General features: G+C 65.4%; 86 protein-coding genes, 4 tRNA genes and 1 pseudogene. 43 read left to right on the top strand and 48 right to left on the bottom strand.

The genetic code is table 11. The features are described from left to right. Nucleotides 1-178: 178 nt before the first annotated feature. A tRNA-Ser gene (locus EII35_RS05705) sits at nucleotides 179-263 on the bottom strand. A 38-nt stretch (nucleotides 264-301) separates the two neighbouring features. Further along, nucleotides 302-1,273 (bottom strand): ADP-ribosylglycohydrolase family protein, encoded by a 972-nt coding sequence (locus EII35_RS05700; RefSeq protein ID WP_125227489.1) that lies wholly within the window; start codon nucleotides 1,271-1,273, stop codon nucleotides 302-304. A gap of 98 nt (nucleotides 1,274-1,371) precedes the next feature. On the opposite strand from EII35_RS05700, the gene EII35_RS05695 reads away from it, so the two are divergent. After that, entirely contained in the window at nucleotides 1,372-2,415 is a 1,044-nt protein-coding gene (locus EII35_RS05695; RefSeq protein ID WP_125227488.1) for a LacI family DNA-binding transcriptional regulator, read from the top strand. Nucleotide 2,416: 1 nt separating this feature from the next. Here EII35_RS05695 and EII35_RS05690 read toward each other — a convergent pair whose 3' ends face one another. Genes EII35_RS05690 through EII35_RS05675 form a run of 4 tightly spaced genes read right to left on the bottom strand, consistent with a single transcriptional unit; the run spans nucleotide 2,417 to nucleotide 6,715 of the window. Beyond that, on the bottom strand, nucleotides 2,417-3,628 hold the full coding sequence (locus EII35_RS05690; RefSeq protein WP_125227487.1) for a glycoside hydrolase family 32 protein: 1,212 nt from the start codon (nucleotides 3,626-3,628) through the stop codon (nucleotides 2,417-2,419). A gap of 10 nt (nucleotides 3,629-3,638) precedes the next feature. Beyond that, entirely contained in the window at nucleotides 3,639-4,448 is an 810-nt protein-coding gene (locus tag EII35_RS05685) for a carbohydrate ABC transporter permease (protein ID WP_125227486.1), read from the bottom strand. Nucleotides 4,449-4,458: 10 nt separating this feature from the next. Next, nucleotides 4,459-5,328, bottom strand: a complete 870-nt coding sequence (locus tag EII35_RS05680) for a carbohydrate ABC transporter permease (protein WP_125227485.1) — start codon at nucleotides 5,326-5,328, stop codon at nucleotides 4,459-4,461. Between the two features lies 1 nt (nucleotide 5,329). After that, complete coding sequence (locus EII35_RS05675) at nucleotides 5,330-6,715, bottom strand: ABC transporter substrate-binding protein (protein WP_125227484.1); 1,386 nt, start codon at nucleotides 6,713-6,715, stop codon at nucleotides 5,330-5,332. Nucleotides 6,716-6,968: 253 nt separating this feature from the next. On the opposite strand from EII35_RS05675, the gene EII35_RS05670 reads away from it, so the two are divergent. From EII35_RS05670 to EII35_RS05655, 4 genes are read left to right on the top strand one after another with little or no spacing between them, the layout of a single operon-like run. Then, a complete protein-coding gene (locus EII35_RS05670) occupies nucleotides 6,969-7,781 on the top strand; it encodes an N-acyl homoserine lactonase family protein (protein ID WP_125227483.1) in 813 nt (270 codons plus the stop codon). Further along, a complete protein-coding gene (locus EII35_RS05665; RefSeq protein WP_125227482.1) occupies nucleotides 7,781-8,197 on the top strand; it encodes a zinc ribbon domain-containing protein in 417 nt (138 codons plus the stop codon). Before EII35_RS05670 ends, EII35_RS05665 begins: the two co-directional genes overlap by 1 nt. Beyond that, nucleotides 8,191-9,306 carry an alcohol dehydrogenase catalytic domain-containing protein gene (locus tag EII35_RS05660; RefSeq protein ID WP_125227481.1) on the top strand — a complete coding sequence of 372 codons (1,116 nt, stop codon included), beginning with the start codon at nucleotides 8,191-8,193 and terminating at the stop codon, nucleotides 9,304-9,306. The genes EII35_RS05665 and EII35_RS05660 overlap by 7 nt, the downstream gene beginning before the upstream one ends. A 2-nt stretch (nucleotides 9,307-9,308) precedes the next feature. Continuing rightward, nucleotides 9,309-10,745 carry an NAD-dependent succinate-semialdehyde dehydrogenase gene (locus EII35_RS05655; RefSeq protein ID WP_125227480.1) on the top strand — a complete coding sequence of 479 codons (1,437 nt, stop codon included), beginning with the start codon at nucleotides 9,309-9,311 and terminating at the stop codon, nucleotides 10,743-10,745. Nucleotides 10,746-10,773: 28 nt separating this feature from the next. Here the strand turns inward: EII35_RS05655 and tadA are convergent, their stop codons facing one another. Together tadA and EII35_RS05645 are read right to left on the bottom strand one after the other, a co-directional pair. Further along, nucleotides 10,774-11,214, bottom strand: coding sequence for a tRNA adenosine(34) deaminase TadA (tadA, locus tag EII35_RS05650; RefSeq protein WP_125227498.1), 441 nt, complete (start codon nucleotides 11,212-11,214; stop codon nucleotides 10,774-10,776). A gap of 34 nt (nucleotides 11,215-11,248) precedes the next feature. Beyond that, nucleotides 11,249-11,839: a tRNA adenosine deaminase-associated protein gene (locus EII35_RS05645; RefSeq protein ID WP_125227479.1), complete on the bottom strand. Its 591-nt coding sequence runs from the start codon at nucleotides 11,837-11,839 to the stop codon at nucleotides 11,249-11,251. A 146-nt stretch (nucleotides 11,840-11,985) separates the two neighbouring features. On the opposite strand from EII35_RS05645, the gene upp reads away from it, so the two are divergent. Then, complete coding sequence (gene upp, locus EII35_RS05640; protein WP_125227478.1) at nucleotides 11,986-12,627, top strand: uracil phosphoribosyltransferase; 642 nt, start codon at nucleotides 11,986-11,988, stop codon at nucleotides 12,625-12,627. A gap of 202 nt (nucleotides 12,628-12,829) precedes the next feature. Here upp and EII35_RS05635 read toward each other — a convergent pair whose 3' ends face one another. Together EII35_RS05635 and EII35_RS05630 are read right to left on the bottom strand one after the other, a co-directional pair. Beyond that, nucleotides 12,830-13,540 carry a TMEM175 family protein gene (locus EII35_RS05635; RefSeq protein ID WP_125227477.1) on the bottom strand — a complete coding sequence of 237 codons (711 nt, stop codon included), beginning with the start codon at nucleotides 13,538-13,540 and terminating at the stop codon, nucleotides 12,830-12,832. 9 nt (nucleotides 13,541-13,549) lie between these two features. Beyond that, complete coding sequence (locus EII35_RS05630; protein WP_125227476.1) at nucleotides 13,550-13,897, bottom strand: hypothetical protein; 348 nt, start codon at nucleotides 13,895-13,897, stop codon at nucleotides 13,550-13,552. Between the two features lie 139 nt (nucleotides 13,898-14,036). Here EII35_RS05630 and EII35_RS05625 point away from each other — a divergent pair, with 139 nt between their 5' ends. The 4 genes from EII35_RS05625 to EII35_RS05610 all read left to right on the top strand — a co-directional run bounded on the left by EII35_RS05625 (nucleotide 14,037) and on the right by EII35_RS05610 (nucleotide 18,411). Further along, nucleotides 14,037-14,792 (top strand): cytochrome b5-like heme/steroid binding domain-containing protein, encoded by a 756-nt coding sequence (locus EII35_RS05625; RefSeq protein ID WP_125227475.1) that lies wholly within the window; start codon nucleotides 14,037-14,039, stop codon nucleotides 14,790-14,792. Nucleotides 14,793-14,911: 119 nt separating this feature from the next. Then, entirely contained in the window at nucleotides 14,912-16,609 is a 1,698-nt protein-coding gene (locus tag EII35_RS05620) for an extracellular solute-binding protein (protein WP_125227474.1), read from the top strand. A gap of 3 nt (nucleotides 16,610-16,612) precedes the next feature. Further along, the gene (locus EII35_RS05615) at nucleotides 16,613-17,521 is read left to right on the top strand and encodes an ABC transporter permease (protein ID WP_125227473.1); all 909 of its coding nucleotides are present in this window, start codon (nucleotides 16,613-16,615) and stop codon (nucleotides 17,519-17,521) included. Further along, complete coding sequence (locus EII35_RS05610) at nucleotides 17,521-18,411, top strand: carbohydrate ABC transporter permease (RefSeq protein WP_125227472.1); 891 nt, start codon at nucleotides 17,521-17,523, stop codon at nucleotides 18,409-18,411. Before EII35_RS05615 ends, EII35_RS05610 begins: the two co-directional genes overlap by 1 nt. Here EII35_RS05610 and EII35_RS05605 read toward each other — a convergent pair. Then, nucleotides 18,401-19,006, bottom strand: a complete 606-nt coding sequence (locus EII35_RS05605; protein WP_221739686.1) for a TetR/AcrR family transcriptional regulator — start codon at nucleotides 19,004-19,006, stop codon at nucleotides 18,401-18,403. The two genes, EII35_RS05610 and EII35_RS05605, sit on opposite strands and share 11 nt — an antisense overlap. A gap of 32 nt (nucleotides 19,007-19,038) precedes the next feature. Between EII35_RS05605 and EII35_RS05600 the strand changes: the two genes are divergently transcribed. Next, the gene (locus EII35_RS05600) at nucleotides 19,039-20,166 is read left to right on the top strand and encodes a glycoside hydrolase family 5 protein (RefSeq protein ID WP_125227470.1); all 1,128 of its coding nucleotides are present in this window, start codon (nucleotides 19,039-19,041) and stop codon (nucleotides 20,164-20,166) included. After that, nucleotides 20,163-22,397 (top strand): glycoside hydrolase family 3 N-terminal domain-containing protein, encoded by a 2,235-nt coding sequence (locus EII35_RS05595; RefSeq protein ID WP_125227469.1) that lies wholly within the window; start codon nucleotides 20,163-20,165, stop codon nucleotides 22,395-22,397. The genes EII35_RS05600 and EII35_RS05595 overlap by 4 nt, the downstream gene beginning before the upstream one ends. A gap of 38 nt (nucleotides 22,398-22,435) precedes the next feature. On the opposite strand, the gene EII35_RS05590 is transcribed toward EII35_RS05595, so the two are convergent. Then, complete coding sequence (locus EII35_RS05590) at nucleotides 22,436-23,329, bottom strand: 1,4-dihydroxy-2-naphthoyl-CoA synthase (protein WP_125227468.1); 894 nt, start codon at nucleotides 23,327-23,329, stop codon at nucleotides 22,436-22,438. A 186-nt stretch (nucleotides 23,330-23,515) separates the two neighbouring features. Between EII35_RS05590 and EII35_RS05585 the strand changes: the two genes are divergently transcribed. The 4 genes from EII35_RS05585 to EII35_RS05570 are packed head-to-tail and all read left to right on the top strand — an operon-like array spanning nucleotide 23,516 to nucleotide 26,850. Further along, a complete protein-coding gene (locus EII35_RS05585) occupies nucleotides 23,516-24,760 on the top strand; it encodes a hypothetical protein (protein WP_125227467.1) in 1,245 nt (414 codons plus the stop codon). Between the two features lie 10 nt (nucleotides 24,761-24,770). Further along, nucleotides 24,771-25,130: a hypothetical protein gene (locus EII35_RS05580; RefSeq protein WP_260465026.1), complete on the top strand. Its 360-nt coding sequence runs from the start codon at nucleotides 24,771-24,773 to the stop codon at nucleotides 25,128-25,130. Beyond that, nucleotides 25,127-26,380, top strand: a complete 1,254-nt coding sequence (locus EII35_RS05575) for a hypothetical protein (RefSeq protein ID WP_125227466.1) — start codon at nucleotides 25,127-25,129, stop codon at nucleotides 26,378-26,380. The genes EII35_RS05580 and EII35_RS05575 overlap by 4 nt, the downstream gene beginning before the upstream one ends. Continuing rightward, nucleotides 26,377-26,850 carry a hypothetical protein gene (locus EII35_RS05570; protein WP_185744194.1) on the top strand — a complete coding sequence of 158 codons (474 nt, stop codon included), beginning with the start codon at nucleotides 26,377-26,379 and terminating at the stop codon, nucleotides 26,848-26,850. Before EII35_RS05575 ends, EII35_RS05570 begins: the two co-directional genes overlap by 4 nt. A gap of 204 nt (nucleotides 26,851-27,054) precedes the next feature. Here EII35_RS05570 and EII35_RS16460 read toward each other — a convergent pair whose 3' ends face one another. The 9 genes from EII35_RS16460 to EII35_RS05525 form a co-directional block, all read right to left on the bottom strand. Continuing rightward, complete coding sequence (locus EII35_RS16460) at nucleotides 27,055-27,579, bottom strand: GNAT family N-acetyltransferase (protein WP_260465025.1); 525 nt, start codon at nucleotides 27,577-27,579, stop codon at nucleotides 27,055-27,057. Nucleotides 27,580-27,779: 200 nt separating this feature from the next. Further along, nucleotides 27,780-28,511 carry a glycerophosphodiester phosphodiesterase gene (locus EII35_RS05560; protein ID WP_125227464.1) on the bottom strand — a complete coding sequence of 244 codons (732 nt, stop codon included), beginning with the start codon at nucleotides 28,509-28,511 and terminating at the stop codon, nucleotides 27,780-27,782. Between the two features lie 97 nt (nucleotides 28,512-28,608). After that, on the bottom strand, nucleotides 28,609-29,961 hold the full coding sequence (locus tag EII35_RS05555; RefSeq protein WP_185744193.1) for an SMI1/KNR4 family protein: 1,353 nt from the start codon (nucleotides 29,959-29,961) through the stop codon (nucleotides 28,609-28,611). A 100-nt stretch (nucleotides 29,962-30,061) separates the two neighbouring features. Continuing rightward, a tRNA-Arg gene (locus EII35_RS05550) sits at nucleotides 30,062-30,134 on the bottom strand. Between the two features lie 17 nt (nucleotides 30,135-30,151). Beyond that, entirely contained in the window at nucleotides 30,152-31,051 is a 900-nt protein-coding gene (locus EII35_RS05545) for an alpha/beta hydrolase (protein WP_125227462.1), read from the bottom strand. Then, nucleotides 31,048-32,049: a hypothetical protein gene (locus EII35_RS05540; RefSeq protein ID WP_125227461.1), complete on the bottom strand. Its 1,002-nt coding sequence runs from the start codon at nucleotides 32,047-32,049 to the stop codon at nucleotides 31,048-31,050. The genes EII35_RS05545 and EII35_RS05540 overlap by 4 nt, the downstream gene beginning before the upstream one ends. A gap of 55 nt (nucleotides 32,050-32,104) precedes the next feature. Continuing rightward, nucleotides 32,105-32,584 (bottom strand): hypothetical protein, encoded by a 480-nt coding sequence (locus EII35_RS05535; RefSeq protein ID WP_125227460.1) that lies wholly within the window; start codon nucleotides 32,582-32,584, stop codon nucleotides 32,105-32,107. 480 nt (nucleotides 32,585-33,064) lie between these two features. Beyond that, entirely contained in the window at nucleotides 33,065-35,053 is a 1,989-nt protein-coding gene (locus tag EII35_RS05530) for an SGNH/GDSL hydrolase family protein (RefSeq protein WP_125227459.1), read from the bottom strand. A gap of 13 nt (nucleotides 35,054-35,066) precedes the next feature. Continuing rightward, complete coding sequence (locus EII35_RS05525; RefSeq protein WP_125227458.1) at nucleotides 35,067-35,519, bottom strand: hypothetical protein; 453 nt, start codon at nucleotides 35,517-35,519, stop codon at nucleotides 35,067-35,069. A 1,200-nt stretch (nucleotides 35,520-36,719) separates the two neighbouring features. Here EII35_RS05525 and EII35_RS15855 point away from each other — a divergent pair. Then, nucleotides 36,720-38,540, top strand: a complete 1,821-nt coding sequence (locus EII35_RS15855; protein WP_185744192.1) for a hypothetical protein — start codon at nucleotides 36,720-36,722, stop codon at nucleotides 38,538-38,540. On the opposite strand, the gene EII35_RS05515 is transcribed toward EII35_RS15855, so the two are convergent. The 6 genes from EII35_RS05515 to EII35_RS05485 all read right to left on the bottom strand — a co-directional run bounded on the left by EII35_RS05515 (nucleotide 38,524) and on the right by EII35_RS05485 (nucleotide 45,242). After that, nucleotides 38,524-38,844: a hypothetical protein gene (locus EII35_RS05515; RefSeq protein ID WP_125227457.1), complete on the bottom strand. Its 321-nt coding sequence runs from the start codon at nucleotides 38,842-38,844 to the stop codon at nucleotides 38,524-38,526. The two genes, EII35_RS15855 and EII35_RS05515, sit on opposite strands and share 17 nt — an antisense overlap. Before the next feature lie 39 nt (nucleotides 38,845-38,883). Beyond that, the gene (locus EII35_RS05510; protein WP_185744191.1) at nucleotides 38,884-39,165 is read right to left on the bottom strand and encodes a helix-turn-helix domain-containing protein; all 282 of its coding nucleotides are present in this window, start codon (nucleotides 39,163-39,165) and stop codon (nucleotides 38,884-38,886) included. A 158-nt stretch (nucleotides 39,166-39,323) separates the two neighbouring features. Beyond that, on the bottom strand, nucleotides 39,324-40,448 hold the full coding sequence (locus EII35_RS05505) for a hypothetical protein (protein WP_125227455.1): 1,125 nt from the start codon (nucleotides 40,446-40,448) through the stop codon (nucleotides 39,324-39,326). Nucleotides 40,449-40,836: 388 nt separating this feature from the next. Next, nucleotides 40,837-42,411, bottom strand: a complete 1,575-nt coding sequence (locus tag EII35_RS05500; protein WP_125227454.1) for a class I SAM-dependent methyltransferase — start codon at nucleotides 42,409-42,411, stop codon at nucleotides 40,837-40,839. After that, nucleotides 42,368-42,865 (bottom strand): deaminase, encoded by a 498-nt coding sequence (locus EII35_RS05495; protein ID WP_125227453.1) that lies wholly within the window; start codon nucleotides 42,863-42,865, stop codon nucleotides 42,368-42,370. Before EII35_RS05495 ends, EII35_RS05500 begins: the two co-directional genes overlap by 44 nt. 1,543 nt (nucleotides 42,866-44,408) lie before the next feature. Then, nucleotides 44,409-45,242, bottom strand: coding sequence for a hypothetical protein (locus EII35_RS05485; protein WP_125227452.1), 834 nt, complete (start codon nucleotides 45,240-45,242; stop codon nucleotides 44,409-44,411). A gap of 143 nt (nucleotides 45,243-45,385) precedes the next feature. Here EII35_RS05485 and EII35_RS05480 point away from each other — a divergent pair, with 143 nt between their 5' ends. The 11 genes from EII35_RS05480 (at nucleotide 45,386) to EII35_RS05435 (ending at nucleotide 54,198) form a co-directional block, all read left to right on the top strand. Further along, on the top strand, nucleotides 45,386-45,658 hold the full coding sequence (locus EII35_RS05480) for a phosphoenolpyruvate carboxylase (protein WP_125227451.1): 273 nt from the start codon (nucleotides 45,386-45,388) through the stop codon (nucleotides 45,656-45,658). A gap of 35 nt (nucleotides 45,659-45,693) precedes the next feature. Next, nucleotides 45,694-45,975: a hypothetical protein gene (locus EII35_RS05475; protein WP_125227450.1), complete on the top strand. Its 282-nt coding sequence runs from the start codon at nucleotides 45,694-45,696 to the stop codon at nucleotides 45,973-45,975. Then, entirely contained in the window at nucleotides 45,968-46,153 is a 186-nt protein-coding gene (locus EII35_RS05470; RefSeq protein ID WP_125227449.1) for a hypothetical protein, read from the top strand. The genes EII35_RS05475 and EII35_RS05470 overlap by 8 nt, the downstream gene beginning before the upstream one ends. Before the next feature lie 363 nt (nucleotides 46,154-46,516). Further along, a complete protein-coding gene (locus tag EII35_RS15850; RefSeq protein WP_185744189.1) occupies nucleotides 46,517-46,675 on the top strand; it encodes a hypothetical protein in 159 nt (52 codons plus the stop codon). Then, nucleotides 46,672-48,945: a type IV secretion system DNA-binding domain-containing protein gene (locus tag EII35_RS05465; RefSeq protein ID WP_125227448.1), complete on the top strand. Its 2,274-nt coding sequence runs from the start codon at nucleotides 46,672-46,674 to the stop codon at nucleotides 48,943-48,945. The genes EII35_RS15850 and EII35_RS05465 overlap by 4 nt, the downstream gene beginning before the upstream one ends. A gap of 203 nt (nucleotides 48,946-49,148) precedes the next feature. Beyond that, on the top strand, nucleotides 49,149-49,955 hold the full coding sequence (locus EII35_RS05460) for a replication-relaxation family protein (RefSeq protein ID WP_185744188.1): 807 nt from the start codon (nucleotides 49,149-49,151) through the stop codon (nucleotides 49,953-49,955). After that, on the top strand, nucleotides 49,952-51,088 hold the full coding sequence (locus EII35_RS05455; RefSeq protein WP_125227446.1) for a DNA-methyltransferase: 1,137 nt from the start codon (nucleotides 49,952-49,954) through the stop codon (nucleotides 51,086-51,088). Before EII35_RS05460 ends, EII35_RS05455 begins: the two co-directional genes overlap by 4 nt. Beyond that, entirely contained in the window at nucleotides 51,085-51,483 is a 399-nt protein-coding gene (locus tag EII35_RS05450) for an antirestriction protein ArdA (protein WP_125227445.1), read from the top strand. The genes EII35_RS05455 and EII35_RS05450 overlap by 4 nt, the downstream gene beginning before the upstream one ends. A 143-nt stretch (nucleotides 51,484-51,626) precedes the next feature. Next, nucleotides 51,627-51,896, top strand: a complete 270-nt coding sequence (locus EII35_RS05445; protein WP_125227444.1) for a type II toxin-antitoxin system HicB family antitoxin — start codon at nucleotides 51,627-51,629, stop codon at nucleotides 51,894-51,896. 146 nt (nucleotides 51,897-52,042) lie between these two features. After that, entirely contained in the window at nucleotides 52,043-52,549 is a 507-nt protein-coding gene (locus tag EII35_RS05440) for a hypothetical protein (RefSeq protein WP_125227443.1), read from the top strand. Between the two features lie 77 nt (nucleotides 52,550-52,626). Continuing rightward, nucleotides 52,627-54,198 (top strand): SIR2 family protein, encoded by a 1,572-nt coding sequence (locus tag EII35_RS05435; protein ID WP_185744187.1) that lies wholly within the window; start codon nucleotides 52,627-52,629, stop codon nucleotides 54,196-54,198. Between the two features lie 259 nt (nucleotides 54,199-54,457). Here EII35_RS05435 and EII35_RS05430 read toward each other — a convergent pair whose 3' ends face one another. After that, on the bottom strand, nucleotides 54,458-55,501 hold the full coding sequence (locus EII35_RS05430; RefSeq protein WP_125227441.1) for a virulence RhuM family protein: 1,044 nt from the start codon (nucleotides 55,499-55,501) through the stop codon (nucleotides 54,458-54,460). Between the two features lie 264 nt (nucleotides 55,502-55,765). Between EII35_RS05430 and EII35_RS05425 the strand changes: the two genes are divergently transcribed. From EII35_RS05425 to EII35_RS16695, 3 genes and pseudogenes are all read left to right on the top strand, one after another. After that, complete coding sequence (locus EII35_RS05425; protein WP_185744186.1) at nucleotides 55,766-56,155, top strand: helix-turn-helix domain-containing protein; 390 nt, start codon at nucleotides 55,766-55,768, stop codon at nucleotides 56,153-56,155. A 31-nt stretch (nucleotides 56,156-56,186) separates the two neighbouring features. Further along, nucleotides 56,187-56,885 carry an ImmA/IrrE family metallo-endopeptidase gene (locus tag EII35_RS05420; protein WP_125227439.1) on the top strand — a complete coding sequence of 233 codons (699 nt, stop codon included), beginning with the start codon at nucleotides 56,187-56,189 and terminating at the stop codon, nucleotides 56,883-56,885. Nucleotides 56,886-56,888: 3 nt separating this feature from the next. Then, a pseudogene (locus EII35_RS16695) lies at nucleotides 56,889-57,905 on the top strand (recombinase family protein); the annotation flags it as partial. Between the two features lie 174 nt (nucleotides 57,906-58,079). Here EII35_RS16695 and EII35_RS05405 read toward each other — a convergent pair. Further along, nucleotides 58,080-58,463, bottom strand: coding sequence for a hypothetical protein (locus tag EII35_RS05405; protein ID WP_185744185.1), 384 nt, complete (start codon nucleotides 58,461-58,463; stop codon nucleotides 58,080-58,082). Nucleotides 58,464-58,587: 124 nt separating this feature from the next. Beyond that, nucleotides 58,588-58,680, bottom strand: a tRNA-Ser gene (locus tag EII35_RS05395). Between the two features lie 145 nt (nucleotides 58,681-58,825). On the opposite strand from EII35_RS05395, the gene EII35_RS15845 reads away from it, so the two are divergent. Continuing rightward, on the top strand, nucleotides 58,826-60,757 hold the full coding sequence (locus EII35_RS15845; protein ID WP_260465027.1) for an LCP family protein: 1,932 nt from the start codon (nucleotides 58,826-58,828) through the stop codon (nucleotides 60,755-60,757). Between the two features lie 3 nt (nucleotides 60,758-60,760). Here the strand turns inward: EII35_RS15845 and EII35_RS05385 are convergent. Together EII35_RS05385 and EII35_RS05380 are read right to left on the bottom strand one after the other, a co-directional pair. After that, nucleotides 60,761-60,843 (bottom strand) — tRNA-Ser (locus EII35_RS05385). Between the two features lie 62 nt (nucleotides 60,844-60,905). Then, complete coding sequence (locus EII35_RS05380; protein ID WP_125227437.1) at nucleotides 60,906-62,096, bottom strand: Gfo/Idh/MocA family protein; 1,191 nt, start codon at nucleotides 62,094-62,096, stop codon at nucleotides 60,906-60,908. A 166-nt stretch (nucleotides 62,097-62,262) separates the two neighbouring features. Here EII35_RS05380 and EII35_RS05375 point away from each other — a divergent pair, with 166 nt between their 5' ends. The 6 genes from EII35_RS05375 (at nucleotide 62,263) to EII35_RS05350 (ending at nucleotide 68,821) form a co-directional block, all read left to right on the top strand. Further along, nucleotides 62,263-63,216 carry a sugar phosphate isomerase/epimerase gene (locus EII35_RS05375; RefSeq protein ID WP_260465022.1) on the top strand — a complete coding sequence of 318 codons (954 nt, stop codon included), beginning with the start codon at nucleotides 62,263-62,265 and terminating at the stop codon, nucleotides 63,214-63,216. A gap of 8 nt (nucleotides 63,217-63,224) precedes the next feature. Further along, the gene (locus EII35_RS05370; RefSeq protein WP_125227436.1) at nucleotides 63,225-64,229 is read left to right on the top strand and encodes a Gfo/Idh/MocA family protein; all 1,005 of its coding nucleotides are present in this window, start codon (nucleotides 63,225-63,227) and stop codon (nucleotides 64,227-64,229) included. 12 nt (nucleotides 64,230-64,241) lie between these two features. Next, a complete protein-coding gene (locus EII35_RS05365) occupies nucleotides 64,242-65,126 on the top strand; it encodes a sugar phosphate isomerase/epimerase family protein (RefSeq protein WP_125227435.1) in 885 nt (294 codons plus the stop codon). Nucleotides 65,127-65,231: 105 nt separating this feature from the next. Then, entirely contained in the window at nucleotides 65,232-66,263 is a 1,032-nt protein-coding gene (locus EII35_RS05360; protein ID WP_125227434.1) for a sugar ABC transporter substrate-binding protein, read from the top strand. A 55-nt stretch (nucleotides 66,264-66,318) separates the two neighbouring features. Next, entirely contained in the window at nucleotides 66,319-67,842 is a 1,524-nt protein-coding gene (locus EII35_RS05355; RefSeq protein WP_125227433.1) for a sugar ABC transporter ATP-binding protein, read from the top strand. Then, nucleotides 67,835-68,821: an ABC transporter permease gene (locus tag EII35_RS05350; protein ID WP_125227432.1), complete on the top strand. Its 987-nt coding sequence runs from the start codon at nucleotides 67,835-67,837 to the stop codon at nucleotides 68,819-68,821. The genes EII35_RS05355 and EII35_RS05350 overlap by 8 nt, the downstream gene beginning before the upstream one ends. A gap of 49 nt (nucleotides 68,822-68,870) precedes the next feature. Here EII35_RS05350 and EII35_RS05345 read toward each other — a convergent pair whose 3' ends face one another. Continuing rightward, nucleotides 68,871-72,389 (bottom strand): ABC transporter ATP-binding protein, encoded by a 3,519-nt coding sequence (locus EII35_RS05345; RefSeq protein ID WP_221739684.1) that lies wholly within the window; start codon nucleotides 72,387-72,389, stop codon nucleotides 68,871-68,873. 230 nt (nucleotides 72,390-72,619) lie between these two features. Here EII35_RS05345 and EII35_RS05340 point away from each other — a divergent pair, with 230 nt between their 5' ends. Further along, complete coding sequence (locus EII35_RS05340) at nucleotides 72,620-73,846, top strand: MFS transporter (protein ID WP_185744182.1); 1,227 nt, start codon at nucleotides 72,620-72,622, stop codon at nucleotides 73,844-73,846. A gap of 12 nt (nucleotides 73,847-73,858) precedes the next feature. On the opposite strand, the gene EII35_RS05335 is transcribed toward EII35_RS05340, so the two are convergent. Then, entirely contained in the window at nucleotides 73,859-74,818 is a 960-nt protein-coding gene (locus tag EII35_RS05335) for an aldo/keto reductase (protein WP_260465021.1), read from the bottom strand. Nucleotides 74,819-74,892: 74 nt separating this feature from the next. Between EII35_RS05335 and EII35_RS05330 the strand changes: the two genes are divergently transcribed. Beyond that, a complete protein-coding gene (locus EII35_RS05330) occupies nucleotides 74,893-75,489 on the top strand; it encodes a TetR/AcrR family transcriptional regulator (protein ID WP_185744181.1) in 597 nt (198 codons plus the stop codon). A 124-nt stretch (nucleotides 75,490-75,613) separates the two neighbouring features. Here EII35_RS05330 and EII35_RS05325 read toward each other — a convergent pair whose 3' ends face one another. The 7 genes from EII35_RS05325 to EII35_RS05295 form a co-directional block, all read right to left on the bottom strand. Further along, nucleotides 75,614-76,786, bottom strand: a complete 1,173-nt coding sequence (locus EII35_RS05325) for a levoglucosan dehydrogenase (protein WP_125227429.1) — start codon at nucleotides 76,784-76,786, stop codon at nucleotides 75,614-75,616. 29 nt (nucleotides 76,787-76,815) lie between these two features. Beyond that, nucleotides 76,816-77,655: a sugar phosphate isomerase/epimerase family protein gene (locus EII35_RS05320; protein ID WP_125227428.1), complete on the bottom strand. Its 840-nt coding sequence runs from the start codon at nucleotides 77,653-77,655 to the stop codon at nucleotides 76,816-76,818. Nucleotides 77,656-77,675: 20 nt separating this feature from the next. Further along, entirely contained in the window at nucleotides 77,676-78,596 is a 921-nt protein-coding gene (locus EII35_RS05315; RefSeq protein ID WP_125227427.1) for a sugar phosphate isomerase/epimerase family protein, read from the bottom strand. Then, nucleotides 78,593-79,666, bottom strand: a complete 1,074-nt coding sequence (locus EII35_RS05310) for a Gfo/Idh/MocA family protein (protein WP_221739683.1) — start codon at nucleotides 79,664-79,666, stop codon at nucleotides 78,593-78,595. Before EII35_RS05310 ends, EII35_RS05315 begins: the two co-directional genes overlap by 4 nt. Nucleotides 79,667-79,669: 3 nt before the next feature. Continuing rightward, the gene (locus EII35_RS05305) at nucleotides 79,670-80,653 is read right to left on the bottom strand and encodes an ABC transporter permease (protein ID WP_125227426.1); all 984 of its coding nucleotides are present in this window, start codon (nucleotides 80,651-80,653) and stop codon (nucleotides 79,670-79,672) included. A gap of 3 nt (nucleotides 80,654-80,656) precedes the next feature. Continuing rightward, nucleotides 80,657-82,135: a sugar ABC transporter ATP-binding protein gene (locus EII35_RS05300; RefSeq protein WP_125227425.1), complete on the bottom strand. Its 1,479-nt coding sequence runs from the start codon at nucleotides 82,133-82,135 to the stop codon at nucleotides 80,657-80,659. A 103-nt stretch (nucleotides 82,136-82,238) separates the two neighbouring features. Then, entirely contained in the window at nucleotides 82,239-83,405 is a 1,167-nt protein-coding gene (locus EII35_RS05295; RefSeq protein ID WP_125227424.1) for a substrate-binding domain-containing protein, read from the bottom strand. A gap of 146 nt (nucleotides 83,406-83,551) precedes the next feature. On the opposite strand from EII35_RS05295, the gene EII35_RS05290 reads away from it, so the two are divergent. Continuing rightward, complete coding sequence (locus tag EII35_RS05290) at nucleotides 83,552-84,823, top strand: ROK family protein (protein ID WP_125227423.1); 1,272 nt, start codon at nucleotides 83,552-83,554, stop codon at nucleotides 84,821-84,823. A 278-nt stretch (nucleotides 84,824-85,101) separates the two neighbouring features. Here the strand turns inward: EII35_RS05290 and EII35_RS05285 are convergent, their stop codons facing one another. The 3 genes from EII35_RS05285 to EII35_RS05275 all read right to left on the bottom strand — a co-directional run bounded on the left by EII35_RS05285 (nucleotide 85,102) and on the right by EII35_RS05275 (nucleotide 89,071). Next, nucleotides 85,102-85,959: a nucleotidyl transferase AbiEii/AbiGii toxin family protein gene (locus EII35_RS05285; RefSeq protein ID WP_260465020.1), complete on the bottom strand. Its 858-nt coding sequence runs from the start codon at nucleotides 85,957-85,959 to the stop codon at nucleotides 85,102-85,104. A gap of 14 nt (nucleotides 85,960-85,973) precedes the next feature. Further along, on the bottom strand, nucleotides 85,974-86,522 hold the full coding sequence (locus tag EII35_RS05280; protein WP_221739682.1) for a type IV toxin-antitoxin system AbiEi family antitoxin domain-containing protein: 549 nt from the start codon (nucleotides 86,520-86,522) through the stop codon (nucleotides 85,974-85,976). Nucleotides 86,523-86,611: 89 nt separating this feature from the next. Continuing rightward, on the bottom strand, nucleotides 86,612-89,071 hold the full coding sequence (locus EII35_RS05275) for a hypothetical protein (RefSeq protein ID WP_125227421.1): 2,460 nt from the start codon (nucleotides 89,069-89,071) through the stop codon (nucleotides 86,612-86,614). An 87-nt stretch (nucleotides 89,072-89,158) separates the two neighbouring features. Here EII35_RS05275 and EII35_RS05270 point away from each other — a divergent pair, with 87 nt between their 5' ends. Both EII35_RS05270 and EII35_RS05265 read left to right on the top strand, forming a co-directional pair. Further along, complete coding sequence (locus tag EII35_RS05270) at nucleotides 89,159-89,407, top strand: hypothetical protein (RefSeq protein ID WP_125227420.1); 249 nt, start codon at nucleotides 89,159-89,161, stop codon at nucleotides 89,405-89,407. After that, entirely contained in the window at nucleotides 89,404-90,393 is a 990-nt protein-coding gene (locus EII35_RS05265; protein WP_125227419.1) for an SRPBCC family protein, read from the top strand. Before EII35_RS05270 ends, EII35_RS05265 begins: the two co-directional genes overlap by 4 nt. A gap of 208 nt (nucleotides 90,394-90,601) precedes the next feature. Here EII35_RS05265 and EII35_RS05260 read toward each other — a convergent pair whose 3' ends face one another. From EII35_RS05260 to EII35_RS05245, 4 genes are all read right to left on the bottom strand, one after another. Further along, entirely contained in the window at nucleotides 90,602-91,507 is a 906-nt protein-coding gene (locus EII35_RS05260) for an aminoglycoside phosphotransferase family protein (RefSeq protein WP_185744180.1), read from the bottom strand. Between the two features lie 248 nt (nucleotides 91,508-91,755). Further along, nucleotides 91,756-92,949 carry a DUF418 domain-containing protein gene (locus tag EII35_RS05255; RefSeq protein WP_125227417.1) on the bottom strand — a complete coding sequence of 398 codons (1,194 nt, stop codon included), beginning with the start codon at nucleotides 92,947-92,949 and terminating at the stop codon, nucleotides 91,756-91,758. A 205-nt stretch (nucleotides 92,950-93,154) separates the two neighbouring features. Next, nucleotides 93,155-93,799 (bottom strand): response regulator, encoded by a 645-nt coding sequence (locus EII35_RS05250; RefSeq protein WP_125227416.1) that lies wholly within the window; start codon nucleotides 93,797-93,799, stop codon nucleotides 93,155-93,157. Further along, the coding region (locus EII35_RS05245) for a sensor histidine kinase (RefSeq protein ID WP_125227415.1) at nucleotides 93,796-94,810 on the bottom strand (1,015 nt) is incomplete at its 5' end. The genes EII35_RS05250 and EII35_RS05245, both read right to left, overlap by 4 nt.

The raw sequence follows: 94,810 nt of genomic DNA, 5'->3' as shown, positions 1-94,810 counted from the left end.
CGAGGATCGGCACGGTGGCCCCTTGGCAAGGCGGACGACGAAGAGCGCACTGGATCGTGCGTTCGAGGAGGACAACACGGCCGGGGGGTCACCGGGGCGACCGCAGTAGATGCACCTATCCGCGCGCCCTCTTAGAGGGCCCAACGGCGAGGGCCCCGGTTTCCCGGGGCCCTGTCAGCGGTGACGGTGGGATTTGAACCCACGGTGGCTTGCACCACACTCGCTTTCGAGGCGAGCTCTTTCGGCCGCTCAGACACGTCACCGCCGACAAGGGTAACGCGGGGCTCCCGGGGGCACCAAATCAGCCCTCATCAGCGGCCCTGAAGGTTCCCTGCCTGTCGGCCAGCGCGGTCGCGAGGCCCTCGATGAGTTCCAGCTGGTGCAGCCGCGCGCGCCAGGCCGTCGGGATGCCGCCGACCCCGTGGAAGGCACCGGACAGCGCCCCGTGGATGGCCCCGACGGTGTCCGCGTCGTCGCCGAGGTTGACGGCGAGCCGCACCCCGGAGACGAAGTCGTCCGTCGCGTCAAAGGCCCACAACGCCGCCTCCAGGCTGTCCAGGACGTAGCCGCTGGAGGAGATCTCCTCCCGGTCGCGGTCACGGAAACCGCCCGCCAGGATCTCCGCCAGCCTCGACGTCGTCACGTCGTCGGCGCGACGGGCGGCCAGCTCGTAGAGTTCCGGCTTCGACGCCCCCGCCACCGCCGCTGCCAGCAGCTCCCCGAACACCGAACAGGCCTCGACGCAGGCCTTGGCGGGATGGGTGGTGCGGGAGTGCTCGCCGCTCAGCCGGGCGGCCCGGTCCGGCTCCCGCCAGAAGGCCAGGGCGACCGGGGCGATGCGCATCAACGACCCGTTCCCGGCCGAGCGCTCCCCGTCGTACTCCCGGAACGGCCTCCCCGTCGCCTCGAAGTCGATGAGGGCGGCCGCCGTCTGGTTGCCGATGTCGAAGCAGTGCCCCGTGCTGCTGAGATAGCCCTCCCGGTACCAGCGACGGAACCGGTCGAGCTGGTCGACGGGGTCGAACCCGCCGGTCTCCACGAGGCTCGTCGCCACACACAGCGCCATCGAGGTGTCGTCGGTCCACTGCCCCGGGGCGAGGTGGAACACTCCCCCGCCGACGATGTCCGTCACCTCCGGACAGGAATCGCGGGGCTGGAACTCGACGGTGGTGCCGAGGGCGTCCCCCACGGCCAGTCCGAGCAGGCTCCCCATGATCCGGTCGGCCACCACGGCGGCCCCGGATCCCCGCCCTGAGAACAGATCGTTGTTCATGAACCCACCTTAGAGGGTGCGCGGATAGGCGAATCCGCTATCCGTGCACCCTCTCCCGGAGGTTTGACACCATCGGCGGCGGCTGGTGCCATGGGTGCATGACTGGCCGTTCCCGTGTCCGCGCCGCCGACGTCGCCGCCGCGGCGGGGGTCTCCCAGACGGCGGTCTCGTTCGTCCTCAACGGCCGCGACGCGGGCAACATCTCGCCCGTGACCCGGCAGCGGGTGCTCCAGGCGGCCGAGGAACTCGGCTACCGACCCAACCACGTCGCCCGGAGTCTCAGGCAGCGCAGCACCTCCTCCATCGGGCTGGTCACGGACGGCGTCGCGTCATCCCCCTTCGGTGGTCGCCTCCTTGCCGCCGCCACCGAGACCGCCGACGCCGCCGACCACGTGCTGCTCGTGATGGACCTCGACCACCGAACCGGCCGCGTCGACGACGCCATCGCCGACCTCGAGCACCGCCAGGTCGACGCCGTCATCTACGCAACCATGGGGTTCACCCAGCTGGGTGAGGCCCCCGCCTCGCGGATCCCGCTCGTGCTGGCGAACTGCACCTCCCCCGACCCCGGCACCAGCTCCGTCAGCCCCGACGACGCGGGGGGAGCAGTCGCCGCGCTGGAGCACCTGGCGGGTCTCGGGCACCGCGAGATCGTCATGCTGGGCGGCCACCACGATCCGACCCTGCCGGAGGCCGAGGCGGGCAACGTCTCCGGCCCGATCCGCTGGGAGGCGTTCCGGCAGGCCGCGGCGGAACGGGACATCGCGGCACGCCTCCACACGCGGGGCTGGGAGATCAACGACGGCCACGCCGCGGCCCTCGACGTGCTGGACGTGCCCGCCGGCGAGCGTCCGACGGCACTGTTCGCGGTCTGCGACCGGGTCGCCACGGGGGCGCTGCTGGCCGCGGCGAAACTCGGTCTGGACGTCCCCGGCGACCTCTCCGTCATCGGCTTCGATGACCAGGAGACGCTGGCCGAGCGTCTGGTCCCGGCGCTCACCACCGTCGCCCTCCCCCACGCGGCGATGGGTGAGGCGGCGGTGCGGCTGGCCCTCGACACCTCGACCCCCGCGGAGCAGCTGGTGCTGCCGTGCCCGCTGGTGATCCGGAACTCGACGGCACCGCCGCGCCCCGAACGCTGAGTCACGGCACCGTCGGCACCACCTTCCTGACCTCCACCGCCCCCTCGTCCTCGACGGTGAGGGTCCACGGCTCGTCGTGACGCCAGGTCGCCGGGACCCCGCCGGGTCGGTACAGCTCCAGGACCGCGCCGTCGACCCACAGCTGCGCCCCGCGCGCGACCGCCACCTCGCCGAGCTCCGGGTGCGTCAGCCGCACGCCGTCCCCGACGACCTTCACCAGCCAGCGACGATCCGCCAGCAGCGTCTCCCCCGTCGCCACGGGCTCGATGTCTCCGGTCAGGGCCGCGGCCGCGACCGGATCGACGTGGCTGACCACCACCCCGTCGACCAGCCCGAGGCGACGCGGCAGCGTGAGACATCCGGCGTGGTCCCTGACCGCGGGGTCCTGGCCCTCCTGCCGGATCCAGCCCATGAGCAGCGGCTCACCGTCGGCGAGGGTGACCTGGGGGGCGTAGAAGTCGGCGCCGTCGTCGAGGAGGTGGGTGGACTCGGCGACGAAGCGCAGCCCCTCCCCGTCGGGCACGAGGTCGCCGACGGCCGCGACGACCTCGCCGAGCACTCCCCGGTCGTGAAGGGAGACCACCAGCACCCACCGACCAGCCAGGGGGAACAGCTGCGGGCACTCCCAGACATCCGCCGCCCCCGCGCCGTGACGGATCGCGTCCTCCCCCGCGAGCACCCCGAGATGACGCCACACCAGCTCATCGGTGCGGTCGAAGAGCAGCACCGCAGGCGACCCGTCGCGCATCCCCGCGCCCAGCACCGCCAGCCTGCGACCCTCGTGCTCGAACACGAACGGGTCCCGCATGATGGCCACCCCGTCGTCCCACGGGGTCTCCCCGACGACGACGGGCGGCCCCCACTGACTCAGGTCGGGGCTGCCCCAGCGCAGGCACACCGTCGACTGGCCGGACGCCTCCGCGACCCCTGAGTAGACGACGGCGGGGCGGTCGTGGCCGGGGACATGCACCCCCGACCAGCAGCCGAACGCATCCGGGCCGCCGGGGGTCGGGGAAAAGGCGACCGGGTGGAGCCGCCAATGGGCGAGGTCGTCGCTGCTGGCGTGTCCCCACGCGATCGCCGCGTGGGCGGGGGCGGCCGGGTTGTGCTGGAAGAACACGTGCCACACCCCGTCGACGCGGGTCATGCCGTTGGGGTCGTTGAGCCAGCCGCGGGCGGGTCGCAGGTGGTAGGAGGTGGTGGGCGCGGTCATGGCGCTCCTTTCAGCGGTGCGAGCCCGCGGTCAGGCCCTCGCGCAGCGTCCGCTGCCCGAAGACGAAGACGAGGAAGGCGGGGATCATCGAGATGACCACGCCGGCGAGAACCGTGGCCACGGACCCGGTCCCCATGTTGCCCTGCAGCGACACCAGACCCAGCGGGAGGGTGAAGTTCTGCTCGCTGATGGTGAGGATGAGCGGGCGGAAGAACTCGTTCCAGTGGTAGTTGAACGCGAGGATCCCGACGATGGCCATGCCGGGCACCGCCAGCGGCGCGTAGATCGACGCGAAGGTCCGCCACGGGCTGGCCCCGTCGATCTGGGACGCCTCGCCGAGTTCAGCGGGCAGCCCCAGGAAGTACTGCCTCATGAGGAAGGTGCCGAAGGCGGTGGGGATGGCGGGCAGGATGAGGGCGAGCAGGGTGTCGGCCAGGTTCATGCCACGGATGAGCATGAACACGGGAACGATCGTGACCTGCATGGGCACCATCATCGTCGCGAGGATGAGAGCGAACAGCAGGTTCTTCGAGCGGAACTCGAAGCGGGCGAACACGTACCCGGCCATGGCGGCGGACACCATCTGACCCACCGCGATGAGCGCCGTGACGAGCACGGAGTTGAGGATGAGCAGCCACATGTCCACCTCCTCGAACACCGCCTGGTAGGACGACAGATCGAGGCTCGACGGCACGAAGGAGCCGTCCGGGGACAGCGACTCCGCGGGTGGGCGCATGGAGGACAGCACCGTCCAGATGACGGGCGCGAGGGTGAGGAGGCTGGCCAGGGCCAGCACGACGTAGGTGGCGATCTTCTTCATCTCGGACTCCTCAGCCGTAGAACACGAAGCGACGGGACAGACGGAACTGCAGCGCCGTGACCAGCATGATGAGGATGGTCAGGACGATGCCGATGGCCGAGGCCTTGCCGAACTCGAGCTGCTTGAACGCCGACTCGTAGATCACCATGACGGCGGTTCGGGTGGAGTCACCGGGGCCGCCCCGGGTGAGGACATAGGGCTGGTCGAAGATCTGCAGGGCCGAGATGATCGCCATGACGGAGGCGACCAGCGTGGTGGGGCTGACCAGGGGAAAGGTGATCCGCCAGAACTGCTTCCAGCTCGTCGCGCCGTCGACCTGCGCCGCCTCGTAGACCTCCTTGGGGATCGAGGCGAGTCCGCCGAGGAACAGCAGGAACGAGAACCCGAAGTTCTGCCAGACGTAGACGAGCACCACGACGACCATGGCCCCCTGCGGCGAGGTCAGCCAGGGAACGTTGCCGATCCCCACCTGGTTGAGCAGGTGGTTGACGAGGCCGAAGTTCTCGTTGAACAGGTAGCTCATGATGATCGACACCGAGGCCGCCGACAGGATGAGGGGGAAGAACAGCACGGAGCGGAAGAACGACTTCAGCACGTTGGGCATCCGTGTGTTGACCAGCACCGCAAGTCCCAGCGCGATGGCGAGCTGCAGCGTCACCGCGACCACGACGAAGCCGATGGTGTTGAGGAAGGAGACGCGGATCGTCGGGTCACCGGCGATGGCGACGAAGTTGTCGAGACCCGCGAACTGGGGGTCGGTGATGATGTCCCACTTGAAGAAGGCGAGGACGATCGAGGCCAGGATGGGCAGGAAGGTGAACAGCCCGAGGCCGATGATCGTGGGGGCGAGGAACAGCCAGATGAGGAGTTTGCGTTGCATGTCACGCCTCCAGGGCACGGGTCAGGTCCTCGTCGAGCCGCGAGAGCGCCCCGGGGAGCGCGGCGGCGGAGCCGGTGACGGCCCCGAGGACGTTCTTGATGAGGGCGGTTTCGACGGCGGCCTGCTGCGGCGGAGCCGGGATGGGGGCGCAGGGGTGCTTCTCGAGGGTGTCGTAGAACACCTTCCAGTGCTTCGGCCCCTTCTCGGCGTACAGCTCGTCGTTGCACATGGAGCGTCGGGTGGGGGTGGTGTTGGGGTCGGGGAAGGCCAGTTCCATACCCTCGCGTGAGGTGCAGAACTTCACCCACTCCCAGGCCTGATCCTGGCGGGTTGAGGTCTTGAGGATGGCGTACCCGGCGGCGCCGAACTGGTGCCGTTGGCTGCGCCAGCGGGGGAAGAAACCGACGTCGTAGTCGTCGGGGGCGAGGCCGGCCTCGCTCAGTCCCTGCACCCAGAAGCCGCCGGCCGGGGTCATGCCGATGGCCCCGCCGGAGAACTGGCCGACGAGCTCGTTGCCGCCACCCTGGGCGGGGCTGGTGCCGAGCCCCTCCTCGACGAGGGCGCGGACGAAGTCGAAGGACTCGGCGACGCGGGGGTCGGAGGCGTTGGAGCCCTGCCACAGGTAGCCGCCGGAGAGCTTGCCCTTCTGGTCGGGGTAGAACCGGTCCCAGAGCCAGTCGCCTCCCGGCACCCGCTCCTCGGTGAGGAAGCTGGTGTCGTTGATGTAGAGCCAGGGCACGATCCCGCCCCACAGACGGTTGGTCCAGTAGAACGGGACGAAGGCCTGGTCGGAGGCCTGGCGCATGGCCCGGGCGATGGCGAGGAAGTCCTCGTGGGTCCAGTCGTCGGCGGGGTGGTCGATGCCGGCCCGCTGCATCGCGGCGGTGTTGAAGTAGATGTTGGCCGCGTTGAAGTCGATGGGCATCTGGTAGAGGGAGCCCTTGTACATGAACGCCTCGATGAGGCTCGGGTGGACGTCCTCGAAGTAGTCCTGCACCTCGGCCGCGTCGCGTTGGATGAACGGGTCGAGGGGGGCTGCGAGTCGCTCCGCGAAGAGTTGGGCGCCCTCGGTGGCGACGACGCAGACGTCCGGCGGGGTGCCTGCGGCGACCATGGTGAGGATCTTCGCGAAGAAGTCGGCCCAGTCGGCTCCTTGGATGGCCTGGAGCCGGACCGGGATGTCGGGATGGTGGACGTTGAACGCCCTGACCAGCGACTGGCGGGCCTCGGCGTCCTGGTTGGTTCCCAGAATGGCGATGGACAGGGCGTCGTCGTGCCGCCCGGGGATGTCCGCGCCGGTGAGTCGTGGCCACTGGCTGCCGAGCAGGGCGAGGGTGCCCAGCCCTGCGGCGCCGGCCAGCACCCCCCGTCGAGTGATTCGAGTCATCGTTGACCTCCGGCCTAATTCGATTTAGGTCCTTCAAGTGTGCGCCCTCGCCCCGGATTCGTCAAGGGGTCGGCGGCCACGCCGGTCACGAGCTGCAGGCTCCCCACGACTCCCTGTATCGGTGAACCCCGTCCACGGGAACCTCCCGGTCCCGGACGGATCGTGACGAGGAACTCGCCCACCCGAGGATCCTCGTACCTATACTCACAGAAAGGCTCCACCTCACAGGTCAACGACGACGACGGGAGACACCATGCCTGACATCAAGCTGCACATCCTGCCCACCGGTGTGATGGAGTGCGACCTCACCTGGCTGCTCCTCCAGGCCGGGAACACCATCCGGCCGCGGCAGGACAAGGACAAGCCGACCCCGTGGGGTGAGGCCCCCACCCACGCCGTCCTCATCGAACATCCCGACGGGGTGCTGCTGTGGGACTGCGGCGTCCCCCGCGACTGGGAGACCCGCTGGGCGCCGACCGGATTCCAGGACTACTTCCCCGTCATCGATGACCCCGAGGGCCCGGGCTACCTCGACGGGGCGCTGCGCAGCGTCGGCTTCAGCCCCGAGGACGTCGACCTGCTGGTGCTGTCCCACCTCCACTTCGACCACGCCGCCAACGCGAAGGACTTCGACAACGGCCGCACCCGGATCCTCGCCAACGACAAGGAGATCGAGGGCGCCATGGCCATCGAGGGGGTCTTCAAGGGCGCCCACCTCGTCAGCGACTACAAGGGCCTCGACATCGAGGCCGTCTCCGGCGACGTCGAGATCCTGCCCGGCGTCTCCGTCATCGAGACCCCCGGCCACACATGGGGCACGATGAGCCTCAAGGTCGACCTGCCGGAGTCCGGCACCTTCATCTTCACCTCCGACGCCGTCTACCTCGGCAACGCCTGGGGGCCGCCCGCCGTCGGGGCCGCGATCGTGTGGAACAACCTCGCCTGGCTGGAGTCCGTCGAGAAGCTGCGCCGGATCGCCGAGAAGACGGATGCGACGGTGATCTTCGGCCACGACGCGGAGCAGTACCGTCAGCTGAGGCTCGCGCCGGAGGGGTGCTACTCCTGATGATCAGCTACGACGTGATGTGCACCAGCAGGCACCGCACAGAGGTGCGCCTGGCGTCGATGTTCGACGACAACCCGCCCTGCCCCACGTGCGGCGGGGCGACGAGCCGGGTCCCGGCCGCCGCCAGGCTCGGCAACCGTGCCGACGCGGGGTCGTCGCGGGAGGAGATGCCGAACACGTGGCACGGCATCGGCCGGGGCGACAAGGACACGATCCGCCACTGGCACCAGCGGATGACGGCGCGGGAGCGGCTGGAGGAGAAGTACCCGGAGCTGGCTGGGGATCGGCGGCCGGTGCTGGCCCACGAGGGGGTCTTCCACGACCGCCCCCTGCGCGCGGGCGACGACCTCGCCCCCGCCGTCGCCGCCGCGACCTTCGAGAGGACACCCACCACGACCAAGGAGAAGACATGCTGACCAGGGGTGCTGTGCTGGAGGAGATCGGCCGTTCGCGTCCCTACGCGACGTCGCGGCCCATCTCGATCAGCGAGGTGGAGCTCGCGGAGCCGGGCCCCACGGAGGTGCTGGTGCGGATCGAGGCGGCCGGGATCTGCCACTCGGACCTGTCGGTGGTCGACGGGAACCGGGTTCGTCCGGTGCCGATGCTGCTCGGCCACGAGTCGGCCGGCCGGGTGGTGGCCGTCGGGTCCGAGGTGACGGATCTGCGCATCGGGCAGCGGCTCGTCATGACCTTCCTGCCCCGCTGCGGGGAGTGCGACGGCTGCCTGACCGACGGTCGGCTGCCCTGCGCCCCCGGGAGCGTCGCGAACAACGAGGGCACCCTCATGTCGGGCGCGCGACCCATCACCCGCGACGGCGAGACGGTCCACACGCATCTCGGGGTGTCCGGGTTCGCCGGGCACGCCATCGTGGACCGTCGCAGCGTCGTCCCCGTCGACGACGACGTGCCGCCGGAGATCGCGGCGGTGCTGGGCTGTGCCGTCCTGACCGGCGGCGGGGCCGTCCTCAACGCCGCCGCCCCGCAGCCGGGCGAGTCGATCATGATCCTGGGGCTGGGCGGGGTCGGGATGGCGGCACTCATCACGGCCGTGGGTCGGGGGGTGGAGCGGATCATCGCCGTCGACACCCTCGAGGCGAAACTGGAGCAGGCCCGGGAGATCGGCGCCCACGAGACCTTCACGCCGCAGCAGGTGGTGGAGCAGGGGATCAGGGCGGACAAGGTGGTCGAGTGCGCCGGAAACGCCCGCGCCTTCGAGACGGCGTTCACGGCCACCCGCTCCGGCGGCACGACCGTCACGATCGGGCTGCCCGCCCCGTCGGCCCGGGCGGAGCTGTCGCCGCTGCTCATCACCGCGGAGGCCCGCACCATCGTCGGCTCGTACCTCGGGTCCGCGGTACCATCACGGGACATCCCGGCATACGTCGAGATGTGGCGGGCCGGGCAGCTTCCCGTGGAGAAACTCATCTCCCATCGCATCCGGCTCGACCAGATCAACGAGGCCATGGACGAGCTGGCCGAGGGCCGGGCCGTCCGACAGATCATCCTCATGGATGAGGAGGAGTGACGATGACAGAGTTCCTGTCCCGCATCCCGACCCAGCATCACATCGGCGGGCGCTGGGTGGGTGACCCGACGCTGGAGGTGACCGACCCGGCCACGGGTGAGGTCCTGGCCACGGTGGCCGACGCGGATGTCCAGACGGCGGTGTCGGCTCTCGACGCCGCTGTGGCGGCCGCCGAGTCCTGGGCCGCCACCAGACCACGGGAGCGCGGCGAGATCCTGCGTCGCGCCTTCGAGGGGATCATCGCCCGTCAGGAGGAGTTCGCCCGGCTGATGACCCTGGAGATGGGCAAGCCGCTGGCGGAGGCCCGCGGCGAGGTGGCCTACGGGGCGGAGTTCTTCCGCTGGTTCTCGGAGGAGGCGGTGCGGCTCCACGGACGTTACGGCCAGGCCCCGCTCAGCGGGCAGCGGATCGTGACGGAGCCGAAGCCGGTGGGGCCGGTGTTCGCCATCACCCCGTGGAACTTCCCGCTCGCGATGGGGACCCGCAAGATCGGCCCGGCCCTGGCGGCGGGCTGCACCGTCGTCGTCAAGCCGGCCTCGGCCACGCCGTTGACCACCCTGCTGCTCATGGAGGTCCTCGTCGAGGCGGGGCTGCCGGACGGGGTGGTCAACGTGTTCACCTCGTCGAACTCCCGCGACACCTCGGCCGCGCTCATCGGGGACCGGAGGCTGCGCAAGCTCACCTTCACCGGGTCGACACCGGTCGGGAAGGGGCTGCTGCGACTGGCCGCCGACAACGTGCTTCGCTGCTCGATGGAGCTCGGCGGGAACGCCCCGTTCATCGTGCTGGAGGGTGCCGACGTGGACCTCGCGGTGCAGGGGGCGCTGGTGGCGAAGATGCGCAACAACGGCGAGGCGTGCACGGCCGCGAACCGCTTCTTCCTGCACGAGAGCCTCGCCGGGGAGTTCCTCGACAAGCTGGGCCGGGCGCTCGACGACTGGCCGGTCGGCCCCGGCATCGCCGATGGCACGAAGCTCGGGGCGCTCATCTCGAAGCAGGCGGTGGCGGAGATCATCGAGCTCGTCGACGACGCCGTCGCCCAGGGTGCGACGCTGGTGCGGGGCGGTCGCGCGCCGGAGGGCCCGGGCGCCTTCCTGGAGCCGACGATCCTCACCGGCGTGCCCATCACGTCGCGGATCGCGCACGAGGAGATCTTCGGCCCCGTCGTCGCGGCGCAGACCTTCTCGGAGGTCGACGACGTGGTGGCGAGGGCGAATGCCACGGACTTCGGGCTGATGTCCTACGTGTTCGGCGCGGAGGGCGAGGCGCTGCGGGTCGCGGGCCGGCTGGAGTACGGCATGGCGGGGATCAACACGGGCCTGGCCTCGGATGCGGCGGCCCCGTTCGGCGGGGTCAAGCACTCGGGCCTGGGGCGTGAGGGCTCCTTCGAGGGCATCGCGGAGTACGTCGAGACCCGCTACTACGCCCTGCCCGGCTGACCCCCGTCGCCCCTCCCCAGGGTCCGGGTCAGGGGGTCTCGCGACGAGCGTCGAAGAACTCCCTCAGGAGCGCGGCGCACTCGTCGGCCAGCACGCCCGAGGTGACGCGGGGGCGGTGGTTGAGGCGCGGGTCGCGCACCACGTCGAACAGCGACGCCACCGCCCCGGCCTTCTCGTCGAAGGCACCGAAGACGACGTGCCCGATGCGGGACGCGACGACGGCCCCCGCGCACATCGTGCAGGGTTCGAGGGTGACGACGAGGGTGCAGTCCTCCAGCCGCCACTCGCCCCGCACCAGGGCGGCGCGGCGGATGGCGACGACCTCGGCGTGGGCCGTCGGGTCGCCGGTGAGTTCCCGCTCGTTGCCGCCGACGGCGAGGATGCTGCCGTCGGGCGCCAGCACCACCGCCCCGATGGGGACGTCGCCGTGTTCCGACGCGGCCCTCGCCACGGCCAGGGCCTCCCGCATGGCGGGCTCGAATCGTCGCCCCACGAGGGACCGATCAGGAGTCGAAGGCGAGTGCGGCGCGCTCGAACTCCGGCCCGATCTTGAGCTTGCGCGCGATCTGGGTGAGCAGCTCGTCGGAGTCCTCGTCGTAGTTGGTGGTGATGGCCTCAAGCTCGAAGCCGCTGAGCCCGTTCGCGGCGAACATGTCGAGGTCGCCGAGCGGGGCGGGGTCCTCGTCGTCGTCGGGCATGTCCTCGCCGAGGTAGTCGACGACGTCGCGGGCGATCGGCCAGTCCTGGGCGGCGGTGACGTCGCTGAGGAGCACCTCGACGATGCGGCCGCGGACCCGGCAGATGACGAAGAACTCGCCGGCGATGGAGACGAAGCCGATGGCGCCGTTGTCGCCGGGGAGGCGACTGAGCTGGCGGATCAGCTCGTCGAGGTCGTTCGCGAGGTCGAAGTCCATGGGTACGGCAATGGCCTTGCCGTCCTCGCGGTAGGCGGCGACGACGAGGTCGACGTCGTCCTCCCCGGCGTCCTCGAGGTCGAAGTCGTCGTCGTAGTCGTCCTCCGAGTCGTCGTCGACGTCGAGGTCGCGGTCATCCTTCAGGTCGAAGGGCTCGGCGTCTTCGTCAAAGGCGTCCACGGCGGTCTCCTCACTGGCGGTCAGTAGGCTCCATCCTCTCAGAAGAACGCCCGCGACACAGCCCCCGGGTCATGTTCGGTGGACACACTGGACGATGGTTCGTGCCCCGGGGCCCGCCCCGGCTCCGGATCGTGCAAGATGGAGTCGTGGAACTTCGCGTCATCTCTCATCCCCTGATCGACCACAAGCTCACCGTGCTCCGCAATCGACACACGGAGCAGCCCACGTTCCGTCGTCTGGTGGAGGAGCTCGTGACCCTCCTCGCCTACGAGGCGACCCGCGGGGTCCGCGTCACCGAGTCCAGCATCGAGACCCCGGTGGCACCCACCGTCGGCACCAAGTTGGCCGCCCCGGCGCCGCTGGTGGTACCGATCCTCCGGGCGGGACTCGGGATGCTCGACGGCATGCTGCGGCTCGTCCCGACGGCGGAGGTCGGCTTCCTCGGCATGATCCGCGACGAGGAGACCCTGCAGCCCACCACCTACGCGGAGCGGCTGCCGCAGGACCTGTCGGGACGCCAGTGCTACGTGCTGGATCCGATGCTCGCGACGGGCGGGTCGCTGGGTGGCGCGGTGAAGTTCCTCGTCGACCGCGGTGCGAACGACATCACCTGCATCTGTCTGCTGGCGGCCCCGGAGGGCATCGAACGCATCCAGGAGCTGCTGTCGGACCTCGACGTCCCCTGCACCCTGGTGGTCGCGGCGGTCGACGAACGCCTCAACGACAAGGGCTTCATCGTCCCGGGCCTGGGCGACGCGGGCGACCGCCTCTACGGCCTGGCCGACTGACCGCCGCCTGCTCCGGGCCCCGCCCCGTCGCGACCCACCGTCGCCACGCACACCGTCGCCACGCCTCCACAGCGAGCACGAACCGCCGCCCTGCTTCGTCGAGACCGCGTTTGAAACGTTCCAAGCGAAGCGGGACGGCGATTCGTGACCGGGGCGGGTAACTGACTCGGGGACGGGCGCAGGCCGGGCAGAGCAGCCGGGCTCAGCGGTGGGAGCGGAGGCCTCGGCGGTCGATGGCCTTGCTGACGGCCCCGATCGCCGGGGCGCCGAGGCACCAGAGGATCACCGGGAGCTGTGGGGCGACGAAGGCCAGCGGGATCGACGCGAGGAACACCAGGGCGACCCCGCCCTGGTTGATGACCTCGCGTCGGTGGCTCCGGTGGTCGACGGCCCTGACGAACAGGCCCGCCACCCACGCCTGCACCTGGGCCACCGCCTGGGCCGCGAAGATCGCGCCGAGGCAGGCGCTGTAGAGGGCCGTCGCCAGCGGCGACGGGTTCTCGGCGAAGACCGACGTCGGGAACGGGACGAGGCACACGAGGAACAACAGCGCGAAGTTCCAGCGGATGAGGCCGGCGTTGTAGCCCTTGAGGAGCCGGAACCTCCGGAAGTGCGTCAACCAGGCGCCGACGATCACGAAGAAGCTGATGCAGAAGGCGATCAGGCGGGGCCGCAACTCGACCAGGGCCGCCCCGAGGTCCTCACCCGCCCCCTCCGGAAGCCGGATGTCCAGCACAAGGAGGGTCAGCGCGATGGCGAACACCGCGTCGGAGAAGAACACGATGCGTTCGGTGTTCCTCCCCTCATCGGTCAGGAGGACCCGACGACCACCCCACGTCTCGACCCGGACGGGATCGTCCAGGAAGTGATCGGACGGCTGGGTGTCACGCCGGGCCCTCGACTCGTCGCTCACCGCAGGGCGTCACCCTTGGCCGGGGATGCACTCCAGCGCCGCCTCCCCAAGGGCCTTCTGGTCGGCCTCGGACAGATCCTCGCTGTTCGAGGGGTCGACCGTGGCCTTCTTGGCGAGTTCGATGAGCTTCTTCAGCCCCTCGGGGCTCAGCTTGTCGTAGGACTTGTCGGCGATGCAGTCCGCCAGCTTGTTGAACTGGTCCTTCTGTTCGCCGGTCATCTGGCCGACCTGTGGGGCGCTCTTGAGAGCGTTGCGGAACTCGTCCTTGCTGGGCTTGCCCCCTGCGCAGGCGGAGGCGCCAAGGGCGACGGCGAGCGCCATGGCGACGGCGGCAGTCCTGGTGATGAAACGGTTCATGGGATCTCCTACGTCTCTACGTTCACGTTGTTCCCTGCCCACCCTACGTGACCGGAGGCTCACGTCTCACAACGGGAAGATCGAAGAAATTTCAACGAAAATCCCGCCCTGACCCCAGTTTGCGAGTTAAGGTGTCGCCATGATCCTGAACCTGCCCCTGCACCCTCTGTTCGTCCACCTGCCGGTGGTCCTCATCCCGCTGGCGACGCTCGGCGTCACCGCCCTCATGCTGCTGCGCAACCGCTCCCGGCAGCTCGCCATCGCCACCCTCGGGGTGACGACGGTGGCGGCCCTGTCCACCATCGCCTCCCTGATCTCCGGCAACGCGCTGGCCGAACTCAAGGGCTTCAACCCCGAAACCCATGGGCGATGGGGCCTGTTCCTCATGATTGCAGCCATCGCCTTCCTCCTCGCCGCCGGGCCGTGGCTGTGGCGGATCTCCCGCGAGGGAGACGCCCCCTCCCCCACCACCCGCCCCCTCGGCATGGCCGCCTCGCTGCTCGGCCTCGTCGCGACGGTGTTCACCTTCCTCGCCGGGCACTCCGGCGCCACCCTCGCCTGGTCCGACGTCGCCGCCGCCCCGACCACCACGACCTCCCCCGCCGCCGCCCCGTCGACCTCCGCGAGCCCGGAGGCCTCGACGAGCCCCAGCACCGAGGCGGGGAAGTACACCGCGGAGGAGGTCGCCAAGCACAACACCGAATCCGACTGCTGGGCCATCGTCGACGGCAACGCCTACGACCTCACCGAGTGGATCGGTTCCCACCCGGGCGGCCCCGGAGCCATCACCAAGATGTGCGGCACGGATGCCACCCAGGCCTTCCAGGGCAAGCACGGCGGCGCGGAGGGCCCGACCAAGGCCCTCGAAAGGTTCCTGCTCGGCCCGGTGAGCTGACCTCAGCCGTTCGGATGGCAGAGCTGGCCATTCCCGCTCTGGGCGCCTAACTTAACAACTGTTAGGCTTGGGTTGCGGAGTGTTCCGTGAGCCTGCAGGTGCGACAAGGAGGTCCAGACATGCTCGTTCCACCCATCCCCCTCACCCGACGGAGCGTGCTCGGCCTCGCCGCCAGCAGCCTCGGCGCGGCGGCCCTCGCCGCGTGCGGCAACAACTCCCCCACCGGCGGCGGCGACGGCGCCACTGCGACGGCCACCTGGCCCACGCATGTGACGCCGCCCGTCGTCGCCGGCGGCCGCGCCTCCTCCCTACCGGGCGTGCCCACCATGTACACCGCTCCGCTCAAGGAGTTCACCAGGGCCGTCCCCTCCCCGCCCGGCGACGGCAGCGAGGTCACCACCTTCCAGATCCTCTGGGGCACCCCGCCCCAGGATGACGCCAGCAACCTGTGGCTCCAGGAGCTCAACCAGCGCCTCGGCGTCACCTACAGGGCCAACCTCGCCCCCGGAGCCAGCTACAACGACAAGTTCGCCACCCTGCTGGCCTCCGGCAACCTGCCCGACCTCATGTTCGTCCAGGACACCTCCCCGCAGGGGCTCCAGGCGGCCGAGGACGGGGCCCTGCTCGACCTCAGCGACCTCCTCGCCGGGGACAAGGTCCTCGAATGGCCCCACCTCGCCCACATCCGCACCGAGACCTGGCAGCGCTCCAGCAAGCACGGCCGCATCCTCGGCATCCCCAACGAGGACCCGGTCCTCACCCGCTTCCCCGCCATCCGCTCCGACGCCCTCGAGGCGATCGGCGCCACCGACGTCGGCACCACCATCGACGACTTCCTCGACCGCTTCGTCGAGATGGGCAAACTCGGCACCCTCCAGGGCAAGGAGTTCTACCCGATGCTCGACCTCGGGCCCCTCACCGAGGTGGCCGAGTGGATGTTCGGGATCGGCCCCGAATGGCAGCTCGACGACGCCGGGAAGCTCCGCCACAAGTACCAGCACCCGCGCTACCCGGAGGTCGTCGAGTACCTGCGTCGGTTCTGGGACGGCGGCGCCGTGTTCCCGGACCCCACCGCCAGCAACAAGTCCCAGAAGCTCGAGAACGGGCAGGTCGGGTACAACCGCGACTCCTACAACGCGTTCTTCCTGGACTCCCAGATCCGCAAACTCCGCGCCAGCACCCCCGGCGCCGACCTCACCTTCTTCGTGCCGCCCGCCGCCCCCGACGCCACCCTCACCGTCGTGCGGACCGACGGCTACTGGGGCATCGTCGCCATCAGCTCCCGCGTCACCGACCCCGCCCGCCAGAAGCTGCTGCTCAGCATCCTCAACTGGTTCCGGTCGCCGTTCGGCTCCGAGGAGTACCAGTTCATCAACGACGGCATCGAGGGCGTCCACTTCACCCGCGCGGCCGACGGCTCCATCACGAAGACCCAGGACGAGGCCGCCCACAGCGACCACGCCGCCCTCAGCTGGCTCGGCGTCTCGCCCGTCAACAACAACTACCTCATCCCGCCGGACCTCGCCGACAAGGCCGACAACTTCTTCACCACCGTCGAGACCCTCGCGAAGGACCCCGTCAGCAGCCCCGTCCTCGGGCTCGTCTCCGAGAAGGCCAGCCGCTCCGCCGGGACCCGCGGCTCCGTCCGCGACGACTACGTCACCGGCATGCTGTACGGGCGTCGTCCCGTCACCGACTACCAGTCCTTCCTCGACGACTGGCTGCGCGCCGGCGGTCAGGAGGCCCTCGACGACTACCAGCAGAGGTACGACGCGCGCGAGAGCGCCGCCCCGTCGTCGCCCAGCCCCACCAAGTAGCCGATGGCCACCAGGTCCCGCCTGCAGCGCGCGGCCAAGGTGAGGACGATGTACGTCTTCATCATCCCCGGGCTGTTGTTCTTCACGGTGTTCGCCTACCTGCCGATGCTGGGCAACATCGTCGCCTTCCAGGACTACCGCCCCTTCAAGGGCATCGCCGGGTCGAGGTTCGTCGGCTTCGACAACTTCGCCCGGATCTTCACCGACCCGGAGCTGTTCCAGGCCCTCACCAACACCCTGGTCATCGCGCTGCTGCTCCTGCTGTTCGCCTTTCCCGCCCCGATCCTGCTGGCGCTGCTCATCAACTCGCTGATGTCGCCGAGGCTGAAACGGTTCATCCAGTCGGTGGTGTACCTTCCCCACTTCCTGTCCTGGGTGATCGTCATCTCCATCTGGCAGAAGATCTTCGGCGGGTCGGGCGCCCTCGCCCACGTCCTCGCCGACCTCGGGGTCCACGGGTTCAACCTCATGAGCGACCCCGACACCTTCAAGTTCCTCGTGGTGGCGCAGTCCATCTGGAAGAGCGTGGGCTGGGGCACCATCATCTACTTCGCCGCGATCTCCGGGATCCCGCAGGAGCTCTACGAGGCGGCCGCCGTCGACGGCGCGGGCAGCTGGAAACGGACCTGGCACGTCACCCTGCCCGGCATCATGCCGATCGTCAGCCTGCTGCTCATCCTCGAGATCGGCGGCATCCTCAACGTCGGCTTCGAGCAGCTGCTGCTCCAGCAACCCGCCGTCGGGAAGGACGCCGCCCAAGTGCTCGACACCTTCGTCTACTTCCGGGGCATCCTCGGCGGCGACTGGGGCCTGTCCACCGCCGCAGGCCTGCTCAAGGGCATCGTCGCGACGGTGCTGATCATCGCGGCGAACCGGTTCGCCAAGCGCGTCGGCGGATCGGGGGTGTTCTGATGGCCCGGGCCAGCGCACACCGGCCGTTGTGGATGGGGCGGCCGAACCGCTTCGTCAGCATCCTCAAGGCGATCATCCTGACCCTGCTCGTCATCGCGATGATCTACCCGTTCCTCCACGTCATCGTGTGGTCCTTCGGATCGGCCGAGGCCGCGACCTCCGGGGACCCGTGGCCGAAGAGCTTCAGCCTCGACACCTACGCGGCGTTGCTGCGTGGCGGCGTCGTCCGGAACTCCCTGCTCGTGACGGCACTCATCACCGTCGTCGGCACCGTGTGCTCGATGCTGTTCACCACCACCCTCGCCTACGGGCTCAGCCGGACCCGGGAGGTGCCCTACAGCAAGGGGGCACTCATCTACGTCCTCGCGACGATGCTGTTCAGCGCCGGCATGATCCCCAACTACCTGCTCGTCAAGCAGCTGGGGATGCTGGACAGCTGGTCGTCGCTCATCGTCCCGGGCCTCATCGATGCCTTCAACATGGTGGTGATCCGCAACTTCTTCATGGAACTGCCGCAGGAGTTGACGGAATCCGCCCGCATCGACGGGGCCTCAGAGTGGCAGATCTTCTGGCGGATCGTGCTGCCGCTGTCGAAGCCGATCCTGGCGGTCATCTCGCTGTTCTACGCGGTCCGCTACTGGAACACGTTCTTCAACGCGCTGCTGTACATCAGCACCCCGTCGAAGTGGCCGATCCAGGTGGTCCTCAACCAGTACGTCGTTCAGGGACAGACCCTCAACACCGTCCAGCCGCCGGGGGTGCCGCCACCGCCGGGCATGGTGGTGCAGTTCGCTGTCATCGTGCTGGCCACGCTGCCGGTGCTGGTGGTCTACCCGTTCGTGCAGAAGTTCTTCACCAAGGGGATGTTGACCGGTGCAATCAAGGGGTGAGGTCCGCGACGCGGCCGCGCAGATCGGCGACGACCAGGTCGATGACCCGTGCCACGGCGGGGGCCATGGCCACCTCGTCGTCGAGCAGCCACTGGATCTGCATGCCGTCCATGACCGCGATGACGGCCTCCGCTGCCTCAAGGGACTCGGCGACGAGCACCCCGTCGGGCACCTCGGCGGCGCGCCTGAGGGCGCGGTCGACGATCTGTCGCAGCCCGTCGTAGCGGCTCCGGAACCAGTCCTGGGCGGGATGCTCATCGGCCACGGACTCCCCCGCCAGCACGGTGTAGAGCTGGGTGATGCCCCGCCGTTCGGCGTTGAGCCGGACCGTGCGGACCATGTGGGCGAGGTAGTCGGCACCATGGGGGAACGTCGAGTAGTGGTCCCGATCCACCTCGTCGCGGTCCCGAGCCTCCAGGACGGCGGTGAGGAGTTCCTCCTTGGTGCCGAAGTGGTGGAGCACCCCGGCGGGGGTCATGTTGAGCCGCGCGGCGATGTCACGCAACGAGACCCCGTTGTAGCCGCCGCGCGCGAAGGCCTCGGTGGCCGCGGCCACCACCTCCTCGCGTCGCGTGGGACGCCCACCATGTCGCACGGAGGACACACTAGTACCCGAAAGGTGGAGCGATGGAGCCGGTGCGTTGTCGTGACGGAGAGTTGACGGTGGGCGGCGACCCCGTCCAGCTGCGCGGGGTGGGCATCGGCAACTGGCTGCTGCCGGAGGGCTACATGTGGCGGTTCACCGCGGGCGCGACGTCACCGCGTCGCATCGAACGCCTCATCCGCGACCTCATCGGTGAGGAGGACGCCGCTGCCTTCTGGCGCACCTTCCGGGCGACCTTCTTCACCCGCGACGACGTGGCCGCCATCGCCGCGCTGGGTTTCGACCACATCCGGCTGCCGTTGAACTCGCGGCTGTTCATCACCCACGACGGGGAGGACGTCGCGGAGGGCCACGACCTGGTGGATCGCTGTCTCGAGTGGTGTCGGGAGCACGGACTGCGGGTGCTCCTCGACCTCCACGGCGCGCCGGGCGGGCAGACGGGGGCCAACATCGACGACTCCGTCGCGGACCAGCCGGAGTTGTTCACCGACGGTCGCGCCCGGGAGTTGTGCATCGAACTGTGGCGGCGGCTGGCGCGTCGCCACCGGGACCATCCGGCCCTGCTCGGCTACGACCTGCTGAACGAGCCCCTCCCGGAGGCCCACCGGGAGCTGTGGCCGCAGCTGGTGCCGCTGTACCGCGACCTCACCGCCGCGATCCGGGCCGAGGACCCCCACCATCTGCTCATGTACGAGGGGGCGCACTGGGCGACGGAGTTCTCCATGTTCACCGAGCCGCTCGACGACAACGCCTGCCTGCAGTTCCACCACTACTGGTCCCCGGTCGAGGCGGAACGGTTCGAGGGGGTCCGCCGCCGGGCCGCGTCGCTGGGGATGGCCACCTACATGGGTGAGTCCGGGGAGAACTCACCGCAGTGGCTGCATTCGATGTTCCACAGCTGCGAGGACCTGGGTATCTCGTGGAACTTCTGGTGCTGGAAGAAGCTCGGCACCACGACCTCCCCCCTGAGCGCCCCCGTCCCCGAAGGCTGGGCCGAACTGACGGCCCGGGCGGAGGGTCGGGGCGAGGGCCCGGACCAGGACCGCGCCACCACACTTCTGGCAGAGTTCCTCCACAACATCCGTGTGGAACACTGCGAGACCCAGACCCCCGTCATCCAAGCCCTGCCGATCCGAGGAGCCCTGCCATGATCCACCGTGACCCCACCGCCGCCGTCGAGGACCGCGTCGCCCACCTGCTCTCCCTGATGACGGTGGAGGAGAAGGCAGCGCAGATGATGCAGCTGCCCGCTTGGAGCGACCCACGCGCCGTCATCGAGCGTCACCCCGTCGGTTCGCTGCTGCACACCGATCCGGCGACGATCGACGACGCCATCGACGCGGCGGCCCGGACCCGGCTGGGCATCCCGCTGCTCATCGCCGACGACGCCATCCACGGCCACGGTTTCTGGCCGGGCGCGACGGTGTTCGGGACACCGTTGTCGATGGCGTGTTCCTTCGACCCCGACGCCGTTGAGCGGGCGGCCCGGGTGACGGCACGGGAGACGTCAGCGACGGGGGTGACGTGGACCTTCTCGCCGCTGGCCTGCATCGCCAGGGAGCTGCGCTGGGGGCGGGTGAACGAGACCTTCGGGGAGGACCCGCACCTCATCGGTGAGTTGGCGGCGGCGATGGTGCGCGGCTACCGGGGCGACGGGGACACGGACCCGACGCGGATCCTGTCGTGTGCGAAGCACTTCGCGGGTTACTCGGAGACGCAGGGAGGGCTGGACGCCTCGGAGGCGGATCTGACACCCCGCAAACTGCGTTCCTGGTTCCTGCCGCCGTTCGAACGGCTGGTTCGGGAGGGTGCGGACACCTTCATGCTCGGCTACCAGGCGATCGACGGGGTACCGATCACCCTCAACACATGGCTGCTCGACGGGGTGCTGAAACAGGAGTGGGGTTTCGCGGGATTGCTCGTCACCGACTGGGACAACGTCGGTCATCTGGTGCGCGTCCAGCAGGTGGCTGCCGATTTCGCGGAGGCGGCGGCCCTGGCGGTACGGGCGGGGAACGACCTCATCATGGCCACGCCCGAGTTCCACGACGGCGCCCTGGCGGCCATCGAGCGAGGGCTGCTGGCACCGTCGGACCTCGATGATGCGGTGAGGCGGATCCTGACGGTGAAGTTCCGGATGGGGCTGTTCGAGAACCCACGTCGCCCCGATGTGGAGCGGCAGCGGGTGGAGATCGGCTGCCGGGAGCACCGTGAGATCAACATGGAGTTGGCGGCGAAGAGTCTGGTCCTGCTGCGCAACGACGGGGTGCTGCCGCTGCGCGGTGAGGGGGTGAGGGTGGCGGTGATCGGCCCGCAGGCCGATGACATGGCCGCCTGCCTGGGTGACTGGGCCGGGACCTCCGGGCAGTGCCCGTGGATGGATGATCCGGCCCTCACTCCGGCGACGACGCTGCTGGCCGGGCTACGGGCGGCGGCACCCTCGGACTGGGTGATCGGGTACGCGCGCGGCTGCGGTATCGACGAGTTGGCGCCGGACCCGGCGGGTGAGTTCTTCGCCGACGGTCAGCCGCGTCCGAAGATCTGCCACCCGGCGCCGCTGGATGAGGCGGAGCTGGCGGAGGCCGTCGCCCTGGCGGCCAGTAGCGACGTGGCCGTCGTGGCGGTCGGGGACACGATCAACCTGACCGGGGAGGGGCGCTCGACGGCGTCCCTGGAGCTGTTCGGGCCGCAGCGGCAGCTGCTGGAGGCGATCCGCGCGACGGGAACACCGATGGTGGTGGTGCTGCTCAATGGCAAGCCGCTGGTGCTGCCGGAGTCGGTGCAGGAGGCCGCGGCGATCGTCGAGGCGTTCAACCCGGGGGCGGCCGGGGGTGACGCCCTGGCGGCGGTGCTACTCGGGCGGGTGGAGCCGTCGGGCCGGTTGCCGGTGTCGTTCCCGCGTCATGCCGGGCAGCTGCCGGTGTTCCACAACCGGGTGCGGGGCTGGCACGGGGACCGCTACGCCGATCTGACGTACCGGCCGCTGTTCGCCTTCGGCGAGGGCCTGACGTACACGACGTTCGAGTACTCGGGGCTGCGGGTGACGGAGGTCGGGGACGAGGTGGCGTTCAGCGTCGACCTGACGAACACCGGGGAACGTCACGGCACGGAGGTGGTGCAGGTCTACGTCCACGACGTGGTGACGTCGGTGACATGGGCGGAGCAGGAGCTGAAGGCGTTCCGTCGGGTGCCCCTGGCCCCGGGCGAGACGACGACGGTGGAGTTCCGGCTGCCGACGAGCGAGCTGAGCCTGGTCCTGGCGGACGGCACCCGTGTGGTGGAGCCGGGCGAGTTCGAACTGCGGGTCGGGCACAGCAGCCGCCCGGAGGACCAACAGCGGACCCGCTTCCACCTCCCTGACCCCCGCGTTATGTCATTTTAGGGAGTTATCGGTCCGTTTCCCCCAACAATGCATAACTCTCAGTAGTAGTAGGGGAAGTTGGACCAGTCGGGGGGCCGACGCTCGAGGAACGAGTCGCGGCCCTCGACCGCCTCGTCCGTCATGTAGGCCAGCCGGGTCGCCTCGCCGAGCAGGACCTGCTGACCGACCAGGCCGTCGTCGATGAGGTTGAACGAGTACTTGAGCATCCGCTGCGCGGTCGGCGACTTGCCGCAGATCTTCCGCGCCCACTCCAGGCCGACGTCCTCCAGCTCGGCGTGCGGCACCACCTCGTTGACCATCCCCATCCGGTGGGCGTCGTCGGCGTCGTGGACGTCGCCGAGGAAGAAGATCTGGCGTGCGAACTTCTGCCCCACCTGGCGGGCCAGGTAGGCCGACCCGAAGCCCCCGTCGAAGGAGCCGACGTCGGCGTCGGTCTGCTTGAAACGGGCGTGCTCGGCGGAGGCCAGGCTGAGATCGGCGACCACGTGGAGGGAGTGGCCGCCACCGGCGGCCCAGCCGTTGACGAGCGCGATGACCACCTTCGGCATGAACCGGATGAGCCGCTGGGCCTCCAGGATGTGGAGCCGGGCGAGTTTGGCCTTGTCGACCGCCTCGGCGGTCTCACCATCGGCGTACTGGTATCCGGCGCGACCACGGATCCGCTGATCCCCGCCGGAGCAGAACGCCCAGCCGCCGTCCTTCGGCGACGGCCCGTTGCCGGTGAGCAGCACGCAGCCGATGTCGGAGGCGGTGCGGGCATGGTCGAGGGCGGCGATGAGTTCGTCGACGGTGTGGGGCCGGAAGGCGTTGCGCACCTCGGGCCGGTTGAAGGCGATCCTCACCGCCGCGACGTCCTTCGCACGGTGGTAGGTGATGTCGGTGAAGTCGAAGCCGAGGTCATCCCACAGCTCGGGCCGGAACGGGTTGCTCATGGGGTCAGCCTACGGGCCGTCGCGGCAACTGCCGAGCCATGCGCGTGGATGGCCCCCTCGACGCGACGGGGAATCTCGCCTCGTCCATACGGCCGACACGTGCCCCCCTTCTCCACTCCCCGGATCGCTTCCCTGCGTGTTCTTCTCTTGTTTAACTGGAGCCTGCCCCAACGAGAGGACGTGTTCATGCACCTGCTGGGATCGACCTTCTGCTGCGAGGTTCCGGACGAGTGGCGGGAGATCAAACAACCCGGCTACGTCATCGCCGCCGCGCCGTCGTCGTCGCTGGGTTTCACCCCCAACGTCGTGCTGCGGGAATCCATCGTCGAGGGGCGCCCCGACGCCCTGGCCGCCATCAGCCAGGCCAACCTCCGTTCCGTGGCCGAGATCCCCGGCACCGTCGTCGTGCACGTCGAGGCGGTGGAGCGCCACGGGGAGGAACACCGTCGGATCTGGATGCTCACCCCCGTCGCCCCCGAGGAAATCCACGGCAACATCCTGTGCCTGCTCATCGTCCAGGACCTCGTCGTCACCGACGGCGCGATCGCGGAACTGACCCTCACCCTCCCCCTCATCGAGTGGACCCCCGGCGATCACCACCAGGCCATCCTCGACACCCTGCGGGCCTTGCCTCCAGCCGAGCGCAACGCCCCGGCCACCACGTCCACCATCCCCGAGGTGACCCTCGACGAGTGGGCCACGGCCCGCGACGGCGCCCCGCGCGAGGACCTCTCCGTGCTGACCCCGCCCAATCTGATGCTCCAGGCCGAGCCCCTCGTGCTCAGCGACGCCACCGCCACCACCTTCTTCGCCCACGCCGAGCAGCGGGTGTTCACCCCGGTCACCGGACAGGTGAGGGACGAACTGGCTGCCGCCGGCCTCGTCGAGCAGGACGGGTCACCCACAGGGGCAGGTTTCTGGTACATCGATCACCTGCTGAGCGGGACGGGCTGGAACATCACCGTCGCCACCCCGACTCCTCACGTGTTCCGGTTCTGGGTGACCGACGCGACCACCATCTTCACCGCCCCGCATCCGGACGAGGACGGGGCGACCCTGCTGGCCTACTGCCCCTCCAACGACCTCTTCCGCATCCTCCTGGGCTGGGTCACCGCCACCCCCGCGTGGCCCATGGACGTGCACCTGGAACTGAGCGGCCAGCAACTCCAGGACAAGCTGGAGCGCGACACGCTGACCTTCACCGGGAGCGACGATGCCGCCGAGTTCGCGAAGCACCCCTGGACCCTGCTGTCGCTGAGGAACAGCGCCGACGAGACCTTCCTGAACTGGATCCACACGTCGTCGCGGGGCCAGGCCGCGGCATGGTTCGAGCCGACGCTGCGCAACGCCAACGACCTGATCACCGTCCGACAGCACATCGACGCACCCTTGTGGCTGCAACTGATGTCCACGATCGCCGAGAACCAGTGAGGCAGAACCCATGACCCACCACAAGGTGAATGCCCCGGCGTGTCTCGAGATCTTCAGGAAAGCGGATCAGGGGAAGGAGGACGCCACGAGGTCCCACAGCTCGGTCTCGGAGGAGATCGACGCCCTCGGCTCGGCATGCACCGGGAAGAGCGCCACGTTGGCGTCTTCGTTGAATGCCGTTTACAACCGGGTTCTGACTGCGGCGATGACGGGCGCCGAGCAGCAGGTCACCAACGCCATCGAGGGTGGCCGCACTGCTGTGGCAGCGATCCAGCGGGCTGATGCCGACATGGCCGCCACGACCGAGAGCGCGGAGCGCGAGGCCAACAGCGTCGATGAAGTCCGGATCACGGACGGGAAGCGGGTATGAAGGTCGACATCAGTGGGCTCGAGAACTGGCCGGACCCGGAGAGCATCTTCAACTCCGCCTCCAGCCTCATGGCCCGGGGCGCGGAGTTCCGCAAGGACATCGAGGGTTCCCACAGCAGTTGGAAGGGGCTTTCCGCCGGGGAGAACTACATCACCCCTCACAGCGACCTGCTGTACTCGGCGCTTGATCCCGCCTTGGACACGGCCCAGCACGTCTTGGACGGCTGCGTCAGTGTCAAGACGGCCATGACGCTCTTCTCCGACGCGATCAGCACCCTGAAGACGGAACGCGACTCCTTGAAGTCCAAGGCCGAGACCTACAACGCCAAGGAACAGCCGACGGACGCCGTCGAGCTCATGGAGTACGACCAGGAAGGTGTGCGGCTCCAGGTGGAGGTGAACGATCTGGTCAGCAGGTACGAGTCCGCGATCAACGACTGCGCCAACCAACTGTCCGCGATCGGGGACGACGGGCTGCCGGAAGAAGGGTCCCCTGCGTGGCAGGGGCCGACCGGGGACATCCTCATCTCGGCCATCGCAGCGACCGCCGAGAGCTACAAGTTCAACATCGAGGAGGTCGTCAAGCGCTTCTACGTCCGCATCTTCGGTGTGGAGTTCGACTTCAAGTACAGCACCACGCAAACCCGAACCAACTTCTGGGACTGGAAGTCCTGGAAACGGCAGCCCCACCAGAGTGGCAGCTACCTGCAACGATTCTCGGCAGCGCTGCGCGAAACCTTCCTCGGGCCGCCGAAGGGGAGCTGGGGACCCACCACGGTCGTCAAACCCCACGGCATGCAACCGGCCAAGTGGTACAACCCGTTCTCCTGGTTCGGCACAGGGACGGAAACCAGCTCACGCACCTACACCGGGGTCACCGCAATCGGCCGAGCAGCTGGCCGGGGCCTGTTCGTCGCGGGCGTCGCGTTCAACTATTTCAGCGAACACGAGAAAATGGACAAACGGTTCCGCGAGCAACACCCCGAACTCACCGCAGCAGAACGACAAGGCCGGGTCATCGAGGCCGCCGCCGTGAGAACCGGGTCACAAGTCCTCACCGCAGCCGCGGCGGGGGCAGCTGTCGGTTCCGCCCTCCCCGTCGCCGGGAACGCCATCGGCCTGGTGGTCGGGATCGGAGTCGGCCTGGCAATGTCCTGGGACCCGGACGGTGATGGCAAGAGCCTCGGGGACAATGCTGCCGACCTCGGAGAATCCGCTTGGAACTGGCTGAAGGGAGTGTTCGGCGGATGATCACTGGCGCTGTTCTTTTGGAGGGGCTCACCGGCGAAATCATCGGACTCGTCATCGCACTCACCCTCATCGGCTTGCTCGCTCTGAGGGCGGGGTGGCTCGCCTACACCGAACCCACCCCACACTTCGTCACCACCTACACAGGCTGGACCTGCCCACCCCTGGCCATGTTCTACGGCGGCATCGGCATGCTGATCATGGGGCTGATAGCAGTCATTACGAAGACGAAAGGATTGGAAACTGCCATACCCCAAGTCATCCTGGGAATCATCGGAATCACGTGGGCGTTCTGCGGAATCACCTTCCTTCTCGGCTTCTTCTTCTGGTTCCCCCCCTTCCTCCTCCCACCCTGGTACCACCGAGCCCGCCGCGCAGGCATCGACCGCCACGACCCCCACGCCATGGGCGCCTTCAAAGCACTCCCCACCGACGAACAGAAAGCCGCCGTCCACAACGGAAGGCGGCGATGACCCACCACGACAACCCAAAGTCGTTGTTCACTTCTCCGCTGGTCGAGCCGGACCGCGAGCGTCAGCGAGCCGTCCGTGTCGAGACCCTTGGCGCACGGTGCTGAAACTCGAGTCAAGCGGGAATACCACAGAGGTCTCGACACGGGCCCTCCGCAAGCCCCGGCCCCGGCTCGACCAGCAGGAAGAGAGCGACGACGAAAGGGGTCAGCGACGCGCGAGTTCCAGGTACTCCGGGTGACGTTGCATCCAACCCTTGACGAAGGGGCACAGCGGCTGAACTCGGCGCGCCTCGGGATTCGCGGCGACGTCGTCGAGAGCACCCCGGATCAGGGCCGAACCCAGCCCACGACCCTCGAAGCTCGGATCGATCTCGGTGTGGGTGAAGGTGATGCGACCCTCGCTCAGGATGTAGTCAACGAAACCGACCAGTTCGTCGCCGAGGCGCACCTCGTAGCGGCTCGCCTCAGCATTGTGGGTGACACTCGGTTCCTCGGACGCGCTCGGCTGTTCGAAACGTTCGATCCGCAGCGCCCCGGTGGGGCACCGGCCCACGACCTCGACGAGCAGTTTCGCCTTCTCCTCGGTGTCGGCGACGGGCGCGTTGATCCACGGGCGGGCGTTGACGTTGAAGACCTCGGGCATGCCGCGCACGCACTCCCCGGCATGACCGCACACCTCGCGGTCGAAGGACACATCCACCAGGTCACCGGTGTAGGTTTTACGAGCCATTCCAGCACGGTAAAGCAGATAGTTTCACAATCAACAATCAGGTGAGCGCAGCCTTGCCGAACCGGGCCCCGGGAAGAGCTACCTTCTCGATGTGTCACCTGGTCAAAGGCGCGCCTCCGGAAGTGGAATCAGGATCGCGACGCCGGATCCAGGGTGTCGCTCCTGAGCACGATCCCAACTGAACGCGCCCCGCCTCCTCATCACAGCCACGGGCGGTCGATGACACGACGGCCACGGTCCGGGAAGTTCGTGATGATCGCGTCGACCCCCAGGGCGAGCAGGCGTTTGAACTCGGCCTCGTCGTCGACGGTCCACGTCGTCGTCCTCACCCCTGCCTCATGGCACAGCCACATGTAGTTGGGCTGCCGCAGCGCGTAGTAGTGCGGATGCAGGCAGCCCGCCCCGAACTGGTTGGCATAGTTCCAGGGGTCGTAGAGGCCATCGCTGTAGAGCAGACCGAGATGTTCCTTAGGGACGATGCCCCTCAGGTTCGCCAGCGAGAAGTGGTTGAACGACGAGTAGATGACCCGCTCCTGCAGTCCGGCTTCCTCCACCAGGGCGACGACCTCGCACTCCATGCCCGGGTAGAACTCGACGCTGTTCTTCAGCTCGATGTTGATGGTGAGCCCGGTCGGCGCCAGCAGTTCAAGGACCTCCCGCAGGGTCGGGATCTGCACGTGCCGGGTCCCGACGAAACCGTTGCTGAAGTTGCACCGTCGCAGCTGCTCCAGGGTGAGGTCCACCACCTTGCCGACCCCGTTGGAGGTGCGGTTGACCGTCTCGTCGTGGATGACGACGAGATGCCCGTCGGCGGAGCGTTGCACGTCGAACTCGACGCCGTCCGCCCCCATGTCAATGGCCTGCTGGAACGCAGGAATGGTGTTCTCCGGCGCGTAGGCCGATGCCCCCCGGTGGGCCCAGATCGCTGTCATGATCCTCCTCTCGACCCCATCCTATGCCGCAACAACCGTTGCCAGCAGCCCTTGTCACTCGTTGAAACGCCGTGTCGGGGACTGTCCGCCGACCCGGTCAGAGCCGATCCATCACGGTCGGTTCGTTGTCCTCCGGGTCGAAGGCCGTCCCGGGGATGTCGAAGTCGGCGTAGGTGCTCTCACACGCGTGGCACGGCCCGATGGGCTCCCCCTCCTCGCTCTGGAGGGCGATGCGGAGGCCGCTGAGGTCCTCGACGGAGTCGTCCTCCAGCACCTGCGCCAGGGCGTTGATGGCGGCGTGAGAATGATGTGGCACGTCTCCGAACGGGCCGCCGCCGCGCACCGCGTTGTCGAGCCACGCCTCGTACCAGGCGGAGAAGCTCGGCGCGACCTGCCGTAGCTCACCGTCGCTGCCGCGCGAGTCCAGCCACACCGTGCCGTCCTCCAGCTTGAGGCCCCAGTCGTCGCCGCAGCCCGCCGTCGCGAGCTGCACCCAACCGTCCTCCCCCGGTTGCAGGTCCAGTCCGTAGCCCGGACCGGCCCCCGATGCAGCGATCTGATCGACGAACCACGCGAGGTCGCGGGGCAACGTCACGCCGTCGATCCGCCCAGGGTCACCGAGCCGCATTCCGTGGGCGCGGCCGCCGTGCCAGCCAGCCTCGGAGTGGGGGTTGTGCAGCTGGCCGCGCAGCAGGTCGAGGGTGGCCTGGAGGCTCTGCCGGGTCAGCGCGGGCGGGGCCTCGACGGGGGTGAGCAGCGCCCATTCGCGGAGCATGACGTAGCCATCGTCGATGGAGCCGAGCCCTTCGAGAAGGCGGGTGCTCGCGTCCCAGTCGCTGGCGCCGAACTTCACCTCCGCCAAGGGGCTGGGGCCGATCCCGGCGAAGCAGCCGAGCGGCAGCACGTCGACGCTGCGAGAGTGCGGGATGGTGCCACTGGCCAGGACCCGCCTGGTCAGCGCGCTGGGGCCGCCGAGCCGCTCCCGCCACTCAGCGACCGCCTCCGCCCCGAGGTTGATGGCCCGGTCGAGATGGGAGACGGTCACCCGGTAGCGACGCCCACCCACCGTCGTCTCGAACTGCTCGACGTCAGGGCCCTCGGTGGTGATGAGGTCGGGGCGATCGATGCCGGTGAGCAGGACGGGTCCGAAGGCGCACGCCCAGTTGCAGCCTGCCGTGACGATGGCGGCGAGGGGATGATCGCCGTAGCCACTGGCGGTCACCAGCGCACCCGGCGCCCCCAATCGCCCGCCCTCGATGACCAACCTGATGAAGGCCGCGAACGGGGCCTCGTCCCTGAGCTCCAGGATCTCACAGGTGATGCTGGGCAGCCCCTCCCCCAGCTCGACGGTGTACTCATCGTCATCTGTCACGACCCTGGCGCCGGGGAAGTGGTTGGCGATGGTCTCGGCGAGGAGCTTCTCGCCTGCGATCTGTTCGGTCTCGGTCATGGCGTTCATCCCAGCAGACCGCCCCGACACGGCACCAGTCGGGGACCAGAAGGGTGACACAACGACAACAGCCCAGCTCGGGGCTGGGCTGTTTGCGGCGCGCGCTCGGAGGGACTCGAACCCCCAACCTTCTGATCCGTAGTCAGATGCTCTATCCATTAAGCTACGAGCGCTTGGGCGAGAAGTAACTCTACGGGAGGGGCCGGGAGTTGGCAAACCCACGGTCGAGGAAGTCAGCGACCCGACGGATGTAGCCCGGCCGGTCCTGGAAGTAGCCGCCGCAGTGGTCCGTCTCGAAGGTCACGAGCTCCGCCCCACCGGGCCCCGCCGCCTCGACCAGCTGGAGGGAGTGGGAGTACGGAATGATGCGGTCGGCCCGGCCGTGGAGGATGAGGATCGGGCGAGGCGGGATGGTGTGGATGACGTCGATGGGACGCACCTCGTCGTAGGAGTAGCCGTATCCGATGCGGTTGATGAGGTTCGCCAGCGGCAGCAGTGGCGTCGCGGGGAAGCGGTGGAGTGCGAGGTTGGAGCGGACGACGTCGCTCATCGTCGCGAACGGCGAGTCGAGCACGAGCACCTCGATCCGCGGGTCGCGGGCGGCGACGCAGATGGTGGTGGCCGAACCCATGGAGAAGGCGACGACGGCGATCCGTTTGGTGGGGCGTTCCCGGGCGGCCCAGTCGAGCGCGGCCTGGAGGTCACGTTGTTCGTGGTGGGCCAGGGACTGTGGGCCGTCGCCGGAGTCGCCGTTGCCGCGGAAGTCGAAGAGCAGGACCTCGTGACCCTCCCGCCACAGACCGGGTCCGATGCCGAGCATGTCGGCCTTGGAGCCGCGGAATCCGTGGCAGACGATGACGATGTGGTCACTGTCATCCCGGGGCAGGAGCCACCCGGCGATCGGCACCCCGTCGGAGGTGGTGAAGCTGATGTCCCGGGCCTCGGCCCCCACCTCGAAGGGCGAGAAGGCATACGGCAGGTCAGGGCGTCGGCGGGCGTGGAGGGTCCAGCCGACGGCACCAGCGACGGCGGTCGCACCGACGGCTGCCCCAAGGCTGAGCCACGAAGCGGCTTTGACAAGGAGGTTCATGCCTTCTCCTCCAGTTCGAGGGCCATGCGGATCAGGAGCAGTTGTTGCAGGTCGTGGCTTCGGTCGGTGTCGAGGTTCGCCGCCTCCACCAGGTCGTCGAGGTTCTCGCCGTCGCCGCGTGCGAAGAACAGCCGGTACAGCTCGGTGCAGGTCTCCGCGTGCGGGCGGAAGTCGTGGGCCCGCAGCTCCAGCAGTGTCACGAGGAGGTGGACGGCGTGGTCGCGGTTCCCGTCGGGTTCGGCGCGGACGGTGTCGAGGAGTTCGGCGAAGGTAACCCCGGCCTCGTCGAGGCCGTCATGGGCGTGGTGGACGGTGCCGGTGCTCTCCGAGTCGCACTCCCAAGTGGGGTTGAGCAGGGCCTTCAGGAACCAGGGGCGCCCCGCGGCGCCGCTCAGGGCGAAGCCGCGGAGGATCCCGGAGTTGCAGTCGGAGGAGGCGGTGGTGCTGCCGAGTTCGTACAGTTCGGCGAGGATCTGGGCCTGGCGGTCGGGGTCGGTCAGCTTGGCGACGAGGACCGGGGTGGCCTCGTCGAAGAGGTTGTGACCGTGGCAGGCCCGGATGGCGTCGACGATCTGCTGCTGGTACTCGGCGCAGTCGAAGTGCAACAGACCGTGGGCGGCGGCATGGTTGAGCGACCAGCGCGCTCCGCCCGCGGGGGTGAACACCTCGCGGGCGAGGACGGCCTTGACTGGTTCGTGGCGCATCTCGGCGAGGGCCGCGAGCACGTCGTCGACGGGGCCGCTGAGGAGATCGTCGGGCTCGTCCGGGGCGTGCAGGCCGCTGGCGACGAGGTGGGCCATGAGTTGTTCGGCCTCGGCCGGGTCGCCGTGGGCGACGACGATGGGCAGCAGGTCGGCAGTGGCGTGCGTCGGGTCGGCGAGGAAGGCGGCGAGGGCAGCGCGGGCGTCGTCGTGGTCGCCGTGCCGCACGAGATGATCCACCAGCACCGAACGCTCGCAATGGTCAGGGGTGACCAGGAGGCGGTGCAGGAGGTTCACGTGGGCTCCTCGGACGGGGTCAGACGGGCCGGATCACCGCCGACGATACCCGTCCTCAGGTCAGGTCTGCGCTCTCGACCTCCGGGGCGGAATGGTCGCGCTCGGTCACCGCGAACCGGGAGAGGAGGCCGACGGCGACCAGGACGGAGCCGACCACGGGCAGGAGTTCACCGACCACGTGGGAGACGATGAAGGGGATGTCGACGTACTCGGTGCGTGGGCCGCCCACCTGGGCCCCCACCGAGACGGCGACGGAGAGGCCGACCATGGTCACCCCCATGCTGACGAGGATCCGGCGGGCGCTCGCGTGGACGGGACGCACCCACGCGGCGACGAGGTCGCTGAGGAGGATGGCGATCCCGACCCCTCCGACGGTGGTGGCCAGGAGCACGAGGACACCGAGCGTGCCCTGGAGGATCTCTGCGAGAGGTGTGCCGCCGATGAACCACTGGGCGTACTTGAGGACGCCGGCAAGGATGATTGAGACGACGGTGATCCACAACAGCCGCGTGGCATTCGTCAGACGATCAGGCATGGTGACGACCCCCTTTCACCCGAACCGTCGTGCTCACCCGGCCGGGACATCATTGTTCGGGAAGTGATACCGCCTTCCACCCGCTGAAACCGGAAGAGCAACCGCCCAAGAGGGCGCGCGGATAGGAGGAATCGTGACGAGGATCCACACGGCGGCCTCCGGGCAAGGCGGACGACGAAGAGTGTTATTCACGACCTTCTTCTCCGCTGCTCACACCGGAGCGCGCGCGCCAGCGCGCCGTCCGTGTCGAGACCCCTGACACACGGTGCAGGAACTCGAGTTGAGCGGGAATCCCACGGGGTCTCGACACGGGACCTCCGCAGGCTCCGGCCCCGGCTCGACCAGCGGTGGAGAGGACGGCGCTGAAACCGAAAAGCAACCACCTCGGCTCCGCAAATAACACCCAGGGGGAGGGATCAGAGGGAGGTGTTCGTTGTGCCGGTCAAGCCGTCTCACCTTGACCGACACAAAACCCTCGGGTCAAATCCCGGAGTTCGGCAGCCCTGGCCGTGGCCTACCCGGTTCAGGAGCCACGGGCCGCGACGGGACGGGGACGCTTGACGGCTCCGGGGTCGTCGGCTGGGGTGGTGTCGGTACCGGCGCGCTGGTCGGTGACGGCAATACTGGTGGAGCTGTGGTGGGAGAGCCCGTGGGCGCTGGACCAACCGTCGGGCCTGGAGTCAGCGTGGGTGGTTCGGTCACCGTCGGGGCGACCGTCACGCTTGGTGACGGCACGGTTGGTGACGGGCTCGGATCCGCCGTCGGCAAGGACGAGGCACTCTCCGACGGGAAGACTGTGGGCTCGCCCGTCATGCTCGGCTCCACTGTCGGTGATGGCGCGGGGCTTGGTGACGCTGTGACCGACGGTGACGGACTTGGCGAAGGCGTCGGTGTTGGAGTCTTCGTCGGCGTTGGTGACGAGCTAGGGCTCGGTGACGGCGAGGGTGAGGGCGAAGGCGTGGGAACTGGACCGTCACCGACTCCGGGCTTGTCCTCGGTTGGCCATCCCGGAGTCGAATCGCACCTGTCCCCGATGCCGTCCTCGTCATAGTCGGTCTGGCCGTGGTTGGCCACATCCGGGCAGTTGTCACGGGCGTAGGGGGTGGAGTCGCCGTCGTTGGTGATCATCGCCTTGGTGATACCGGTCGCGGTGGCTCCGGTGTCGGTGGTGATCTTGACGGTGATGTCCCCGATGAATTCCTTGGCCCAGGCGTAGTTCAAGAACGGCGACCGGGTGGCCTTGTCGTATCTGCCGTCCCCGTCGAGGTCCCAGTCGTACCGCACGATCCTGCCCTGTGTCGTCCAGGAGGATCGGGCATCCAGGATCAACGGGTCCCCGATGGCTTGAGCGTACGGGCCTTGGATCCACACCTCCATCTCCGGGCGCGCCTCAGCATCCGGGTCCGTATCCGAGGTCGTCTCATTCGGTGAGGTATTGAGCTTCTTCGTCCCCGTGGGCAACCCGATCTTGTTGATCAGTGCCAACCCCATCTGCCGATGGCCGATCTTGTTCGGGTGGTACCACTCCATCTTCTCGGAGAAGCGATTGGACTCAGTTTTTCCTGAGGGGGTCAAGTAGCCGTCTGTCTCGAAGAATTCGTTCACCCAGCGGTAGTCGTTCTTCGCCCAGGGGCTTGGGTCGGGTTCATGCCCTTTGAAGTTTTCCTGGATGGTGTCAACGTAGTAGGCCCTCGGAACCTTGACTCCGATCGAGGCCATGCGCGCTCGATAGGCATTCCAGTCCCTGACTGCGGCCTGCTGCACCAAGGCCAACTCCTTGGCGCCCTTGAGTATCTCGGCGCCCGCAGGGTACTCATCGTAATCCAAGCAACCTGTTTGGGCCAAGGCATAGCAGGTGTTGAAAATGTAGTCTCCAGCGTTTGGTAGAACCAGATTCGGGTATCCCAGCAGCACCATCTGCTTGAGATCGCGGCCAGGACCTTTTAAGCTTCGCGCGATAGCACTGAACACCTCACCAGTACGCCGACGCAATCCCTCAGGCCCCGGGTCCTTGACGAAATCCCGAAAGCTGTCAACGCTTTCCCTGCAACCCCTTGCATCTCTCAGACCCATCGCAAAACACTCCGTGATCACTGTTCCGAACCCACCATCATTCCCACCGATAGTGAACATCACAATGTCAGAGTTTGGCGGCAGCTCATCAACCTGCTTATCGAGCACGTCTTCGATGACGTGTCCAGAGTGGGCGAGGACCGTCAAAGGAGCATGAACTCCCTCACGCTCTACCCAATCACGGTAGTGGTTTGCCCAGTTGTTCCGACTCCGATACGCTCCAGGGTCAGCAGTATCGTAATCACCCGCGCCATTCCCGGCTGAGTAGGAATCACCCAGCAGCGCCATACGCACCACTCGTGTCGGCGGCTCCTCAGCGCGAGCACTCGGCGACACCACACCAAGGCACGATAAAGCCATGACGAGCGAGACACCAAGGAATGCTCCCTTAAACATGGATCACCTTTCCTCAGGAGTAGAATAGAGATATCCGAAACTGGAAGTCTGGATGCTGTTGCAAGCACCGATCTGAATCGACAGATGCGATCAAGGTCCCCCCATGCTCACCATACTGCTTCTTCGCAACAGCTTTTTGAGAAGTTCTAAGCTCAGGATTCTCGACCCAGCCATGTTTTTCAGCAGAGTCCATGACAGCATCAAACGCTCGACTCACTGAAATATCCAGCTTGTAGCAATACGTGATACTCGGCGGGGAAGGCTTCGGACTGTCGTTGACCGTCTCCACCGTGCCCAGCAATTCCAACCCTTCCCACATCACTGAGGCCATCGGATCAGTCTTCAACGCCCGCATGCCTCGATCCCACTCCGAGGCGCAGCCAGCCACCAGCAGACACACCCAAACCACCAAGGTCACCGCCGACCTCCAGCAGCGCATCATCGCCACCTCCACCTCACGGATCACGCCAACCTACGCACAACCCCGACGCCACGTACACGAGAAGGAACAAGTTCCCTGTCAGCCAGATGGTCAAGCAACTGCCCTGCTCACCCTCTTGGTCACGGCACCACCATGGTTGTGCATGACGGCACGCTGACGCTCGCAGTCCGGCTCGACCATCGGAGAAGAAGGGGCGTCCACAGCCGCGGGTTCACAGGAATGCCGGGGCGGGACCAAACGCCCACCCCGCCCCCGACACGCAACGAACCCCCGGTGTTGCCACCGAGGGTTCGAGTAAGCGTCGTCTGGCGGAGGCCCTAATAACCTACTCGAGATATTCCTACCTCCTGCCGCAGCTCCGCCAAGCCCTCCGACAGCTCCACGAGGCGCCGCAACAGCAACGAGACCACACCCCGCCCCGCCGCAACCTGTCCCTCATCGACACTCTCGGCCCAGCCACCGTCAGACGCATGGTCGCAGACTGCACTGCAGGCATGTCCCAGGCAGCCGTTGCCCGCAAATACGGCGTGGCACCCAGCTCGGTCTGGAGGTATGTGAACGCAGCCAAGGGAGCCCAGGTTAGTGTGGCTTCAGCACTGGCAACCTGCTGAGCCATCGTTAACTCACTTCTGCTAACAGCCCCCGGTGCGTCAGCCACACGTCCGACACCACCGCCCACACAGATTCACTGCATTCCCTTTGAATCCTGCAAAGCAGGAGTACAGTGGCAGATCATCCCAACCTACGTCGGGCACCCGCCTGACGGGCTGCCCACACCACTGGGAAGTCACCGATGGCTGGGAGGTGGACCCAAGGATCGATTGACATGGCCAGTCTGCAGGAGACGCCCCACATGGCCGGATGTGCTGCTGACGAGATGATTGAATTTTCAACCAATCTGTGGGATAATGATACCCACGATGGAACAACGAGGTTCACGATCAACATCAGAGTCCAATAGTACACAAGAAGCGGTATGTCTAGACTATCCATGGCAGAAGGAAGATGAAGTGGTTAAGAAACAATCAGCACAGCAGACCCAAGAGATCCAAGAAAATCGTCGCCCAGGAGAACTTCGCCTGCCAGATGAGTCATTTTTCCCTCCAGCTTGGACCGTCGAGAAAGCCGGCCGCGAATTTTACAGAGGAAAGACTCTGGAAGAAATTCTAGCCCACGGTAGATCATTCCTGAGGCGCTAGCCTTTTTAAGACTCGTCGACGGATCATGAACAGTAGTGAGTACAACCGGGAGGTCCGCGAGAGCGAGTCTGCGACCAAGGCTGCCGTTCTTTTGGCCTATCCAATTTGGGTTGTGCGCAAGAACATCCTACATGATTACTCTGGACAGTCACGTTCGGAGCACGTAGTCAAGACAACTATCGACTTTGACTGGGAGTTAGCGTGCAACTTACTTCAGACCGGGGACAACGACCAAGATAATTTGCCGCCAGAACACATAATTATACCCATCTCAATGCCTTCAAAGTCGTACGTCATTAGCATGGATGCAACGGAAGGGGGAGTTCCCACCCATGTTGCAAGCAAACGGGTCAGTAATCTTATTGGAGAGTACATCCTTGATTTCGTTCTCGGTTCCGTTCTCGATGAACTAGAACGCGAATATAGTTCAATCCCGGAGTGCATATGGCGGATTAACCGAAAGATCGTTGCCACAAGTTCCGCTGAAGTAGAGAAAGCAGAGTTTAGACACGACTTGCTCGCGTGGCTACATGGCTGGGCTGAGCCTTCGAAGCATATCCAAGTCTGCCAAGTTGGGGACTGTCCTGGAATGACCCTCTGGAGGGAACTTCTACTGCAACCCAAATGGCGAGATGTGTGCGAAACTTTTGCAATAAGATACGTGCGCGCTTTAGTGGTGACAGCCCCGAGGGGGCCAATAGCAATTGCAAAGACGTCTGAGGTTCATGAGGAAAAACTGGGCAGCATCACAGAGTCCCTTCCTTTAGGGGCCCTAGATATCCAGGCGCTCTCTCTGCGTCGCCTACTAGAGATAAAGTATCCAGCGGACATAAATATGCTTAAGTGTCGCCCACCGGAACAGTCATATTTTGAAGCAATTGAAGAGGACAAAGAAGATGCCACGAATCTATCTGTCGATCAAGGCGGTAGCTGGGCATATCTAAAGCTCCACAAGGAGGATCGAGGCTCTCAGACCGAGATACGTCGCGCACGAGTCAATATTGTATCGCGGCGCTCGACATTGATATTTCCCGGCCTCATCTTGGCCATATTGGCTTGCTCGGCGCAACTCTATTTCTTAGCACGCTACACTAGCGGCCACTTTAATCTTCAAAAAGTCGTAGATAACCCTTTGGCCGTTGCCGTAACCGTGCTAGTTCCCGTCTTAACACTGGCTTACGTCTCTACCAGCAGGCATGTCTTGCTTGTTTACCATATCAAAGTGTATCATAGTTGGCTTGTTTTTAGCCTGCTTGCTCAACTTTTTCTTGCAGGACTTGCCTCGCTACTACCAGACAGGAGGGCGGCGATATTCCTACTCTTACTAGGGCTCAGCGTTGCTTTTTTAACCTGCCTGGTTTTTGTCGACGCCATGCGGCAAGGTTCTAGCAAACGATTTGTCAGTGCAAGAGAAAAGTTCTTGGAGGCATTGGCCCAGCTTGGTCTACTACGCTGGTGCCTCAGCCACTTAGTGTGGTTTGCATTTTCCCTACTTGCCGTTGCCGCCCTCCGAAGAACCAGTTCGATTCAGACAAACGTGCAGCCACCGACACTTTTGGACGTCCTTTATATATTCATGCCCCTGGCAATACCACACACCTATCTCTTAGCTCGCTTCCTCTCTAGAACAGCGCGCCGCATTATGGGCTACCTCATCACCATGTTTTATCTTTTGCTGTCTGCCGGGGTAGCCTCCACCCTAGGAGACAGTACGGCCATTAGCATGGTCTTCATTTTGCCCCCACTGTTCTCTTCGATTGTGTTAGCCTGGATTAGCCTCTGGGCATACGCTCATGCTGCTGAATTACGACCGACCCACAGCTCTTCGGCTAACGACAATCCATAACATGCCACCCGTCAGATGCGAGTTCCGCCATATCCTCGTCCGTAATCGTGTACCTATATTTGGTTCGCACGACTACATGAACTTCAGGCTGGCGCTCAGTATCAGCCGGGACTGCGCCATGTTCGATGCTATCGATTGCAAAGTAGAGGCCGAAACGCTTCGATGCAGCCAAACCAAAGGAGCCGGGGAAGAAGCTATGTCCAACAGTCGGGTTTATGCCGAACCTCATTTCACGCATGAGCGTTACTACCAAGTTATCAGCAGTGTCGTGGATTTGAAACCGTAGCGTAGCAACAACTGACATGAAATCATTCTACCGGTAATCCTTCTCCTCCTCAACGGATTAAAGCAAACCCGCATCAGGATCTCGGGGTAGCCCCGTGACACCCAACCCACGCACCAGCGCCCCGGCATCAACTTCCAGGCCATCAGCGATCTTGATGATGTTGTGCAGCGACAGGTTGCGCTGTCCGCGCTCGACCTGGCCGATGTAGGTCCAGTGCAGCTCGCAGCGCTCCGCCAGGGCTTCCTGGCTGAGGCCACGTTCCTGCCTCGTCTGCCGAACGCGCTCTCCGAACGCCCGGGTCGCGGGCGACAAGGGCGGTTTCGGAACGGGACTTGGCACGATAACCATCCCAGTTCGCCGAAGACCTTAAATCCAGAGACGATAAGTCCCATGACGATGTATCCTGTTAGCACCGTTGACGGAAGGAGGTCATGATGGGCGGCGAGTGAGCATCAAACGGCACCGACCCCATCCCTGGCGTCGGTGAACAGCGCCCGCTACGCCACCTTGGCTGAGCGGGCGCTTCCGTGTGCTCGCCCGTCTCCCGCATTTCGCGGAGAGAGACTCCTCACCTCACGCGTCTGGCCTGACCCGCCCAGCTCCTCATCCTCCAGAATCCATACGAACGCTACCCCGGCTCGCGGCAGCACCCAGCCGTCATAGCTCATGGTGTACTTCTTGACACCAGCCACATCGGGAGCTTCACTCACGCGAGCCCGTCGAGTGCTCGAGATGAAGTCCACCAGCTTCATCTTGGAGACTCCAGCATCCTGGTAGTGCAGCTCCAGCTCAAACCCCTTCGTCGGACGGTCGATGTCGAAGTGGACCACATGACCATCGCGCCGCAACCGCGACCGGTAGGTAAAGGACATGACCACCGCTTGCTCAGCCTCCACAGCTGCCTGACCCACATCGACGGTATACATCTGGCCAAACTCATCCGCCGTCCGAGTAATCTCCACTGGTTCTCCATCCACCATGAACTCGATGAGCGCGAAGTTCTCAGGGTCCGTTACATCCAGTCCTGTGCCCGCAGGCTTGAACCACACACTCGTCTCACCCCGCTCGGCAGTCAGCTGGTCGTAGCGCTGGCGGTCGGAGACCACGGCGAACTTGCGGAAGCGGTGCTTCGGCACCACCGTGTACTCCCAGCGAACCAGTAAGTCAAAGAAAGGGTTAGGGGTTACACCCCTAACCCTAGGTATACCTAGGGTCGCGTCGACTCGTGCATCCAACCAGCGCTCCTCGGCGGAGATGGCTTGGTGCTTGATGTCCGCATACACCTCACGACCGAAGGCTGCATCACCGAACCGCATTCCCAGACTGTTCACCGCCAGCTCGTCCAGCAGCTGCGGCGTCGAGATACGCCTCAGGTCATCGGTATCGAAGCGGAAGCCCTCGATGACCGCCTCACGCATGGCGGGCGCTTGCTCGCGGATGATCTGTCGAAAATGCTCCAGCGTCGCCTCTTCCTGATCCTTGCGGAAGGAGTACTCGAACAGCGTGCCCAGCACCCCGGCTCCGAAGAGCGCACCACCAATCTCCCCGAACGGAATAGCCCGTACCCAAGCCCACGACCCCAGTTCAACGCTGCCCAACCAGCCACCCAGCATGATGACCAAGATGCCCGCCAAGGTCAGAGCCACCGCCAGGAGGGCCGCTTTGGTTTTGCGGAGGCGATGAGGGAGGGGTTGGGGTTTATGGCGAGGCATGACTACGTTTAATTATACTACAACACGCGTGCACCCACCAAGATCTTGAACCCCTAAAGCGCATTTAAAAATACCGAAACTCCCGTTTAGCCGCATTCTGATCGCCACCCCGAATGAAAGTGCCCCATAAAACCCAGATCTACCAATACCCAACTTGACATATCCATCCGCAAATGAACCTGCACCGCTGTCTGACAAAACCTCTGACAACGATTGCGATCATTTCGAAAAAATCATGAGCTATTGGAGGGGGAGACCAAAACATAGTCACGGTTAGGGCCTTGGAAATTGATCTCTCTCAACAGCCCCCGTGCTGGCGAAATATCGCCTCGCCGACAGCATGGCGGTGGGGTCTGCCGTGACTCGTGTCCAAGAATGAGAATTCCGAATATGATTTGACCTCAAGCCGATGTAATATTTCGACCAGCTCTCCTGCCCTAAAGTACGACCTAACGTGCCTTGACGTTGGGCTTGCATGACCAGTTTCCAAGGACTCCCGCTCTGAGTTCCCTGGATCACCCTCCAAAAAGACAGAAGTCAACAAGTATCCTCCTCGACTCAAGGCACCGGACAAGAAGGAGGAGATTCCCGGAAAGGCCCTGCGGTCGATGTGTGAAAGCGTGGTCATGGCAAGGATCGTATCGAAGGTACACTCTCTGAGTGAGCTAAACGCTTTCTCAGCCACATCCGCGATAGCCAGTAATCGCCAAGAATACCCAAACAGCCGAGCATTGTGCACCAGCTGTTGCAGTCCAGAATCTGACGGCTCAACAGCGACTGCCTGGCAACGAGGGAACCTAATCATTATGTAATGCAGGTTCCTTCCTGATCCCGCGCCAATATCCAAAAGGGACAAGGGGGATGGCGTGTAGCAGGTGAGGTACCCGTCGAGCAGCCCGCTAATTCCCGGAAAATAGGACTGTTTTTCAAATTCGGGAAAATTATCTTTCAAGTGGCCAGCATTGTTTGACATTAATTCCATGGCTGGGGCGACGGAGTCATGCAATGAAGATATCGATAGAGACGCGTCCAGCAGCTCAGTAGCAACGCTTAAGGCCATAGCTCTCCGAAGCCAGAAAGTGTCAGTATGGAGTTCGGGGTCAAAAGTATAATTCAAACCAATTTCATGACTGGGCTGGAATGCACGAGCAGCTAGCAACTCAGTGCTACCGTCTAGAGCAATCACATGTCCACGTACCCGACGCAAAGTTCTCCTGACCGTAGGAGAAAGAAGGAACAAGGCGCCTAAATCAGCTACTTGAGTTCCGGAACTAATCCCTTCTCTGAAAACCGCTTCGGCCCTGCGCACCATCGCTGAAATGCCATCCAAAGAAACTCCGTGCGAAATTACTTCAGAAGAACTAAGCATCTGATCAAAGTCGAAAACCGGGACGCCAGCAGAGGCTAAAGAGCAGCCCAACATACTTTTTCCTGCACCTGAAGCACCGACAATCCATACTTTCTCTGGAGCATCGACATTCGTGACATGCGTGCCGTCATCTGTATACGGTCTCCAAGGACCGTTCCACGCACGTAATCGCTCTCTCCAGCTCTGAACTAAATCTGTCTCTGTGCACACTGAATTGACGAGCTCAGTGTCAAAAGGCGGCAGGAGAAGTTCACAACGAAAAGTGAGAAGAGTCTTGAGTTGCGAGGCGCATATTTTGATGCCTTTGGCTGCAAGTCCGGCTAAAGCGCCGTCTCCTGAAAGGGCTAGCCGAAGAAGGTTCACCCTATCAGAGATATGTTCAGAAAAGTCGCCAAGTAAGGGGGGTCTATACCCCTCGTCATGTGCTGCGATAAGAAGAGCTGCCTCAGAAAGCTCGGAGTCAATCTTCTTTGGTGCCGTGAAAAGCGAGCAAGGACCGGGCATACTGAATTCCTCCTTCGTTGCGAGAGATCGTCAGATACTCCTGAAAGAGCTTTACAACTTGGAAGTGCGCCGTTGGTCCATGCGCGATGAGCTTGTTGGTCAGACCTGCGTTGATGGCGTTGAGTGCATAAACCCCACCATCGACCGCACCCATGCCGTAGTAAATCTGCGTGATTCCAGCATTGACACAGGCTCCGATGCACATCAAGCACGGCTCAAGAGTCGAATAGAGCACAGCGTTAGAAGCCAGACTCCAGATTCGATGTCCAAGACATTCGATCATCGAGTTCTCTCCATGGCACGCGGGGCCCCCGCGAGCAACACGGGTTTCTCCAATAGCGACCACTTGCCCGTCAACGGCAAGTATACAGCCAATGGGGTTTTCACCATTCTGCATCGCGCTGCGAGCCGCACCTAACGCGCGCTCCATTAGCCTAGCATCATATTCATCCATTATTCTCCTCCTTTATTTCGAAAGCGCTGAACAATACTTTTAATGAAATCCCAGCAGGCGGAAGCCGCTATCCCGAATAATACCGTAGAAGCAACAGAGCGCGCAAGAGGTGTCTCTAGCGGCGTAAGTACTTGTGCCGCTACGTTTGGGGCAAGGATAACTAGGCTACTTGCGGCGGCCCCAGTCGTCAATAAACCAATTTTCGCGGCTTTGACTCTCAAAGCCGCCAGAATCTGTATGGTTCGGTAACTAGCTTTCCGTTCACTAAGCACGGTTGACTGAGTAATCAACCAATCAGCGGTCGGCCATGTGGTTATCATTTCAGAATGTTCTTCGTCTTGGAGTTCCCAGTAACCTCGAACGTCATCAATAGTAGACATGAGGAATTGAACGCACTTGGAATGGCCGTAATCGGCAAACCTATGGCTTATGGTCAAAGCAATCAACATATCGCAAGCCGTGTTATTGTTGACTACAGTCTCGGCAGCGTCTCTCCGGGAAGTTATGGATACCTTTTGCGTTCGTATCGTGCGGCGTGCTTGTCGTCGCAGATACCTAAATCCTCTTTTTATGGCGCTGTGGCCGGGAGGGAGAAGATCTGCATCTATCAGCGTCACAAGGGCTCGTGCTGTGTCAGATGCATTAACGGGACCCTTGAGAGACTTATTGGAGCGCCATCCCCCTGTGGCAGGATCTTGGCACTCCAGTATGTAATCCCTTACTTCATCTTGCATTTTCGGGCTCAAATTGCCTGTCTGATTGACTGCCAGCAACGCCGAACACGTGGCAAATAATGAGTCAGGTTGATCTCGCCCATCTTGGGAATATGGCCATGCCCCCTCCGAGGGACGATACACCTCCAAAAGCCATTTTATCCCGTCATTAATCGCCCCCCGTACTCTCCGGCGCACATCTTGCGGAATAACTCGATTCTTTACCATAATCAGAGAACGCACGGCGTCAGCTGTGGCCAGCACGGAGGCGGGGTACGCCAAGATTAGTGGCCAAGAGCCACACTTAACCCTATCGTGATACTGTTTGTTTAGGAGAAAATCGACTAGATTTCGAACTTTCTCATAGTCGTACCCATTGCCTAAGGCAGCAGCAATAGTCGCCGCGGTAGTCCAGCAGCCGCTTCTATCACCCGGCTTTCCAGCGGGTATACCTCCATCTTCATTTTGCTGCCTCAGAAGCCACTCCACTACTCTTGAGATTACAGGACTCTTCTGGCTCCCATGAAGAGGGCTCAAACCTATCGCAATAGTCATCGCAAGCCACTGCTCTCCCTGTTGGCCATTCGGGATGATATGAGAGGTATCATCTTGCCTTCAAAGAACTTTTACAAAATGTGCCCATTTGCCTCTCCCGTCTTCATGGTTAGGTATAGGTTGCTACTTTGTTCGACGCAGTTCGCTGGGGAAGAAGTGTAGCATGATCTGCTTCTTGGTGTAGTTTCGACGCGGCGGCCGGGTCGCTGATCAAACCGGCTTGCACATCTTGCAAAAGATGCCATTCAGCTCTTGACGCATGCTCCGTCGCCATGCTAAAGGACTTGCACTTCCACCATCACCATCGTCCTGTGGACCATCACTTCCGCGACGACACCTTCGGGCAGGGACGCCTCGTTGCGCCACGTCACCGTACGCGCCGGTGCACTGCGCCCCTGCACAGCCACCGTCACGACCTTGTCCGTGAGGCGGCGACGCTCCTTGTCTACTACCAGATTCCTCAGGTCGGGCAGGGCCACCCGCCAGCGTGTGTTGCGGTAGCTGCCATCCTCCGCCTGCCGAGTATGACTGCTGGTCAGCTCCATGCTGGCTTCGTCAGCTTGCTCTTCATCTCGCCACAGCCACACGGTCACGCTGGGCGGGGCAGAGTCAAGGTTTGCGAAGTCCATCTGGTCCATCAGTAGGCAGTGCCCGTGGTCGGGTGTCCCGGTGAGGGTCAAGGTGAGCAGTTCTCGTCCCAGTCGACCCCGTACGGTGGCCATGGCTACCAAGTCTTCCGCGATGCTTCGTAACCCCCGATCCGACCAGCGGCGGATGGTGCGTTGGTCCTGGTAGTCGAAGTGTTCCGCCGTCATCGTGAGCCGGTCCAGGACCGTCTCCGCATCACTCGAGATACTCAGCGCTGCTGCTGCCTCGAACCTCGTGCCGCGTTCGTAGCGTCGCAGTTCTCGCTGGAACGCCATGAACGCCTCCACCAAGTCACCCTCACCGCACAACTGCACCAGCACCGGGTAGCCGCTGAACTTCGCCATTGTCAGCTGTCCGTGTAACCCACGCAGCCCCACCAGTGCCGTATGGGCCTCATCTACCCGCGCGGGGTCGACTGTCGGCACATACGGCTCGCTCGCCACGAATCCCGGCTCCTCCATGCCTCGCAGTCTGCCACCACCCCCCTTGGCCAGGAACTGTCACTTTTCTGTCACGACCAGCCATGCGCTCCTCCGCTGGACTGGTGTCACGAAGCCCGACCAGCGGCTTCCGTCCACCACTCGAAGCGTTAGGAGCCCCTCTCATGTCCCTCCTCCCCACCTCCTCCTCCCACACTGGCCTGTCGGTGTTCGGTGAGTCCGGTTCGTCCTTGCCCCGGGCCGTCGCTCGGCCGGTTCAGCGTGAGCTGGACTGGCTGCAGGGCCGCAGTGAGGTTGCTGCCGCTCGGGACAGTGCCCGAGCTGGCCTCACCAACGCGGCCATGCACAACGTCGGCACCCTGGTCATGACCGGGCAGAGTCTGTCCCAGGTCGCGCCGGAGAGTGCGCCCTACCTGGAGGCGCTGCTGGGTGCCTAGGCCACGGGTGCGGCTCAGGCCATCGCGAGGTTCCAGTGACCATGCTCAGCATCATCGCTGCGGTCTTGACGCTGTGTTTCCTGGCAGGAATCGCTCTGCTGGGGTGGGGGCTGGTCGAGGTCTACCGGGACCATACCCGCGCCCTCCAGCGCTACCAGCAGCGTGAACAACTCCGCATCCACCACGACGCCCAGCTCCTGGCCCGGCAGCTGCAGGCTCAGGCCTACCGTGTCCAGGCAGACATGCTGCGCACCGCCATGCAACACATGGACCAAGAGCGCCGTCCCCGCCAGGACTGGGGAGGGCGTCATGGCTGAGACCCCGTCCTCGCTGCTGGACAAGTTGCTTGGCTGGTGTTTCACCATCCTGCTGGCCGCCCTCGCTTTGAAGATCGCGGTGGAGCTCATCTGCAGCATCTGGCCCTGGCTCCTCACCGGGCTGGCCATCACGGGGGTGGTGGCCTTGGCGGGGTGGGCGTGGGGGAGGTGGCGCTGAGCCGCCCTCCAGCCCGCCGTGAAACCAGGCCCGACGCACCCGTGTCCCGTCTGTTCCATCCGGTGTTGTGAAATACACCAAACCCATTGACCGTTCAATTAATTGAACGCATACTCAGGGCAGTTCCTCGCCCGTGGCTGGTCCGCGAGACCCAAGGCGGCATCGTGCCGAGCCGGACCAGCCCCCTGCTGCGAGTGAAGCCATGAGATTCAAGTAAGCCCGTGAAAGGAGGCTGTATTCGTCATGCCCAGAAACAACACTTCTCGTCGTCAACCTCAGGCTGCCAAGCCGCGCTCTCGCTGCAGGTCCGGTGGCTCCGGTGAGGCGTCCCCGGGGCGCCCGCGCCGGGTTCATCAGGTGCGGGTGCGCTCCACGCTGCGCCGTGAACCGGATGTGCGCCGTATCGCTAGGGCGGTCATCGAGCTGGCCCTGGCCGAGGCCGAACGTGACGCCGGTCTGTCCCACGACGCCTCGCCGCACAGCACTGTTCATGCAGCGGAGCAGAGGGAGGTGTCGTCATGACGCTGGTGCCCGTGAAGACGGCTCCGCTGCCTGCTCGTTCGGTCAGTGGGCTGGTGTGGCGTCAGCTGGTGCTGCCGGTCCCGGTGGATGAGGCGCGGATGCGCTCGGTGGTGGCGGCCCTGGCCGCCCTGCCGGGCAGTCCGCATCTGGCCTTCGAGGTCCTGGCCCGTGCTGGTCGGGTGTGGTGGCGTCTCGGGGTGGAGCCGTGGGCGCTGCGTTCGGTCCAGGCGCTGCTGCTGGCCCATCTGCCGGGGGTGCGGCTGGTTGACCCGGGTATCCATGTGGTGCGGACGGGGCAGCAGCTGGCGGTACCCCGTGAGGCCTTCCTGGCCACCGACACCCCAGCCACGGCCCCGGCTGCGACGGTGGCGGCTGTCCGCTTCAGCCACACCATGCTGCATCCGCTGCGCACCGACCGCACTGAAGCCGTCACCCGGAGTCTGCTGGCGGTGCTGGCCGCGACCGGGAAGGGTGAGACGGTACGGCTGCAGGTGGTGTGTGGCCGCAGGCTGCCACCCCGCCGTTACCCCACCGGTGAGGGCATGAAGACCCCGTCACGGCAGGTCACGGCCAGCCTGGAGGAGCCGGGCTTCCATGTGGCGGTACGTATCGGGGCATCCGCGGCCAGTCCTTCCCGGGCGCACTGGCTGGTCTCCCAGACCGCCGCCAGCCTGAAGGGCCTGGAACTGCCACCGGTCCGGCTGCGGCTGTGGCGCTCCACCCCCGGCGCCCTGGCATCCGCACGCTCCCCCTGGCTACTACCACTCCACCTGCGCGCCTCTGAACTGCCCGGACTGCTGGCCTGGCCCGTCGCCGAGGGACTGCCCGGCGTCGCCAGCCCCCACCCGGCAGTGCTGGCACCCTCGGAGGCCATCCACACCGCGACGGCACCAGGACGGCGGATCATCGGGGAATCAGTGAGCGACCCCGGCACCCTGGTCGGACTCTCGGGCGAGGATTCGTTGCGGCACCTGCACCTCATCGGGCCGACCGGGGTCGGCAAATCCACTCTCATGGCCCACCTGGCCCTGGCCGACATCCACGCCGGGCACGCCGTGGTGGTCATCGACCCCAAGGGCGACCTGGTGGCAGACATCGCCGCCCGTATCCCCGAACCCGTGCTGGATGAGACCGTCGTCCTCTCCGGCAAGGACCCCCAACCAGTGGGAATCAATCCACTGGCAGGCAGCCGGGATCCAGACCTGGCCGCCGACCTGCTCCTCGGGGTGCTCCACTCCCTCTACGCCGACTCCTGGGGACCACGCACCCACGACATCCTCCACGCCAGCCTGCTCACCCTCGCCCGACGCGGCGACGCCAGCCTGGTCATGGTGCCACTGCTACTGACCAACCCCGGCTTCCGCCGCTCCATCACCGGGCAACAGGCCAAGCGCGACCCACTGGGGCTCGGCGCCTTCTGGGCCTGGTACGAAGCCCTGTCCGACGGCGAACGCCAACAGGCCATCTCCCCACTACTGAACAAGCTGCGCCCCATCCTGCTGCGCCCCCAACTGCGCGCCATCTTCGGACAACGCCGACCCCGCTTCTCCTTCACCGACCTGTTCACCCACACACCAGGACAAGGAGGCGGAAAACCGCCACGGGTGGTGCTGGTCAACCTCGCCAAGGGAGCCCTGGGGGCCGAAGCCGCCCAACTGCTTGGTTCCGTGGTGGTGTCCCTGGTCTGGCAAGCCGCCCTCGGACGGGCCGCCCTCCAAGCCTTCGGCCGCCGCCCGGTCATGCTGCACATCGACGAGGTCCAGGACTACCTCCGCCTGCCCGGTGACCTCGGCGACGCCCTGGCACAGGCCCGCGGACTCGGCATGGGCCTGACCCTGGCCCACCAACACCTCGCCCAACTCCCACCCGCACTCAAGGCCGGCATCCTGGCCAACGCCCGCTCCCGCGTCGCCTTCACCCTCACCGGAGACGACGCGGGTGTCCTGGCCAAACGCTCCAACGGCCTCCTCACCCCCGCCGACTACCAGCAGCTGCCCGCCTTCCACGCCTACGCCCACCTCCTGGCCGGGGGCGACCTCCAACCACCCGCACTGGTCCACACCACACCCCTCACCCCGGCGCTGCGTCACCCGAACGAGGCAGCCCTGATATCCCGCCGCAGCTACGGACAAGCCCTCACTGACATCGAAGCCGACCTGACCGCCCTCATCCCCAGCCCATACAGCACCAGCGAGGCCAGAGGGGCCGGGGTCATCGGGCGAGTACACCGCACCCCCACCAACCCCGACCAGGAAGGAGCCGCCTCATGATGACCCAGCCACCCCGCCACACCAGCCCTCCCGGGCTACCGGCCGCTGTTCCACCCGGCTCAACCACCACCACGGCAAACCACCAAGCCACCGACCAGTCTGGGCAATCTCGGGGGACGAATACTCCTCGTTCCTCGTCGCCCCCGGCCCGGCAACCACCCGGCAGGGTCGGTGTCCGGACGCGTCGTCGCCTGGCTGCTGCCTTGTCCGACCGGGACCACCAGGTTCTGTCCCAGCTCTGGCAGCACCGCTACCTCACCACCGCCCAGCTCCAAGCCTTCTGCTTCACCGACCACGCCAGCCCCGCATCCGCCGCACGCACCACCCGACGCGTCCTGGCCAGACTGGCACGAGACCACCTCATTCGCGCACTCCAGCGGCGTATCGGGGGAGTCAGAGCAGGCTCCGAAGCAAAGGTCTGGCAACTCGCCCCCGCCGGAGCCCGCATCCTCCTGCCCGACACCGGCCACACCTGGCGCACCCACGAACCATCCGAACGCTTCCTCAGCCACACCCTCGCCACCGCCGACTGCCACCTCACACTCCGTGAAGGACAACAACGAGGCATCACCGTGGCAGTCCAGACCGAACCCACCAGCTGGCGCCACTACACCGGCCTGGGCGGCGAAACCCGACTCATCCGGCCCGACCTCGCCGCCCACCTCACCGGCACCGACCACCACGGCACCTGGGACGACTACTGGTTCATCGAGATCGACATGGGCACCGAATCCCTCCCCAGCCTCCTGGCCAAATGCCGCACCTACACCGACTACTACACCAGCGGCCTCGAACAAGCCCAGCACGGCAGCTTCCCCCGCGTCCTCTGGCTCATGCACGGCCCCCGCGCCGAACACCGCTCAGCAGAACTCACCCGACGCATCCACCGCACCACCCGCCTCGAACCACGCCTGTTCACCACCGCCACCCCCGACCAACTCGACCAGGTGCTGTGGGGCGAGGCGACAGACACCAACCAGCCCGACCAGGGCAGAAAGGACCACCCATGACCCCAACCCTCACCGCCGCACCTCAGCCGCGCGGCACCATCCTCGTCGGTGACGCGCTCAGCCGCCTCCAAGAACTTGAGACGGGCAGTATCGACTGCATCATCACCAGCCCGCCGTACTTCCGGCTCCGCGACTACCAGCACCAAGGCCAACTGGGCCTTGAGGACGCCGTCCAGGACTGGGTGAGTGGCCTCCTCGCCGTCACCGACGAAATGGCCCGTGTCCTGGTTCCTACCGGCACCCTGTGGCTCAACCTCGGGGACAGCTACAGCACCCACCAGCGCGAAGGCGCCCCGAAGAAGAGTCTGCTGTTGGGTCCTGAACGTCTGGCCCTGGCACTCATCCAGCGAGGCTGGACCCTGCGCAACAAGATCGTCTGGGCCAAGACCAACGCCATCCCCTCATCCGTCACCGACCGCTTGTCCTGCACCCACGAGGTCATCTACCTGCTGACCCGCAGCTCCCGCTATTACTTCGCCCTCGACGCCATCCGCCAACCCCCAAAGACCCGCTGCACCACACCAGACGGACGCCCCAGCCCGCCACCACGGCAACCCCGCGCCCACCGACCCCACCATCGCCCACCCAGCCGTCACCGCCGAGGAATGCCCCCGCACTGGCGCGGCCCCAACACCGACGGCGACCAAGGCCTGGCCACCATGAAACGCCAAAAGACCATCTGCCACCCCCTCGGCAAGAACCCCGGCGACGTCTGGCACCTGGCCGCCTCCAACTACCGCGGCGCCCACTTCGCCACCTACCCGACCCACCTCGTCGACCGCATGCTGCTGGCAGGCTGTCCCGAACGACGCTGCCGCACCTGCCGCGCCCCCTACACCCGCCCCATCCGCCGCCTCGGCACCGAAGCCCTCCGCCTGGCACTGACCCCCAGCTGCCACTGCGCCCCAGATGGCCAAGCCAGCGAACCAGGCATCGTCCTCGACCCCTTCATCGGCTCCGGCACCACCGCCATCGTCGCCGAGAAACACCACCGCGACTGGCTCGGCATCGAACTCAACCCCGACTTCGCCCAACTCGCCTGGCAGCGCATCCAGGGCGCCCGAACCAAACGCCAAACAACCCCCACAGACAACCCAACCGCCCACCATCAGGGCAGAAAGGACCACCCATGACCCACCAGCCACACCCCCACGACGCCAACCCCCGAGCCCCCAGCCCTCCCGACCACCAGCAGGCCATCGCCGAAGGCATCCAGCGCCACGGCCCCGCCTTCGCCGCCTGGGCCGACCTCGTCGACGAGACCACCCCACCAGGCACCCTCGACCACCACCTCCTCACCCAATTCGAGGACCACTACCTCGGCAGCTACATGACAACTCAACAGTGGGCCCAAGAAGAAGCCGAAGCCCTCGGCCTCGACGACACACTCGGCCACACCCTCCCCGAAGCCCTCAGGTGGTACGTCACCATCGACTACGACACCCTCGCCCGAGACCTCGAACTCAGCGGGGACATCACCGCCGTGCCGAACCCCGAAGGAGGAGTCTGGGTGTTCCGCAGCCTGTAGCCCCTCCCACGTGGCCCTCCTCGGCCGCCAGGAGCCGCTCCCTTGAACCCACCAGGGTTCAGCGGCTCCTCCACCCCGAGGAGGTGGCCTGCCAGGACACGCACCACGCACCCCCGGCAGGACAAATCCAGAGAGGAAGTGTCATGAAGACGCTGGCCATCCGCCTCGATGACGACCTGCACGCCAGGCTCACCATCGTGGCCAAGCTCGCCGAAGTCTCGCTGACCGACGCCATCCGTCAGGCCATCGAGTCCCACGTCCAGACCATGTCGGCCCAGCCCGACATCCAGGCCAAGGCAGACACCCTGCGCCAGGACATCGAACGGGAAGCCCGCGAACAGCAAGGAGCCATCTCCCAACTGTTCGGAACCACCCCGCCCACCAAACCCACCACCCGCAAGCAGCAGACCTAGCCGCACACGGGAGGTGAACCGGTCCGGACCGACACACCCCACCCACCAGGCGAGATGAGGTCGAGCAACGACACAGCTGCTCCCTCATCTCGCCGAAGAAACCCGTAGTCGACGACGCACCTACAGAGGAGACTCACCAATTGCGCATGCAGCTTGCAAACATGGTGTACGATGCGTCGTATCCGATACCAGTCGCAGCACTTGGAAAGTCCAGGTGCTCAGGGAAGGGCCAGGTCGGGAAAATGAACAAAATTCACCATCATAAAAAGAGTCGCCTCGCATCAGCGGTTGTCAGTGACCCTAAAATGGATGTGATGCGCCTCGAATTTCTTGCAAAGACAGAGAGATTTCTATATAATCTTAAGCGTACGATGCGTTCACTCTCTCCCCGCAGCAACAAAGAATTCCCCTCCTCCACCCAGCAGGAGGCAGAGGTTATAGAAGCCGAAATCATAAATGATGATTTGGATAGCTCGTCCCTTCCAGAGGAAACTCGGGCTTACATTAACCGAAAAAGGCGGGAGGTTCTTGAAGAGCTAACTGGAAAGGACTACGCCGAAATGTTTGCGAATGCCGTAGCAAGGAACCTGGCAGAGAAAGCTCTAGCTACCTCCCGACTCGACCCTCGCGACGAAGACCAACATCTTCGATGAATGACATAGAGACTACACTCCTTCGCTCCGAGAAGCGTTTTCTTCGAGGGCATAATGTGCGACGAGTACTAGAGACCTTGACGAAAGCCGACAGCCTTACTATTTACTGCGGCGCAGGCGTTAGCATTAATAGAACTGGACTTACTTGGCCCAAACTAATAAAGCGTTTAGCGGACTACTTCTATGCACAGCATGAACGCGGAAGACTAACGCCACCCGACCCAGAAGAGGTTGAGGTGCTCTTAAATGCCCTGGGGCCAGAAGGTACAGCTACAATAATGCATGGATTGCACGTTGATACCGCAGGCAAAGGGTGGCCAGACTTCCAGCAGAAAATTGGCGCGAGGTTAGCACAAGATCTCTACAGTGGGAACTCATGGGAGGAAGGTCGCCTAGCCCGGAGTATCACCAACTTAGCCCGAGGACTAGCACACCAGGGCAAGAAAGTGTCTATTATCACTACCAACTACGACTATTTCTTAGAAGAGCGCTGGATATTAGATAGAGAGTCACTGCCAGATACAACCCCAAATCTAAAAGTCTACGTTCTTAATAAGGATGGGACATATCAGCTTCTAAAAAACCGACCAGGAGAAGAAACCGCCCCCGGCAGTGCAGGCGTTTCAGTAGACCTCACCTACCTCCATGGGAGAGTATCCCCCTCAGACTCACTTGGCAACTCAGCTCTCGTTATTTCCGAGCACGATTACGCTAAATACAGGTCATCCATCGAATCACGTCTCCAGGAGAGGTTTAACGACGATGAGTCGCTACTTATAGTCGGATCAAGCCTAAGCGACGGACCCCTCGTTCATTCCCTAATTCGAACCGCGACAGAAAAAGCGAGCTCCCAAAGAGTCTGCGTAATGCCCATCGAATCCTATCAATTCTCCAACAACTACGATATTGAGCACCAACGCTACATTAACCACCTTGAGGCTCGCGCTCGCTCTCTTGGCCTCTCCCTTCAGCTTGCTGATTTCAAGTGCCAAGTAGCTCAGCTTGTCGAAGAGGTTACCCTCAGTCTCGTCGCTCAAGCAAGAGGAACTAAGTACAAACCCATTCGGTACGGAAATCGACTGGTAAACTGGTGGGAAGAATGGAGCAAGTCGAGCCTCGCCCAAGACCACCAGAAGCTGCAAAGAAAGCTGTCCGAGCTTTTGGAGGCAACTCTTGATCTTGTAGATAAGCAGGGCGAAAGACATGACTCTGGCGAACATTTCAAGCTAGAATTATGGGTAAGAAGAAACCCGGTTTTGAATCGAGAGCTTGTGCTATGGGCGACTAGCCAAGCAGTTCTAACAGATCGCGAATTCCTTAACTCGCAAGAAATTGAGAGGTCTTCAAAGATATCTTCAGTGGTAGCACTGACTGAAGGGCGCGCGATCCATAAGGACACCTCAGAGATACGCGGCGAGACACCCGGAGGAATTGTTCGCAGATGGAATAGCTACTTCTCCGTCCCAGTCTACATTAGATCGGCTTACAACTCTCGACTCCCAGTGGGAGTTCTGACTATCGCAAGTAGTGCCCCTGCCAACAAATCAATCTTGCCTCCCAGAGATGAAAAGAAGGCAGATCTAATGCTGCACGCGATGATTGGCACTGCGCGAGACTGGCTCAAAACTCCTAGCTCCCTCCGGGAGTGACATTGTCCGTCTAACCCGAGGATATATGGGTCACTATTCACGTGTCGGACCTTGAAGCCTCAAAACTCTCTGCCGAGGCGTTTTGCATCGAAGATGCGTCGTCGTAAACACCTCCCTCATACGGACGCTGCACCCCCCATAGATCGTTTAAAATCCTCAAATCCATTCATATCTCCAAACGAAGAGTATTGCTCTCGCCACAAAAAACAGCCCCGACCCTCAATCCCCTAAGCAGGGCTCCGCCCGACCTCCCGCACCATCACGCTTCTTCTCCGAGCCCGTTTCTCAGCCGATCGAAATCGCTGAGGTAGCTCTGGTCCTGCACGATGCGGAACTTCTCAAATTCGCTCAGTGCGTGGTCGTCAGCCTGGGACTTGGAGACACTGCCAGCATTGTCGAGTATCTGTCGGTCATCGAGATTCAAGAAGGCGTCCAGCCGCTTCTCCCAGTCTTCCATGGTCATGGGGATCCGGCGGCGAGCCCGGGATTCCGCCAAGTCCAGGAAGGCGTTGACCAAGCGACCGAGGTCTTCCAGCTCCTCTCGGGTGAGGTAATTTTTTCCGATCGTGACATCGCTACGGAGGATCTTGCCATCAGGGCTGCCAGCCCATGACGTCAACCCCATGTGTGGTTGAGCAGCGTCGGCTCGCGACTGGATGAGCTCGGCTGCGGTCTGGCCGTGGACGGCGTAGTGCAGCTTGTTCTGCACCGTGGCGAAGAAGCGCTTGGTGGTCGGAGCATCCTTGTTGTAGTCCACACTGGTGGCGTAGATATCAGTGATCTTCTGGTAGAAGCGACGCTCGGACAGACGGATCTCACGAATCTCCTCCAGGAGTCGCTCGAAGTAGTCTTCACCGAGAAAAGTTCCGTTCTCCATCCGCTGACGGTCGATGACGTAGCCCCGGATGGCGAAATCACGCAGCACCTGGGTAGCCCACTGGCGAAACTGGGTGGCGCGCACCGAGTTGACCCGGTAACCCACCGAGATGATGGCATCGAGGTTGTAGTGGGCCACTCGGCGTTTGACTTGCCGTGACCCTTCTTGGCGAACCTGTAAGAAATCCTTACAGGTTGCCATCTCTTCAAGCTCACCATCGTCATAGATGTTGCGAAGATGTAGCGTTATGTTCTCCCGAGAGGTGCCGAACAGCTCAGCCATCAATTTTTGGCTCAGCCAGATGGTTCCCTCTTCGTACCGAGCTTCGATACTGGATCCACCCTCTTGGCTGGTGAAGATCAAAAACTCAGCTGTGGAGTTGCGGATCAGTTTGCCCGAGAGTCGAGGAAGATTGCTATCCTGCATAAGGATATTGTATCGCATAGGTGCGGCCATAGCTAGATGACTGCGCGAGGGCTGCAGGACTGATCGCTCGACCAAGCCCCACTACCCCTATAAACCGTTGTAATATCCACCAAACCCGTTCACAATTCTAAACGCGGAGCGTACAATAGAAATATGAACGAACCACGCCACATTTCCACGCCCATTTCTCAGGGTACCCTCCCGCATTCCGGGACCGCGCGGGGGATTCCGCCCCGGGCCAGACCCCAACCCAAACTCGGGCGCTTGCTGCGGGAAGCCCGCGAGGCCGCAGGCCTGAGCGTCCGTCAGGCGGCCGCCGAATCCGGCATCTCACTGGGCGCCATCTCCCTCCTCGAACAGGGCAAGACACCCAGCACTCGCATCGACCGCCTGCTGGCCCTGACCGAGACCTACGGGGTCGAGCCCTTGGAAATCATCGAGGCTGCTGGCTACAACCTCACCCCTACACTGCCCACCTTCACGCCATATCTGCGCACCAAGTACCGACAGCTGCCACCCGAGGCCCACGACGAGATCACGGCCGCATTTCAACGCATCGCTGGCAAATACGGCATCGACGAACACACCACCGGCCCCACCCCGGGCGAGGACGAAGACCCCGCACACCCCGGACCAACCGGGCGCATCAGATAAACCACAACTGCTTCACACGAAAGGAGGCTCCATGACCACATCAAGCACACCAAGCATTCTCAGGAGCCTCCGCCAGCTCACACCCCGCCGCGCCTGCAGCTTCACCGAGGCCCTGAACCTGGCCGAACGCCAGGCCGCCAAACTCTGCACCCTCCTCGCCGCCAGCCACCCTAGCTACCAGCTCACCGGGATCACCGAAGACCACTTGGCCCAGCTGCCACGCATCCGCGTCGTCCACGAACCGCTCCCGGTCTCCGGCATGAGCCACTGGAACGGTAAGGAGTGGATCATCTGCCTGAATGCAGGCGACCCCGAGGTACGGCAGCGCTTCACCATGCTGCACGAGTTCAAGCACATCATCGACCACGGCCAGACCCACTGGCTGTACACCGAACACCAGCCTGCGACCACCAGGCGTTACTGGAGCCGCTCCCCGCAGCCGACCGCCCACGAGCAGGCAGAACGGGCCGCCGACTACTTCGCAGGCTGCGCCCTCGTCCCGCGCACCGCCCTGAAACAGGCCTGGGCCGCCGGACTCCAAACCACCACCGCCCTGGCCGACCACTTCGCCGTGTCCGAAGCCGCCATCCGCGTCCGCATCGACCAGACCGGCATCGCCCGTCCCCTCGACCCCGAACCCCTACCAGCCCGCTGCGCCCGCCCCATCCACACCCCACGCTGGCAGCCGCAGCGCTTCACCATCCAACAACCGCACTACGGGAGGAGATAAAGCATGACTGAGACCACCCCACAACGCGCCGTGCTGTACCTGCGAGTCTCTGACCCATCGCAGGTTCGCACCGACTACGACCCCGAGGGCTTGTCCATCCCGACCCAGCGGAAAATCTGCAAGGCCAAGGCCAAGCAACTGGGCATTCAGGTCGTCGGGGAGTACGTCGAACTCGGCCGCAGCGGCACCAACACTACGAACCGTCCTGAGTTCCGCAAGATGATGACCCGCATCCGCCAGCAGAAGGACGTCGAGTACGTCATCGTCTACAAGCTCTCCCGCCTGAACCGCAACCGCTTCGACGACGCCGTGACCATGATGGAGCTCCGCACCGCCCGCGTGGCGCTCATCTCCGCCACCGAGAACATCGACGAGACCCCCGAGGGCCAGCTCGTCCACGGCATGCTCGCCACCGTCAATGAATACCGCTCCGCCGCCGACGGAGCTGATATCCGCATCAAGCTGCGCCGCAAGATCGAACAGGGCGGCACCAGCGGCGTCGCCCCACTGGGGTATCTGAACATCACTGACTACGTCGAGGGACGCCGCGTGAACACCATCGGCGTCGACCCCGAGCGTGGTCCCCTCATCCGTAAGGCGTTCGAGCTATACGCCACTGGCGACTACTCCATCGAGCAGCTCCAGATCACCATGGCCGACCTCGGCTTGAAATCCCGACCGACCCGCCGCTACCCGACGCCGAGGCCCATCTCCATCGCCGCGCTGCACCGCTTGCTCGCCAACCCCTACTACACCGGCATCGTCACCTTCAAAGGTGAACAGTTCAAGGGCCGCCACCAGCCCCTGGTCAGCCAGGAACTCTTCGACCGCGTCCAGGACGTCCGAGCCCTGCGCTCCAACAACACCCGCGACCGCATCCACCACCACTACCTCAAAACCGGCATCCTCTTCTGCGACCGCTGCCGAGCCCAAGGACGCACCAGCCGCTTCGTCTACACCCAGGCCAAGGGCAAAGGCGGCACCTACGCCTACTACCTCTGCCGTGGCCGCCAAGAAGGCCACTGCGACATGCCCTACCTGCCCGTGGCGCTGGTCGAAGAAGCCGTCGAACGCCATGTGACCGGCATCAGCCTCCAACCAGAATGGGCCGAACGCACCCAACAGCAACTCACCGCAGCCCTCGACCACCACCACGCCACCATCCGCGAGATGAACCGCGCCGTCACCGAACAACTACGCACCCTGGCCGCCCAGGAAGAACGCGTCATCGACCTCCTCGCCGACGGCGACATCCCCCGCGACGCCGCCAAACAGCGCCTCCGCACAATCGAGAACACCCGAACCCGACTCGAGGACGAGAAACGCGACACCGACCAGCGCCTGGCCATCGGGCATGACGTGCTGACCACCTGCCTCGACCTCATGACCGACATCGGCGCCCTCTACACCCACGTCCCCGACGCCGTCCGCGGCCTGCTCTGCCATGCCCTCTTCGAAGCCATCCACCTCGACGACACCACCACCAAAACCACCACCGTCACCACCTCCACCCTCAAAGAACCCTTTGCCACCCTCCACGACGCCCTCACAGGCACCGGAACCCCACCAGACGACCATGAGACCGTCCACGACGCCCCGAACGCCCCACAGGCCCTCACAACGCGAACGGGGACACCCGCAGGCGCCCCCGACACGCAACGAACCCCCGGTGTTGCCACCGAGGGTTCGAGTAAGCGTCGTCTGGCGGAGGTGGCGGGATTTGAACCCGCGATGGGATTGAGTCCCAAACCCGCTTAGCAGGCGGGCGCCATAGACCGTACTAGGCGACACCTCCACGACCGGACAAGGGTAACCGAGGCGCGACGGGGGCGGCAACCCTGATCGGCTCCGGCCGTTCCCCACCCCGTCGCTCACAGCCGCTGAATGCTTGACCGCTTGGCCCTTCGGAGGGCAAGTACACTGGCAGGAACCTTGACGTGATGAAGGGAGGTGCCGTCTTGTCCGACGGGAAGTACTCCGGGTTCTACCGGGAGGGTTCTCCTCGTCGTGGCCCGGAACCCCCTCCGACCGAGAACGAGACGACACTCGAGCAGCCGCGCAGGAGCGCCGCCCCACGCTACGAGTACATCTCACCCGCGCCCCGACACGGTGCCCCCCTCGACCCGCTCCCCCGGCACCTCTCCGACGAGGGCATCGACGCCGGGCGCGACGACGCCCCCTTCCGACCCGACGACCGATTCTTCCGTCCCGAGACGCACGACGACGCGCCCACACCCGAGCCGCCCTCTCCCGCCGCCAACAGCAAGGATGCGGGCATCGAACCCACCCGCTCCTCCCTCAAACGCAGCCTCCTCCTCACCACCGCCAGCGCGCTCCTGCCCGGCGTGGGGCTGGTCGGGACGAAACCCCGCTGGGCCAGACTCCTCGGCGTCCTCGCCCCCGTCACCTTCCTGGCGTGCCTCGGCGTCGTCGGCTACACCGCGCTCACCGATCTCGGGCGACTCGCCGGACTCGCCGTCAACCCCGACTCCCTCGCCATCATCACCGCCCTGCTCATCGCCCTCGCGATCTCCTGGGTGCTGCTGGTCACCGCGACCCACCTGCTGACCCGCCCCCCGGGACTCCGGTTGGGGCGACGCGCCCTCGGCGCCGGCCTCGTCGCAACCCTGACCTTCTGCATCGGCGCACCCCTCGCCGTCGGTGCCCGCTACGCCCTGTCCAGCCGCGACCTCGTCAACTCCGTGTTCAAGGAGGCCAACGAGGTCGTCTCGACGAGCCGACCCACCATCGTCGCCGGCTCCAATGTCTGGGAGGGCATGCCGCGCCTCAACATCATGCTGCTCGGCGCGGACAGCACCGAGACACGGAAGAAGGACAACAACGGCGTCTACGTGCCCCGCACCGACACCATCATGGTGGCCTCCATCGACACCGCCACCGGTGCCACGACGCTGGTCCAGATCCCACGCAACGTCCAGTTCACGCCCTTCCCGAAGGGGTCCAAGCTCGCCAAGGTCTTCCCGAAGGGCTTCACCAACCCCAACGACAACCCCGCCGAGTGGTACATCAACGCCATCTGGGAACGCACCGTCAACGGCGACCACCCCGAGATGACCAAGGCCGTCAGCCCCGCCACCTACCCCGGGGCCGAGGCCCTCAAGCTCGGGGTCGAGGGCATCACTGGCCTCAAGATCCACTACTTCGCCCTCATCAACATCGACGGGCTGCAGCAACTCATCGACGCCATGGGCGGCGTCACCGTCAACATCAACAGGAAGATCCCCATCGGCGGCAACAAGGATGCCGGCGTCAGGCCCCACGGCTACCTGGAGCCCGGCCCGAACCGCCACCTCGACGGCTACCACGCCATGTGGTACGCCCGCAGCCGCTACGGGGTGGACGACTACGACCGCATGGCCCGTCAGTCCTGCCTCGTGGGCGCGGTCATCCGCCAGGCGAACCCGCAGACGATGCTCACCTCCTACGAGGCCATCGCCAAGGCCTCCAAGGACATGGTGATGACCGACATCCCGCAGGACGCCCTCCAGCCGATCGTCGAGCTCGCCCTCAAGGTCAAGGACGCTGACGTCACCCGGCTCCAGTTCGTCGACGGGTCGTACGGCTACGTGTACGGGAACCCCGACTTCAAGGAGATGCGACGCTCCGTCGCGGAGGCCATCGGCGCCACCGGCACCGCAACCGAGTCGGCCGCACCCACCACGACCGCCGAGCCCACGTCGTCGGCCCCCGTCCCCGAGGTGACGCCGACCGAGGAGGCGAAGCCCCAGAAGCCGGAGGAGTCCACCCAGGAGGCCAAGCCGAACAAGTCGGAGGCCCCGAAGGCCACGGAGTCGGAGGCACCGCCCGCAGAGGTCATCTCCGACGCCTGCGCCTACCACCCCGAGGAATGACGGCGGCGAGAGTGGGATTCGAACCCACGGAGGTTTCCCTCGGCCGCTTTCAAGGCGGCTGCACTAGTCCACTATGCGATCTCGCCACACGGACATGCGCCCGCGCGCACCCATCATAGGGGATGGAGCGCGCGCGAGCGGGGAGCGGTCACTCGGCCCAGGTGGTCCGTCCCGTGACGTCGGGGATCTCGTGCCACTGCCCGTCGGCCGCAGAACGCACCGCGGCCTCGTCGATCTCCGCAGCCGCCCAGCAGTCCGCAGCCGATGGGGCCAGCTGCTCGCCGGTCACGACGGAGCGGATGAACAGCGACGCCTCCACGGCCTTCATGTCATCGAAGCCCATCGACGTCCCCGCACCCGGCTGGAAGGTCGAGAATCCCGGGAAGTCCGGCCCCGCCATGACCCTGGTGTAGCCCTGGAACTCCTGGTCCACGCCGATGCAGATCTCCAGGTCATTGAGGTGCTCGAAGTTCCAGCGCAGCGACCCGTTCGTGCCGTACACCTCGAGCACGTACTCAGCGCGCGGCCCGACGGCGATCCGGCTGGCCTCCAACGTGGCGAAGGCGCCACCCTCCAACTTCGCGATCATCGCGACGAGGTCCTCATTCTCGACGGCCCCCATCTCGTCGGAGACCTCCCAGCCGGTGTGACCCACCCCGATCTTCGTGGGAATGGGGCGCTCCGTGATGCACTGTGAGGTGGTGGCCGTGACGGCCGTCACCCGTCCCGCGACGTACTGGACGAGATCGGCCCCATGGCTGAGCAGGTCACCGAGGACTCCGTGTCCACACTTGGCGATGCTGTGCCGCCAGGTGAGCGGCCCCGTCGGCGAGCTGGCGTAATCGGCGATGAGCCAGCAGCGCACGTTGGTGATCCGCCCGAGCCTGCCGTCGCGGATGAGCCGCCGGGCCCGCTGGATGGCCGGGGTGTGGCGGTAGTTGAAGCCGACGGCGGTCACCAGGCCGGCCCGATCCGCCGCCTCGGCGATCTCCCGCGACTCAGCCGCGCTGACCCCCATCGGCTTCTCGATCCAGAACGGCTTGCCCGCCTCGATGGCCGCCATCGCCATCTCGTGGTGGAGGAAGTTCGGGGAGCAGATGCTCACGACGTCGACGTCCGGGTCGCGGAGCAGCTCACGGTAGTCGCGGTAGGCCCGTTCGAAACCGAGCGCGTTCACCGCCTCCTCGCACACCGCCTCCTGGGTGTCAGCGGCGGCGACGAGACACACGTCCGCCCCGAGGTCCTGGAACCGCTCCGCGAGGGCCCGATAGCTCCGGGCGTGGAGCCTTCCCATCCAGCCGAGGCTGATGACCCCCACACCGATGATCCTGCGTTCCACGTTGACCTCCACTCTGCCGCACCCACGATGGCGCGTTCTTGTCTGCACATTACAGGATTCACTCGCGCCTGATCACGCCGGATTTTGAACACGATTCGCAGCATCATCGGGACTTCAAGAACCAATTGACAGCACAATTTCAGCAGTCCTACGCTGAAGCTGCCCGATGAAGCGCACCCTTGGAGGCCCCGCGATGGACAAGTCCCGCAACCCCGACCCCCGCTACAACAAGCTCACCCTCGGCGTGTGCCCCGACCAGTGGGGTGTCTGGTTCCCCGAGGACCCGCTGCAGATCCCCTGGGAGCAGGCTCTCGACCAGATGGCCGAGGCTGGGTTCTCCGTCATGGAGACCGGCCCCTTCGGTTACTTCCCCACCGACCCGAAGCGACTCGCCGACGAGATGGGGGCGCGCGGCTTCCGGGTCGTCGCGGGCACCGCCTGGGGCATCCTCCACAAGGCCGAGGCCTGGGCCGACACGGAGGACCTGTTCCGCCGCGTCGGCGAGACCCACGCCGCCGTGGGCGCGGAGTACGTCGTCCACCTGCCGCCGATGTTCCGCGACGAGCACACCGGCGAGTACACCGACGTGCGCCACCTCGACGGGGACGCCTGGCAGCTCTACATCACCAACGCGAACCGGCTCGGCCGGATGATGAAGGAGGACTACGGACTCAAGCTCGTCCTCCACCCCCACGGCGACTCCCACATCGAGACCCGGGAGGACATCGACCGGATCTTCCGGGCAACCGACCCCGAGTACGTCGGTTTCTGCCTCGACACCGGCCACATCGTCTACGGCATGGCCGACAACATCGAACTCATCAAGGACTACCCGGAACGCATCGAGTACGTCCACATCAAGGCGATGGACCCGAAGATCGTGAAACAGGCCCACGACGAGGACTGGCCGTTCGTCAAGGCGGTCAAGGCGGGCTGCTCGGTGCCACCCCCGGAGGGCGAGCCAGACATGCCGAGCCTTGTCGAGGCGCTGGCCGACCTCGACAAGGAGCTCTACGTCATCTGCGAGCAGGACATGTACGGCTGTGACCCGTCCTACCCGCTGCCCAATGCCATCAAGGTCCGCGAATACCTGGCCTCCATCGGACTCGGCGTGAAGTGAGGTGTGACATGACGCTGCGCATCGGAATGATCGGCCCCGGCGGCATGGGGCAGGCCCACATCCACCGCATCCACTCGGTCATCGCGGGCGGCCGCGTCGTCGCCGTCGCCGACCTCAACGCCGACAACGCCGCCAAGGTGGCGGAGCTGATCGACGGTCGCGCCTTCACCAGCTCGGCCGAGCTCATCGCCTCACCCGAGGTCGACGCGGTGATGATCTGCAGCTACGGCCCCGCCCACGAGGTGGATGTCATCGCCGCGATCGAGGCGGGCAAGTACGTGTTCTGCGAGAAGCCCCTCGCGCCGACGGCCGACGCGTGCGTGCGGATCATGGAGGCCGAGCAGCGAGCTGGGAAACGCCTCGTCACCGTCGGTTTCATGCGCCGCTTCGACCCCTCCTACCAGGAGATGAAGCAGCTGCTCGACGCGGGCGAGATCGGCGAGGCCCTCATGGTCCACAACGCGCACCGCAACCCGACAGTGCCGGAGATGTACACGTGGGACATGGCCATCAACGACACCGCCATCCACGAGATCGACACCATGCGGTGGCTGCTCGGCGAGGAGTTCACCCGGGTCCGTGTCGACAAGCCGAAGCGCACCAGCCATCGGTTCCCGCACCTGCAGGACCCGCTCGTGCTCATCCTGGAGACCACCTCCGGGGTGCGGGTCGACGACGAGGTGTTCGTCAACTGCCAGTACGGCTACGACATCCAGTGCGAGCTGGTCGGCGAGACCGGTGTGGTGCGGCTCGGTGACCAGGAGCTGGTGCAGCGCGCCGACCTGAAGGGGCGCCGTAACCGTCTCACCATGGACCACAACCAGCGTTTCGGGACGGCCTTCGTGCGCGAGGTGCAGGAGTGGATCACCGCCGTCTCGGAGGACCGTCACACCGGCTCGTCCAGCTGGGACGGCTACGCGGCCGCCGTCGTGTGCGACGCGGGGGTGCAGGCCCTCGAGGTCGACGGCTGGGTGCCCGTCGAGATGCTGCCGAAACCCGAGTTCTACGCCTGAGGAGGAGTTGAGATGGTCAAGATCCTGCTGGACCCGTCGATGTACCACCCGCACCTGAGCGTCGCGGAGGAGTGCTTCAAGGCGGCCGAACTGGGCTACGAGTACATCGAGCTGTCGCCGCGCGCCGACTTCCACGAGTGGCACCACTACCCGAAGGTCGACGACCACGAGATCGCGAAGGTCAAGAAGGCCATGAGCGAGTCGGGGGTGAAGATCTGGACCTTCAACCCGGTGTTCAACTGGTCCTCCCCCGACGAGCAGGAGCGGCAGGCCCAGGTCCGCAACTTCCGTCGGCTGCTGGAGATCGCGGAGGAGCTGGAGGTACCCCTCATCGCGACGGAGTTCTCCGGCGACCCGAACGAGCCGCTGAAGTCGGAACACCAGTTCTACCGCTCCATCGAGGAACTCATCCCCGACTTCGAGAAACGCGGCATCGAGTGCACCATTGAGGCGCACCCGTACGACTTCGTCGAGACCAACGAACGCGCGGTGCAGATCGTGCGCGGGGTGAACAAGCCGTGGCTCAACTACGAGTTCTGCCTGCCCCACATGTTCCATCTCTCTGAGGGACGCGGCGACCCGCGGGCGATGATGGAGTACGCGGGGCCCCGCCTGAGGCACGTCCACATCGCTGACGTGTGGAACCACTTGGCGAACGTCGGGAACCGCTACATCATCAACCCGCCGGGGGTCGACGCCCGCATCCATCAGCACAACGAGATCGGCAACGGCGAGGTGCCGTGGGACGAGGTGTTCGGCTACCTGAGGGAGATCAACTACGACGGGCCCGTCTCGGTGTGCGTCTTCGGTTGGGAGGAGGAGGCCGACGCGATCCACGTCCGGATGCGGGAGCGGATCGAGCGGGAACTGACGAACCGACAGGGGGCGACGGCGTAACAAACCAGCCATTTGTATTGACATATATGGCCCCGGTGCGGGAGGATCGACCCGTTGCAAGGCCGGTACCCTGACCGGAACGCCACACAAGGAAGTGAGAAGCACATGAAACGCGCACCCAAGATCGCGGCGCTGCTTGCCGCTGCCGCCCTCGGGCTCTCCGCCTGCGGAAGCACCGGCGACACCCAGCCGTCGAACAACGGGGCACAGGGGGGCGGCGGCGATGCCAAGTTCCCCACCAGCGGGGAGACCGTCAAGTACGAGCCCGGCGACGTGGTCAAGCCCAAGGACGGCAAGAAGCTGAAGATCGGCGCATCGTTCCCGGTGCTCGACCAGTTCCTCAAGACCGTCGCGGACTCCATCGAGGAGCGTGGCCGCGAGGCCGGCATCGAGGTGACCATCAACTCCGCCGAGGAGAAGGTCGAGGTTCAGCTCAACCAGATCGAGAACTTCCTGGCCAGTGGCGTGGACGCGCTCATCGTGCTCCCCCAGGACACCGCCACCACCCAGCAGATCACCGAGAAGGCGCAGGCGGCAGGAGTTCCGCTCATCTACGTGAACCGCCGCCCCGACAACCTCCCGGCCGGTGTGCCCTACGTGGGCTCCGACTCCCTCTACGCGGGCCAGATCCAGATGGAGGCCCTCGCGAAGCTCGCGGGCGAGAAGGGCAACGTCTTCATCCTCCAGGGTGATCCCACTCAAGAGGCCGCCCAGATGCGCACCAAGGGCTGCGCGGACACCGTCGCGAAGTACCCGGAGATGAAGCTGGTCACCACCCAGGCCGGCCTGTGGCAGCGCGACAAGGGCCTGGCCATCACCGAGACCTGGCTGCAGTCCGGCGACGAGGTCAACGTCATCTGCTCCAACAACGACGAGATGGCCCTCGGCGCCATCCAGGCCCTGGAGAACGCGGGCAAGCTGGATGACGTCATCGTCGGTGGCGTGGACGCCACCGCCGACGCCATCGCCGCCATGGATGCGGGCAAGCTGGAGGTGACCGTCTTCCAGGATGCGAAGGGTCAGGGACAGGCCGGCGTCGACACCGCCATCCAGATGATCAACGGTGAGACGGTTCCCGCCGTCGTGGACGTCCCCTACGTCCTGGTCACCCCGGAGGACACGGCCAAGTACAAGTGAGTGAGAACGGGGGTCGGGCAGTGGCCCGACCCCCGTTTTCCCAGTGAGGTGAACCATGCAGGAGACCATCCTGAGGATGCAGGGCATCCGCAAGACCTTCCCGGGCGTCGTCGCCCTGGACAACGTGAACCTTGATGTGCGCAGCGGCACCGTGCACTCCCTCATGGGGGAGAACGGGGCGGGCAAGTCGACCCTCATGAAATGCCTCATCGGGATGTACACCCCCGATGAGGGCACGGTCGAACTGGCCGGGGACGTCGTCAACTTCAAGAACACCAAGGACGGACTGGAGCACGGGATCTCGATGATCCACCAGGAGCTGTCCCCGGTTCCCGAGATGATGGTGGCCGAGAACATCTGGTTGGGCCGCGAGCAGCGCGGCCGCTTCGGGCTGCTCAGCCCCAAGGCCATCATCGACAAGACCCAGGAGCTCTTCGACGAGTGGGAGATCGACATCAACCCACGCGCCCGGATGAAGAACCTGACGGTCGCGAAGCAGCAGATGGTGGAGATCGCCAAGGCCATCAGCTATGACGCCAAGATCATCATCATGGACGAGCCCACCTCGGCCATCCCCGAGCGCGAGGTCGCGCACCTGCACAAGATGATCAAGCGGCTCACCGACTTCGGTGTGGCCATCATCTACATCACGCACAAGATGGATGAGGTCTTCCGCATCTCGGATGACATCACCATCTTCCGCGACGGCCAGCACGTCGGCTCGTACGCGGCGAAGGAACTGAACCGGGACAAGCTCATCCAGCTCATGGTGGGTCGGGAGCTGACCGACCTGTTCCCGAAGCTGGAGGCCGAGATCGGCGAGGTCGTCCTCAGTGTGCGCAATCTCAACCGCGGTTCCATGGTGAAGGACGTGAGTTTCGACCTGCGTCGCGGCGAGATCCTCGGCATCGCGGGGCTCATGGGCGCCGGACGCACCGAGGTGCTGGAGACCATCTTCGGGATGGAGAAGGCCGACTCCGGCGAGGTCTGGCTCGACGGCCAGAAGCTCACCATCAAACAGCCGTCGGATGCCATCAAGGCCGGAATGGCCCTGCTGACCGAGGACCGCAAGCTCAACGGGATCATGGGCGTACTGAGCGTGGCCGACAACATCACAGTCGCCGCCCTACCCCACTACAGCCCCGGCGGCGTCCTCAACGTCGGCAAGATGAAACATGACGCGGAGGATCAACGCGAGAAGCTGCGCATCAAGACCCCGACGCTGCGCCAGCTCATCCAGAACCTCTCAGGCGGCAACCAGCAGAAGGCACTCATCTCGCGCTGGATGCTCACCCTGCCCGAGGTGCTCATGATCGACGAACCCACCCGGGGCATCGACGTCGGCGCGAAGTCCGAGATCCACCGCCTGATGTCCATGCTGGCCCAGGAGGGCAAGGCCATCATCATGGTCTCGTCCGAGCTCCCCGAGGTCCTCGGGATGAGCGACCGCATCATCGTCATGCACGAGGGGCGCATCTCCGGTGAGCTCTCCCGCGAGGAGGCGAACCAGGAATCCGTCATGCACCTGGCCACCGGTGGCGACGGCGCCCCAGAGTCCGAAGGAAACACCAATGTCTGATACTGCTTCCGTCTCGCGCACCAAGTTCGATGTGGGCGAGTTCATCCGCACCTACTCCATCCTGTTCATCCTGATCGGGTTCGTCATCCTCTTCACGATCCTGACCGAGGGACGCTTCTTCGCCACCCAGAACCTGATGAACCTGGTGGTCCAGGTGGCCCCCATCGGCATCATCTCCCTCGGCATGATGGCCGCCATCATCACCAAGGGCATCGACCTGTCCGTCGGCTCCACCGTCGCGTTCGTCTCCGTGATCGTGGCGGCCTTCGCCCAGCGGCCCGGTGCCGGGACCCTCATCCCAGGGCTCCCCGCCATGCCGATCTTCGTGTCCCTGCTCATGGGTCTCCTGGCCGGGGCTCTCGTCGGTGGCACCGTCGGCAGCCTCATCGCGATCTTCAAGATCCCGCCGTTCATCGCCACCCTGGGCATGATGACCGCGGCCCGCGGTTTCGCGAACATCATCACCAACGGGCGTCCGGTCAGCAACCTGGCCCCCGGGTTCACGGCCATCGGTCAGGGCGTCACGCCCATCATCATCCTGGTCCTGTTGGCCGTGGCGATGTGGTTCGTCTACAACCGCACGCGGTTCGGGCGTCACATCTACGCCATCGGTGGCAACGAGATGGCCGCCAAGGTCTCCGGCATCTCGGTGGCGAAGAACCACTTCAAGATCTACACGATGATCGGTCTGCTGGCCGCCGTCGCCGCCATCGTCCTCACGGCACGCAACACCACCGGAAACCCGAGCTTCGGTGTCATGCTGGAGCTCGACGTCATCACCGCCACCGTCATCGGCGGCACCTCCTTCAACGGCGGCGTCGGCACGGTGTGGGGCGTCATGGTCGGTACCCTCATCATCGGCGTCATCAACGTGGGCCTCACCATGCTGGGTGTCTCCCCGTTCTGGCAGATGGTGGTCAAGGGCGCGATCATCATCCTCGCCATCATCATCGACGAGCGGAAAAACCGCCGACGCTGATCCTCAATCACAACCATGGGGCCCGGAGCAATCCGGGCCCCATGGCTTTTCATGGGCGTGGGGTGGAGGCTGAGGTTGCCTCCCACAACCGTCGATACGTGGCGCTCAAGGCAAGCAGATCGCCGTGGGTGCCGCTGGCCTCGACGGTGTGGTCGTTGAGCACCACGATCCGGTCCGCCCCTTGGATGGTGTTGAGCCGATGCGCAACCACCATCACCGTCCGTCCTTGCACCAGGCTTTCCAGGGCTCGCTGGATCTTCACCTCGGTTCGCGGATCCACGGCCGCGACGGCCTCATCGAGCAGGAGCACGGGAGCGTCCTTCACGAGGGCACGGGCGATCGCGAGTCGCTGACGTTGCCCACCGGACAGGTTGAGCCCACCCTCGCTCAAAGGCTCGTCGAGCCCCCTGGGTAGCCGCTCGACGAAGCCCCACGCCTGAGCTGCCTCCAGGGCAGCCAGCAGTCGCTCCTCCTCGACCTGCGCCCCGAGCGTGAGGTTTTCCCGCACCGTGGCGGGGAAGAGGTACACGTCCTGATGGACGGTGGTCACCAATCCGGCCAGGGCGTCCTCTCCCAGGTGACGCACGTCTGCTCCTCCGATGAGGACCTCGCCCTCCGTCGTGTCCCAGAAACGGGCCACCAAGTTGTTCACCGTCGTCTTCCCGGCACCGGAGGGCCCCACGAGCGCGGTGACCCGCCCCGGCGCGGCCTCGAAGGAGACGTCTGTGAGCACCGGGCGTCTCCCGTCGTAGGAGAAGCCGACCGAACGGAACTCCACGGCGCTGCCCGTTGCCGTTGCAACCGGGTTCTCGGGCATGGGATCGACGTCCCAGACCTCCGCGACCCGCTCCACGATGTGTTCCTGAAGGTGGCGGTAGTTGGCCAAGTCCATGAGTTCCTGGTAAGGCCGGTAGATGCTCAGGGCGATGACGAGCAGCAGCAGGGCCACGTCCTGCGGCAGGCTCTGCCCGACGGTGCGGAGGCATACGAACAGCACGAGCATCGCGAAACCCAACTCCAGGATGACGGAGGCCAGGGAACTGACGGGGCTGGTGCGGACGGCCATCGCCACACTGGCCCGCCGCAGTTCCTCAACCGTGGCCCGGTACCGGCCGATCTGCGGCGCATCCGGGTTCGCGCGCAACACCGCCGTCCCACGCACCAGCTCCAGCAGATCGGTCGTGGCCTGCGACCGGATCCGGGTGACCTCACCCATCACCCCCCGCTGCACCCGGTTGGCCAGGAACAACAGGAGGAAGAAGACCGGCAACCCGAGCAACGCGGCAACCGCCAGCTGCCAGTCGAGCAGGAACAGCACCACCGTCGCCACCAGGGGCTGGATCACCCCGACGATGAGTCGTGCGGGAAGGTTCGTGAAGTCGATCAGGGGTAGGTCGGAGGTGACCAGGGTGGCGGTGCGGCCGACGTCGAAACGGACGTAGCGCCCCATCGGGATGCGCCGCAGATGCGCCAGCACTCCGCGTCTCAGTGCCGCGATGGCGGCATTGGCAGTGGGCCACCAGGTGCTGGCCAGGCCAACCCCTGCCACCCAGCGGGCCAGGTACAGGGCCAGCAGGATCAGGCCGTACCGCCACCACGAGCTCGAATCGGGGCCATCACCGAGCACCTCGAGGAGCGCGAGGAGCAGGACGACGATCGGCGCGCTCGTGAGCATGCCGTCCAGGAGGATCCACCAGATGCCCCGCCGCCACAGGTCGCCCCTGCGCTCCCCCAGCATCGACAACCACTGTCGGATGGGACCCATGCGGGTCAAACCCGCCACGCGGGGAGCGGTCCCCGGGCGGCTCCTTGACTCGCTTCCCTGCCCGCGTCGCGGCGATGGAGGTGCGGCGGGGTGGGCGGCGGAGGCCTCACGGGCCTCGAGACGCCACCCCTGGGTGTGCTGGTAGGCCTCCCACAGTTCTGCATAGTCGGGGCAGCTGGTGAGCAGGTCCGCGTGCCGACCGAGGGCCAGCACCCGTCCCTCGTCGATGTAGGCGACACGGTCGTGGTCAACGATGGAACCGAGCCTGTGCGCGATGGTGACGACCGTCGCACTGCGTCGGAGCTCGGCGACGGCTTCACCGACGGCACGCTCACTCTCCGGGTCGAGGAAGGCGGTGGCCTCATCGAGCAGAACGACTCCGGCCCCCTTGAGCATGGCGCGGGCGATCGAGATCCGTTGCCGCTGCCCTCCGGAGAGGTTTCCGCCCCCTGAGGGAAGAACGGTGTCCCAGCCGTCGGCGAGGTTGGGGATGAAATCCGCGACCCTCGCACGTCGAGCGGCCTCGACCACCTCCTCGTCGGTGGCATCTGGGCGGGCCATGCGGATGTTGTTGAGCACCGTGTCAGCGAACAGGTGGTCATCCTGCTGCACATAGGCGACCCGCGTCATGAGTGTCACCGGGTCCATCTCCCTGAGATCCACCCCACCCAGCATCACCGCACCGGCGGTCGGGTCGTGGAACCGGGCCAGCAGGCCCATGAGCGTCGACTTCCCCCCTCCGGAGGGGCCGACGAGGGCGAGACTCCCTCCGGCAGGGACCGTGAGGTCGATGCCGCCGAGAACCTCCGGCCCCCCATCGCCGTAGGCGAACCGGACCCCACGACACTCGATCATGGTCCCCGTGGCAACCCGCGGTGTCGAGGGGCTGGTGAGATCGGGTTCCTTGAGGATCTGATCGATACCCCTCACACCCGCCTCGATCTGGTACTGCAGCACGGCCAGGCTGATCATCAGGTTCATCAGTGGCTGGGCGAAACCCGTACCGATGAGCAGGAAGAAGATGAGTGACGAGGAGGTGAGGGCACCGGCATGGAGGAGCCACAGACCCAGGGGGAGGAGAAAGAGCAGCGCATTCCCGACCAGCGCGGTGGAGGCCACGGCCTGCCACTTCCCTCGCGCCATCTTCGCGTCCTCCACGCGTTGGATCCCGGTGATCGCGGCATCCGTTGCGGCAAAACCGGTCCGCCCGGGCATGAAACCACGGATCTCCTTCATGCCACGCAGGAAGGAGATGACAGAAGTGTTGAGGTCGCTCTTGACCCGGGACTCCTCGGTCGCCATTCCCGAGGATCGTCTCACCCCCCACACGACGAGGGCAACGGCGAGGATGACGACGAACAGTGCGGCCAGGGCCATCGGCCAACTGATGACGAACATGACGACGATGCTGGCCAGCGGAACCGCGAGCGCCGCTGAGAGGTCGGGGATGGCATGGGAGAGCCCCAGTTCGAGTTGTTCGACATCGTCCTGGAGCACCTTGCGGAGGTGTCCAGAACTGTAGGACCGCACCCTGCCGAGGGGCATGCTGGTGATCTTCTCGGCGAGGGCCAGGCGCAGGTCGGCCAGGACACGATAGGCGGCGGCATGGGAGACGGCGTTCGCCAGTGCCTTGAGCATCACCTTGAGCACCACCGCCCCCGCCGCCCAGAACGCCAACACCACCAGGTGCCCCGAGTGCCCACTCCGTCGCACGAACAACTCGTCGGCCACGAGGAAGACGACGACATAGGGCACCAGCCCAGCCAGGGCCGCCGCAACGGCGAGGATCGAACTGAGGGCCAATCGGGCTCGTTGCACCCGCGCTGCCTCCACGACACTCCGTGCAGCTGCTCGATTCGTCGAACGAGCCATCGAGACACACCCTTCCCGTTGCTAGTAAGGCGAGGCTTGCCATAGTATCGCTAGAGCTTCGCCCCTTGTCGCCCCCTCCAGCAGGAGCCCTGATGTCGCCCTCTCCCTCAACCGAGGCAGCTCGCAGCGCCCTTCAACCCACTGCGGCAACAGGTCAGCTGATGGGGCGCACCAGACGACTCACACTCGTTGCCACCCTCTACAGCACACAGAACCTGTGTCTGGCGGCCTACAACTACACATTCCTCATCGCCGCCCAACGCGCCGGAATGTCGTTGGAGGTCCTGGGAGCGGCTGCCGGACTCGCCCTCATCATCGTCCTCAAGTTCCTGTGGGCACCCTTGGTCGATCGTTTCGGGTCCCGCCTCCTCGGCCATTACCGAGGCTGGCTGATCCTCTGCCACGTCGCGCTGACCCTCGGCGCCTTGGGCCTGGCCCTCCTGAGCCCGGCCCGCGACTTCGCCACCATTCTCACCGTCTTCGCGGTCATGTTCGTCTTCGCGGGCACTCAGGACGTCGCCGCCGATGCGACGACGACGCGACTCCTCGGGGCGACGGACCGTGGGATCGGCAATGGCGCGCAGGCCGCTGGGGCGAGTTTCGCCCAGGTGGTGGGCGGCGGCCTGCTCCTGATGATCTCGGGGACATTCGGATGGAGCGTCGCGATGGTGGTACTCGCCCTCCTCAGCGCCCTACCCTTGGCCCTGATCCTCAGTTGGCCGGAGAACCGGACCTCCGCCCACCTGGCGAAGCCCCATGTCACACCGCGGACCATCATCGCGTTCTTCCGGCGTCCGGGCGTGGCCATCTGGGCATTCGTCATCATGCCGCTGTACGTGGCTGGCGGCACCGTCTCGTACAACCTCCTGCGCCCCATGCTCACGGCAGCAGGCTGGCCCGAGGAGAGTCTGGCGGCGGTGATCGTGATCGGCGGCGGTGTCGCCGGAACCCTGAGCGGCCTGCTCGGGGGTTGGTTCATCGCTCGGCTGGGGCGCCGCCGTTCCCTGCTGTGGCTCGGTCTTGTTCAACTCGTCGGCACAGCAGCGACGATCTGGCTCAGCCTCGACCCCAGGTCCACCGTGACCGCTGTCGCCGTGACCGTGCTGTCCAACGCCGGTTTCGCCGCCGCCTCCGCGGTCACCCTGACAATCGCCATGGATCTGACCAGGCTCGAGAGCTCAGGAACCGACTTCACGACCCTCACGACCATCTCCGGCGTCATCATGGTCGTGGCCGGTGGAAGTGGCGTCGCCTTCGCGGGTTCCGCCGGATTCACCATCGTGAGCGTGGTGGCAACGGTACTGGCAGCCGCCGGCCTGGCCATCACCTACCTCATCGTCGACAAAACCCTCGCCCACACCAACCCAACCACTGCAGACGCCGTGTGAAGATCCACAGCTTCACTCCTCCGCGCTCACCCCGAGCCTCCCGTACCGGTCGCCCCGGGCGCGAATCCGGTCGAGTTCGGCGAGATCCTCCGCGCTGAGCCGGAGCTCCAGCGCCGTGAGGTTCTCCTTGAGGTGGCGGCGGCGTTTGGTGCCGGGGATCGGGACGACGTCGTCGCCGCGGGCCAGCACCCAGGCCAGTGCCACCTGACCGGGGGTGGCGTCGTGACGGGCCGAGACCTGCCGGATGACGTCCACGGTTCGGAGGTTCGCGGCGAGGTTCTCCTTGCGCCAGCGCGGCAGGATGCGGCGGTAGTCGAGGAGGGAAAGATTGGTCGTCGCCGCGGGCGACCCGGTCAGCATGCCCCGGCCGAGCGGTGAGTAGGTGACGATCCCGACCCCGAGCTCCCGGGCGACCGGCAGCACGTCGTCCTCCAGCAAGCGGGAGAACAGCGACCACTCCATCTGGACGGCTGCGACGGGGTGCACGGCGTGGGCGCGACGGAGCTGGTTCCCGGTGACCTCGCTGAGCCCGATGGCACGCACCTTGCCCGCGCGCACCCCGTCGGCCAGCGCACCGACGCTGTCCTCCAGCGGCACCTTCGGGTCGACCCGGTGCAGGTAGTACAGGTCGACCCGGTCGGTGCGCAGCCGTTTCAGTGACGCGTCGAGTCCCTTGCGGATGGACTCGGGGCGGCCGTCCAGGCCGACCGGCAGGCCGCCAAGGCTCCTGATGCCGGACTTCGTGGCGAGGACGATCTCGTCACGGAACGGCTCCAGCAAGGGGCCGATGAATGCCTCGTTACGGCCGCCGCCATACATCTGGGCGGTGTCGAACAGGGTGACGCCCGCGTCGACGGCGGCCTGCACCGTCGCTGCCGCCTCGGCCTTGTCAACGGGCCCGTAGGACATGGTCATGCCCATGCAGCCGAGCCCAATGGGGAAGGTCTCGATGCCTCCGATGCTTCGCCTCACTGCGTTATCCTCTCAATGCGAGTAATGACTCGCACCAACATACGAGCTTTTGCTCGCATCCACAAGGAGGAGCTGTGGCGACCCAACGTTCAGCCCGCGGCCTGGCCCGGATGGCCGCCATCGTCGAGGCCGCCGTCGTCGTGTTCGCCCGCGACGGAGTGGACCGGGCGACGACGAACGCCATCGCGGCCGAGGCGGGCATCTCCCCCGGCTCGCTGTACCAGTACTTCACCGACCGCACCGACATCCTGCGGGCCGTCGTCCACGACTACCTCACCCGCCTCAGCGAGGTCTACCAAGGGGTGTGGCCCACGATCAGCGCGGCCACTCCGCGTCGGGATCTGATCTCGACCCTCCTCCACCCACTGGCCGAGTTCAAGCGTGCCAACGCCACCTTCACCCTCATCTACGCACACCCGAATCTGCCGGCGTCGCTGCGCCAGGAGGTCGACGGCGTGAATCAGGCCTTCGCGGCCCGCCTCGTCACCCTCCTGGCCGAACGCAACCCCGACCTGCCAAGGGACGACCTCGAGCTTGCCGCCCGCCAGGCCAGCGCCGTCTTCCGCGGCAGCCTGCCGCTGCTCGGCACCGTCACGGGCGACGAGCACCGCGACACGCAGGAACTCTGCACGGTCATCGACGCCTATCTGGCCAGCCGGGGAATCGACTGAGCACTCACCATCCGCTTGGGAGCCCCGATCGCCCTCGGCCTCAAGCCCCGTGATGCGCCTCGAACCAAGGGCGGCGTGAACCCATCCCGGGTCCACGCCGCCGTCCCCTACAGGAGGGAAGAGGTCATCCGTCGATCGACGGCACGTCGACCCAGCTGCCCGAGGCCGCCGAGGCAGCGATGGCATCCTCGATCAGCGCGATCTGATAACCGTCAGCGAAGTTCGGACTCACCGTGCCGCCCTCCACAATCGCCTTGATGAAGTCGTGCGCCTCGATGATCTTCGTTTCCCCGTACCCGATTCCCAGGGCCGGGATCGGCCACAGGGCATCGCCGTAGGGGTGCGCCGGTCCGGTGTACACCGTGCGGAAGCCACGCCGATCCGAACCATCGCTGGCGAAGCACACCTGGAGTTCGTCGCGTCGCTCATAGTTGAAGTGGATGGAGCCCTCCGTCCCATGGATCTCGAGCGTGATGAAGTTGTTCCGGCCATACGCATTGCGAGTGGCCTCCACCGAACCGACGGCGCCGTCCGCGAACTTCAGCATCGTCATCACCTCATCGTCGACATCCACCTCAGCACGAGGTCCACCGCTGTTCTTGCTCGTCCCGAGAAGATCAGCGCCTTCGGCCTGGACCGGCCGATCCGCGATCCAGGTGTTCATGATCGCGTTGACGGAGGCAACCTCGCCCACCAGATAACGCGCCATGTCGATCACATGGGTGGCGATGTCCCCCAAGGCGCCGGAGCCTGCGATGGACTTCTGGAAGCGCCACGAAAGCGGCGAGTCGGGGTCAGCGCTCCAGTCCTGGAGGTAGGTCCCACGGAAACTGAGGATTCGGCCAATGGCCCCCTCCTCGATGTACTTCTTGGCCAACGCCACCGCCGGGGTGCGTCGATAGTTGAAGGCCACCATGTGCACGATTCCCGCGCCCTTGGCCGCTTCGTACATCGCCTTGGCCTCCTGGGAGGTCCGCGCCAAGGGTTTCTCACAGATGATGTGCTTGCCCGCCTGAGCAGCCGCGATGGCCGCCTCCGCGTGCAGATTGTTCGGAGTCGCGATGTCCACGACGTGAACGTCAGGATCCTCGACGATCTCGCGCCAGTCCGCGGTCGAGCGCTCGAACCCGAACCGCTTCGCCGCCACGGCTGCCAGATCGGCGTCGGCCTCGGCCACGATCCTGCGTACCGGAATGGCCGGCGCCGGCCAGAAGAACATCGGCATCGCGGCGTAGGCGAGCGAATGGGCCTTGCCCATGAACCCGCCGCCGATGAGTCCCACATTGATTTCCTGCATGTCTGTTACTCCTCGTCCCGATCGGTGTGTCAGTTGCACGGGATGCCGGCATCCGCCAGCACCTTCTCCAGGTAGTTCCTGCTGATGCGGGCAGCCTCTTGCGGGTCGCCGTCGTACTCGTCCAGCTCCACCATCAGCCAGCTGTCATAGCCCGCTTCGGCAATGGCCGAGACGATGTCAGGGAGATCCAGCACGCCCTCACCCAGGGGCAGGAAGTTGAAGGGTTCCGGCTGGAAATCCTTGAGATGCACGTGCTTGACCCGATCGGGGTACCTGCGGATGATCTCGGCCGGATCCCCGCCACCGGCAGCGAGGTGCGCGGTGTCCGGGCAGAAGGCGATCCGGCTTCGCTTCATGATGATCTCGAGTTCGTCCGGATTCTCGACGATGGTGCCGAGGTGTGGGTGATAGCTGGCCTCGAGGCCGTGTTCCTCAGCGATCTCGCAGACGGTGTCCAGCGAGCGTCCCAGCCGGTCATAGTCCTCGTCGGTGGTACCAGCGGCACGACGGGCGCCTCCCCCGACCACCAGCCGCTTCGCCCCGAACGTCGCGGCCAACTGCGCAGCCCGACGCACCCGGTGCAGCTCGTCCGGAAGGATGTCGGCGTAGATGAAGTTGGCGCCCGTGTACACGCTGACGAGTTCCAACCCAGAGGCTTGGAGCGCGTCGGTGAGGACGCGCGGCTCCCCTTCGAACTCGGCGACGTTCCCGTCGAACATCTCGACGCCCCGGTAGCCGACCTCTCCGATCTCCCGGACAGCTCGGAGGGTGTCCCCGTGAGCCAGGTAGAAGAGGTCCTTGACGCTGGTGACCCCGGCGGGATGACCCACCACGCCACCCCAGGTGATTGAGCAGTAGCCCAGTTTCATGTCGTTTCCTTTCCTGCTGTTCAGGCGACCATCAGTGGCCGCAGGGTCCGATGCGCAATACGCAGTCCCGTCTTGATCCTTGGTTCGGTGACCCCCCACACCGGGTCCTCGTGCTCCACGGAGAGCACGCCGTCGTATCCGTGCTCGTAAAGGGCATCCACGACACGGTTCCAGTCGACCTCGCCGAGCCCCGGAACTCGATACCGCCACCAACCCACATCCCAGGGGTCCTCACGGTCAACGGCGATGCCGGGCCAGCCGTAACGATCACGCTTCTCCGGGAAGAGTTGGATGTCCTTGGCTTGAGCGTGGGCGATCCGGTCCACGTAGGGGATCATCGCTGTCACCGGATCAATGCCCATCCACACCAGATGACTGGGATCGAAGTTGAGGTACAGCCCGAGGGAGAACATCCATTCCCACAACTCCGGCGAGTAGGCGAGGTTTCCCGGGTACCCGTCCGGGTGCCATCCCTCCATGACGCAGTTCTCGATGACAAGCTTCACCTGCCATTCCCCCGCGTGTTCGACGAGGGGTTTGAAGACCTCCTCGGCCTCTTTCAGGTTCTCCCGGACCGATTTGTTCCAGTCCCTTCCGATGAACGTGCCGACGGTGGGCACGCCCAGACGTGCAGCCGCATCCACACAGGCGAGAACATGCTGGTTGACCGCCCGTCGCTCAGCGGGATCGGGGTGGAGGTTGTTGTCGTAGTAGGCGATCGATGAGATGGTCAGTCGCCGGTCGGCCAGCAGGGTGGACACCTCTTCGGCCTGCTGGTCCCCGAAGCTCTCCGCGACGATGTGGGTGGCCGTGAATGGCCTCTGCCCCAGCGCGGGCCACGCCGCCACCTCGAGCGCCTCGAAGCCCTCGTCGGCCGCCCACGAGGCGATCTCCTCGAGGGAATGATCGGGCAGGCATGCAGTGAGGAAGCCCAGTTTCATGGGATCAGTTCCTTCCATGTTGAGTCGGCGGATGAGGCCACCACGGCCTCGGTGATTCGGGCGGCCCGAAGACCGTCCTCGAAAGTGGGCAGCCCGTCGGGATCTCCGCCCCGGAAGGCCTCGTACACGTCCGCGGTGAACGCACTGAAGGCGTCCTGGTAACCCTGCGGATGACCCGCCGGAAGCCGGGACAGCCTCCTGGCCTCCGGATGCTCGGTGAGGGGGTCCCGTGCCAGGATGTGGTTCTCCTCGCGCCTTCCGACCCACAGCCACTCGGGTGACTCCTGGTCGAAGGAGAAGGAGGCGTCCGTGCCATCGAAGGAGAACCACAGCCGGTTCTTGCGTCCCGGTGACACCTGGCTGACGACCAGCGCGCCCGAGGCACCCCCATCGGTCTCGAACATGACCACCGCCCCGTCCTCGGTCTCGGCTCGATCGTCGAACGCCTGAGCCGTGCGGGCGGAGAGGCGAAGGATCCGTTGCCCGGTGACGAACTCCATGAGGTCACACCAGTGGACACCGATGTCCCCGAACGCCCTCGACACTCCCCCGACGGCGGGGTCGACACGCCAGTTCGTGTCCTCGCTGCGGGACAGCCAGTCCTGCAGGTAGGACCCGTGAAGCATCCACAGCCGTCCGGCGTCACCCGCCGCGATCCGTGCGCGAACGTCGCGCACATGCGGATGGAACCTGTAGACGAAGGGGACCGCAGCCAGCACCCCCGCCTCACGTGCTTTCCGGGTGACCCGTTCGGCGTCCTCCACGGTGACCGCCAGCGGCTTCTCACAGATGACCGCCTTGCCGTTCGCAATGGCCAACTCCGCAAGGGCCGCATGGGTGAAGTTGGGCGTGCAGATGTGTACGACATCGACGTCGTCCGCGGCGATGAGTTCCTCAGCGGATGCCGCTGCCCTCTCCGCGCCGAGACGCCGGGCCGCTCTCTCGCCGGATTCCACAGACGCGTCTGCGATGCAGGTCAGCCTGCCTCCAGCGGCTCGAACGGCGTATGCGTGCACGCCTCCGATGAATCCGGCGCCGATAATGCCGGAACGGATGTTCTCAGTCATCATGGGTCACTTCTTCCGGGCCAGGGCGACAGCAAGGATGATGATGACGCCGCGGATCACCTGCTGCTGGCTCGAGTCGAGTCCAGCCAGGATCAGGCCGTTGTTGATGAGACCGATCAGCAGAGCACCCATCAAGGTGCCCACGATGGCTCCTGATCCACCGAAGAGGCTTGTCCCGCCGAGAATGACTGCAGCGATTGCGGACAACTCATCGCCAGCACCCCATTGGAAACGCCCGGACTGGAGCCGTCCGGCATAGAGCATTCCCGCCACAGCAGCAGCAAGACCGGAGATCAACAGGACCGAGAACTTGATCCGCTTGGTGTTGACGCCGGTGAACTCCGCTGCGGTTCGGTTTCCTCCCGTGGCCAACACCTGCCGTCCGAACCTGGTGCGGTTGAGGACGACCGCACCCACCGTCACCGCGAGGAGCATCCAGATCATCAACCCGGGGATCGGGCCGATGTCCCCACCTCCGAAGATCGTGTTGAAGGTGTCGTCAAGGATGGGCTGCGGGGCAGACGCTGTGATCCACTGGGCGATGCCGAAAGCGATACCCAGCATGCCCAGGGTCACGAGGAAGGAGGGGATTCCCAGGAGACTGACCAGGGCACCATTCGTGGCTCCCACCACAGCCCCAACCGCCAAGCCGGCGATGATCCCCGGGATCAACCCGTAGGAGGCGATGGTCATGGCACTGACCACACTCGACAGACCCGCTATGGAGCCGACGCTCAGGTCGATCTCAGCACAGGCGATGACAAAGGTCATTCCCACTGCGATGACGGATATCGTGGCAGTTTGCCGGAAGATGTTGAGGAGATTGTTCTGGGAAAGAAACCCTGAATCCCCCAAGGTTATGGCAAAGAAGAGGAACACCACGAGGAATGCCACGTAGATGATGTAACGGCGCCACTCCAGGGCGGCCAGCCCCCTTCCCAGCGTGGACATCTTGTCCACCACGGGGGCTCCAGCAGCTGAATGAGACATGGTTCAGGCTCCTAGCACAGCAAGTTGAAGGCTCTCTTCATCCAGAATGTCGGAACGATCGAGCTCCTTGACGATCCGACCGTCACGCAGGATCAGCACGCGGTCGCTGACCGCAAGAAGTTCTGGATACTCGGACGAGATGACGATGACCCCCCGCCCGGAATCCGCCAGCCGGCGGATGATGTCGATGATTTCTGATTTGGTTCCGATGTCCACACCGGCGGTGGGTTCATCCATGATGAGCACGTTGGGTTCGGTGCCCAACCACTTGGCGATCACCACTTTCTGCTGATTGCCTCCGGAGAGCGTCCGCACAGGCTGGGCAGGGTCGGCAACCTTCACCGAGAACCGAGATATGAGCTCCTCTGCGAGCCGTTTTCCTGAGGCCGGGTTCAGAAGGAGACCGTTACGCACTCGGTCGAGAAGGGGCAGGAGGATGTTCTCACGAACCGAGTGATCCAACACCAGCCCTTGCTCCCGTCTGTCCTCCGGGATGAGAGCCATGCCGGCAGCCACCGCCGCCCGAGGGGTCCGAATCTGGGCCACTTCCCCCTCGATGCGGATCTCGCCGGCCTCGGGAGGATCGACACCGAACAGACACCGCGCCAGTTCAGTACGCCCGCTACCCATCAAACCCACCAGCCCGAGGATCTCTCCACGACGCAGCCGGAAGGACACCCCATTGACCCGGGTGCCCGCATGGAGGTCGACAGCTTCCAGGAGGACGTCATCCCGTGCGATCCGCTCCCGCGCCTGGTACTCCAGGACGCCCTCGACGCGTCGCCCCACGATCCCTTCGACGATGTCCTCAGGGGTCACACGGTCCAGGGACTCCGTCAGGATTCGCCTCCCATCCCGGAGGATGGTGATCCGATCAGCGATGCGGTAGACCTCATCCATACGATGGGAGATATAGATGGTCGAGATCCCCTGCTTCTTGAGACGCTCCATCAGCCCGAAGAGCGCCTCGACCTCATGCTTGGCGAGACTGGCCGTGGGCTCATCCATGATGAGAACCCGAGCATTCTGAGCAAGAGCCTTGGCAATCTCCGTCAGCTGCCACAAGGCAGTTGGCAGGGTCTCGATGATCGCTCTCGGATCGACGTCCACCCCCATGTCCTCAAAGACTGCTGCGGCTCGCCGACACGCCTCCTTGTCGTTGATCAACCCCATCGACCCCGTGGGCTCCACGGTGAGATACATGTTCTGAGCAACGCTCAGACTCGGAACCAGACTGAACTCCTGGAAAACCATGCCGATTCCGGCTGAGCGGGCGTCGTGGATCGAATTCAGCTCGACAGGGCTCCCCTCGATCTCGATCCGACCGGCATCTCTTTGATAAACCCCTTGAAGGATTTTCATCAGCGTCGACTTGCCAGCTCCATTACCGCCGGCCAGCGCATGAACCTCACCAGGCCGGACCTCGAAGTCGACATCAACCAGAACCGGGATGCCATCAAAGGCCTTTCCGATGCCGCACATCTGCACGATCGGAGGAACATTGGCAAGGTCTGTCTCACTACTCGGACTGCATGTCATTGCATCCTGCTTTCTGGGGAGAACAAGTTGGCTGATTACGCTGAACTCACTGTTCGAAGGCACCGGCCAAGTCGCTTGGGGCATCCTTGTGGTACACCTGTTTCCAGGCATCCAACACGTTTCCGTGTTCCACGGGAAGGGCCGCCAGAGCAACATACGAGGGCAGCTCCTTGCCCAGGAGGGCTCCTGCCGCGAGGCGGGCCTCGGTGACGCCCTGGTCGTAAGGACGTTGGGCACCGAGCCCGACGACCAACTCACTCTTGGCCAGCCCGATGCCGACGTTCTTCCCGAGGTCCTGGGTCGCGATCTTGAGATCCTTGCGACCCGAGGCCCGTGCCGCTGCCATCACACCTTCGGCAGGCACATCCCAGACGGCCCAGATGCCCGCCAGATCGGGATACCTGTTCAACATGGCGTTGGCGGCGGCCTGGGCATCACCTGCGAAGTCAGGACCTGCGATGCCCTGCTCCGCCACGATTTCGACGTCGGGATAGTCTGCCTTGATCGTCGCGGTGAATCCTTCGTAACGCTGCTTGGTGACGAAGAAGTCGGCCTCGTGGTGGATCACACCGATCTTCCCCTTCCCGCCAAGAGCCTTGGCCATGAGGTGGGCGGAGACGACACCGTTTCCATAGTTGTCCGCCGACACCACCGACACATAGTCACGCCCGGCCTCAAGACCCTCGGGCGAGTTGTCCATGAAGACGAGCTTGACGCCTGCGTCGGCGGCCTTCCTGTAGGCCGACGCCGTCGCCACCGGATCCGTGGGGATGGACACGATGATGTCAGGCGACTTGCTGAGGACGGTCTCGATGTCAGAGACCTGCTTGTCAGGCTTGAAGTTCGCGTCGGTCACGGCGACGACCTCGATCCCGAGCCTCTCGAACTCGGCACGCAGGCCATCCACCTGGGCATTGGACCAGTCGTTGCCGCCGTAGTGCATGACAATGGCGGCCGTGGCCCCCAAGGACTTGACCTGGGCAATCTCGTCATCGCTGAGATCGGCCACCTCAGCCGCGGCTGGCTCCTCGCCATGCGGCCCTTTGCTGAGGACGGTGCCCTCGAGCTTCTTGAGCGCGGCATCCACCCGCGCATCGACCTCCGCGTTCGAGGTGGACGTGGTTGCTCCCTTCGTGGAGCATCCGGACACCAGTAGCGCAGCCGCTGTGATCATCGCGAGGGGACGAATGATGGGACTGATCAACCTAAGCATGTGACTCCTTTGGCTAGCTTCGGTTTATTTCTGCTCATCTTATGTACCTGAAGGACAAAAGTCAACTGTTGGTAGACTCTACGCCGTGCTACGAGAGTGAGTCGCAACGAGGGCCCTCCTGGCGAACGACCTGAAAGGTGAGCGTGATGGACCAGAAGCCCCTAGTCAGCACCGTGTCCGAGCAGACACGGACCCTGGCGGACGTACTGCACCTTGTTCGTCTGGGAAGCGCCAGGACCCGCCCGGAAATCAGTCGGCAGTCGGGACTGGCCCGCAACGTCGTGGCCGACCGGGTGGACCACCTCATCCAGGCAGGACTCCTGGCCGAAGGTGAACTTGGCGCCTCCACCGGTGGACGTGCCCCTCGGGAACTCCGTTTCAGGGCCGATGCAGGGCACATACTGGTGGCGGAGATCGGAGCCACGATGTGCGAGGTCGGCGTCGCCGACCTTTCCGGCCACCTGGTCTCCACGATGGAGGCCCCTGTCGATGTCAAGGAGGGCCCCGACCTCACCCTTGACCATGTCAGTTCACTCCTGGACGGCCTCCTGAAGAACCTGTCCGACGTCTCCGTCTGGGGCGTGGGCATCGGAATCCCAGGGCCTGTCGAGTGGGCGACTGGCAAGCCGGTGGCCCCACCGATCATGCCGGGTTGGGACGGCTTCGATGTCCGGGGCTTCTTCGAGTCCCGCTACCGATGCGCCGTGTGGGTCGACAACGACGTCAACGCCATGGCCACCGGCGAGGTCCGTGCAGGGGTGGCTCAGGGCCACCAGGACATCATCTACGTCAAGGTCGGCACAGGCATCGGCTCCGGCCTGTTCTCGAGGGGGCAGATACACAGAGGGGCACAGGGCGCGGCGGGAGACATCGGCCACCTTGCCGTGGGCACCCGGACCGACGTCGTCTGCCGATGCGGCAACACCGGCTGCCTTGAGGCCCTTGCAGGGGGCGCAGCTCTGGTCCGGGATGCCAAGGACCTCGCCCAGGATCAACGCAGCACTCACCTGCGAAGCGCACTCGAGGCTGAACGGCCTCTCGACGTGGCCCTCATCGTCGAGGCCGCACTGTTCGGCGATCCGGTCGCCATCGACATGCTGTCCCAATCCGCTCTCGTGGTCGGAGAAGCACTCGCAGGCATGGTGAGCATGTTCAACCCATCCGTGATCGTCGTCGGCGGTCGGGTGGGTCGCTCATTGGACCTGTACCTGGCAACCATTCGCAGGGCAGTGCTGGCACGCTCCCTCCCCTTGGCCACCCGCTCGCTCCTCATCATCACGTCACCGCTCGGGGACCGGGCCGGCTTGATCGGCCTGGCATTCACCGTCATCGACGAGCTGTTGTCCCCGGAGATGCTGTCCCAGTGGCTCGAGGAGGGCACCCCCACCGCCCTCAAGGACTGGACGCAGGAGGGCTGACGGGCCGCCTCACGCAACACCACGCCGGATACGCGCCTCACTCACGCTCCCCCAGGGCGGTCACGATGAATCGGCCAACCTTCACCGAGACGCCGAGCCGAGCAGCAACTCCAAGCGCGAGGTGGTCGTCACGGCCCCGACGTCGTGGAGCCGGGGCAGGACCTCCGTAACGTCATCGACGCCTACCCGACCAGCAGGGGGGGTCGACTGAACCCAGTAGTTTTGCATACGGATACCGTCGATCTAGCGGCATTTCTGCTGAGGCACACGGCAGGAGCTCACAGAGGCTCTCTCGGCCTCGACGTGTTCCTCCCACCCTCCAGGACTGGATCAATGAAGCTCGCCACGACCTTGATCTGGTCATCGAGACTCGCCTCGCAGACCGCTTCAAGTTTCATCTTGCGGCGCCAGGCCGCCCATTTCGCCTGACCAACGAAACCGTACCCTTCGAGACGTTCGGACACACGCCCCAGAGGAACGCGCCGGAACTGAGCCACAGTCGCGATGGCCACACGCAGCACAGTCGCATCGAAGCCCTGCCGACACAGGCCCACGATGTCAACGTAATCACGCCACCGGGTGCTCGTGACACCGCGCTCGAAAACAGTCACCACCTTCTCAGCGATGATCCCCTCAATCGCGTAGCCGAGCACCGTGAAGGAATCCCCCAGAAGGCGTTGGATCGCCACCACCTGAGGCGGCGGCTCAATGGGGCCCCCCGTGGAAACATCCCACACGACATTCCCGCGCCACGATCCAACCGTCACTCCCAAACGAACCCTGAATCCCGGATAGGTTGAGCCCTCGCGGATCTCACACACTTGGAAGGAGTCCACATCGAAATCCACGCCGTCTTCCGACGACACCGTGGCCACGTCGCGGACCACCTGGGCCAGATGGTCCGGGGTCACGGTGGCGTTGACGGCGTTGACATCCACGTCCTTGGTCGGGCGCCGAACGCCGTAGGCCCCAAGCAATGTCCCACCCTTGAGAACGAATCCTTCCCCATGCACGGTACGACCAAGGCGTTCAAGGAACGACTCAAGAGCGTGCCGAATGAGGTATTCCTGAGTTGGTGCAGCGCGACCCGACCTGGAGGCATCCGAGCGGGCTTTCGCCTGCAGGCGGAGGAACACCTCGTCCCCCCGTATCATGTCAATACCTCCAACGCCCGTAGAACAGGAGTTCTTGCTCGCGGCAACTGCTCAGCGATATCCATCAGAGCCGCCGGTCGGCCACCACGCCGCAACCATTCCTTGAGTGCCTCTCGCCCTGACTCGTACCCTACCTGCCCACGCAGCCGAAAGCAGTCGACGATGCACCGTTCCGGGGTATAGATACCTATCGACAGATCACTTCCCGGAATCGCCATGTCCACCCGCCCCACGGCGTAACTGTCCGCATCAAAGAGATGCCAGTCGATGGCCGCATCGGTTGCCGGGACCCGAGCACCGCGAGGGATCGCCACATCGAGGCTGTCAGGCAAGACATCACTGAGTTCGTGATGGACGAGCGCAGATGTGAGACACACTGTCGCCTGCGGACGCCGCACGACCGCCTCGACGAGTTCCCAGTCCACAGCAGCATCAGCCGGGAGATAGATTCCGCGCGCGATCCGGACATATTCACCCGCCTTGGCAGCGCGGTACAGGGCGCTGCGGGACAGGCCAGCCTCAGCAGCAGTCGATGGAGTCGTCACGGATTCCTCTCCCTCCCTCGCGAGACTTAACGTATACAGATAGTACTACCTGCTCACGTTTCGTTCCACCCTTACCTGAGATTCGAACCTCACTCACGCTCCCCCAGGGCGGTCACGATGAGTCGGGCGACCTTCACCGCCTTCGAGCTGCCCTTGCGGGATGCCAGCGCGACGACGTGCGGCAGCTCGACCCGCACCTTCGTCGGCACCTCCGGGAGGAAGCGCAGCAACGTCTCGAGGATCAGCCCGGCGCCGCTCGGCGGACGTTCCTGGGCGGCGACGCTCTCCACCAGCGCCACCAGGGCAGGCCAGGCCAGCGCCAACCCCGTCGCCTCCGCCAGTGCGACGAGCAGGGCCACCTGACGCTGATGAGAGCCCAGGCGCAGCTCGTCGACCCAACCGCACCGCCACGGCTCCGCAAGATCTTCCGGGGCAAGCCGCCCCTCGTCCCAGGCGGCACACAGGGCCCCGGCGATCCGGTCCCGGTGGGCCGGGGTCACGTGATCGACGGCGGCCACGACAGCCAGGGCCGCCACCGGCCCGCACCGGAATGCCGAGCCGAGCAGCAGTTCCAGGTGCGAGGTGGTCGTCGCGGCCCCGACGTCGGGGAGCCGGGTCAGCACCTCAGCGGCCGGGCGCGAGGGGTGGGCGGGCAGGAAGCCCATCACCGCGGCATGCTCCCCGCGCTCCCCGGGCCGGGGGCGGAACCGGCGGCTCCACGAGCTGCCGTTGCCCACCAGCTCCGCGACCCTCGGCTCCTCACCCTCGAGCTCGAAGCCCTGCACCCCCAGCACGGCCTCCCTGAATCCCAGCTGCGCGGGAGCCACCGGGTGCTGCCACACCGCCAGCACTTCCTTCAGAGGGAGGCCCGCCTCCCCCACCGAGGCCTGCGGAAGCTCGGCCCAATCGCCGGCACCGTCGATCCGGGCGAGGGCAACGAGGAGGTCGGTCGCCAGCAGTGGTCGCCCGACCTCGACGAATCGCGCCACCCGTCGCCGGAACTCCTCCCACACCACCCGGTTCCCGGCGTGGGTCGGTGTGGACAACAGACAGGGAACCTCCCCGATCGCCTCCAACGCCTCACGGGCGCGCCAGCCCACGAACTCAGTGAGCGGAGCCCGCTCCACCCACATCCGGAACTCGCCGGTTTGGACCTCGTGGCGGACGCTGGCGAGCTGGTCGGCCAGGATGCTGGGGTGGCAGCACTCCTGTCGGCAGCCCTCACCGTCGGGATCGTCGTCGAAGTTCGACGCGCCGTGGCGGTCATTCAGGATTGGCCACCGCAGCTCCTGGTCCTGCACCTGCTCGGATGCCGTCTCGAGGAGTTCCCCCAACCGGGCCCACACCGCCTCGCGTCCCTGCTCCCAGCCGATGGCGACGAGCCCGGCCAGGAGCTGCTCGTGGCGGAGCGGATCGTCCTCGCGGGGTTCGGCGAGGAGGTCCTTCAGCTCGGCCCACAGCTCCGGCTCCCCGAGCGGAACCACCGGTGCCATCCCGACGACCCCCGTCGGCTCCCGCCACAGCCCGAGCCTCGCCGTCGCGGCATGGCTCCAGCGCTCCAACAGCTTCGCCGCCCGGCTGGCCACGGTGGAGTCCGCGTCGTGGGCGGCGGCCGCAACCACCTCCAGCAGCTCGGCCGACGGCGCCCCCACCCGATCAAGCGCCTTGATCACGGCCCGCTTCGGAGGTTTCTGCGGCCGGGCCAGCACCTCGGCAGCCAGCGCGCCGAGCTGGACGTCGTCGAGGTCGAGCTGGGGCAGCTGCTCGACGACACGGGCGATGATCGCCACGTCGGCACCGGGCAGGGCGGGCAGCCACAGGTCGGGCCGCCCCCACAGCAGCGGCAGGAGCCCCAGCCCCTCCGCCCAGATGAGTGCCGTGCGCTGCGGACCACGCGCGTCCCCGCGAGCGATGACCTCGATCAGCGCCCGCAGCAGCGCCTCGTCGTCGACTGGTTCCGCGGCACGGAGCGCCGCCATGCCCTCCCGCAGCCGGGAGAGGAACCCGGAGGCGTCGGCGTCTCGCCAACCGAGCCCATCCGGCACGGCACAGGCCGCGATGAAGTGTTCCTGCCAGCGTCGGCCGGGTTTCGGGGTCACGTCGCCGAAGTGCCATTCCTGCCAGAACCCGGGATGGCTCGGCAGGGGCAGGTCGTGGGCGAGGATCAGCTCGTCGAGCAGCAGGACGTGGAACCAGTCGACGTCACGACGCGGCAGCCTCCCCTCCAGACCTCGCGCCCAGTCGGGGCCCCGGGCGGTGAACCGTTCCAGGACGAACCGCCAGTGCTCGGGGTCGTCCATGAGGTACCCGAGCAGCCCCTCACGGATGATCCTGACGACCTGGGCCGGGCTCGCCCCGAGGTCGGCGGCCAGCACCATGAGCACGGCGGGAGGCAGCTCACCGAGGAGACTCGGCAGCGCCTTACTGAGCCCCTTGGCCGCGGCCCGGCGGTCGTCGTCGGAGAGCTCGCGGAGGCCTTGGAGAACCCTCCCCACGTCGTCGCCGAGGAGGCGGAACTGCTCCGGGGTCCACGTCGCTGCGGTTGTCATCGAAACTCCGTGTGTTGCATGCTCCCTCGAAGCATAGCCAAGCAACCAAGGTTGACAATCACCGCTTAGCAACGTAAGTTGACAGCCATGGAGTCGAACGAGCTGACTGGCGCTGCGAGCGACACCGCCCACCCCGAGGAGGGACTCCGGGCCGTGGCCTCCCTGCGCCTGCTCGTCGAGTCGCTGGAGTTCCAACAGGTCGAGGCGGCCCTGCGTGCCGGGCTCAGCTGGGCCCAGATCGGCGACCTGCTCGGGGTCAGCCGCCAAGCCGTCCACAAGAAGTACAACAAGCGGATCGACCCGTCGATCACCGTCCCGAGGAGGCGACGCGCATGAAGTTCCTACGTGTCATGAAGTGGTTCCGGGAGATCAGTGTCCTGGCCGAGGATGAGCAGCGCCGGTGGCGGCACCCGGAGATCGACGTCGAGCACCTCCTGCTGGCGTTGGTCGGCATCGGCGGACCGGTCAGCCACGCCCTGGCACAGCGGGGAGTCACCCTCGACGCGGCCCGCGAGGCCTGCGAGACCACCCATCGGCAGCGCGTCGCCCGGCTCGGGGTGACGCTGCCCCCCAGCGAGACGGCGCCGAGAATTCCGGACGACCCGGGCCGCGGCGAGTTCCGCTACCGGCACGGTGTGCGTCCCATGCTGGAGCGGGCCGCGACCGCCCCGCGGCCGGACGTCGCCCTCTTCTCGGCCCTGCTGAAGGAACCCTCCGGGCGCATCTCGGAGGTGCTGTCAGCCCTCGACCTCGACCCCGAGAGCCTGAAGTTCGGCGACGCAGAACAGCCCCCACCGGAGGCCCGGTTCACCTATCGACGTTTCGTCGCGGCACCCCCGGAGCAGGTGTGGGCGTTGCTGTCGGACCCGAAGCGGTGGCTCGAATGGAACGATCTCACCCATGCCCGGGCCGAGGTCGACAGCTCCGGTACGGTCCACGCCTCCCCACGTGGAAAAGCGGACACCGGGACCGAGCACACCCTTCGCGTGACGGAGCCATCACGCTCCCTCACCTGGGAGACCGCCTTCGTACGGAACGGGAAGCGGGTCAGCCAACGCATGGGGATCGACGTCGCCCCTCAGCAGTCGGGCAGCGACGTGGTCCTGACCCTCGGGCAGGCCGAGCGGGAGGGCGGCTGGGGGCTGCGAGGCTGGCTGATGCGCCCCCTCGCCCGCCTCCTCGCTCCGCTCCTCGTCCGAGAACACCTGCGGGCCCGGGCGGACAACATCTCCCGAGCCCTGCGGCCCAGCGCCCACCCCACCGTCGGTCACGAATCGCGGGGAAAAACCCACCCTTCCACGGCTGAGGATCGCCGAGGGTGATCCAGGCGACCAGGACCCACGACCATGGGGCAGAGCGTGCTCGACGCCTCACCCAACCGCAGCATCGCCGACCCGGCGGCGGGGCTGATACTGCATCGGGAGGTCAAGCGGGCCTTCCTGCTGCCGAGAGCTGAGCCCCTCCCGAGGCTCGTCTCGCAACTCGGTTCCACCAGCGCTGACAGGAACAGCTTCACGAGGAGAACAACACCTACAGATCCGCGAACATCGTCCTGGCGATGTCCCACGAGATCTCCGCCCGGTCCTCGAACCCCTGCTCCCGGAACCACATCGCGTCACCGATGCTGCGCACCAGACACCAACGAATGACGGCAGACGACTCCAGCTCGGCAACCTCAGCGAACCGTTCCAGCCGTCGCCGCACCGCGACCCTCGTCCCGCCACCACCCCGGATCTCGCTCCAGCGGTTGCGAAGCAGCGGAACCACCTCGTACGCGGCGTCCCCCTTGAGCGGCTTCGGGTCGATGACGACCCACGTGTCGTCACCACGACCAAGGATGTTGCCGTAGTGGTAATCCCCGTGCAGCAGCCAGGACTCCGACGCCAAACCGGCCAGCTCCCCACACAGGTCGACAGCCGAGGACAGGAGCCGTTCCGGGCATGGTTGCCCGAGGCGCCGCCACTCCTTGCGGAACTCAGCGCCCCACCGGGCAGCGATGTCACCGATACCGGTGAGCTCAGGGGGCGCAGGAACACGCAGTGCACGAAGAAGCTCGGCGGCGATGTCGAGCGCCTCCTGGACCGGCACGTCCAGCAGGACTCGGCGCTCATCCAACCGCTCCAGCAACATGGCGCCGAGTTCCTCGTCAGCACGGAGCAACGCGACCGCCCCACGTCCGGCCCACGCGCGCAGGGCGACGGGTTCGAGCCGGGTCTCGTCGTCAACCCAGCTCACCTTCAACACACAGCGACGACCGTCCTCACCAACAACCGGCACGACGACGGCGCACATCCCACACCACGGCGAACCTGTCCGGCGAAGGCGCCAACGGTCGAGCAGTTCCCCGATGACCTGCGGCAAGGATTCCAACCACTCCCGGGCAGCCTCGCCCTCCCTGTCCAGGATCATGGCCGAGAAATCAGCTGGGACCTGCATCAGTGGGAACCTCACTCCGGGCGATCGACGGCACGCATCGCCATTCTGCCCGAGTGACGTGGTGGGGAAGGCGCTCAGCACTGACACCGCCCGGACCACAAGGTGTTGGAGGGTGCACGGGTAGGGGATACGGTGGCCGCGTGGCAGGCCGGATGACGAGGAGCACACTGGAGGGTGCGTTCGAGGAGGACCACGCTGCCAGGGGTCACCGGGGCGACCGCAGTGGACACGCTTGTCCGCGTGCCCTCTCAGGACCTCGACACACTCCATCCCGGCGTCAGGCGCATGGCCGCCCGGTAGCTCGCCGCCCAGAGTCGTTCCAGCGGCCCCTGGCCGAGGAACCGTCGCCAGAGGTGGGCGAAGACCAGCAGGATCAGGGCCACCAGCAGGAAGCAGGACACGATGGTTCCCGCCCCGAAGGAGGCCGGGAACCGGCCGTCGAGGTTGAGCGCCCAGTCGCTGAACAGGAACATGCACACCACGTTCTGGCCCACGTAACAGCTGAGCGCCATCCGCCCCACGTCCTCCAGGCGACGACCCGCCCAGCCCGGTTCCCGGGTCAGGTAGAACTGCCCTGCGGCAGCCGCGATCCCCAAAGCCACGAACACCGGCAGCAGGTAGCGGTGGCTCAGCTGCGGGGCGAAGGGCAGCGGGGTGACGACGGGGGCCACCGTCAGGAACAGATCGAGGGCGAACACCACGGCCCCGATCCACATGAGCCAACGCCTCATCCTGGCCCCCTCCGGGCGGAACAGGCCACGTCGGAGCAGGTACGCCCCGAGCAGGAAGGTCGCGAAGGTCATCGGAAGAATCATCAACGCCTCCATGCGGTTGTAGAGCAGATTCGTGGCCCGCTCCACCACCCCGTCCCACCAGGTGGCCGGGACGTCCCTCCCCGCATCCTCCTCGGATCCGAAGATCGCCTCGATGATGTCCCGGCGGAAGTAGTTCAGGAAGTCATAGGTCACGACGATGGCCAGATGGATGGAGGTCGCCACGACCCACACCACACGCTGGGTTCGCGGGCTGGTCAGCAGCAGGTAGGCGACGATCACGCCGGTCAGCGAGTAGGACATCAGCACGTCGAACTGGAAGACCAGCACGTAATGGAGCACCCCGTCCAGGAACAGCAACACCCCGCGCCAGATGTAGACCTGGGGCCAGCGCCTGCCGCGACTTCGCGCCGAGTCGTGCTGGATCAACAGCCCCATCCCGAACATCAAGGTGAGCAGGGCCAGGAACTTCCCATTGCTGAGCTGCCTCAGCACCGCCCGCAGCGGGTCCACCGTGACCATCTCCACGTTCTCGGCGAACAGGACGTCGTCCCCGGGCAGCGCCACCCAGACGAAGATGTTGCTGGCCAGGGTGCCGAGGATCGCGATCCCCCGGAGCACGTCCAAAACCCTGATCCGCTCCTGGGCCGTCGCTGTCGTCTGCTGCATGGGCTGGCTGTCCTTTCGTCAGGAATCCATCCCAGCAGCGACGACGCAGGCACACAGTCCTCGAGGAGCGACAAAAGCAGTTGTCAGAAACCGACCACTGTCGTCAGATGATGACAGGGCTCGGGTACCCGCACACGGCACTGGGACTCGAGCGGAGTGGAGATCCCACCAGGCCTCGAGCTGGACTGCTCGACCAACGGGGCAACTACATCAGCCCGCCCTCGTAAGCCATCACCACCAGCTGGGCGCGATCCCTGGCCCCCAGCTTGCCGAGCAGCCGCCCGACGTAGGTGCGGGCCGTCGCCTGGGTGACGTTGAGCCCCGCCGCCAGCTCGTTGTTGGACAGGCCCTGCGCGACGAGCCGGAGCGCCTCGCGCTCCCGGAGGGTCAGCCCGGCGATCCGCTCGGCCGCTGCCGGATCGCGCGGCGCCATCCGACCGAGGAGTCGTCGTGTGACCTCGGGGGCGAGCAACGCATTCCCGGCATGGACCACTCGGATGGCATGCAGGATCTCCACCGGCGGGCTGTTCTTCAGCAGGAACCCCGCCACCCCGGCCCCGAGTGCCGCCTGGACGTACTCATCCAGGTCGAACACCGTGAGCATGATGATCCGTGGCCCCTGCGGCAGGGCCTCCAGCCGGCGGGCCACCTCCAGGCCGTCCATGCCCGGCATCTGCACATCCACCAGCAGCACATCCGGCCGTTCCTCCCGCGCCAGCACCAGGGCGGCTGCACCGTCAGCGGCCTCCCCGACGACCACCATGCCGGGATCGCTGTCCACCAGCATCCGCATCGCCCCGCGCAGGGCCGCCTCATCATCCACCAGCCCGACCCGAATCCTCAGGCTCATCCCTGCCTCCTCGTCGGGATGTGGGCCACCACCTGGAACCCCGACCCAGCGTTGCCGAAGCTCACCCTCCCGCCGCACTGCTCGACGCGCTCCCGAATCCCCGTGATGCCATGCCCCGGCCGCAGCTCCGTCACACCGTCGCCATCATCGACGACCCGAATGCTGATCCCCTCCGGCACCTGCTCCAGGGCAACCAAGCAGCACCGGGCGCGGGCATGGCGCACGACATTGGTCAGGGCCTCCTGGATGAGCCGCTGCACGGTGAGGAGGACGGCGTTCGGCAGCAGTTGCTCGGCCACCTCGTCCTCGTCCTCGAGGACGACTGCCACACCCGTTGCCCTCACCCGACCCATCGCCTGCTCGAGCGCTGGCCCCAACGTGCCAGCGGCAGCGGCGCCGTCGGCATCCAGAATCTCCCGAAGCTGCCTCAATCCCTCCCGGGAATCCTGCTCGATCTCCCCGAGCAGACCCAGCAGCGCCTCCTCGGACTGACCATCCACCTGCACCGCGACCCCGGCCCGCACCCCGATGGTGCTGAGCGAGTGGGACAGCACGTCGTGGATCTCCCGCCTGATCCGCAACCGCTCCGCCAGCTCCGCCTCACGTGCGGCCTGCTCCGCCAAGGAACGTGACCTCACCCCCAGTTCCCACGAGCCAACCAGCACCAGGACCGCGAGCATGAGGTCGTCGGAGGCGAACCACAGATACACATCCCCCCAGCGCACGGTCCAGGCCGGGAAGCGGTGCGGCGCCTGGAGCATGTGGATGGTCTGTGCCACGCACAGCAGCAGCCCCGCGACGCATCCGGCGACGACCCAACGTGACATGCTGCGTTGGCCTCGACGCTCGGCCACCGCCGCGAAGCACAGGCCGAACAGCACCCCGACATCGGAGGACAGCCACAGCACCCCGGCCAGGAGGGTGGCGGTCAGGGCGACGACGAAGCACGGGATCGGGAAACGTCGCCGCAGCAGGGTGGCGACGGCGGCCGCTGCGGCGAGGAGCACCCCG

This window comes from Arachnia propionica, from assembly GCF_003932785.1.
Taxonomy (GTDB): Bacteria; Actinomycetota; Actinomycetes; order Propionibacteriales; family Propionibacteriaceae; genus Arachnia; species Arachnia propionica_B.
Note: the sequence above shows the minus strand (reverse complement) of the source record. Positions and strands in the feature narration are given on the sequence as shown.

Bases quoted from the DNA above. Each gene is read 5' to 3' on its own strand.
- EII35_RS05700 (WP_125227489.1), bottom strand. From the start codon at position 1,273: ATGAACAACGATCTGTTCTCAGGGCGGGGATCCGGGGCCGCCGTGGTG.
- EII35_RS05695 (WP_125227488.1), top strand. From the start codon at position 1,372: ATGACTGGCCGTTCCCGTGTCCGCGCCGCCGACGTCGCCGCCGCGGCG.
- EII35_RS05690 (WP_125227487.1), bottom strand. From the start codon at position 3,628: ATGACCGCGCCCACCACCTCCTACCACCTGCGACCCGCCCGCGGCTGG.
- EII35_RS05685 (WP_125227486.1), bottom strand. From the start codon at position 4,448: ATGAAGAAGATCGCCACCTACGTCGTGCTGGCCCTGGCCAGCCTCCTC.
- EII35_RS05680 (WP_125227485.1), bottom strand. From the start codon at position 5,328: ATGCAACGCAAACTCCTCATCTGGCTGTTCCTCGCCCCCACGATCATC.
- EII35_RS05675 (WP_125227484.1), bottom strand. From the start codon at position 6,715: ATGACTCGAATCACTCGACGGGGGGTGCTGGCCGGCGCCGCAGGGCTG.
- EII35_RS05670 (WP_125227483.1), top strand. From the start codon at position 6,969: ATGCCTGACATCAAGCTGCACATCCTGCCCACCGGTGTGATGGAGTGC.
- EII35_RS05665 (WP_125227482.1), top strand. From the start codon at position 7,781: ATGATCAGCTACGACGTGATGTGCACCAGCAGGCACCGCACAGAGGTG.
- EII35_RS05660 (WP_125227481.1), top strand. From the start codon at position 8,191: ATGCTGACCAGGGGTGCTGTGCTGGAGGAGATCGGCCGTTCGCGTCCC.
- EII35_RS05655 (WP_125227480.1), top strand. From the start codon at position 9,309: ATGACAGAGTTCCTGTCCCGCATCCCGACCCAGCATCACATCGGCGGG.
- tadA (WP_125227498.1), bottom strand. From the start codon at position 11,214: ATGCGGGAGGCCCTGGCCGTGGCGAGGGCCGCGTCGGAACACGGCGAC.
- EII35_RS05630 (WP_125227476.1), bottom strand. From the start codon at position 13,897: ATGAACCGTTTCATCACCAGGACTGCCGCCGTCGCCATGGCGCTCGCC.
- EII35_RS05625 (WP_125227475.1), top strand. From the start codon at position 14,037: ATGATCCTGAACCTGCCCCTGCACCCTCTGTTCGTCCACCTGCCGGTG.
- EII35_RS05620 (WP_125227474.1), top strand. From the start codon at position 14,912: ATGCTCGTTCCACCCATCCCCCTCACCCGACGGAGCGTGCTCGGCCTC.
- EII35_RS05615 (WP_125227473.1), top strand. From the start codon at position 16,613: ATGGCCACCAGGTCCCGCCTGCAGCGCGCGGCCAAGGTGAGGACGATG.
- EII35_RS05610 (WP_125227472.1), top strand. From the start codon at position 17,521: ATGGCCCGGGCCAGCGCACACCGGCCGTTGTGGATGGGGCGGCCGAAC.
- EII35_RS05600 (WP_125227470.1), top strand. From the start codon at position 19,039: ATGGAGCCGGTGCGTTGTCGTGACGGAGAGTTGACGGTGGGCGGCGAC.
- EII35_RS05595 (WP_125227469.1), top strand. From the start codon at position 20,163: ATGATCCACCGTGACCCCACCGCCGCCGTCGAGGACCGCGTCGCCCAC.
- EII35_RS05590 (WP_125227468.1), bottom strand. From the start codon at position 23,329: ATGAGCAACCCGTTCCGGCCCGAGCTGTGGGATGACCTCGGCTTCGAC.
- EII35_RS05585 (WP_125227467.1), top strand. From the start codon at position 23,516: ATGCACCTGCTGGGATCGACCTTCTGCTGCGAGGTTCCGGACGAGTGG.
- EII35_RS05580 (WP_260465026.1), top strand. From the start codon at position 24,771: ATGACCCACCACAAGGTGAATGCCCCGGCGTGTCTCGAGATCTTCAGG.
- EII35_RS05575 (WP_125227466.1), top strand. From the start codon at position 25,127: ATGAAGGTCGACATCAGTGGGCTCGAGAACTGGCCGGACCCGGAGAGC.
- EII35_RS05570 (WP_185744194.1), top strand. From the start codon at position 26,377: ATGATCACTGGCGCTGTTCTTTTGGAGGGGCTCACCGGCGAAATCATC.
- EII35_RS16460 (WP_260465025.1), bottom strand. From the start codon at position 27,579: ATGGCTCGTAAAACCTACACCGGTGACCTGGTGGATGTGTCCTTCGAC.
- EII35_RS05560 (WP_125227464.1), bottom strand. From the start codon at position 28,511: ATGACAGCGATCTGGGCCCACCGGGGGGCATCGGCCTACGCGCCGGAG.
- EII35_RS05555 (WP_185744193.1), bottom strand. From the start codon at position 29,961: ATGACCGAGACCGAACAGATCGCAGGCGAGAAGCTCCTCGCCGAGACC.
- EII35_RS05545 (WP_125227462.1), bottom strand. From the start codon at position 31,051: ATGAACCTCCTTGTCAAAGCCGCTTCGTGGCTCAGCCTTGGGGCAGCC.
- EII35_RS05535 (WP_125227460.1), bottom strand. From the start codon at position 32,584: ATGCCTGATCGTCTGACGAATGCCACGCGGCTGTTGTGGATCACCGTC.
- EII35_RS05530 (WP_125227459.1), bottom strand. From the start codon at position 35,053: ATGTTTAAGGGAGCATTCCTTGGTGTCTCGCTCGTCATGGCTTTATCG.
- EII35_RS15855 (WP_185744192.1), top strand. From the start codon at position 36,720: ATGAACAGTAGTGAGTACAACCGGGAGGTCCGCGAGAGCGAGTCTGCG.
- EII35_RS05515 (WP_125227457.1), bottom strand. From the start codon at position 38,844: ATGTCAGTTGTTGCTACGCTACGGTTTCAAATCCACGACACTGCTGAT.
- EII35_RS05500 (WP_125227454.1), bottom strand. From the start codon at position 42,411: ATGCCCGGTCCTTGCTCGCTTTTCACGGCACCAAAGAAGATTGACTCC.
- EII35_RS05495 (WP_125227453.1), bottom strand. From the start codon at position 42,865: ATGGATGAATATGATGCTAGGCTAATGGAGCGCGCGTTAGGTGCGGCT.
- EII35_RS05485 (WP_125227452.1), bottom strand. From the start codon at position 45,242: ATGGAGGAGCCGGGATTCGTGGCGAGCGAGCCGTATGTGCCGACAGTC.
- EII35_RS05480 (WP_125227451.1), top strand. From the start codon at position 45,386: ATGTCCCTCCTCCCCACCTCCTCCTCCCACACTGGCCTGTCGGTGTTC.
- EII35_RS05470 (WP_125227449.1), top strand. From the start codon at position 45,968: ATGGCTGAGACCCCGTCCTCGCTGCTGGACAAGTTGCTTGGCTGGTGT.
- EII35_RS05465 (WP_125227448.1), top strand. From the start codon at position 46,672: ATGACGCTGGTGCCCGTGAAGACGGCTCCGCTGCCTGCTCGTTCGGTC.
- EII35_RS05455 (WP_125227446.1), top strand. From the start codon at position 49,952: ATGACCCCAACCCTCACCGCCGCACCTCAGCCGCGCGGCACCATCCTC.
- EII35_RS05450 (WP_125227445.1), top strand. From the start codon at position 51,085: ATGACCCACCAGCCACACCCCCACGACGCCAACCCCCGAGCCCCCAGC.
- EII35_RS05445 (WP_125227444.1), top strand. From the start codon at position 51,627: ATGAAGACGCTGGCCATCCGCCTCGATGACGACCTGCACGCCAGGCTC.
- EII35_RS05440 (WP_125227443.1), top strand. From the start codon at position 52,043: ATGCAGCTTGCAAACATGGTGTACGATGCGTCGTATCCGATACCAGTC.
- EII35_RS05430 (WP_125227441.1), bottom strand. From the start codon at position 55,501: ATGCAGGATAGCAATCTTCCTCGACTCTCGGGCAAACTGATCCGCAAC.
- EII35_RS05420 (WP_125227439.1), top strand. From the start codon at position 56,187: ATGACCACATCAAGCACACCAAGCATTCTCAGGAGCCTCCGCCAGCTC.
- EII35_RS05405 (WP_185744185.1), bottom strand. From the start codon at position 58,463: ATGGTCGTCTGGTGGGGTTCCGGTGCCTGTGAGGGCGTCGTGGAGGGT.
- EII35_RS15845 (WP_260465027.1), top strand. From the start codon at position 58,826: ATGAAGGGAGGTGCCGTCTTGTCCGACGGGAAGTACTCCGGGTTCTAC.
- EII35_RS05375 (WP_260465022.1), top strand. From the start codon at position 62,263: ATGAAGCGCACCCTTGGAGGCCCCGCGATGGACAAGTCCCGCAACCCC.
- EII35_RS05370 (WP_125227436.1), top strand. From the start codon at position 63,225: ATGACGCTGCGCATCGGAATGATCGGCCCCGGCGGCATGGGGCAGGCC.
- EII35_RS05365 (WP_125227435.1), top strand. From the start codon at position 64,242: ATGGTCAAGATCCTGCTGGACCCGTCGATGTACCACCCGCACCTGAGC.
- EII35_RS05360 (WP_125227434.1), top strand. From the start codon at position 65,232: ATGAAACGCGCACCCAAGATCGCGGCGCTGCTTGCCGCTGCCGCCCTC.
- EII35_RS05355 (WP_125227433.1), top strand. From the start codon at position 66,319: ATGCAGGAGACCATCCTGAGGATGCAGGGCATCCGCAAGACCTTCCCG.
- EII35_RS05350 (WP_125227432.1), top strand. From the start codon at position 67,835: ATGTCTGATACTGCTTCCGTCTCGCGCACCAAGTTCGATGTGGGCGAG.
- EII35_RS05340 (WP_185744182.1), top strand. From the start codon at position 72,620: ATGGGGCGCACCAGACGACTCACACTCGTTGCCACCCTCTACAGCACA.
- EII35_RS05325 (WP_125227429.1), bottom strand. From the start codon at position 76,786: ATGCAGGAAATCAATGTGGGACTCATCGGCGGCGGGTTCATGGGCAAG.
- EII35_RS05320 (WP_125227428.1), bottom strand. From the start codon at position 77,655: ATGAAACTGGGCTACTGCTCAATCACCTGGGGTGGCGTGGTGGGTCAT.
- EII35_RS05315 (WP_125227427.1), bottom strand. From the start codon at position 78,596: ATGAAACTGGGCTTCCTCACTGCATGCCTGCCCGATCATTCCCTCGAG.
- EII35_RS05310 (WP_221739683.1), bottom strand. From the start codon at position 79,666: ATGATGACTGAGAACATCCGTTCCGGCATTATCGGCGCCGGATTCATC.
- EII35_RS05305 (WP_125227426.1), bottom strand. From the start codon at position 80,653: ATGTCTCATTCAGCTGCTGGAGCCCCCGTGGTGGACAAGATGTCCACG.
- EII35_RS05300 (WP_125227425.1), bottom strand. From the start codon at position 82,135: ATGTGCGGCATCGGAAAGGCCTTTGATGGCATCCCGGTTCTGGTTGAT.
- EII35_RS05295 (WP_125227424.1), bottom strand. From the start codon at position 83,405: ATGCTTAGGTTGATCAGTCCCATCATTCGTCCCCTCGCGATGATCACA.
- EII35_RS05290 (WP_125227423.1), top strand. From the start codon at position 83,552: ATGGACCAGAAGCCCCTAGTCAGCACCGTGTCCGAGCAGACACGGACC.
- EII35_RS05275 (WP_125227421.1), bottom strand. From the start codon at position 89,071: ATGACAACCGCAGCGACGTGGACCCCGGAGCAGTTCCGCCTCCTCGGC.
- EII35_RS05270 (WP_125227420.1), top strand. From the start codon at position 89,159: ATGGAGTCGAACGAGCTGACTGGCGCTGCGAGCGACACCGCCCACCCC.
- EII35_RS05265 (WP_125227419.1), top strand. From the start codon at position 89,404: ATGAAGTTCCTACGTGTCATGAAGTGGTTCCGGGAGATCAGTGTCCTG.
- EII35_RS05260 (WP_185744180.1), bottom strand. From the start codon at position 91,507: ATGCAGGTCCCAGCTGATTTCTCGGCCATGATCCTGGACAGGGAGGGC.
- EII35_RS05255 (WP_125227417.1), bottom strand. From the start codon at position 92,949: ATGCAGCAGACGACAGCGACGGCCCAGGAGCGGATCAGGGTTTTGGAC.
- EII35_RS05250 (WP_125227416.1), bottom strand. From the start codon at position 93,799: ATGAGCCTGAGGATTCGGGTCGGGCTGGTGGATGATGAGGCGGCCCTG.